The organism is Janthinobacterium sp. GW823-FHT03B06 (assembly GCF_058796955.1).
This window is the reverse complement of record NZ_JBXAJE010000003.1, coordinates 350709-464662: the sequence shown is the minus strand read 5'-3', so window position 1 is coordinate 464662 and position 113954 is coordinate 350709. Positions and strand designations below refer to the sequence as shown.

The window sequence follows — 113954 nt, the reverse complement described above, 5'->3', positions numbered from 1 at the left end:
CGGCTATCCGGACCAGCTGGCCGGCGACGCCATCAGCGAGCTGGCGCAGATGGCCGCCATCGTCGACGTGTACGACGCGCTGACGTCGGACCGCAGCTATCACAAGGGCATTCCCGCCGCCGAAGCCCTGCGCAAGATTTACGAGTGGAGCAAATTCCATTTCAACCCCGTGTTCGCGCAGGATTTCATGCGCTGCGTGGGCATCTATCCGGTGGGCACCATGGTGATGCTGGAATCGGGCCGCCTGGCCGTCGTCGTCGAGGCGCACGAAAGCAATCTGCTGGCGCCGAAAGTGAATGTGTTTTTCAGTACGAAGAGCAAGACCTACATCAAGCCCGAGACGGTCGACCTGTCGCGCGGCTTCGGTTTTGGCGGCGCCGACAAGATCGTCGGCCATGAGTCGGCGGCCAAGTGGCAGGTCGATCCCATGCGTTTTATCTCGCTGGCGGATGCATGAACGGTGTGTGTTCTTTGAAAAAGAGCGCCTGAAAAACGTTCAGGGCAAGGCGCTGGCGCGAAGACAGTACGACGAGTACGGCGAGCGCCGGCAACGCCGCGATGGACGTTTTGTCAGGTGATCAGAAAAATTCCGCCGTATCGTTCGAGGCAATGGTGGTAAGCAAGCCCTTGGCGACCAGCTCATCGTAATGGCAAGCCAGGTTGCGGCCATGGCTCTTGGCGTAATACAAGGCCTGGTCGGCGCGGCCGAGGATGATGACGGGCGCCTCGTAGGCGTTGATGCTGACGAAGCCCACGCTGACGGTCACTTTGCCCACTTGCGGGAAGTCGTGCGCCTCGACATTGGTGCGGAAGCGGTCGATGATTTTCTGCGCATTTTCCAGGGTGATCGAGCGCAGCAGCACGACGAATTCCTCGCCGCCGAAGCGGAAGATGCGGTCTTGCGAGCGGAACGACGATTGCAGCTGGTTGGCGATCAGGATCAGCACTTCATCGCCATACAGGTGGCCAAACTTATCGTTGACCAGTTTAAAATGATCGACGTCGATCACGGCCAGCCATTGCCGTTCCGTGTCCGTATGGTGGCGCCGCTCTTCATCGACGGGACGCGGTTTCTCCGCTTCCGGTTCACCGCGGCTGTGCAGGATTTTCGCCAGCTGGTCGTCGAAGGTCTTGCGGTTCAACAGGCCGGTGAGCGAATCGCGTTCGCTGTAGTCGAGCAGGTTCTGGAAATTGCGGTACACGCTGACGATGCCGCCGATCACCTGGATGGTGGCGCCCGTGTAGGGCGTGGGGTTGGTGATTTCCAGGCAGGTGGTGACCTGGTCGCCGATCCAGATGGGCAGCCACAGCAGGTGGCGGCCGTCGGCGCACAGGGTGTCGGCGCTCGCTTCATGGCGCTTGATGCAGGCGGCCAGGGCCGGGTAGTCGGACAGCGGTTCGCCTGGCAGGGTAGGGTCGGTATGCTCTTCCATGCGGGCCACGCTGCCCGCCACGATGATGGCCCGCGACCGCACGAATACCTGGCCACGCACGGTGGTCAGGGCCAGCACACGGGTCTGCGACGCGGCAGCGAGTTCCTGCACTGCCGAGATCACGGAAATGTCGAGCATCGTGTGGTCGCGGTGCCCGGTCATGTCCACCATGTGTTTCAGTAGGGAATCCATTGTCGTTCTCTGGAAAGTAGTCACACAAGTGTCGTCATACCAGCATTGCATCAAGCAAGAGCATGTTCGCGTCCGTCTACAAGAAGCCAAGATTTATTTGGTGGCATGACGCTCTGTACCGCCGGGCGAGAGGCCTTTCCAAAGAAGAGCTAAGCAGGATAATGTCTTTTTGCCTAATAGGCAATTAACGTATGCAATATTTCATGTAAATACATGAGATTCATGCACTACATTGCAAAAAACTTGCCCTGACGAAGGCTTTCAATCCGGATCGCAACATTTGTTTGCGCCAGCCGCCATGTCGACAAGGTTTGATAATTTCCATATGGAAACTTGTGGCGCGTCAATTTGCCAAAACGTGGACGCTTTATAGTCAATGCAATGGCGCAGAAATTTACGGCAGGAAACATATTAGCAGGAAAGGGCAATGTTTCACACCCGATTGCGCCAGGGACTTGTGATTCACTTTTGGGAGCTTGTCATGCATACCTTCCTGTCGGCAGTACAGCAGTTTGTCAAGGATGAGGATGGCATTACGGCAATCGAATACGGCCTGATTGCGGCCTTGATGGCCACCGCCATCACGGCCGGATTCTTGCTGATCAAGACCAACTTGCTGGCCGTCCTCACCGACATCTCGTCGAACCTGGTGTTGACGCCCTAAGCGGGTGCCCGCTGCTGGCCGGCCGGCAGCGGGTTTTTTCGGGAGGTGTGCCATGCCTGCAACTGCCTTGTGCGACCTGCTGTTGCTGTGCTTCGTGACGGGGGCCGCCGTCAGTGATCTGATCCAACGCAAGATTCCGAATTGGCTGGTGCTGGCCGGCATGCTCGCCGCGCTGGCGCTGCATTTGTGGTTGTGGCCGCACCGCGTGCCGCAGCTGGTGCTGGGCGGCATGGCGACGGGCTTCTTTCTGTTCCTGCCTCTGTATGTGCTGCGCGGCATGGCCGCCGGCGACGTCAAGCTGATCGCCATGGTGGGCACCTTTGCCGGTCCCTGGCCCGTGCTGCAGATCTGTTTCGCCACGTTTGTCCTGGGCGGCCTGATGGCCGTGCTGATGATCACGTACCAGGGCAAGTGGCGCGCCTGCCTCGGCAATCTGCGCCAGCTGCTGTGGCCGATGATCGCGCGCATGGCCGGCATTCCCCTGGCGCCGACCGCACTGGGCAGCCATGCCAGCGTGGGCAACATGCCGTACGGACTGGCCATTGCCCTGGGCTGCCTGGTGGTGCAAGGGCAGCATTATTTCTGATTGGCATTCATTGCTCTGAATCAATGGGCGCCAGTGCCCGCTCGCTAGAATGAATTCTGTTCAATGCAGTCTTAACCGGCTAGGAGACGCAGCATGACCGAGGTCGACTATTCCATGAGCACCGACAGCGTTCCGCGCCCCGCCGACGCGAACCTGATGCCGCCCTTGCCGCCGCAGCCGAAGAGCTTGCGTGAAACGGGGCTGGAACGGCCGCTGGTCGTCGAACTGATTGCCAAGCTGATGTTTGTGGGCGGCAAGACGCATCTGTCCGCGCTGACGACGCGCTTGCGCCTGTCGATCAATGTCTTGCGCGAAGTGCTCGATTTCATGGTGACGGAGCAGATGGCCGAAGTGGCCTGGCGCGGCGAATCCGACATCGACGTGCAGTACCAGCTGACGGGCGCCGGCAAGCAGCGCGCCAGCGCTTTTCTTGAACGCTGCGCGTATATCGGCGCCGCGCCCGTCACCCTGGAAGCGTACCGCGCCATGGTCGCGCGCCAGTCGTGGCTGGCGCAGGAACAGCGTGTCGGCAGCGATGACCTGGCCGCCGTGCTGGGCGGCGCCCATGCGGGGCCGGGCATGCTCGACGTGGTGGGCGCGGCCCTGCATTCGGGGCGCTCGCTGCTGCTGTACGGTCCGCCCGGCAGCGGCAAGTCGACCTTGGCGCTGCAACTGGGGCAATTGCTGCACGGGCTGGTCGCCGTGCCCTACGCCATCGTCGTCGGCCACGACATCATCCAGTTGTACGATCCGGCCCAGCACCTGCCGCCCGCGCCGCAGCACGTCAGCCATGCGCGCCAGGCGCTGGAGCGGCGCAGCACGGATATCCGCTGGGTGCTGTGCCAGCGTCCCGTGATCCACGTGGGCGCCGAGCTCGACGCCGGCACGCTGGAGCTGCGCCATGACGCCAGCGGCGGCTGCTACCAGGCGCCGCCCCATGTGCGGGCCAACAATGGCATGCTGATCATCGACGACCTGGGCCGCCAGCGCCTGGGCGCGCAAGAACTGCTGACGCGGCTGATGCAGCCGCTGGCACGGGGCAGCGACCAGCTGGGCCTGCCCGGCGGCGTGCAGATCAGCGTGCCCTTCGACAACGCCCTCGTGCTGGCCACGAACGTGCCGCCGGGCGAGCTGTTCGATCCTGCCTTGCTGCGCCGCATCGGCTACAAGGTGCAGGTGGGGCCGCTGGCCGAGAACGCCTATCGCGCCCTGTTCCGCCAGCAATGCCGCCTGGCCGGCATGACCATCGACGAGCTGGCCCTGAACCATCTGCTGCAGCTGCATGGCGCGCAGGGACGGCCCCTGCTGGCCAGCTATCCGCAGGAATTGCTGGCGCGCATAGGCGACTTCGCCGGCTTTGCCGGCAGCGAGGCGCGCCTGACGGTGGGCGCCCTGGAGCAGGCCTGGAGCAGCCTGTTTGCCAGTTGCGACATGCCGGCCGCCAGCCTGTGCGAGCGCATCGCATGAAAAACCGGCGCGCCCTGCTGATGATGGGCCTGGCCGTGGTGCTGGGTCTGCTGGCCGTGCTGCTGGCCTCGCACTGGCTGCTGCGCCAGACGCCGGCCGGCAAGGGCAAGATCGTCGTCGCCGCCAGCGATGTCAACCTGGGCCAGCGCCTGACGCCCGAGATGCTGCGCCTGGCCGAATGGCCGGCGGAAAGCTTGCCGCAAGGCGCGCTGCAAGACCCGGCGAAACTGGCGGGACGGGTACTGAAAACGAGCGTGCTGCGCGGCGAGCCGCTGAGCGAAGCCAAGCTGGCGCCCGTGGGGACGTTGGGCGGCCTGTCGGCCCTGATCACGGAAGGGCGGCGCGCCATCACCGTGCGCGTCAACGACGTGATCGGCGTGGCCGGCTTCGCCTTGCCGGGCAATTATGTCGACATCATCGTCAGTACCCAGCAGGATGCCGGCGACCGCGCGTTTCCGCAAAGCCGCAACATTTCCAAGATCGTGCTCGAACGCATCCTCGTGCTGGCCGTGGCGCAGGAAGTGGGACGCGACGAGACCAAGCCGCGCGTGGTCAATGCCGTGACCCTGGAAGTGACGCCGGAACAGGCGGAAAACCTGGATCTGGCGCGCAGCGTGGGCAGCCTGTCGCTGGTGCTGCGCAACCAGGTCGACCCGCAGCCGGGCGTGACGGCGGGTGCCACCAAGCTGACCCTGCTGGGCGGACCGCATGAAGCCGAGCCTGCTCCCGCCGCCGCGCCCGTGCCGGCCGTGGCGCCGCGTCCCATGCGCGTGGCCAAGGCGCCGCCGGAGCCCAAGCGCCAGTGCAGCGGCGTCATCGATGGGACGCGCCAGTCGCGCGAATGTTTTTAGCCTTGTTGCCTTGATCAACCATGGACACGCTCATGAACCGCGCCCTGCTGACACTGTGCTGCCTGCTGTTGCCGCTTGCCGGCGCGGCAGCCGATCCTGGCCCCCGCTGCGGCGGCGAAGCGGCGACGCCCGGCAACTTGCAGCTGCAGGTGGGCAAGTCGAGCATGTTGCGCCTGCCCGAGGCGGTGCTGGCCCGCAGCGTCGGCAATCCGGCCATGCTGCAAGCCATGCTGGTCGCACCCGACACCTTGTATCTGGTCGGTGTCGACGTGGGCAGCACGAATATGATCATCCAGGGCAGGAGCGGCGTGTGCAGCGTGGTGAACGTCAGTGTCAGCATGGACCCGTCCGGCCTGCAAACGACCCTGGCGGCCCTGATGCCGGAAGAAAAAGCCATCCGCGTGACGGCCGTGGCCGATACCCTGGTGCTGTCGGGCACGGTGCAGGATGCGGGCGCCGTGCTGCGCGCCGTCGAGCTGGCGCATGCGTATGTGCGCCGCGCCACCGCACCGCTGGCGCTGCCCAAGCCAGCCGATGGCGCCGCCTTGCCGCTCGCGGCCGCTGCACCCGGCGGCGCGGGCAGCGCGAACAGCCGCGTCATCAATATGCTCGACGTCAGCGCGCCGCAGCAGGTGATGCTGGCCGTGCAGATCGCCGAAGTGTCGAAGTCCCTGCTGGAGCGGCTGGAAGTGGGCGCCACCCTGCGCCTCGCCTCCGGCAGCTGGGCCACCACCTTGCTGTCGAATTTCTTGAGCGGCACGGCCAACGGCTTGCTCGACGTGCGCAAGTCGAATGGCCAGCAGCTGACCATCGAGGCGCAGAAACAGGATGGCCTGGTGCGCATCCTGGCCGAGCCGACGGTGATGGCGATCAGCGGACAGGAGGGCAGTTTTCTGGCCGGCGGCAAGATCTTCATTCCCGTCGGCCAGGACAACAACAAGATCACGCTGGAAGAGCGCGAGTATGGCGTCGGCCTGCGATTTACCCCCACCGTGCTGTCGGGCGGGCGCATCAATTTGAAGGTGGCGCCGGAAGTGTCGGAACTGTCGCGCGAAGGGGTGGGCATTTCCGCCGTCGGCGTCAGCGGACGTTCTATTTTGCCCGTCATCACCACGCGGCGCGCTTCGACCACGGTGCAGCTGTATGACGGCCAGAGCTACGCCATCGGCGGCTTGATCAAGAACAACCAGGTGAGCAACATCGCGGGCGTGCCGTGGCTGAGCGAACTGCCCATCCTCGGCGCGCTGTTTCGCAGCACGGACTTCCAGCATGACCGCACGGAATTGTTGTTCGTCATTACCGCGCACCTGGTGAAACCCTTGCCGTCCGATGTCGTGCTGCCGACGGCGCAGCTGGCGCCGCCTTCGCGCACGGAATTGATGTTGCGCGGCAAGATGGAAGCCACCGTGCCGCCAGCGCCGCCGTCCGTGCCGCCGCCGCGCGCGGCCAACGGCTTCGAGTTGAAATGAGACGGGGAGACACGCCATGCCGAATTCGCTCCTGATATGGCTGCGGCGCCTGGCCGCGCTGACCCTGGCGCTGCAGCTGGCAGCCTGCGCGCACAGCAGTAGCAGCACGCCGCAGCTGGACCCGCGCTTCGGCGACGCCGTGCGCCTGGCCATGGCGCAGCAGGTGCGCGATCCGGCCAGCGCGGACAATCGCCAGCCTGCCGACGGGCTTGACGGCCCCAGCGCACACGCCGTCATGCAGCGCTACCGCGCCTCGTTCGCCGAACCGAACGGCCAGACGCCGCAGCCGGTGCAGTTCATGCTGGGAGGCGCCAATGGCAAATAGACGCCGGCGCGAGCGCGGGGCGATGCTGATCGCCTTTTCCATCCTGCTTATCCTGGTGCTGGGCTTTATCGGCCTGGCGCTCGACGTGGGACAGATCATCGGCCGCAAGACGGAATTGCAGAACCTGGCCGACAACGCGGCGCTGGCGGCGGCCGCCGAACTGGTGGGCACGCCCGAAGGCTTGCTCGCTGCCGTGGACAAAGCCAAGCAGAGTGCGGCCGACAAGAGCGCGTGGCGGCGCCGCATGCAGGGCGCGATCCTGTCGGACGCCAGCATCCGCTTCGCCAGCGCGCCCGGCGCGCCCGCCAGCGAATGGCATGCGGCGGGCGCCGTGCCCGACGCCGCCACGGCGCTGTTCGTGCGCGTCGATACGCAGGCCAATGCACCGTCGCTGGGGCGGGTGGCGACGGCGTTCCTCGGCGCCTTGTCGCCGGCGCTGCGCACCCTGGACACGGGGGCGCGCGCCGTGGCAGGACGTACCAGCCTGAACCTGACGCCGCTGGCCGTGTGCGCGCTGTCGGCCAGCGCGGCCAGCCCGCGCACGAATGCGGCGCTGCTGCCGGCCGTCGAGCTGCTGGAATATGGTTTTCGCCGCGGCGTGGCGTATAACCTGTTGAAACTCAATCCGCACGGTCCGGCGGCCGAACACTTCGTGCTCAATCCCCTGGGCCAGCCCGGCGTGGTGGGCTCGTCGCTGCAGGTCGGCGAGTCCAGCGTGCTGCCGTTTGTGTGCAACGGCACGGTGCTGTACCCGCGCATCGGCAGCGCGCAAGTGCATGTGCACCGGCCGTTTCCCGCCGCCTTGTGGCCGGCCTTCAACGCGCGCTTCAACCTGCATGCGGGCAGCGGCTGTCATCCCGTCACGGCGCCGCCCGACACGAATATCCGCGCCTATCCGAATACGGCCACGAACTGGTGGATGACGAACACGCCCGACGCGCCGAGCGCCCTGAGCACCGGCAATCCGCTGCTGTCCGTGGCCGATCCGGAATCGAACGCGACGCCGCCTGCCGTTGGCAGTTACGGCCCGCTGTGGTCGTTTGGCAAGGCGGTCAAGTACAGCAGTGTGAAGCCGGCCGGCGGCTACGTACCGTTCGCCACCAGCGACTGGGCCAGGCTGTATCCGGCTAGCCCTGCCGCGCCGGCCGCCAAGCCCGGCTACCCTGCCACGCCGCCATACCAGACGCTGGCTTACCAGACGGCGCCGACCGGCAATACGGGCGTGGCGCAGCGGCGCCTGCTGCATATTGCCCTGCTGGCCTGCCCTGTGCCGGCCGGCAGCGACGTGCTGGCGCAGGTGCGGGGCATCGGCCGCTTCTTCATGACGGCGCCGGCCAGCAATGGCGTGTTGAGCGCCGAATTTGACGGCCTCGTGGCCGAGGGCGCGCTGGCGGGCCCTGCGGAGTTGCTGCAATGAGGCCGCCCTGCCGCGCGCGACGCCGCCAGGAGGGTGTCGCCGCCATCGAGCTGGCGCTGATCCTGCTGTTTTTCATGGCGCTGCTGCCTTTCGTGCTGCTGTTCGGCCGCGCGCTGCTGGTGTACACGGCCCTGCAAAAAAGTACGCACGATGCGGCGCGCTACCTGGCCACCATGCCGCTGTCGCAGATGGCCAGGGGCGACACGGCGAACCAGGGTGCCGTGTTTGCCCGGCAGATGGTGGTCGATGCCATGGCGGAAAGCTGGCCGGCCATGCAGCCATACCTGATCAGCGTGGAATGCGTGTATGCCGACGACTCCTACAGCTGCGGCACTTATGCGGCGGCGCCGCTGCAGGTGCGCATCAAGTTGTCCGTCGACATGCCTGTGGATTTCCTGCCCGAACTGACCCGCAAGTGGCTGCCGCAGCTGGCGCCGATCCCGCTGCGCGCCAATGCGACAGTACGCTATGTTAATTAACCTGCGCCCCCGCCGGCAGCGCCAGGGCGGCGTCTTCGCCGTCGAGTTCGCCATGCTGGCGCTGCTGTTCTTCCTGTTCCTGTTCGCCATGCTGGAAGTGGCGCGCGCCGTGTATCTATGGAATATGGTGCACGAGATTACCCGGCGTGCCGCGCGCGGCGCCGCCGTTACCGATTTCAGCAATGCAAGTGCGCTGCAGGCCGTGCGCGCGCAAGCCGTGCTGCGCGCCGCGCCTGGCGTGCTGCCGCTGGGCGGCGGCATCAGCGACGCGTATGTGCGCATCGATTACCTGTCACAGTCCAGCGGCGGCGCCGCGCTGGCGGCATTGCCGGTGACGGTGATGCCCGGTTGTCCGCAGCGTAACCGCATCAATTGCCTGGACGATCCGCATGGCGCCAGCTGCATCCGTTTCGTGCGCGCGCGCCTGTGCGTGCCCGGCGATGGCGGACGCTGCGAGAGCGTGCCGTACCGGCCCATCCTGCCGCTGCTGGCAGTGATGTTTCCTTCCGGCGCAGGCGCCGTGCGCCTGCCCAACGGCGCCACCATGGCCGTGGCCGAGTCGCTGGGTTATCCGGACAATCCCGGTTTTTGTCCTTGAGCGCCACTTGGCGGCGCAGCCGACTGTGTAGACCTGAAAGAAGCGAGGAAGTGCGATGAAAGCCCTGATGATTAGCCGCGATGCCAGCTTGCACGATGAAATTGCCGCGCAGGGGGCGGCCCGCATGCCCGTGCTGCGGCTGCTGGAACGGCGCAGCGGCCTGCGCGACGCCGTCGAGCGCATGCTGCCGGAAGCGCCGGAACTGGTGATCGTCGACGCCAGCGGTATCGATGCCGACGAAGCCGACCTGCTCGAGCGCCTGGCGCGCCAGTATCCGCTGGCGGTGCTGATGCTGCTCACGCGCGGACAGCAGCAGGATGTGCTGATCCGCGCCATGCGCGCTGGCATGCGCGAAGTGCTGCAGCTGCCGCTGGTGCACAAGGCCTTTCACGAGGCGATGGATCGGGTCGATATCCAGGCCGGCGTGACGCAGATGCGCGACGGTAAAGTCCTCGCCTTCATCTCGTGCAAGGGCGGCAGCGGCGCCACTTTTCTATCGACGAATTTTTCCTACGCGCTGGCCAGCCTGGCCGGCTGCAAGGTGCTGCTGATCGACCTGCATGGCCAGTTCGGCGACGCCACCCTGTATGTCTCGGACCAGAAGCCGGCGATGACACTGTCCGACATCTGTGCCCAGATCGCGCGCATGGACGGCGCCTTCCTCGCCTCGTGCCTGGTGCACGTGACGCCGAACTTCGGCGTGCTGGCGGCGGCCGACGACCCCGCGCACAAGGTCGACATGCAGCCCGAGCACATGGACCGCATCCTGGCCGTGGCGCGCCAGCACTACGACTACATCGTGCTCGACGTGGGACGCCAGATCGATGCGCTGTCGTTGCGCGCGCTCGACAACGCCGACGCCATCTATCCGGTGCTGCAGCTGGCCTTGCCCGACATCCGCGACGGGCGGCGCCTGCTCGACATTTTCCGTTCGCTCGGCTATCCGGGCGAGCGCCTGCGCCTGATCGTCAACCGTTATGAGAAGGGCGGGCGCCTGCGCCTGGCGGACCTGGAGCAGGCGCTGGGCGCGGAAGTGGTGCACACGGTGCCCAACGATTACATCGCCGCCACCGATTCCGTCAACCAGGGCATCCCGCTGCTGCAGCTGTCGCGCACCAGCGCCGTGGCGCGCAGCCTGGCCGAGCTGGTGGAACTGGTGACGGCGCGCCGCGTGACGGAAAGCCGCGGCCTGTTCGACCGCCTGTTCAGCCGCAGCGAGGTTTAGGACAGAAACATATGTCAAGGCTCCCGCCGGGGGCCATCATGGGAGCCGAGATGACTTTACGCGAACGCCTGGCGGCAAATGAAACGGTGCGCCCCGCCAGCAATGGACAAGGCGCGCTGGCGCTGCACGCCTACCAGGAACTGAAAAAAACCATGCACCAGACGATACTCGACCGTATCGACCTGGAACGCCTGAAACGCCTGACTGCCGAGCAGTTCAAGCATGAGCTGGCGCTGCTGGTGCAGCGCGTGATCGAGGAAGAGCGCATCGTCCTCAATCAGCACGAGCGGCATAGCCTGGTGCTCGACATCCAGCACGAGATGCTGGGCTTTGGTCCGCTCGAACCCCTGCTGGCCGATGCCAGCGTGTCCGACATCCTCGTCAATACCTGCGACAAGGTGTATGTGGAGCGGGGCGGGCGGCTGCAGCTGACGGACGTGACCTTCCACGACAATGCGCACCTGATGAAGATCATCGAAAAGATCGTCTCGCGCGTGGGACGGCGCGTCGATGAATCGAGCCCGATGGTCGACGCGCGCCTGCCGGACGGCTCGCGCGTGAATGCCATCATTCCGCCGCTGGCCGTCGATGGCCCGATCCTGTCCATCCGGCGCTTTGCCGTGCAGCCTTTGAGCATCGCCAACCTGCTCGACTACAAAAGCCTGACGCCGCCCATGGTGCAGGTGTTGCAGGCGCTGGGCCAGGCGAAGATCAATATCCTGATCTCGGGCGGCACGGGCAGCGGCAAGACGACCCTGCTCAACGTGCTGTCCGGCTTCATTCCCGGCAGCGAGCGCATCGTCACCATCGAGGATGCGGCCGAACTGGCGCTGCGCCAGCCGCACGTGGTACGGCTGGAAACGCGCCCGCCGAATATCGAAGGCAAGGGGGAAGTAAGCCAGCGCGCGCTGGTGCGCAATGCGCTGCGCATGCGGCCCGACCGCATCATCCTGGGCGAGGTGCGCGGCGCCGAGGCGCTCGACATGCTGCAGGCGATGAACACGGGCCATGAAGGGTCGCTGGCGACCATCCATTCGAACACGGCGCGCGACGCGCTGGCGCGGCTGGAAAACATGGTCGGCATGGCCAACGTGAACCTGACGCCGCGCGCCACGCGCCAGCAGATCTGTTCGGCCGTAACGGTGGTGATGCAAGTGTCGCGCCTGACGGATGGCGCGCGCAAGCTGGTCAGCCTGCAGGAAGTGACGGGGATGGAAGGCGACATCATCGCCATGCATGAAATCTTCCGCTTCGAGCAGACGGGCGTCGATGCCGACGGCAAGGTGCAGGGCCACTTTTGCGCCACGGGCGTGCGGCCCCGCTTTACGGAGCGCTTGCGCATGTTCGGCGCGCCGGTGCCGGACACGGTGTTCGACCCGGACCGAATTTATGAGTAAGGGGGAGGGATCATGGACCTGGTGTTCTACGGCTTTGCCGTGCTGCTGTTCGCCGCCTGCATTCTGATGGTGGAAGGGGCCTGGCTGTGGTGGTCGGGCACGCATGGCAGCGCGGCGCGGCGCATCAACCGGCGCCTGCGGCTGATGGCGGCGCGCGGCGAGGCGGGCGGCGAGCGCGTCTCCATCCTCAAGCAGCGCCGCTATGCGCGTTCGCCCGGCCTGGAGCGGCTGCTGCGGCGCATGCCGCAGGCGGCGCGGCTGGATCATTTGCTGCTGCAATCGGGCTTGTCCTGGTCGGTGGCGCAATTCCTGGGCGGCAGCGGCGCCTTGCTGCTGGCGGCCTTGCTGCTGTTGGCGGCCTGGTCCATGCCCTTGCCCGGCGCCTTGCTGCTGCTGTCCTGTGCCGTGAGCGCACCGTGTTTGTTCGTGCTGCGCGCGCGCGCGGCGCGGCTGAAAAAGATCGAGGCGCAACTGCCGGAAGCGGCCGATTTCCTGGCCCGCGCGCTGCGCGCCGGGCACTCGTTTTCGAACGTGCTGCAGATGGTGGGAGACGAACTCAATGAGCCGATCAGCGGCGAATTCAAGACGGCGCACGAAGAGATCAATTACGGCGTGCCGATGAACGAGGCGCTGCAAAACCTGGCTGCGCGCATCCCGCTGACGGACTTGCGCTACCTCGTCATCGCCGTGCTGGTGCAGCGCGAATCGGGCGGCAACCTGGCCGAGGTGCTGGTCAGCATCGCCCGCATCATCCGCGCCCGCTTGAAGTTGCTGGGACAGGTGCGCGTGCTGTCGGCCGAGGGGCGCATGTCGGCCTGGGTGCTGGGCCTGATGCCGGTGGTGATGATCGGTGTCATGGCCCTGGTCAACCCGCAATACATCCGCCTGCTGTGGACCGATCCCAGCGGCATCAAACTGTTGTGGTACGCGGCTGGCATGGTGGCGCTGGGTGTCGTCTGGATGCGTAACGTCATCCGCATCCGTATTTGAAGGGCGCGCCTGAAAAAAAGTCCATGGCGTTGTTGCGTCGCCTCGCCGTACGCCCGTACTGTCTTCGGCGACGCGCCTAGCCCTGAACGTTTTTTCAGTCGATCAGAGGAGGAATACTTCATGACCGGTGCACAACTGCTGTTCTTGTTGATCGTCTTTGCCGTGGTGGTGGCGCTGGCCCTGCTGGCGTGGCTGATCTTCTTTCCCGGTACCTTGCGCCAGCGTCTGTTCGGCGCCACGGCGTCGGCCGCCAGCGAGGCGGTGGCCGATACTGGCTGGGTCGAGCGGGTGGTGCGCGTGGCGCAGCCGTTCAGCAAGCTGTCGCTGCCGGAAGAGGGCTGGGAGCGCTCGCCGCTGCGCACGCGTTTCATGAACGCGGGCTGGCGCCAGGCGAGCGCGCCGGCCCTGTACTTTGCGGCGAAAAGCGTGCTGGCCCTGCTGTTTCCCACCGCGCTGGGCCTGTATGCGGCCAGCGCCATGGCGGCGCAGCTGCGCAGCGTGCTGCTGTTGCTGCTGTGCGTCAGCGCCACCATCGGCTATTACCTGCCCAACCTGGTGCTGGCCAGTACGGCCAAGCGGCGCCAGCGCGACATTTTCGAAAACATCCCCGATGCGCTCGACTTGCTGACCGTGTGCGTGGAAGCGGGCCTGAGCCTGGAGCGCGCGCTGGTAAAGGTGTCGGGCGAGATCCACATCAAAAGCGTGGTACTGGCGCAGGAATTGCAACTGGTGCTGATGGAAATGCGCGCCGGTTTTTCCAAGGAAAAGGCGCTGCGCAACCTGGCCTTGCGCAGCGGCGTGGAAGACGTCGATACCCTGGTCGCCATGCTGATCCAGTCGGAACGCTTCGGCACCAGCATGGGCGATTCGCTGCGCGTGCATTCGGAAAATCTGCGCGGCAAGCGCAGCCTGCTGGCCGAGGAGGCGGCGGCGAAGATCGCGTTAAAGCTGCTGTTCCCGCTGATTTTTTGCGTCTTTCCCACCCTGATGCTGGTGCTGATGGGGCCGGCCGTGATCGAAGTCTATCGCGTGCTCGTGCCGGCCATGGCCAGCCGCTGAAAGGAGTCTCACCATGCGCTTGACGATATCCCGCCTGGCCGCCGCCTGCGCCTGTCTGGGCCTGGCCGCCTGTACCACGCAGCTGGCCCATGCACCGGCGCCGCAGTGGCCTGACGCCGATGCCGCCTATGCGGCGGGGCGCCAGCATGTCGAGCGGGGCGACCTGCCCGCGGCGCAAGCGGCTTATGAGCAAGCCCTGCGCCATGCGCCGCGCCACGTGAACGCGCGCAACGGACTGGCCGTGCTGCACGCGCAGCGGGGCGAGCATGACGCGGCGATCGCCCATTGGCTGGCCTTGACGCAGGAGGCGGGTACACGGCAGCCGCAGCAGGCCTATCTGTTCAGCAATCTCGGCCACGCCTATTATTTAAGCGGCCGCGACGCGCAAGCCTTGCCCGTGCTGGAACAGGCGTGTCTGCTCGATCCGCTCAATGCGCTGGCCTGGCAGCACCTGGCGCAGGTACTGGAACGGCTGGGACAGCACGAGCGCGCCGCCGTCATGCGGCGCCAGGCGGCCAGCTTGCAGGAACACGATGTGCGGCGCGATCTGGCCTTGTTGCGCGGCGAGGCGCCGCCGCAGGGCGTGCCCGCGCCGGTGCCCGATGCGCCCGCCATGGCGCGCGTGGAGATCACGCAGAGCGATGGCATGGCCCGCCTGAGACGCGTGCCGGCGGCGGTGCGCAGCCTGACCGTTAGCCCATTGGTGCCGGCTGCGCCTGCGCCTGTGACTGGCACGCCGCGTCCGCGCCTGGAAATTGTCAACGGCAACGGCGTGCCGGGCCTGGCCGCCGCGCTGGCGCGCAGTCTGGCAGGAGCGCCCGTGCAGGTGGTGCGCCTGGCCAATGAAGCCAGCTTCCAGGTGGCGCGCACGCGCGTCGAGTACCGGCCCGCGCAGGAACAGGCGGCGCGCCAGCTGGCCCGCCAGTTGGGTACGCAGGTGCAGACCCAGGTGCAGACCCAGGCCGCCGATTGCCCCGCCAGCGAGCTGCGTCTGGTACTGGGGCGCGACTTGAGCGACCCCGCCATGCTGCACCGCTATTATCTGCAGCAATTGCAGCTGGCGCGCCAGGCGCTGGCACGGCTCGGTTAACACGCATCGGCTGGCATAAAAAAACGCGGCGCCTTTTGCGGGCGCCGCGTGCTTTTGAGCGTGCCAGTGCTTATTTAGCCTGGCGGCGGCGCGTAAAGGCGAGGGCGGCCAATCCCGTCCCCAGCAGGAACAGGGTGCCTGGCTCCGGCACTTGCAAGGGATCGATGACGACGATGTCGGTGCGCGTGGACTTGGAAAAATTCAAGGTGTAGCTGCCGGCGGGCAGGGCGAAATTCGAGGTCAGGGAAAACATCGCGAAGCCATTCGTGAAGGCGCGCCCGGTGGCCGGGTCGTTGGTGCCGGCCGTCATGTTCAGGCTGAACGGGTCCAGGCTGCCGACCGTATGGTTGCCGTTGATGTCGCTGCCATTGCTGGCATCGCCATCAGGCGCGAACTGGAAGATCACGCCGTCGGCATTCGCATGCGACAGGCAGCCGACGGGACTGGCGGCATTGCACGAGATATTGAAGATATCCATGATCGACACGTTCGATTTGTCGCCCATGGTCGTCACGCTGGTGCGCAGGTCGCGCCGGCCCATGAAGCTGAAGGTGATGAAGCCGGCGCTCGACAGGGTCAGGTTGACGGAGCCGGTCAGCGTGTCGCCGGCCGTCGACGTGGCGGCGCCTACCGTGTTGCGCTGTGCTTCCGAGACGGCGCTCACGGTGGAGCCGGCGGCCGTGAGCATATTGCCGAAGGCGTGCGCATCGCCGCGGGCGAACTCCAGGGTGGAGCTGGGGCTGGGGCCGTAGTGGTTTTGCGGCAAGCCGCTGCAGCCGCCGCCCGAACATACTTGCAGCACGTCGGCGTTGGCGGCCGGACCCGTATTGACGGCGCGCGGATTGACGGCCACGCCGCCCTGGAAAAAGGCGCTGTCGCTGGCATTGCGGTTGGCGCCAGCCAGCGACAGCGCGCCGGCGCTGGTGGTGATGCGGAAATTGTTCAATTCGTTGACGGCCAGGCCGTACGCACCTGCCTGCGCCTGACCGCTGGCCAGCAGACTTGCCGCCGCCAGTGCGCCCAGCCAACCCAGGGTCTTGTTTCGTGTGTGATCGACGTTCATCGCAGCCTCTTATCGTAGTCAGTCTCGGGAAATCCGGGGGAGAAAGAATCCAGAATGTCCAGAATGACTTGTCTGAATTCATCTCGTAGACAGTGATAAGCAGCTTGTATGCCACACAAAAAAAGCACATTGAATCAAGTGCTTGCGTAAAGCAGACTGAGCCGGTGGAAGCAAAGTGTAAGAAAGGCCGACGCCGCTTTCAGGTGCCTCGGTGATAACCCAGGTGGCCGCCCGAATTGCGCGCGCAGCCGCAGCCGATGCGCGCCACTTCCTCGCCCTCCGTCAATTTCCAGTTGGTAATCGTCGTGTGCTGCCAGTCGATGTCGCTTTTCTTGACAGGCTTCACCGTCAACGTGCGGGCGGCCGCATCCGTGTACTCCATCAGCTCTTCGTCGTCGGCGATGTCGAAATGGCGGTGGATCAGGGAAATGCCGAAGCGGTCGAGCGCGCCATAGCGCTGCAGCACGTCGCGCAGTTCGCGAAAACACGCCAGGTCGTCGGGCAGCAGCGGATGGACGGCGGAAATATCGGCGACGGGCTGCCATTGCATGGCGTGGATGTTCAGGCTGTGCATGATGTTCTCCTGTGCCCCTTGTCGCTAGCCCAGGCTGCCGGAGGGGCGCCGGCACGCCTGGCGAAATGCTCATCGTGGCCGCAACGCCGTTGCGGCGCTTGCGCCAGATCAAAGGTGCGGCACATCATGGCTTGCCCGGTAAAATAGGCCATGGCAAACAAAACCCCCACTTTCCCCGGCGCACGCACGGGCCGCGGCCAGGTCCTGGCCGTGCTGCTGTCGAACCGCGACCAGTCCGGCGCCGAGCCGCTGCAAGGCCGCGTCTCGCTGGCCGCCATCGTGAAAGCGCTGAAACGCAAATACCACTGGCCCATCGAAACGCACAGCTTCCCCGCGAATACGCAGGACGGCCGGGCCAGCTGGGCAACCGTCTACAGCTTGCCGGACAAGGTGATCGAGGCCGCGCTGGACAGCGGCGGCCGGGAGTGGCTGGAGAGCCGGGGAACGGTCGGGCGGCGCTGAGCGCGCGGCCTGCCTTACTCGATCACTTTATTCGAGCCGGAAGCCGACCTTCAGCGTGACCTGGAAATGCGCCACCTTGCCATCGACGATATGCCCGCGCGATTCCGTCACTTCATACCAGTCCATGTGCTTGACCGTCAGCGCCGCCTTGGCAATGGCATCGCGTATCGCCTGATCGCTGCTCTCGGTGGACGTGCCGACCAGCTCGATCAATTTGTAAGTGTGTGCGGACATGATATTTCCCCAGGTAGGCAAGCCAGACATCGGGAGCCTGCATTGCGCAGGCACGTGCTCATCTTGCGCCTAAATGTGCTGATAGTCATTGCGCGGTGCAGCAAGGCGATTGCGAATCTGGCGAAGGCTGCCATCATGTTGGCAACATTGCTGTCGGTTAAAACCGGGACTTCAGTTGGTCTTGTCGGCGTGTGGGTGGAGATAGTCCGCGTTGCGTCCCACGCTATGCGCTCACTTCGGGTCGCGATGAGCGTCAATGGCACCAGGAGCATCCTGCAGGCGCCTGGGAAGAAAAAGGTTAGCTACACAACTAAATGGGTAGTCGTTTGAAGGCACCCTTCGTGAACTTCGATGCATTCAGCCCGGCTTTGATCTCTGAAAAAGGCGGGTCTCCGCAAGGACGGTGCACACGAAACACCCCGCTCTCCACCAATTGCGACAATGTTGCCGCAGGCTCCAGTCGAGTATGCTTGTAGGCGATGTGACTGTGATGCTCTACGAAAGGATGGCTTCCGACCTGAAGCTCACAAGTTGCATCGAACGGGACGTTCGGATAGGTCGAACAAACGCATACCAGCGCGCACATATTGTCAGGATAGCCATCGATGGGCGCTGGGTCATTTAGTACTATAAATAAATGAAACATACCACCAGGACCAGATGGTATGAGGAGTGTTTCCTTGGCTCGCGGTAACCAGCCGGGCATCATGCCGCCGATGTAAAAGCGGCGTTGATCGCCTGCTGCTCGCGTAATTGTTTTTTCAGTAACCGTGTCTGTTCATTATTAAATTTAAGTACTTCGAACAATTTTTCTAACGTGATGGGTACTGATGAGCCTTCAGGATCTTCCCACTCAGGGCAAATTTTGTGAGTGAGGTCGCGAATCTGATATTTGCTCAAGTGACCAAAATCTTTCCAAGTTTCTGCGAGAACTTCAAACTCGGCTTCAGATAATTCCAGAAGGTCTTGCTCTGGCGAGCGAATCCGACTTCCGTCACGCAAAGCCACAGCATGATCCTCACGATCCGCGATCCACGCATCCCACCCATTATCTTCAGATGAGGACATTCCGTTAATGCGATTCAGTGTTTGAGACAGAACAGGTCCGTGATCCATAGAAACAAGCTTGTCGCCAATGATCGGATCGCCGTACATCTCATATGAGCGCCGCTCTGCTAGATAAAGCAACTTCATCAGCTTAAGTACAGGAAGGCGGCCTTGGGCTTGAAATAGGAAGTAAGCGGCAACCTGCGCGGCTTTCTTTTCGGAATATAAGTTTTGCATAATTTTGAGCCTCCATCGCATCAATTTTGAGCAATTTGGATAGCTATTCGAGATCAATCTACGCACAAAGTACATCGCTGTCAACATATTGCCGTGCATGATGCTCTGGCCCATGCAACATGTGCGGAAAGTGGATGAGATCAGTTTAACTGTATAAATGTACAGTATTTTTGATAATTGTCAAACGAAATCGATAAGCGCCAGCGCATCGGCTGGATGGCTTTGCCGCTAGACGGGGAGGTCGGTCAACGTGCTTCTGCATGTCGTCATGCGGCAAAAAGGGTTCCACCGTGCACCAGCCTGGAAACCACACTGATTGATGCCTGTCTTTGCCGGGAACGTCGACAAGAAGCCACGCTGGAAAGTAGTACGTGAGGTGTGATTGCTTGTAATCAAGAGAGGCGCAACTATAAGTTGGCGTTGTCACGTGCTTGCTACTGATCCAAAAGAAAAGGGCTTACATTTCTGTAAGCCCTTGATATTCTTGGTGCCGACTGCCGGTTTCGAACTGGCCACCTGATGATTACAAATCAACTGCTCTACCAAATGAGCTAAGTCGGCAAAAACTGCGCGTTGCGAATTATACGCTATTTAATGCGTGTCAGGGTCGGGCGGCCGCCTTTTTTTGGCGGCTCGTCGTCGCCGGGCGTGGCGGCATCGCGTTGTTCGGGGGAGCTGGTCGGCACGGACGACAGGGTCGGAGCGCTGCTGGCGGGGGCGAGCACGGGCGGCGGCACGTCGGCGGAGGCGGGGCTGTCCGTCGGTTGCGCGTCGGGGTCATCGTTGCCCAGCACGGGCTCGAAGGCCATGCCCTGGCCGTTTTCGTTGGCGTAGATGGCCATCACGTTGTCGACCGGCACGTAGATTTCGCGCGAGACGCCGCCAAAGCGGGCGTGGAAGCGGATGGCGTCGTTGTCCATCTTCAGGCCGCTGGTGGCGCCGAAGCTGATGTTGAGCACGATTTCGCCCTTTTTCACGTATTCCATCGGTACCGTGGTGCGCGAATCGACTTTGACCGCGAGATAAGGCGTGTAGCCGCTGTCGGTGCACCATTCGTAGATGGCGCGCAGCATATAAGGTTTGGTTGAGATTTCAGACATGATAGGCACTGTGAGGCGGGAGCGCCCCCGTCAGCATGAGGCGGGCGCACCGGTAGTTCAAAAGACTGGGACAGCGCTAAAAACAACTTTAACACGTGGCCCAAGATGCCCCAGAAAGCGTCGCGAGCAAGCCCGATATCGGCTTGAGTAACGCAGCCGTACTTCAGTACGGCGGGTAACGCCGAGTCGAGAGCGGGCTGCGCAGCAGCTTTATGGGGATATCTTTTAGCGGCGCATGACTTTTTCGGATGGCGTCAGTGCTTCGATGTAGGCAGGACGCGAGAAGATGCGTTCGGCGTATTTCATCAGCGGTGCAGCCGTCTTCGACAGTTCGATGCCGTAGTGGTCCAGGCGCCACAGCAGCGGCGCGACGGCCACGTCGAGCATCGAGAATTCGTCGCCCAGCATGTACTTGTTTTTCAGGAACAGCGGCGCCAGGGTCGTCAGGCGGTCGCGGATTTCCGCGCGTGCCTTGTCGTGGGCCTTGTCGTTGCTCTTGGCGCGTTCGCTTTCCAGCACGTGCACGTGCACGAACAGTTCTTTCTCGAAATTGAACAGCATCAGGCGCGCGCGGGCACGCATCAGCGGATCGGCCGGCATCAGCTGCGGATGCGGGAAGCGCTCATCGATGTACTCGTTGATGATGTTCGATTCATACAGGATCAGTTCGCGTTCGACCAGGATGGGCACCTGGCCATACGGGTTCATGGTCGAAATGTCTTCCGGTTTGTTGAACAGGTCGACGTCGCGCACTTCGAAGTCCATGCCTTTTTCAAACAGGACCAGGCGGCAGCGTTGCGAAAATGGGCAGGTTGTACCCGAATAGAGAACCATCATTTTTTATAGTTCCTTAGAAACAAAGGGGGTGAAGCCGCGAACGGCTCACCCCAGGTCGCTTGTCCACTCATGCGGACAACGCAGAAACAGGCATAAACCGGCCTAAGGCCGGCGCCTCACTTATTTGACTTCCTTCCAGAACGACGCGTTAAGGCGCCATGCCAGCAGAGCAAAGACCGACAGGAACAGCAGTACCCAAACGCCCAGGCGCTTGCGTGTCTGCTGTGCCGGTTCGGCCATCCACTCCATGTAGCCGACCAGGTCGGCTACCGCATTGTCGTACTCGATCTTGTTCAACGTACCTGGCTTGACCTGCTCGAAGCCGGTAAATTTGTGGATCTTCTTGCCAGCTTCGTGCGGATCGTTCTCTTCCACGAACTTGGCAGTCTGGACACCTTGCAATTCCCATAATACATGCGGCATGGCAACATTCGGCACGACCATATTGTTCCAGCCGGTCGGACGAGTGTCGTCTTTATAGAACGTACGCAGGTAAGTATACAGGTAGTCGCCGCCTGTGCCAGCGGAAGATGATTTCGCGCGCGAAATTACCGACAAATCCGGCGGTACGACGCCAAAGAAGGCCTTGGCATCCTGCGGCGCCAGGCTGGTCGTCATCAAGTCGCCGACTTTATCACCGGAGAACAACAGATTCTGCTTGATCTGGTCTTCCGTCAAGCCCAGGTCGCGCAGGCGGTTGTAGCGCATCGACACGGCGGCGTGGCAATTCAAGCAATAATTGACGAACAATTTGGCGCCATGTTGCAGCGCTGCCATGTTGGTCTGGCGGTCAGGCGCCTTGTCCAGCGGAAAGCCGCCTTCGCTGGCGAGAGCCATGGCGGGCACGAGTGCCAGGATGGCGAGCAGTTTTTTTGCAATCTTCATATGATGTATGTCCTTTGAGCGTGGCGTGAGAGCGGCTTAGTGCGGGTGAAACGTCACACGCGACGGCACGGTCTTGAACTTGCCCATGGCACTCCACCATGGCATCAGCAGGAAGAAGCTGAAGTAAATCAGGGTGCACACTTGCGACACGATGGTTCTGAAGTCCGTTGGCGGCTGGGTACCGAGGTAGCCGAGGATCAGGAACGACAGGCCGAAGATGGCGTACACATATTTGTGCCAGTTCGGACGGTAGCGGATCGATTTCACGGGCGAATGGTCGAGCCATGGCAGGAACGCCAGGATCACGACGGAACCGCCGAAGAACACCACGCCCCAGAATTTCGCATCGAGCACCTGCGGCAGCATGCCGATGATGGCGACGATGGCGATGCCGGCGATGATGGACTTGACCGTCGTCGACAGGCGCGACTTGAGCCAGATGAACACCACGTAGGCGGCCACGGCACCCATCAGCACGTACATGAAGTCGGCCGTGGTGGCACGCAGCACCGAGTAGAACGGCGTGAAGTACCAGGTTGGCGCGATGTGCAGCGGGGTTTTCAGCGAGTCGCCCGGCAGGAAGTTGTTGTATTCCAGGAAGTAACCGCCCATTTCCGGCGCGAAGAAGACGACGGCGCTGAAAATGACGAGGAAGATCGAGACGCCGAACAGGTCGTGCACGGTGTAGTAAGGATGCGAAGGGATCGAATCGACGGGGTGGCCATCGGCGCCCAGGTTTTCCTTCACTTCGATGCCGTCCGGATTGCTCGAGCCGACTTCATGCAGGGCGATCAAGTGCGCTGCAACCAAGCCCAGCAGTACCAGCGGGATGGCGATCACGTGGAAGGCGAAGAAGCGGTTCAGGGTGGCGTCGGACACCACGTAGTCGCCGCGGATCCACAACGACAGGTCAGGGCCGATGAACGGGATGGCGCCGAACAGGTTGACGATCACTTGTGCGCCCCAGTACGACATCTGGCCCCATGGCAGCAGGTAGCCGAAGAACGCTTCGGCCATCAGGCACAGGAAGATGGCGAAACCGAACAGCCAGATCAGTTCACGTGGCTTGCGGTACGAACCGTACAGCAGGCCGCGCGTCATGTGCAGGTAGACGATGATGAAGAAGGCCGAGGCGCCCGTCGAGTGCATGTAGCGCACCAGCCAGCCCCACGGCACTTCGCGCATGATGTACTCGACGGAATTGAAGGCCAGGGCCGCATCCGGTTTGTAGTGCATGGTCAGGAAGATGCCGGTGACGATCTGCAAGACCAGCACCAGCATGGCCAGCGAGCCGAAGATGTACCAGAAATTGAAGTTTTTCGGGGCGTAGTACTTGCCCCATTGGTCATTCCACAGCTTGGTCAGGGGAAAGCGGTCATCGACCCAGCCCAGCGCTTTTTCGGTGGCGGGAGCGTCTGCCGGAAATTTCGTTTCTTTGAAAGCAGCCATGATCAAGCCTCGCCTTTCTCGTCTTTACCTATCAGCAATTTGGTGTCGCTCAGGTACATATGGCGCGGCACTTGCAGGTTGTCCGGCGCCGGCTTGTTCTTGAACACGCGGCCTGCCATGTCGAAGGTGGAGCCGTGGCAAGGGCACAGGAAGCCGCCTTCCCAGTCATCGGGCAGCGACGGTTGCGGGCCGGGGGCAAATTTCGAGGAAGGGGAGCAGCCCAGATGGGTGCAGATGCCGACGGCGACGAGAATTTCAGGCTTGATCGAACGCGCCTCGTTCATGCAGTATTCCGGCGTGAATTCGGCGGGATTGCGCTGGGAATTGGCGTCGGCGACTTTGCCGTCGGTCTTTTTAAGCGACGCGATCATTTCCGGCGTGCGCTTCAGGATCCAGACCGGCTTGCCGCGCCATTCGACGGTGCGCATTTCGCCGGGTTGCAAGGTGGTGATGTCTACTTCGACCGGCGCGCCAGCCGCTTTCGCGCGCTCCGACGGCTGGAAGGTGCTTACCAAGGCTCCCGCGGTTGCCAATCCAACTACACTGCCCGCCGCGCACGTGGCGACGAGCAAGCCGCGACGGCCTGAATCGACCTGCTTTTCGTTACTCATGCAAACCCCAATCAGTCAAAATGCGAATCTTTATTATGAGTGGCAGCCGCGAAAAACCCGTCGCCGAAGCTCTATCCCACTGATTGCCGCAACCCGCATCTTTGTACGGTAAAGTGGCAACATCCCTGCGGAACTTCGGACTATGGCGCAGCCCGTGCCAGTTTCTTGTTGATTATCCGGAAGTGAAAAAGCCACTTCTGGCAACCGCAAATTATAAGTGAAGCAAACAACGAATAAAACAAAAACGTTGCTTGTACCATAATTTATATACTTTTGCAGGAGGTGGCTAGTTCTTTCGAACTAGATGCGCTCGGCTGTGCACGAATTGGTCCTGCCGGCAACCACAAGTTGGTGGCACTGGGAATCAATAGTATGATCGGCATGTTTTTTATACATATCCGAAGGAGAAATTCATGGCAATGATGAAGGAATTTAAAGAATTTGCAATGAAAGGCAACGTCGTCGATCTGGCGGTCGGTGTCATTATCGGTGGCGCCTTCGGCAAGATTGTCGATTCTCTGGTACAAGACGTGATCATGCCGCCCATCGGCCGTATTTTCGGCGGCCTCGATTTCGCCAATTACTATCTGCCCCTGAATGGCCAGGCGACGACCATGACCTTGGTGGAAGCGAAAAAAGCGGGCGCCGTGCTGGCCTACGGTAACTTCCTCACCATTTTGCTCAACTTCATCATTCTGGCTTTTATCATCTTCCAGATGGTGCGCCTGATGAACAAGGCCCGCCGCAGCGAACCGGTCGCGCCAGCCCCGGCACCGGCCACGCCGGAAGACATCGTGCTGCTGCGTGAAATCCGCGACTCCCTGCAGCAGAACGCACGCAACAGCAACAATCTGGCAAAATAAGTCGTTCCGGCACCGGCCGGCTGACCTGGGCAGAGAACTGTATGCGACGATTCTGGTTATTGTTTGCGCAAACCGTGACGATCGCGTTGGCGCTGTACTTTGTGTACGGCGCGCTGCGCCCGGCCAGCCGGGTACAGCAGCTGGGTTCTCCCGCCAAGCCGGTGCCCGTGGTGGAAACGGCGTCGAGCAGCCTGGCGCCCGGTTCCTACCGCGACGCGGCGGCGCGCGCCATGCCCGCCGTCGTCAACATCCTCACCCTGCAAGTGCCCAAGCGCGGCGCCCATCCGCTGGCGCGCGATCCCTTCTTTAAACGTTTCTTCGGCGACCGCGACCCGGACGGCGAGGATGACGAGGACTTGAAAAACAGCCTCGGCTCGGGCGTCATCGTCAGCCATGAAGGCTATGTGCTGACCAACAACCACGTGGTCGAAGGCGCCGACGAAATCGAAGTGGTGCTCACGGATGGCCGCAAGGCGCCCGCCAAGGTGGTGGGCCTGGACCCGGAAACGGACCTGGCCGTGATCAAGATCAACCTCGACAAGCTGCCCGTCATCGTGCTGGGCCAGTCGGAACTGGCGCGCGTGGGCGACGTGGTGCTGGCCATCGGCAACCCGTTCGGCGTGGGCCAGACGGTGACCATGGGCATCATCTCCGCCCTGGGCCGCAACAACCTGCACATCAACAGCTTTGAAAACTTCATCCAGACGGATGCGGCGATTAACTTCGGCAACTCGGGCGGCGCCCTGGTCGATACGCGCGGCAACTTGATCGGCATCAATACGGCGATTTACTCGCAAAGCGGCGGCTCCGTCGGCATCGGCTTCGCCATTCCCGTTTCGACGGCCAAAACGGTGATGGAAGCCATCATCAAGGATGGCCACGTGGTGCGCGGCTGGATCGGCGTGGAAACGCAGGACATCACGCCCGAGCTGGCGCAAAGCTTCAACCTGCAGCGCACCAGCGGCGCCATCATCGCCGGCGTGGTGCGCAACGGCCCGGCCGACAAGGCGGGCATTGTGCCCGGCGATATCCTGCTGACGGTGCAAGGCAAGCCCGTCGGCGACACGACGGAAATGCTCAACCTGATCGCCCAACTGCCGCCCGGCGAAAAAGCTAAAATGACGGTGCTGCGCAAGAATCGCGAAGCGGCACTCGACGTGATGGTGGGCAAGCGCCCCATCCCGAAAGAGCTTTCCAAATAGTTGCTGATCGGAATTTGACACATGCATGTGCGTGATTTGACCCAATTTTTACGTGAACTGAGCGACAACAACAACCGTCCCTGGTTTGTCATGAACAAGCCCCGCTACGACATCCTGCGCGAGGAATTCCTCGCCTTGGTGACGTCGCTGATCGGTGAGCTGGGCAAGTTCGATCCGGCCGTGAAATACTGCAATCCGAAGAAGGCCTTGTTCCGCATCAACCGCGACGTACGTTTCGCGCACGACAAGAGCCCCTATAAAACGCGTTTTTCGGCCGCCATCGCGCCGAACGACATGCGCCGTCCCAGCAAGGCGGGCGGTCCCACGTATTATCTGCAGATCGATGGCCAGGGCAACCTGCTGTTCGGCGCCGGCGAATACATGCCGCCGCCGGGCCGCCTGAAGGCGCTGCGCGAACACATGGTCAACGACGCGCCAGGTTTTTCCAAAGTGCTGAAAAATAAGCGCTTGAAGGCCCGTTTCGGCACCATCCAGAACGAGGGCAAGCTGCAGCGCCCGCCCAAAGGCTTTGAGGCGGATGCCGAACATATCGAATTCATCAAGCTGAAGAGCTTTTTTGTCTGGACCGAAGTGCCGCTGCCCGTCAATGAACCCGAGAAACTGCTGCCGACCCTGGCGGAAGGCTTGAAGGATGCGTGGCCGCTGGTCGAGTGGATGCGCGGCGCGAAAGAGCCGGAGGAAGTCACCGAGTAATTGCCGAAGGAGCACATGATGGCACTGGAGCACGCAAGTTCAGGACAGGTGATCGAGGTGCTGCGCAGGGATGGCGACGACCTGTCGCAGTTTTCCGCCATCGCGCTGGCCAGGACGGATGAACTGGAATTGATCCGCATGTGCATGCCCAAGGGCAAGACCATGCCCGAGCATCATGTGCTCGGTGAAATCACCTTGCTGTGCCTGCAAGGGCAGGTGGCGGTGACGGCGCATGGCGGCGAGCACCTGCTGGGGCCGGGGCAGATGCTGTACCTGCTCGGCGGCCAGGCGCACGCGCTGGAAGCGCGCGCAGACAGTCTATTATTGCTGACCATACTCATGCACAAGGCGGGGTGCTAGCTTCCCCCTAGTGGCTCAGGCCGCCTCGGCGCGCGGATCGCGCGACAGCAACTGCTGCACCATCACGTGCGGCAAATCGCCATCGAACAGCACGCCGGCCACCGCATTGGTGATCGGCATGTCGACGCCCATGCGGCGCGCCAGTTCGCGTACGGCCTTGGCGCACGGCACGCCTTCGGCCACGTGACCGAGTTCGGCCACGATGGTATCGAGGGCTTTGCCTTGCGCCAGGCCCAGGCCGACCCGGCGGTTGCGCGACAGGTCGCCCGTGCAGGTGAGAATCAAGTCGCCCATGCCCGTCAAGCCCATGAACGTTTCCGCCTGACCGCCCAGGGCCGTGCCCAGGCGCGTGATTTCCGCCAGCCCACGCGTGATCAGCGCGGCGCGCGCATTCAAACCCAGGCCCAGGCCGTCGGCCACGCCGGTGGCAATCGCCAGCACGTTCTTGACGGCGCCGCCCACTTCCACGCCTACCAGGTCTTCGCTCGCATACACGCGGATGGTGCCGCCATGCAAGGCCGAGACGACGGCGCCGCGCAAGGTGGCGCTGTGCGAGGCGATGGTCAGCGCGCATGGCAAGCCGCGCGCCACTTCCTGCGCGAACGAGGGACCGGACAGGGCGCCGCCGGGGATATTGTCGCCCAGCACTTCCTGCACGATCTGGTGCGGCAGCAAGCCCGTGCCGCCTTCAAACCCCTTGCATAGCCACACCAGGCTGCCGATGGCCTTGTCTTTCAGCTGATGCAGCATGGGCCGCAAGCCCGCCACGGGGCAGGCGGCGATCAGGAGGCCATGTTCGCCGCCGGCATGCGCGACGGCGGCGTCGAAATCGGCGCTGATGCGCAGCTGCGGCGGCAAAGGGAAGCCCGGCAAATAACTGTTTTCACCGCTGGCGGCCATGGTGGCCATGGCCTCGCCGTTGCGGCCCCACAGCAGCACGTCGTGGCGGCCGGCCTGGGCCATGGCCACGGCCGTGCCCCAGGCGCCGGCGCCGAGGATGGTGATCTTGCGGGGCAGGGCCTTGGCGGCGGGAGATGTATCTGGAGAAACTTGCATGCAACCTCAGTGGGGCGGAAGAAACGGGTGCGGCGCCCGGGCCGGTCGCCCGGTGCGCAGGGCGGGGCTTACAGGCCCCACACTTCGCTGGTCTTGACGTAGCCGCTCTGGCCATCCTTGTGGCGCACTTTGACCCAGCCGGAGCTCGGTTGCTCGCTCATTTCCAGCAGCACGCCCTTGTCGACGAGGATGATGGCGGAGGCGGTGTCGTCGGGGCTGGCGCGCACCTTGAGGTTCGCGGCGCGCGCCACGACGTTGCGCTTGGCGGACAAGCCCTTGGCTTCCGTCCAGGCCATTTCGCCGCTGGCGTCGCGCACCTTGACCCAGTCGCCGTAGCTGAGCACGACTTCCAGCGGCATGCCGCGCGGCGCCACGTACAGCTTGCCGCCCTTTGAGGACGGCGCGTCATACAGGATGACGGGGGTCGCGCCCACCGTCTTGAAATCGACGGCGTGGCTGGCGGCGGTCGCCAGCAACAGTACGGCGCCGGCCATCCAGCGGAACTTGCTCAAGAGCGCACTTTTCAACATGATATTTTGAACCTTAACGAAACACGGCGGCCAGGCCGCCGTGTCAGGCCAGCCTTGACGGCCGGCGGGGTCTTGCAAGAGCTTAGTGCGTTTCGCTGGCTGCTGGTGCTGCTGCAGCGGCGTCAGCAATAGCTTGCAGACGTTGTTGGTAGAACACTTCGAAGTTGATCTCGGCCAGGTGCACTGGCGGGAAGCCGGCACGGGTGATCACGTCGGCGATGTTGGCGCGCAGGTAAGGGTAGATGATGTTCGGGCAGCCGATTCCCAGCAGCGGATCGAGTTGATCGGCAGGAATATTGCGTGCTTCGAAGATACCGGCTTGCTTGCCTTCGACCAGGAAAGCGACTTTATCGCCGACTTTGGCGGTGACGGTGATGGTCACGGTGGCTTCGAAGATGCCGTCGGCCAGAGGTGCAGCGCCCACGTCCAGAGCTACTTCGATCGCTGGCGCTTCTTGTTCCAGGAAAATAGCTGGGGAATTTGGTTGTTCCAGCGACATGTCTTTCAGGTAGACGCGTTGGATTTGGAAGACTGGTTGCAGGTTTTCGTCAGACATGGAACGCTTTCGTTGTAAAGGACAAGAACGGCACACCGTTCAAATATGGTGCTTGCGGTATTCAAACCGCGCCGGATAGGCGCGGCCAGATCAGGTGCGAGGGCAATTGTATCAAAACAATACGACAAAAAACCAAGCAATTTCTCGAACCCGCTTTATATCAGGCTGCCGTGCCATTTAACAAGGGGTCGAGCTTGCCAGCTTGATCAAGCGCATACAAATCGTCGAATCCGCCCACGTGGGTGTCGCCCACATAGATTTGCGGCACCGTGCGCCGGCCCGTGCGTTCCATCATCTTGATGCGCTCTTCCGGGTCGAGGTCGACGCGGATCTTTTGCACGGCGACGCCCTTGGCTTCCAACAGGCGCTCGGCGCGTACGCAATACGGGCACACGGCGGTGCTATACACAATTACGGGGACGGTCATGATGATTCCTTCTAGTTAAATGCCGGCTTACTTCGCCAGCGACAGGGTTTTCAATGGCAAACCCTGCTTTTTCCATTCGTCGAGGCCGCCTTCCAGGCTTGTTGCCTCAGCGAAACCGGCTTTGCCCAGCAGGCCGACGGCGGTTGCCGAACGCGAACCTTTCTGGCAAACCACTACAATGGGGCGCGTTTTGAATTTTTCCAGCTCGCCCATGCGTTTTGCCAGTTCCGGCAGCGGAATATTTTTTGCGTCAGGCAAGTGGCCCGTAGCGAATTCTTCCGCGCTGCGCACATCGACGATGATGGTCTTGCCACGGTTGATCAGTTGCGTGACTTCCAGCACGGTCGCGCGCTTGCCGCGCATCGACAGCAGTGGCCAGAGGAGGGCGCCGCCGGAAATAATGACGATGGCAAACAGAAAAATGTGGTCGATAATGAATTTCACGTAGGGTCCAATGGTTTAAGTCAATCCGCGCATTATAAAATAGAAGCTGGACGAGGTCTTTTTACGTTTTGCTTTTTTGATTTGAACCCCTTGAGAAGATAGAACTATGTACAAAATCGTTTTCATGCGTCACGGCGAGTCCACCTGGAACCTCGATAACCGCTTTACCGGCTGGACCGACGTCGATCTGACGGAAAAGGGCGTCAACGAAGCCAAGGCCGCCGGCCAGATCCTCAAGCAGGAAGGTTTTACGTTCGACGTGGCCTACACTTCCGTCCTGAAGCGCGCCATCCGCACCCTGTGGCTGGCGCTCGACGAGATGGACATGATGTATTTGCCGATCAAGAACGACTGGCGCTTGAACGAGCGTCACTACGGCGCCCTGCAAGGCCTGGACAAAGGCGAGACAGCCGCCAAGTATGGCGACGAGCAAGTACTGGTGTGGCGCCGCAGCTACGACACGCCGCCGCCGCCGCTGGAAGCGAACGACGACCGTGCCTCGTACAACGACCCGCGCTATGCCGGCTTGCCGAAAGCGGCTATCCCGCTGACCGAATGCCTGAAAGACACCGTGGCGCGCGTGATGCCGGCCTGGGATGAGGAAATCGCCCCGGCCATCCGCGCCGGCAAGAAAATCATCATTTCGGCCCACGGCAACAGCCTGCGCGCCCTGATCAAGATGCTCGATGGCATCAGCGACAGCGATATCGTCGGCCTGAACATCCCGAACGGCCAGCCGCTCGTGTATGAACTGGATGCCGACCTGAAACCGATCCGTCATTACTACCTGGGCGACCCGGCAGCGATTGCGGCAGCGCAAGCTGCCGTGGCGAACCAAGGGAAGGCCAAGTAACTTGTTGTCTTTCTTCCGCGGCACAGCGATCGCCCCCTCTGCTGAACGACCCCTGCCGGCGTGGCGCGCCGGCGCCATGCTGTGCGCAGCGCTGCTCTTGTCGAGCGGTGCCGCGCAGGGTGCCAAGCCCACCGAACGCAGCAAGCAGAAAGCGGCCGCGGAAGCACAACGTGCTGGATTGCAACAAAAGCTGACGGCGCTCAAGCGCGACATCAGCCGCACGGAAAGCGCCAAGGATGACGCGGCCGATACCCTGGCCGAGTCGGAAGAGGCCATTTCCAACGCCAACCGCGCCTTGCGCGACCTGGCGCAGGAACAAAGCGAGACGGGCGTGAAGCTGACGGCGCTGGGGCAGGAGCACCAGCAGCTGACGGCCACCGTCGAGAAACAAAAGACGCAGCTGTCAAAGTTGCTGCGTGAACAATATGTCGCCGGCAACGAAGACCGCATCAAGCTGCTCTTGTCGGGCGATAACCCGAACCGCATCAACCGCGACCTGCAACTGATGGCCTATGTGTCGCAGGCGCAGGCGCGCCTGCTCGATGCCTTGCGCGCCAACTTGCTGGCCGTGGAGAAAAACCAGGCGGACGTGCAAAACGCCAAGGACGAGCTGGAAGAAATCGCACAGGAAGAGCGCGACCAGAAGGCTTTGCTGGTGCAGGAGAAGGCGCGCCGCGCCGCCTTGCTGACGAGTTTGTCGCAGCGCCTGGTGGCGCAGCGCAAGGAAGTGGGCAATGTCGAGCGCGACGAACAGCGCATGGGCAACCTGGTCGACAAGCTGGCGAAACTGATCGAAGAGCAAGCCGCGGCCGCCGCGGCCGAAAAGAAACGCCAGCAATTGCTGGCCGAGCAGCGCGCCGCCGCGAAAGCGGCCGCCGACGCCAAGATTGCCGCGGAAAAACGCGAACGCCTGCTGGCCGCGCGCGCCAAGGCGGCCCAGGCGCAGGCCGAACGCGAACGCATTGCGAAAGAGCAACAAAACAAATCGGGCAAGATCAAGCCGCAGACGCCGCCACCGCCGCCCGTGAAGCTCGAACCGATCGACGACGACGAGCCGCCGCAAGTGGCCAAGGTGGCACCCAAGCCCGAACCGAAGCCGGAACCGGAGCCGGAACGCCCAAGCCTGGGCCCGGCCGCGCCGGCCGGTGCCTTTGCCAGCATGAAGGGGCAGCTGCGCGCGCCTGTGGCGGGCAAGATCGCCGCCCGCTTCGGCAGCAAGCGCGGTGACGGCCCCAGCTGGAAGGGCGTGTTCATCCGCACGGGCGAAGGCAGCGAAATCCACGCCATCGCCGGCGGCCGCGTCGTGTTTTCCGACTGGCTGCGCGGTTTCGGCAATTTGATCATCGTCGACCATGGCGGCCAGTACATGAGTATTTATGGCAATAACCAATCCTTGCTGAAACGCGTGGGCGATGCCGTCAAGGGCGGCGACGCCATTGCCAGCGCGGGCAACAGCGGCGGCAACGAGGAATCAGGGCTATACTTTGAATTGCGTCATCAGGGCCGCGCCTTCGACCCCGCCACCTGGGTGAAGTTTTAAGTTCCCACCATTGCTGCGGCAGCAAAATTGTAGATTGCGAAGAATACATGGGTATCAAAGTCAAAAGTATCGGCCTGATCGGTCTGGGCGTACTGGCCGGCATCGGCATGTCGCTGCAGTTCCCGGCCGTGGCGCAGAAAATCACGAATGCCCCGCTGCCGCTCGACGAGCTGCGCCAGCTGTCCGACGTCTTCGGCCTGATCAAGACCGATTACGTCGAGAAGGTGGAAGACAAGAAACTCTTGACGGAAGCCATTTCCGGCATGGTGTCCTCGCTGGACCCGCATTCCGTCTACCTCGATAAAAATGCCTTCAAGGAAATGCGCGAAAGCGTGCAGGGCAAGTTTGTCGGCATCGGCATCGAAGTGAGCATGGAAGACGGCTATGTGAAAGTCGTCTCGCCCATCGAAGACAGCCCCGCCGCCAAGGCCGGCATCCTGGCGGGCGATTTCATCACCCGTCTCGACAATCTGCCGCTGAAGGGCATGCAGCTGGAAGAAGTCATCAAGAAGATGCGCGGCCAGCCGGGCAGCAAGCTGGTGCTGACGATGTCGCGCAAGGGCGAAAGCAAGCCGCTGGTCTTCCCCATCGTGCGCGAGGAAATCCGCGTGCAAAGCGTGAAGGCCAAGATGGTCGCGCCCGGCTATGCCTGGCTGCGCATCGCCCAGTTCCAGGAACCGACCGTCGATGACATGGTCAAAAAGATCAACGCGCTGTATGCGCAAGACCCCAAGCTCAAAGGCCTGGTGCTGGACTTGCGCAATGATCCCGGCGGCGTCGTGCCGGGGGCGATCGGCGTGGCGACGGCATTTCTTCCGGGGAATTCCGTGATCGTGTCCACCAAGGGCCAGTTGCCGGAATCGAAACAGGTGTTTTATGGCCGCCGTGAATTCTATGCGCCGCCGGGCGCCAAGGCCGACCCGCTGGCCAAGCTGCCGGCCGCGCTGAAAACCGTGCCGCTGGTGGTGCTGGTCAATGCCGGTTCCGCGTCCGCCTCGGAAATCGTCGCCGGCGCCTTGCAGGATTACCAGCGCGCCACCGTCATCGGCACGCAGACGTTCGGCAAGGGTTCCGTGCAAACCTTGCGCCAGATCACGGCCGACACGGCCGTCAAGCTGACGACGGCCCGCTACTACACGCCGAAAGGCCGCGCCATCCAGGCGCGCGGCATCGTGCCCGACTTGCTGGTCGATGAAACGGCCGAAGGCGACGGCTGGAACAGCCTGCGCGTGCGCGAGGCGGACCTGGAAAAACACCTGAGCAGCGACGATGGCAAGCCGGAAGCGGCCAAGCCGACCATGGAAGGCATGCAGGATCAGCTGGAAGAAGAGCAGCGCCTGATCGCCACGGCGAAAAAGCGCAAGCCGCTCGAATACGGCGCCAAGGATGATTTCCAGCTGCAACAAGCCCTGAACCACTTCCAGGGCTTGCCGGTGCAGCTGGCCAAGGTGGACCCGAAGGTGGAGAAGATCGGCGCCAAGCCGGAAATCGCTTCCGACATCAAGGCCGATGACAAGAAGATTCCTGTGCGCAAACCGTAGTCGCCGCCATGAACGACGCCCAACTGCTGCGCTACTCGCGCCACATCCTGTTAGACGAGATCGGCATCGAAGGCCAGCAAGCCTTGCTCGATGCGCATGTGCTGGTGATCGGCGCGGGCGGGCTCGGTTCGCCCGCGGCCATGTACCTGGCTGCCAGCGGCGTCGGCAAGCTGACCCTGGTCGATGACGATACGGTCGATCTGACCAATCTGCAGCGCCAGATCGCCCACACGACGGCCCGCGTGGGCCAGCCGAAAGTGCTGTCGGCGCGCGAAACCTTGACCGGCATCAATCCCGAGATAGCCATCATCGCCTTGCAGGAGCGCCTCGATGGCGCGCGCCTGGCCGAACTGGTCTGCTCCAGCACGGTGGTGCTCGACTGCACCGACAACTTCGCCACGCGCCACGCCGTCAACCGCGCCTGCTTGGCGGCGAGGGTACCGCTGGTGTCGGGCGCCGTGATCCGTTTCGACGGGCAAGTGAGCGTGTTCGACCCGCGCACGGGCACGCAACCCTGTTATTCCTGCCTGTTTCCGCAGGAGCAGCAGTTCACGGACGAGGCGTGCTCGACCATGGGCGTGTTCGCGCCGCTGGTGGGCGTGGTGGGCGCCATGCAGGCGGCCGAGGCCTTGAAACTGATCATGGGCGCGGGCGAATCCTTGGCCGGGCGCCTGCTGCTGCTCGACGGCTTGCACATGGAATGGAGCAGCATGCGCGTCGCGCGCGACCCCGGCTGCGCCGTTTGCGGCGAAGTGGTCTTGCCCGCCTGACGGCCGCCGCACAAATTTTTCCCCATATGACAGGCTTTGTCATATTTCCGCTTTATACTCTGCTCTCATTACTCACCTTCTTCTCTCTTTCATATGCAAAACGCAGCAAACCATCCGATACGCCAGCGCCGCGCGCGCGGCTTCACTTTGATCGAAATCATGGTCGTGGTGGTGATCATGGGCATCCTTGCCTCGCTGGTGGTGCCCAAGCTGATCGCCCGCACGGGCGAGTCGAAAGTGGCGGCGGCGAAAGTCGACATCGCCACCGTGATGCAAGCCTTGAAACTGTATCGCCTGGATAACCAGCGCTACCCGACCACCGAGCAGGGCTTGCAGGCGCTGATCGAAAAACCGACCACGGGACCGGCCGCGAATGGCTGGAAAGCGGGCGGCTATCTGGAAAAGATGCCGAAAGATCCATGGGGCAATCCTTACCAGTACCTGTCGCCGGGCGTGAAGGGCGAAGTTGACCTGATCTCGCTGGGCGCCGACGGCCAGCCTGGCGGTAGCGGGGACGATGCCGATATCGGTTCCTGGGAACTGTAAGTTTTCCATTGCATGCCTGCCATGACCACCGGTCGCGCACTGCCCCGGCCACGCGCCAGCGGCTTCACGCTGATCGAGTTGCTGGTGGTGATGGTCATCATCGGCGTCACCCTGGGCCTGGTGTCGCTGAATGCCATGCCGAACGGCCAGCAGGCGCTGCAAAAGGAAGCCGAGCGCATCGCCCTGCTGCTGCAGCTGGCGCGCGATGAAGCCATCGTGCGCAGCCGGCAAGTGGCGTTCGAGGCGGACGAAAATCAATACCGTTTCCTGGTCCTCAATGAAAAGCTGTGGCAACCCGTGACGCAGGACGATTTGCTGCGCGAGCGCGCGTTTGCGAATACCCCCATGCTGCTCAGCGTGCAGCCGTCGAGCAGCGTGGCCCAGCCGCTGCGCATCATCTTCGGCCGTGAACCGGTCGACAAGCCTTTTGTGCTGACCCTGGCCAGCGGCGAGCGCAGCGTGGCCATCCGCGCCGACGGCATCGGCCACTTCACGGTCGAGCAATGATGCGGCGCTCGTTTCGCCGCCAGCGCGGCTTCACCTTGCTGGAAGTACTGGTCGCCCTCGTCATCGTCGGCACGGCCCTGGGCGCCTCGCTGCGCGCCGTCGGCAGCCTGACGCAGAACAGCGACGGCTTGCGCAGCGCCATGATGGCCACCTGGTCGGCGGAAAACCACCTGGTGCGCCTGCGCCTGGCGAAGACGTTCCCGCAGACGGGCAAGCGCACGGTCGATTGCCCGCAGGGCGACTTAAAACTCATCTGCGAGGAAGAAGTGGTGGCCACGCCGAATCCCCGCATCCGCCAGGTGCGCGTGAACGTATATGACGTGCAATACCCGGCCCGGCGCATCGTGCGCCTGGTCTTGCTTTCCTTTAACGACTGATGGCGCGCCGCCCTGTTCCTGCTGACGGTTTCACGCTGATCGAGCTGCTCGTGGCGATCGGCATCCTGGCCATGGTCGCCGTGCTGGGCTGGCGCGGCCTGGACAGCATCATGCGTTCGCGCGAAGTGCTGACCAGCCAGCTCGAGCAGGCGCGCGGCATGCAGCTGGCGTTTGCCCAGATGCAGAGCGATTGCGACCACCTGGCCGGCGCCGGCCAGAACAACAATCTGCTGAATGGCCGCACCAACCTGACAGCCGAGACCGACCGCCTGACCCTGGTGCGCCTGGCCGCGTCGGAGCAGGAGCCGCAGCAGTTGCAAGTGGTCACTTACCGCCTGCGCGGCGGCGTGCTGACGCGGCGCGAGTCGAACGGCACGCGCGACCTGGCCGTGCTCGACACCCTGTGGCAGGCGGCGCGCGACGATACCGATACCTCCAGCGCCGACGTGACCCTGATGCGCGGCGTCGACAGCATGGTCATGCGCGGCTGGAACAATGGCGCCTGGAACGTGCTGACGGCGGGCGCCACCATCTCCACGCAAGTGCCGGGCCTGGAAGTGACCCTGCAGATGCCGGGCCAGGATGCGGGCCTGTCCAAAGTCTTTTTATTGGGGCCGGGATGAAGCCGTTCATTCGCCCCGCGCGCCAGCGCGGCGTGGCCGTCATCACGGCCTTGCTGCTGACGGCGCTGGCCATCACCGTCGTCGCCAGCCTGTTCTGGCAGCAGCAGGTGCAGGTGCGTTCGATGGAAAACCAGCGCCTGCGCCTGCAGACGCAGTGGGCCATGCGCGGCATGGTCGACTTCGCCCGCTTCTGGCTGCGCCAGGACAATCCCATGCTGACGGCGCTCGATGGCGTCTGGGCCACACCCATCGAGGAAGCGCGGCTCGACGATTACGTGGACCGCGAAAAGGTCGACACGGAGAAATTCGACGCCACCGTCTCGGGCCGCGCGCTCGATGCGCAGGCGCGTTTCAATATCACCAACCTGGCCACCGCGACGGGCATCGTCAGCCAGCCCAACGTGCAGGCGTACCAGCGCTTGCTGGCTAACTTGCAGCTCGATAGTTCCCTGGCGCAGGCGACGGCAGATGCCGTGCTGCGCGCGCGGCCGAAACCACGCACCGCCGACAGCGGCGCCGACGGCAAGACGCCCGCCGCCAAGCCCGCCACGGGCGGCGGCAGCGAACCGGTGGCGTTCACGCAGGTCGAGGATTTGCTGGCCGTGCCCGGCTATACGCCGCAGGCCATCGAGAAGCTGCGCGACTTCGTCATCGTCCTGCCGGAGCTCACGCCCGTGAACGTGAATACGGCGCCGGCCGAGGTGCTGGCGGCCGTGACGATGATGTCCTTGTCCGAGGCCAGTGCCCTGACCTTGAGCAATCCGCGTAAAAAGTTTGTCGATAAGTTAAATTTCCAGAATAATATTAATGCTGCACTGATTGAGGGTGTCGAGCTTGACGTGAAGAGCCGCTACTTCCTTACCGTCATCCGCGTGCGGCTGGACCGTGCCGCCCTCGATGCCGTGGCGCTCGTCAATCGAAAAACGGATCCGCAACGCACCACCAGCCTGGTCTGGCTGCGGGAAAATTAACAGCTGAAAGCGAGTCACTTTGACAATACTGTATATCCGTCACCCGGCCAAGGCGTCCACCGACAGCGCGCCCGCCTGCTCCTTCGTGCTGGCCGGCGACGGCGGCGCCTTGCTGCAGCAGGGCAGCGCGCCGCTGGGCAGCCTGGGCCAGCTGATCGCCGGCGCGAAGCAGGTGGTGCTGCTGCTGGCGGCGGCCGACGTGACCCTGCTGCGCCTGAAAACCCCGCCGCTGGCCGGCGCCCGTCTGCGCGCGGCCTTGCCGGGACTGGTGGAAGAACACATCCTCGGCGACGCCCAGGATTGCCTGCTGGCCGCCGGCGTGCCCGACGCGTCCGGCATGCGCACGGTGGCCGTGGCGCAGCGCGCCTGGGCCGAGGTACTCGTGAAAGCCTTGCTGGCGCAGGGCGCGCGCAAGGTGGCGCTGCTGCCTTCGCAGCTGTGCCTGCCCTTGCAGCCGGGCAGCGTGACGGCATCCTTGCACGCGGCCGGCGACGGCCTGGAACTGGCCTTGCGCCAGGCGCCGCAAGAGGGCCTGGGCCTGGTCTTGCCGGCCCAGCCGCAGCAGGCGCTGCTGACGACGCGCGCGTTTGCCGGCGACGTGCCCCTGACGGTCTATGTGGCGCAGGCCGAGTTGGCGCAGTATCAACAGCTGGCCGCCGACATGGATGGCGTGACGGTGGAATCCGACCACTGGGCGCACTGGATCGCCGGCGCCAGGGGCGCGGGACTGGACCTGGCGCCTGCGCTGGGCACGGCGACGGGATCGGCCACCGAGTGGCGGCGCTGGCGCTGGCCGCTGCGCTTGGCGCTGCTGGCCGTGGTCGTCAACCTGGCCGGCATGAATATCGAATGGATGCGCTTGAAGCGCGAGGCCGCCACCGTGCGCACCTCGATGCAGCAAACCTTCAAGGCCGCGTATCCGAACGAAGCGCCCGTGTATGGGCTGGAAGCGGAGCAGATGCGGCGCAATATCGCCGCCGCCCGCCTGCAAAGCGGGCAGGCAAGCATGGATGACTTCACCAGCATGAGCGCGGCCCTGGGCGAGGCGCTGGGCGGCCTGGCCGGACGCGGCGTGGTGGCCTCGCTGGAATACCGCGAGCGCAGCCTGATCGTCAAGCTGAAGCCGGACATGGTCGACGCCAGCGCCCAGGCGCAGGTGCGCGACGGTCTGGCCGCGCGCAAGCTGGCCTTGAATGAAACGGCGCCTGGCGTGTGGAAAATCACGCCGGTCACGGGAGCAAAAGCATGAGTGCAGCAGTGAACAAGGCGCGCGCCGCGTGGATGGGGCGGCAGCAGGCCGTGCAGGCCTTCTGGGCCGAGCGCACGCAGCAGGAGCGCAAGCTCTTGAGCATCGGCGGCGTGGTGGCGGGGCTGACCCTCGTCTACGCCGTGTTTTTCGAGCCGGCCTGGACGGGCCGCATCGCCTTGCAAAAGAGCTTGCCCGAGCTGCGCCAGAACGCGGCCCAGCTGCAGGCGCTGGCGCGTGAAGCGGGCGAGCTGGCGCGCCAGGCGCCCGTGCAGGTGGCACCCATGAGCCGCGAAAGCCTCGACGCCTCGCTCAAGGCGCGCGGTCTGGCGCCGCAATCGCTGTCGCTGACGGGAGAGTATGCGCGCGTGCAGTTGAACGGCGTGCCGTTCGCCAGCGTCATGCTGTGGCTGGACGGCTTGCGCCGCGAAGGCCGCATCGCCGTGCAGGAAGCGAAGATCACGGCGCAGACGGTGCAGGACAAGGCGGTGGCTGGCCTGGTCGACGCCAGCCTGACCCTGCACCAGAGCCCGGGCGCGGCACGATGATGCGCCTGCTTGGCTGGCTGCTGGCCATCATCGTCAGCGTCTGCGTCACCCTGCTGGTGTTTTTCCCGGCCAGCTGGGTCGCTGGCATCGTGGAAAAGCAGACGGGCGGACGTTTGACCTTGGGCGACGCGCAAGGTACCCTGTGGCGCGGCTCGGCCTTTATCGGCGGGGCGGCCAGTGCGAACGGCGCCGTGACGCCCCTGCTGCCGGGGCGTTTCAGCTGGCGCATTTCTCCCTCGGTGCTGTGGGGATCGGCGGACGTGGAACTGCAAAACCCGCAGGCGCTGTCGCAGCCGGTGAACCTGCGCGGCTCGTGGTCGCACTGGCAAGTCAGCCCGGCAGCCCTGCTGCTGCCGGCCGATGGCCTCGGCGGTCTCGGTGCGCCGTTAAATACCGTGGCGCCGACGGGCAGCATGCGCCTGTCGTGGAGCACCTTGCAGCTGGCCCTGGAGCAGCGGCAGTTTTCCGCCATCGGCCGTACCACCCTGCAGATGACGGACATGGCCTCGCGCCTGTCGTCCTTGCGTCCGCTGGGCAGCTACGAGCTCGATTTCGATTGGCAGGGGCAGCAGGCGACGTTGACCTTGCGCTCCATCAAGGGACCGCTGCTGCTTGACGGCAGCGGCAGCCTGCAACAGGGGCGCATGCAGTTTTCCGGCCAGGCCCAGGCCGCAGCAGGATATGAAGAGACCTTGGCGAGTTTGTTGAATTTGCTGGGACAGCGCCGTAGCAATAGCGAAAAAAACATCATCGCCTTAGAGTTCAGACAATGAAAAAACCATCCGTGAGCCCAATTACCTCCTCCTTCTCGCTGCGCCGCCTGTCGGCCGCCGCCTTGCTGTGCTGTTCCGTGGCCGGCATGCCAGCGCCCGTCTGGGCCGCGCCCGGCGATGAGGCGGCGCTCAATTTCGTCGGCGCCGACATCGAATCGGTGATCAAGGCGGTGGGCCATTACACCAACATCAATTTCGTCATCGACCCGCGCGTCAAGGGCACGATCACCCTGGTGTCGGAAAAATCGATCAGCAAATCGCAAGCCTTCGGGCTGCTGGCTTCCGCGCTGCGCCTGCAGGGCTACGCGGTGGTCTCCGGCGACGGCTATGCGAAGGTTGTGCCCGAAGCGGACGCCAAGCTGCAATCGGTGCCGACCCAGGTGGGCAACGGCAGCAGCCAGGTGAAGGGCGACCAGATCGCTACCCAGGTGTTTTACCTGAACTACGAATCGTCGGCCAACCTGCTGGCCGTGCTGCGCCCCCTGATTTCGCCGAACAACACGATCAACGCCAACCCGGGCAACAACTCGCTGGTGATCACCGATTACGCCGATAACCTCAAGCGCCTGGCGAAGATCATCGCCGCGCTCGACGTGCCCGCCTCGACGGACCTGGACGTGATCCCCGTGCGCTATGCCATCGCATCCGACCTGGCCTCGATGGTGAACAAACTGATGGAAGGCGGAAATGCGGGCGCCGCCGCAGGAGCAGACGCGGGCAAGGTCTCCGTGCTGGCCGACCCGCGCACCAATTCGCTGGTGCTGCGCGCGCCGTCGGCGGCGCGCGCCAACCTGGCCAAGTCGCTGATCTCGAAGCTGGACCAGCCCACCACGCAGCTGGGCAATGTGCACGTGGTGTACCTGAAAAATGCGGACGCCACCAAGCTGGCGCAGACCCTGCGCTCGGTGGTGACGTCGGACGGCACGGCCGCCACGGCGCAGCAGGGCGTCGGCAACCAGAATGCGAACAACCAGATCAGCCAGAACAACAGCGGCATGAACAGCACTGGCCTGGGCGGCAATACGCAAAGCGGCACCACGGGCGGTGCATCGCTGAGCAACGGGCCGCAGCAGCTGTCGTCGGGCGGGGCGGCCGGTTTCATCCAGGCCGACGCTTCTACCAACACCCTGATCCTGACCTGCAACGAAGCCGTCTACCGCAATCTGCGCGCCGTGATCGACCAGCTCGACGTGCGCCGCGCCCAGGTCTACATCGAGGCGCTGATCGTCGAAGTGACGTCGGCCAAGGCGTCCGAATTCGGCGTGCAGTGGCTGGGGCTTTCCGGCGACAGCACCAGCAACTACCGCGTGGGCGCGCTGCAGTCGTTCGCCAGCGGCACCACCAACAACATCGGCGCCATCGCCACGGGCGGCGGCAAGGTCTTGCCGACGGGCGGCCTGACCCTGGGCATCTTCAAACAGATCAACGGCGCGCTGGGCCTGGGCGCCGTGGCGCATGCGCTGGAATCGGACGGCAACGCCAACATCCTGTCGACGCCGAACCTGATCACCCTGGACAACGAGCTGGCGACCATCAAGGTGGGCCAGAACGTGCCTATCCTGACGGGCCAGTACACGAGCACGGCCGGCACCAACACGAATCCGTTCCAGACCATCGACCGCAAGGAAGTGGGCCTGACCCTGAAGGTGCGTCCGCAGATTTCCGAAGGCGGCACGATCAAGCTGGGCATCTATCACGAGACGTCGAGCGTGGACAAATCCACGGCGTCGGCCGTCAGCGGCATCACCATCAACAACCGCGTGATCGAAAACAATGTGCTGGCCGACGATGGCCAGATCATCGTGCTCGGCGGCCTGATCGAGGACAGCACGGGCGACAATGCCGAGAAGGTGCGCGGCCTGGGCGACATTCCCGTGCTGGGCAACCTGTTCAAGTACCAGACGCGCGAGCGCAAGAAAACCAATCTGATGATCTTCCTGCGCCCCGTCATCGTGCGCAACAAGGAGCAGAGCGGCAGCCTGGCGGCCGACCGCTACGATTACATGCGCTCGGCCGAGACGGCCGCCGTGCCGGCCACGGGCAACCTGATGCTGAAAGACCTCGGTACGCCTGTGCTGCCGGCCCTGCAGGATGGCCAGCCCGTGGGCGGCAACATGGTGACGCGCCCCGTGCCGCCGGCACCGACGCCGCCGCCAGGCGCACCGGCCAATGCCGCTACGCCGCCGCAGCCGCTGCTGCAGCAGTATCAGCAACAGCAGCAGAAGTGATGGGGCAGTCATGAGCAATCTGCTTCCCTACGCCTACGCGCGCGATTTCGGCTTGCTGGCGCGGCCCGGCGCGCAGGACGGCGCCCCCGTCGAGGTACTGGTGGCCGCATCGACGGCGCCGGCGGCGATTGCCGAAGTGTCGCGCCGTTTCGGCCAGATTCAATTGACGGTGCTGCCGCGCGGCGAGCTCGATGCGGCCATTGCCGGCGCCTACGCGGGCGGCGGCGGCGATGCGTCGCAGATGGCCGATGAATTCGACGCCGACCTCGATCTCACCAAGCTGCTGCAGGACGTGCCGGCCATCGAGGACTTGCTCGAATCGTCCGACGACGCGCCCGTCATCCGCATGATCAACGCGCTGCTCACGCAGGCGCTGCGCGAAGGCGCGTCCGACATCCATATCGAGCCGTTCGAGCAAACGTCCGTCGTGCGCTTCCGCATCGACGGCAGCCTGCGCGACGTGGTGCGTCCGCGCAAAGCCATCCACGGCTCGCTGATCTCGCGCATCAAGATCATGGCGCAGCTCGACATCGCGGAAAAACGCCTGCCGCAGGACGGCCGCATCACCCTGCGCGTGGGCGGCAAACCCGTCGACGTGCGCGTCTCGACCCTGCCCACGGGGCATGGCGAACGGGCCGTATTGCGCTTGCTGGACAAGGAAGCGGGCCGCCTCGACCTGCAGCACCTGGGCATGAGCGCGCCCATGCTGGCGCAGTTCGATGGCCTGATCACGCAGCCGCACGGCATCGTGCTCGTCACCGGTCCCACCGGCTCGGGCAAGACGACGACCTTGTATGCGGCGCTGTCGATGCTCAACGCCACGACGACGAATATCCTGACGGTGGAAGACCCGATCGAGTACGACCTGGCCGGCGTGGGCCAGACGCAAGTCAATCCGCGCATCGACATGACCTTTGCCAAGGCGCTGCGGGCGATTTTGCGGCAAGATCCCGATGTGATCATGATCGGCGAGATCCGCGACCTGGAAACGGCGCAGATCGCCGTGCAGGCGTCGCTGACGGGCCATCTGGTGCTGGCGACCCTGCATACGAATGACGCCTCGGCGGCCGTCACGCGCTTGCTCGACATGGGCATCGAGCCGTTCCTGCTGTCGTCGTCCCTGCTGGGCGTGCTGGCGCAGCGCCTGGTGCGCAAGCTGTGCGGTTCGTGCAAGACCTTCGATGGGCAGTACTGGCAGGCGGTCGGCTGCGAGCAGTGCGGCCAGACGGGCTACCAGGGGCGCGTCGGCGTGTACGAGCTGCTGCGCACGACGGAGCAGATCCGCGCGCAGATCCACAACCGCGCGTCGGAGGCGGAAGTGCGCACGGTGGCCCTGCAGGACGGCATGACGAGCATGCGCGACGACGGCGAACGCTGGCTGCGCGACGGCACCACCACGCAAGCCGAGTTGCTGCGCGTGACCAAAGACTAGGCCCGCCACCATGCCCGCATTCCGCTATGAAGCCGTCGACGCCCAGGGCGCCACCCGCAAGGGTGTGCTCAATGCCGACAGTCCCCGTTCCGCGCGCGCCGAGCTGCGCGTGCAAGGCCTGGTGCCGCTGGCCGTCGAACCGATCGCCGCGCAGGTCGACGCCGCCGGCGTGACAAAACGGCGCGGCTTCGGCGAGCGCCTGTCGAGCACCGAGCTGGCCCTGTTTACGCGCCAGCTGGCCAGTTTGCTGGAAGCGGGCCTGCCGCTGGAGCAGGCGTTTTCCGCCTTGCTGGAGCAGGCCGAGCGGCCCTACCTGCGCGACCTGATCGCCTCGATCCGTTCGGAAGTGATCGGCGGCGCCGCGTTTTCCGACGTGCTGGCGCGCCATCCGCGCGATTTCGCCGAGATTTACCGGGCGCTGGTGGCGTCGGGCGAACAGATCGGCCATTTGTCGCGCGTGCTCTCGCGCCTGGCCGACTACATCGAGCGGCGCAATGCGCTGGTGCAGAAGGTCAAGCTGGCATTCACGTATCCGGCCATCGTCACGGTGGTGGCGTTTTCCATCGTGATTTTCCTGCTCACCTATGTGGTGCCGCAGATCGTCTCCGTGTTCGCCAATACCAAGCAAAAGCTGCCCATGCTGACCGTGATCATGCTGGCGCTGTCGGACTTCGTGCGCAACTACGGCATCGTCGTGGCCATTGCGCTCGCCGGCGCCTGGTTCGCCTGGCGCCGCGCGCTGCAGCAGCCGGCATTGAAACGGCGCTGGCATACCTGGCTGCTGACGGCGCCTTTGTACGGCAAGTTCGAACGCAGCCTGAATACGGCGCGCTTTGCCAGCACCCTGGCCATTACCACGGGTTCCGGCGTGCCTATCTTGCGCGCGCTCGACACCAGCCGCGACACCTTGACCAACGTGGCGATGCAGGAACTGGTGAGCGATGCCAGCGGCGCCGTGCGCGAAGGCGTGAGCCTGGCGCGCGCGCTGTCGGCGCAAAAGCATTTTCCGCCCATGCTGATCCACATGATACGCGCGGGCGAAATCACGGGCGAGCTGCCGGCCATGCTGGAACGCGCGGCCAGCGCGCAGGAGCAGGACCTGGAGCGCCGCACGCTGACCATCGCGGGCCTGCTGGAGCCGGCCCTGATCCTGGCCATGGGCGTGGTGGTGCTGCTGATCGTGCTGGCCGTGCTGATGCCGATTATCGAAATCAATCAGCTCGTCAGATAAGAAAACCAAGGAAGCCATGAAGCGTTTGCCTCAATTTACAAGTTTGCTCGCCGTCGTGGCGCTGTCCGTGTCGCTGGCCTACTGGGCCATGCAGCTGTTCAAGGCGCCGCAGCGCCCCATCAATCCACCGGCCATACCGGTGGTGCAGGATGCCAGCGTGGAGGCGGGCGCCTCGCTGTTCGGCGGCCAGGTCAGCGTGGCCACGGCCAGCAATTATCAGCTCAAGGGCGTGGTCGCCGCCGGCAATGGCCGCGGCAGCGTGGCCATCATCTCGACCGATGGTAAGCCCTCCGTCGCCTTGCCGGAAGGCGCCGAGGTGGTGCCCGGCGTGACGGTGCTGGAAGTGCATGCGCGCCACGTGCTGCTGCGCGATGGCGGCGTAAGCAAACGCATCGACCTGGTGGCCGACGACAAGGCGCTGGCCTTGCCGGGGCCAGTGTCCGCCACCCCCGCGCCGGCACCGGCCCCCGCGCCGGCAACGAACCTGGTGCCGCCGCCGCTGCCGATGGAACAGCAGCGTCCGGCGACCGTGATGCCGGCGCCGCCGCAGGTGACGACCAGTACGCCGCCGCCGTCGAATTAACGCCAATTAACGCTGTTCTTATCGTATTTTGCCGATGGCGCCATGCCGCCGTCGCGACAGGAGTCTTCATGTTCTCGATCCGTGCCGTCCTGGCGGGCTGCGTGGCGGCGCTGTGCGTCTTGCCGCAAGCCGGCGCCGCCGCTGACGTTCCCGCCGCCGCTTCCTCCGCTCCCGCACTGGCCGTTTCTGCGCCGGCGCCGGCGCGTCCGCGCATCGCCCTCGTGCTGTCGGGCGGCGGCGCGCGCGGCCTTGCGCATATCGGCGTATTGAAAGTGCTGCAGGAGCTGCACGTGCCGATCGACATGGTGGTGGGCACCAGCATGGGCGGCGTGGTGGGCGGGGCGTATGCGTCCGGCGCTTCCGTGGCGGACCTGGAAAAGATGGCGCGCGAGACCAACTGGGCGCGCGTGGTGGCCGACCGGCCGCCGCGCGACGAACTGGCGTTCCGCCGCCGGGAGGAAGATTTATTGCTGCCGTCGCGCATCGAGTTCGGCACCAGCCGCAACGGCATTTCCACGCCGCCGGCGGCGGCCAGCAATGCGGCGCTGGAAATGGCCTTGAACCGGCTGCTGCCGGCCGGCATGCGCGACCGTCCCGCCAGCCAGCTGCCGCTGCCTTTCCGCTCGGTGGCGTCGGACCTGGTCAATGGCGAGCTGGTGGAGCTGGTCGATACGCCCCTGTTCCTGTCGATGCGCGCCTCGCTGGCCGTGCCGGGCGTGTTTGCTCCCGTGCGCGTGAACAACCGCCTGGTGGTCGACGGAGGCCTGGTGCGCAACCTGCCCGTCGACATGGCGCGCGCCATGGGCGCCGACATCATCATCGCCGTCAACGTGGGCACGCCGCTGGCGCCGGAAAAAGAGCTGGGCAGCGCCATCGGCGTGGCGCAGCAGATGCTGCAGATCCTCACGGAGCAGAACGTGCAGCGCTCGCTCAAGGAGCTGCAGCCGCAGGACATCCTGGTGGCGCCCGACCTGACGGGCGTCAGTTTCCTCGACTTTGAAAACTATGCGCGCGCCATGCGCGCCGGCGAACAGGCGGCGCAGGCACTGGCCGCCCGCCTGGCGCCGCTGGCGCTGTCGCCGGAACAGTATGCGGCGCGCGAGCAGCTGCGCCTGGCGGCGCCGGCCCTGCTGGACGTGGCCTTGCCGCTCACGCGCCTGGCCGTGGAAAGCGAAGGCGATATCAATCCGCGCATCCTGCAGGCGCAATCGGGCCTGGTGGAAGGGCAGGCCGTCAGCCAGGAAGATGTGCTCAAGGCGGCGGCCAGGCTGTATGGCCGCGGTGACGTGGCGCGCGTGGAGACGGAAGTGGTCGACGCAGGCGAGCAGCGCGCCGTCACCATCAAGGCGGTCGAAGCGCCGTGGGCCAGCAGCCGCTTGCGCGTGGGTCTGGAAATGGCCAGCGATTTCAGGGACAGCAATACCTTTGCCCTGAAGCTGCTGCATGTGCGCTCGAACTTGAACAGCTGGGGCGGCGAATTGCGCAGCATGGTGCAGATCGGCACGGCGCGCAATTTCGGGGTGCAGTACTGGCAGCCGCTCGGCGCCGGCAACCCGTGGTATATCGCGCCATCGTTCCAGTACACCTCCCAGGCGGTCGACCTGTTCGACAAGGGACGGCGCAATGCGCGCGTCGCCTACAGCGGCCAGGGCGCCAGCCTGGTGCTGGGGCGCCAGTTCGGTTTCTGGGGCGATCTGCAGTTCGGCGTCACGCGCAGCGAAGTCAAGGCGGACGTCAGCATCCCCGCCGACCCGACCTACCCCAAGGAGCGGGCGCTGGGCACCAACCAGTTCGTCCAGTTCCGCGTCGATACGCTCGATTCGCCCGGTTTCCCCACGCGCGGCGTGCTGTTCGACGCCACCTGGACGCGCTCCGCGACCACCGGTACGGGCGAGTCGGGCCTGGGGCGCTCCGCCATCACGGGCCTGAAGGCCTTTGGCAGCGGCAACTGGGCCGGCCATGTGTATGGCGAATGGGCGCGCGCGCAACGGGGCGAGGCGCCGCTCAGCCTGGGCGGCTTCCTGCGCCTGTCCGGCACGCAGTTCGAGTCGGTGACGGGGCGCAGCGTGGCCCTGGCGCGCTTCGTGATGGCGCGCCGCATCGGTTCCCTGCCCAGCACCCTGGGTGGCGCCGTGCGGGCCGGCTTTTCGCTGGAAATGGGCGGCGGCTTCGATCAGAGCGAGCGCTGGAAAGCCACCAAGTTCACGCAGGCCAGCAGCGCCTTCATCTCGGTCGATACGCGCTTCGGTCCCGTGTACGTGGCCTCGGGCGCATCGAAGGGCGGCGAGAGCACGCTTTACCTGTTCCTGGGACCGGTCTGGTAAGGCGCCGCCGGGGCGGCGGACGCCGAGCTGCGGCGCAGGGCCGTGAAGGCGGCAAATTCCCATGAGCGAAAGCCCAGCAGCAGGGTAAAGCCGTCGCGTTCCTGCGGCGGCAGGCGGCGGTCGTTCTGATGCAGGCGCGCCAGTTCCTCGGCCAGCTGGCGGATCTTCTGTACCAGCTCCTGCGCGCTCGACAGCGACAGGCGCGCCGGGATGCACATCAGGGTCTCGCCGGCGCCGTCAAAATGCCCGCTGAAATAATCGGCCACCACGTGTTCGCGGAAGTACTGTTGCACCGGGCCGTCGGCCAGCCAGTGGAAGGCGTTCGAGACGCGCAGGCTGTAGCGGTTCAGCGGTTTGAGTTCGATCAAGCCCAGGCGGTCCAGTTCGGCCAGGCAGCCGATGCATTCGGCCTGCGTCAGCGCATACGTTTCCACCACCTGCTCCAGGCTCCAGTGGCCGAGGCAGCAGATCGCCACCAGCAGCAGACGCGGATGCGCCACCAGCGACTTTTCCTGCACCAGGGTGAGCGTGTCGGCATGCGGCGTGATGTCGGCCGCGCCGCGCAGCACGTCTTCCATGGCGATGCCCGATGCCTTGCAGATCAGGGCCAGGCGCGACAGCGACATGTCGTGCTGGCCAAACATGCGCTTGACGCTCGACTCGCTCATGCCGATGCGTTCGGCCAATACCTTGTACGTGATGCCGGCGGCGCGCAGTTGGGTGCGCAGCACGCGCAAAACCAGTTCAGGTGAACTCACGGAATATCCTTTTTGATAAGTTTGGTAGCGGGTGGCGGTACCGAATGTAGCCCTTAATGGAACTTTGCACAAGGTGATAGTACTTTTCGGCAAAAGCGATGACACTCCCGCTTGTGGCTCGCGCAGCGCGCTACAACCAGGCAATCCATCCACTTGTAGAGGTTATCCATGTTCCCATCTTTCCGTTTCCCCGCAGCGCTGCTGGCGCTGGCCGCCATCGCTCCCTTGCACGCCGCCGCCGCCGAACCGGCGCCGGGTCCCTTCTATGCGGGCGCCAGCTACGGCTTTCGCGCCAGTACAGGCCTCGATTGCATCGCCGGACAAAGCGATTGCGACAAAAGCAGCAAGCGCAATGGCAAGGCCTACCTGGGTTACAGTTTCGACGCGTTGCCGTTTCAGGGCGGCGTGGCCCTGCCTTCGGTTGAGCTGGTGGGGTACATGGGCGGCGAGGTCAAGTCCGGCTTCGATACGGACGCCGGCAAGCGCGCTGGCCGCGGCAAGTTCACGGGCCTCGGCATCCAGGGCGTGCTCGGCTACCAGTTCGACGCCTTTACCCTGAGCGGGCGCGCCGGCGCGGCGTACACGCAGGGCAAGGTCGATTATCTGGGCGGCGGTTCGGACAAGAAGGACAAGATCGGCCTGACTTACGGCATCGGCGCGGCGTATGCGCTGAACCAGAACTGGTCGCTGCACCTCGACTGGGACCGCGTGCCGGTCAAATACAGCAGCAAGCAAACGACCAAGGTCGACATGTTTTCGCTGGGCGCGTCCTACCGTTTCTAAGGGGATGATGCTGCGGCAGAGAGTGGCCTGATGGCGGACGCCCCAACGGGGGTGTCCGCGGGCGGCCTATTTGTCCGTCTCGACTTTCAACAGCAATTTCGCCAGCAGGCGTTTTTCCTGCTGGCGCTGGCCGGACACGGTCTTTACGTGCGCCCCGGCGGTGCGCTGCAGGGCGGCCGTGGCGACGGGGTTGCGCGGTTTTTGCGAGGCTTCGACGCGGAACTGCATTTTCTGCCGCGTCGCCAAGGCCTTGTTTGCCATCGGTCCCTCCTTGATTACAGCACGTAGCGCGACAGGTCCTCGTTGACCGACAGCGCTTCCAGGCGTTCGTTGACGTAGGCGGCATCGATCACCAGCAGGTTTTCCGTACTGCTGCTGCCTTCGCTGGCCGTAAACGACACTTCTTCCAGCAGCTTTTCCATCACCGTGTGCAGCCGGCGCGCGCCGATGTTTTCCGTGCGCTCGTTGACCGAATAGGCGATCTCCGCCAGGCGCGTGATGCCTTCCGGCGCGAATTGCAGTTTCAGGTTTTCCGTCGCCAGCAAGGCTTCGTACTGCATCGTCAGGCAGGCGTCAGTGCTCGTCAGAATGCGCTCGAAGTCCGCAATCGACAGCGATTCCAGCTCCACGCGGATGGGGAAGCGCCCCTGCAGCTCGGGAATCAGGTCCGACGGCTTCGACAAATGGAAGGCGCCCGAGGCGATGAACAGGATGTGGTCCGTGCGGATCATGCCATATTTCGTGTTGACGGTCGTGCCCTCGACCAGCGGCAGCAGGTCGCGCTGCACGCCGGCGCGCGAGACGTCGGCGCCGCCCGATTCCGAACGCGAGGCGATCTTGTCGATTTCGTCCAAAAACACGATGCCGTTCTGCTCGACGTTCTGGATGGCCTTCTGTTTCAGCTCATCTTCGTTGAGCAGCTTGGCCGCCTCTTCCTCGACCAGCAATTTGAGCGCTTCCTTGATCTTGACCTTGCGCGCCTTCTTGCGCTGCCCGCCCACACCCGAAAACATGGACTTGATCTGCTCCGTCATTTCTTCCATGCCCGGCGGCGCCATGATTTCCATCTGCGGACCCGCCTCGGCCAGCTCGATCTCGATTTCCTTGTCATCGAGCTCGCCCTGGCGCAGGCGCTTGCGGAAGGTCTGGCGCGTGCTGTCGCCGCTGCCCGTGTCCACGGCCGCTGCTGTATTCGGCGTGAAGCCGAAGTCGCGCGCCGGCGGCACGAGAATGTCGATCACGCGGTCTTCGGCCGCATCTTCGGCGCGCGCGCGCACTTTCTTCATTTCCAGCGCGCGCGTCTGCTTGATGCCGATGTCGATCAGGTCGCGGATGATGGTGTCGACGTCGCGGCCCACATAACCGACTTCCGTAAATTTGGTCGCTTCGATCTTGATGAAGGGCGCCTCGGCCAGCTTGGCCAGGCGGCGCGCGATTTCCGTCTTGCCGACGCCCGTGGGGCCGATCATGAGGATATTCTTGGGCGTGATTTCATGGCGCAGAGGCTCGGCCACCTGCTGGCGGCGCCAGCGGTTGCGCAGGGCGATGGCGACGGCGCGCTTGGCCTTGGCCTGGCCCACCACGTGCTTGTCGAGTTCCGTGACGATTTCCGACGGGGTCATGTTCATGATCATAGTTGGCTTTCTATTCTTTGCTCGCGGACGCTTAGTCGAGCGTCTCGATGATGTGTGACATATTCGTATAAATGCACAGCTCGGCGGCGATGGTCAGCGATTTCTTGACCACCTCGGCCGGCGACAAATCCGTGTTTTCCTGCAGCGCCTTGGCGGCGGATTGGGCGTAGGTGCCGCCCGAGCCGATGGCGCCGATGCCGTCTTCCGGTTCCAGCACGTCGCCATTGCCCGTGATGACCAGGGTCGACTCGCTGTCGGCCACCAGCAGCATCGCTTCCAGGCGGCGCAGCACGCGGTCGGTGCGCCAGTCCTTGGCCAGCTCGACAGAGGCGCGTAGCAAATTGCCCTGGTGTTTTTCCAGCTTGCCTTCAAATCGGTCGAGCAGGGTAAAAGCGTCGGCGGTGCCGCCGGCAAAGCCGACCAGGACCTTGCCCTGATACAACTTACGCACTTTGCGGGCCGTGCCCTTCATGACGATGTTGCCGAGCGTTACCTGGCCGTCGCCACCCAGGGCGACTTGCTTGCCGCGCCGGACGCAGAGGATGGTGGTGCCGTGAAATTGTTCCATAGTGACCTCAAAAGATTCGTGCCGATGCGTGCAAGGCCATGCGATTGCGCGCCCATGGTTCAAACGTGGGGATGGAAAAGGCAATTGCAAGCGGCATGTGCCGCTGTCGTGCTTGCTTCAGTGTAGTCGGCGCGGGACGAAAAAAAAGCACGCAACCGGAGTCGTGTGCTTTTTATCGCCAGCGCGGGACCGCTTGGGCGGCCGCGCAAGGGGAGGGGTGATCAGTCGCCGTACAGCTTTTGCTTCAGTTCGCGCCGTTGCTGGGCTTCCAGCGACAGGGTGGCGGTCGGACGGGCGATCAGGCGCGGGATGCCGATAGGCTCGCCCGTTTCTTCGCACCAGCCATAGTCGCCGGCATCGATGCTGGCGATCGATTGCTGTACTTTCTTCAGCAATTTGCGTTCGCGGTCGCGCGTGCGCAGTTCCAGCGCATGCTCTTCCTCGATGGTGGCGCGGTCGGCAGGGTCCGGTACGAGCACGGTTTCACGCAAGTGTTCCGTGGTTTCGCCGGCGTTTTTCAGCAGGTCTTTTTCGAGCTGCTGCAGGCGCGCCTTGAAGAATGCCAGTTGTGCCGGATTCATGTAGTCATCTTCGCTCATGGCGCGAATTTGGTCTTCGCTGATGAGGGGGATGTCTTGGTTGGCGGCCGGGGTCGATTTATTAGTTTTGGTCATAACTTCGCTTACCTTCGATACGACAGAGTTTTCAAATTGATCAGTTGACGCGGCGATACCGAGCAACTGTACAGGTTCCGCTTGGCATTGCTGTCCCGCTGTACTGCGTGCGACCTTGGCTTGCCGGCGAAAGCCAGGACTACCGGCCGGCCATGGTGCCATGTTGATAACTTTTTACCGCTCTATGCCTGTCGCGCTCTGTGCGCGACAACGGGCGTGTTGGGTGGATCGCTTGCATGCCTGGCATGCGGCCAGCGGCAGTTTGCCAGCATTTCATGACAGGCTAACGACATGGGCCGTTTTCGTCGCTGATTTTGGCACGCTTTGCCTTATATTGCCATCCCGATTTGTTGACTAGCCGATCAGGGACGGCTACTTGTTGGTTTATGCCAGCAAGATGGGTGTCGGGCAGCGGGAAAGCGTGCTTAACTTTCCCTTTTGTTTCTGCTTTGCAAAGGATACTTTGCAAAACCCGGCTAGTTTATACCAAACATTGTTCGAGTCCGCGAATAAAAATGTCTTTTGGTAGATTTTTGCCAATAAAGACCATTTTGCTGCCACGCACTTCGTGTTCGCCCCATTTGGCGCCCAGGTCGCTGCCCATCAGCTGGTGCACGCCCTGGAAGACCACCTTGCGTTCAGCGCCCTGCATCAGCAGCACGCCCTTGTAGCGCAGCATGCGCGGTCCATACACTTGCACCAGGCCGCCGAGGAACTCGTCGAGCTTGGCGCTGTCGAACGGTTGCGTGCTCTTGAAAACAAAGGCGGCGATGTCGTCGCTGTGTTGCGCATGGTGGTGGTCGGCATGACCGCAATCGGTGGCGCAGGCGTCGCTGTGCTCATGCGCGTGCTCATGGCCGTGCTCATTGCCGTGTTCATGTGCGTGCTCGTGGTCGTGCGCATGGTCGTGATCGTGGACGTGCGCCGTCTCTGTCTCCAGGAAATCCGGGTCCAGCTCCAGTTTTTCATTCAGGTTGAAACCGCGGATGTCGAGCACTTCGGCCAGCGGCGCGCGGCCGAAATCGACCTTGGCGATGGGCGCGCGGGGATTGATGCGTTTCAAACGGCGCGTCAGGGCGGCCACGTCGTCTTCACTGACGAGGTCGGTTTTCGACAGCAGCAGCTTGTCGGCAAAGCCCACTTGCCGCTGGGCTTCCTCGTATTCATCGAGTTGCTTCATCGCATGACGCGCATCGACCACCGTGATGATGGCGTCGAGCATGTAGTGGCTGCCCACTTCTTCGTCGACAAAGAAGGTCTGCGCCACGGGGCCGGGATTGGCCAGGCCCGTCGTTTCGATGACGACGCGGTCGAACGCCAGCAGTCCGGCGTCGCGCTTGCGCGCCAGTTCCGTCAAGCCCACGATCAGGTCGCCACGCACGGTGCAGCAGATGCAGCCGTTGTTCATCTCGATGATGTGCTCGTTGCTGTCCTGCACCAGGATGTCATTGTCGATGTTTTCCTGGCCAAACTCGTTTTCGATCACGGCGATGCGCATGCCATGGTCTTCCTGCAGTATGCGGTTGAGCAAGGTGGTTTTGCCTGCGCCCAGGAAGCCGGTGAGGATGGTGGTTGGAATCAGTGCCATGAAGGATGCCTATGCTGTAATCGGTGGTGCCGCCGCGCAAGCGGAAGAATGCGGACGATTATGCCGGAATTTTGCAAAAGCTTGCAAATACGCGCCGATCCGCTTGATATGGATCAGGCTGGCCAACGAGCGCGGCCTACTTGACCTTGGCGCGCGGGTGCGCCTGGTCGTATACGTGCGCCAGGTGCTGGAAATCGAGGGCCGTGTAGACCTGGGTCGAGGTGATGCTGGAATGGCCCAGCATTTCCTGCACGGCGCGCAAGTCGCCCGACGATTGCAGCACATGCGAAGCGAACGAGTGGCGCAGCACATGCGGGTGCACATTCGCGGGAATGTCGGTCGCCAACGCGTGCGCCTTCAGGCGCAGCTGCAGTACACGCGGCGAGATGCGCGTGCCGCGCGTGCTGAGAAACAATGCAGCGCTGCCATCGGCCGCTGGCGGGCGCACGGCCAGCCAGGCCGTCAGGGCCACGAGGGCCGCCTTGCCGACGGGCACCTTGCGCATCTTGTTGCCCTTGCCTGTGACGATGACTTCGAAGCTGGCCATGTCGAGCCAGCCCAGCGAAGACTCCCGGCCGTTCTCGGCCTTGCAGTAATGGGTGTCCAGGCTGGTCAGTTCGGACACGCGCAAGCCGCTCGAATACAGCAGCTCGAACATGGCGCGGTTGCACAGTTGCTCCGGCTCGGCAGCGCCTTGCTGGTGTTGCGCGGGCGCCACGAGGCGCACGGCGTCGTCCACCGACAGGGCTTTCGGTAACGTTTTGGCCCGCTTGGGCGCGCGGATGCCGTCGACGGGATTGGCGTCGAGCGCCGTTTCACCGCTGAGCCAGTTGTAAAAGCCGCGCCACGACGACAGCTTGCGGGCGATCGAGCGCGGGTCCAGGCCGCCGGCATGCAGCTTGGCCGTGTAGCGGCGCACTTCGTTGTGCGCCAGCGCCGTCCACGGCGTATTGCCGCTCAGTTCCAGCAAGGCGCGCAAGTCGCGCCCGTAAGCGTCCAGGGTATGCGGCGACAGCTTGCGCTGCGTGGCCAGCTGCGCCAGGTAGGCATCGAGCCACTCGGCCTTGCCGCGCGCCGCATGCATGGCTGATTCAGGCCGGCGAGCCGGCGCGCAGCGCGGCCAGGGCGGCGCCGGCTGTGGCGCCGATATGCACGAGGAAATCCGTGCCCATGCTGGAGGTAAACCGTTCGCTGTCTGGCGAGCCCAGCACCAGCAAACCGAAGGTGCCCGTGGTGTTCGGGGCGCGCAGGGCGATCATGACGGTCGATTCGATCTTGTCCGCCTGCAGCCAGTGCACGGCTTCGAAATCGCGGTTGCTGCCGCAGTACGGTGTTTGCAGGCTGTTGGCGAACATGCGCACATCGGCCGTCACATCTTCCGTGAACCAGCCGTCGGCGTGTTCCGGCAGCACTTGCCACAGGCGCAGGCTGACGTAGGGCACGTCGAAATTGCTTTGCAAGGCATCGACCAGCACGCGCGGCATGTCCGCATCGTTGCGCACTTGCAGCATGGCCTGGTTCCAGCCGTGGAACTTGCTGGCGATATCGCCATTTTCCTCGGCCAGGCGGCTCAGCTTGGACATGCGCAGTTCGAGCGCCTTGTACTTGTCGCGCATCACTTCCATCTGCCGCTCCTGCAGCGAGATGGTGCGTCCCGTCAGCGGGCTGCTCAGCTTGACCTCGCCGAGCAGCGCGGTATGCTCTTCGAAGAACGTCGGATGCTCGCTCAGGTACTGGGCGACGGTGCTGGAATCGAGTGTGGCGGTCATTGATAGTGTCAGAAGAGAGAAGGATGAACACTTGATTCTAACCGAGAGTGCGCCGCAATATGGAGCAAAAGCGCGCGCCCATGAAAAAAGCGGCATGGTTGCCCATGCCGCCTTGCTCCGTCTGGCGAGTCACGTCACCCGTCGCGGGAGACGCGCGATGCCATTAGAAGTTGTGATGTACGCCGATGCCGACGTAGTTGACGCTTTTCGCAACGTTGTAGTTGATGCTGTCAGCAACAGCGGCTTTTTTGTTCGAGATATCTGCATAGACGTAGGTGCGCTTCGACAGATTGTAGTCATAGCCCAGCGATGCTTGCTTGGTTTTGACGACGCCATCGGGCGTTTTCTGGCCATAGCCGGCGCGGATCTTGCCTGGGCCTACGTCGTAGTTGGCGCCCAGTACCCACGATTTGGTGCCGGTATTGATGATTTTGAAGTCATCATCTTTCTGGTGCTGGATCGACAGCATGACTTTCAGCTCAGGAATAGGATTGACCGAGGCAGCAACCGACCACAGCTTGGCTTGCAAGCCATTGCGCTCGTAGGCAGCCATGGCAGCAAATCCAGTCGAGGTGTACGTTGCGGAGATCGAGTACGGGGTCGACGTCGGCGCCACGTTGGCTGCCACGGCACGGTTGCCCGAAGCAAATGTTACCGAGTTGCCCGGCGCGCGCGCTGGCACTGCGCTGTTGTTATTAGCTTCCTTGGCAGCAACTGTGGCGTTGAGCTGGAAGCCATTGAACACTGGCGTGTTGTAGAACACGGCGTTCGAGAAGCGGTTACGCGAGTTGCCTGGTGCGCTCAGCGGATCGCTGGTGTAGCCGGCGACGGTCAGGTCGGTCTGAAAACCGGCTGGCGTAGGCATGCCCGACCATGGTTCGAACGAGGTGCTCACTTCCTGGTATGCGGTCAGGCCACGGCCCAGGCGTACGGTACCGAAGTCGCCTTGCAGGCCGACGCGGCTTTGACCCTGGAACAGCGGACGCGAATTGGCGCCCGACGTGTTTTCTACGGTGCCGGTGTCGGATTCATAGCGAATTTCCAGTTGGAAAATAGCTTTCAAGCCATTGCCCAGATCTTCCGTACCCTTGAAGCCCAGTTTGTTGTTGTCGCGCTTCGTGACAGCGGTGGTCGAACCAGTCGCTTTGCCCAGGCCTGCATCGATCGTGCCGTAGATTTGGACGGACGACTGCGCTTGTGCGGTTGCGGCAAAGGCGCCGAAGAGTGCGAGGGCAACGAGTGATTTTTTCATGTCTTCTTCCCTATTTAAAAGTGAGTTCCGTCCGAGATCCGAGCAGATTGAAATGCGCTGACTGTCGCGTTTCGATGAATGAACCTTAATTCGTCGGCGCGCAAGACGCGCGGGATTGGTCAAATATGCGTGAAAAGATTGGTGAAAAGCGGCATAACTGCATGCCCCTGTTGTATTTTTGTAACGCGCGATTTCTGCCAGTCCTGCGCCGATGGACAAGGTTCTCCCATCGCCACCGTAGCGGCGCCTTGCAATCTTGGCATGTCCAGGCCGAGGGATTGTTGCGTTGAATCAAGTTCTTGCGGTCGCTTTGGCGGATTTACGACACAAGGACGTTACACTAAGGGACGGCCTGCACTGATGGGCCTGGAGACGACTCACTATTATTAGAATCATTGACTCAATATCGAGAATCGATGGCAAATCGCGAAACATTAGGATTGATCAAGGGGGCACGTGCTGGCGACGTGGCTTGCCAACTGGCGTTGGGACGGGTGTATCTGTTTGGACACGGTGTGCCGCAAAGCTTGCCGACGGCCTTGCACTGGCTGGCGCGGGCGGCCCAGGAAGATAGCGAGGAAGCGTGCCGGCTGATTGGCACCCACGTGCCTTTCGAAGTGGCGCAACCGGCAGCCAAGGCGCTGATTCCGTATTACGCGCAAGCGTTCGATGCGGGCCTGGTGCAGGCGGGCCTGGTACTGGCGCAACTGGTGCTGGGCAACGCCGCCAGTCACTGTGAAGCTTTGCGCGCCAAGGCGCGCGTGGCGCTGGACGCTGCCGTACGCGCCGGCTTGCCCGATGCGCAATGGTTGTTGTCGCTACAAGAAAAATCATCGGCAACACCGGGGCCGGCCACCAGCGTGGCTGGCGAGCTGGCCTTCGATGGCGACGCGCCGCTGCACGCCTGGCTGGAGCAGGCTTGGCGCCAGGGCAACCATGCGGGTTTTCTGTCGCAAGGCTTGCCGCTGGCGCGCGAGCTGCTGCAGCGTCAGGCCGCCGCCGGGGCGCGCACGATCGCCCTCGGCGCGCAGCAGGTGCTGTTGCTGTCGCGTTGCGCCCAGGCATTGGCGCCAGGCGGCGATGCCGAGGGCTGGCAGTGCTGCGAGCTGGCCGCGCATGGCGGCGACCGCACGGCGCAGCTGGAGCTGGGACTCGGCTATGCGCGCATGGATGCGCACGGCCAGCGCCTGGCCACGCGCAACGGCGCCGCCAATTTCAAGCGTGCCGTGCGCTGGCTGACGCAGGCGGGCGAGCAGGGACTGGCCGAAGCCTGGTTCGTGCTGTCGCGCATCTATACGAAACCGGAATTTTCCCAGCGCAATGTCGTCGAAGCGCATTTCTGCCTGGAGCGCGCGGCCGACCTGGGGCATGGGCCGGCGCAGCTCGAGTGCGGCATGCATGCCTGGCGTAACCGCCGCGACGGCGTCAACAACGATGTGCGCGCCGCGTATTGGCTGCTGCAGGCGCAGGCGCAAGGCAGCCGTGAAGCGGAGGCGGCGCTGGCGAAAATCGCGCCTCGAGGCGAGCCCGGCGACTGGGGCCAGTGCGCCGCCATGCACGCCGACGGGCATGGGCGCCAGCTGGGCCAGAACCACCCCCTGCTGGCGGCGCGCCTGGAACTGGCGCGCTGCTTTCATCTGTCGCGTGCCGAGGCCTTGCTGCTCGACATCCACGCGGCCGACCAGGGCCATTGTCTGTTGATCGATATCAGCGCCACGCATGGCCGTGGCAAGCGGCGCCTCGTGCTGATCCGCACGGCGCAGGAGCGCCAGCTGCTCGATCAGGTAGTGCGCCTGTTCGAGCGCGTCGATTGCGGCGTGGCGGGGCCGGAAGGCAATTACCGGCAGCGCCTGTATCGCTTGAAGTGCTATCTGGCGGAACTCGATGTGGTACAGGAACAGCAGTTCCTGGCCGCCTGACTTTTACTTCTGACCTTCACCCGTCTACAGCTCGATCGTGCCCTCGAACACGGTCACTGCCGGGCCCGTCATCAGGACGGGCTGGCCGGGGCCTTGCCAGGCGATCGACAGTTCGCCGCCGCGCGCGCTGATGCGCACGGGGGAATCGAGCAGGCCGCGACGGATGCCGGCCACGGCAGCGGCGCAGGCGCCCGTGCCGCATGCGAGGGTTTCTCCCGCGCCCCGCTCGAACACGCGCAGTTTCACGTGCTGGCGGTCGACGATCTGCATGTAGCCGGCGTTGACCCGGCGGGGAAAGCGCGGGTGGTGCTCGATCAGCGGGCCCGTCACTTCCAGGTCTTGCGCATCAACATCGTCGACCACTTGCACGGCATGCGGATTGCCCATCGAGACGACGGATACCAGCACGGAAGCTGCGTGGCCCGGCAAGGCCAGGTCCAGCGGCCATAAGGTGTCGTTGCCTTGCGCTACACCGGCGAGGCCGGCCGCATCGAACGGTACCAGCTGTGGCTCGAGCACGGGCGCGCCCATGTCGACCGTGATGCTGCCGTCGAGTTCCAGGCGCGGCGCGATGACGCCGGCCATGGTTTCCACGCGGATGCTGGCCTTGCTGGACAAGCCTTTTTCGCTGACGAACTTGACGAAGGCGCGCGCGCCGTTGCCGCACTGTTCCACTTCGCCGCCATCGTTGTTATAGATGCGGTAGCGGAAGTCGCAGCCGGGCAGGCGCGGCTTTTCCACCACGAGGATCTGGTCGGCGCCGATGCCGAAACGGCGGTCGGCCAGGCGCTGCCATTGGGCCGGCGTGAAGTCGATGTCCTGATTGATGGCGTCGATGACGATGAAGTCATTGCCCGCGCCGTGCATCTTGGTAAAGTGGAGTTTCATGTTCTGCCGTATCACTTGTGCTGGTTATAGAACGAGGCTTCGCCTTCCGGACGCGTCTTGAAGCGTTTGTGCGTCCAGAAATACTCGGCCGGCGCTTCGCGCACGCGCTCTTCGATGAATTCGTTCATGCGGCGCGTGGCGGCCGTGATGTCGTCGCCCGGATAATCGTCCCAGGCCGGGTAATAGGTCACTTGCCAGCCCTGGTAATTGGGTAAAAAAGTGGCGATGACGGGAATCACCTGCGCCTTGGCGGCCAGCGCCAGGCGCGCCGTGGCCGTCAGGGTGGCGGCCGGTACGCCGAAGAAGGGCACGAATTCCGCATCCTTCTCGCCGAAGTCCATGTCCGGCAGCATGAAATACGGCAAGCCGTCGCGCAGCGCGCGCAAAATCGTCTTGATGCCGTCCTGGCGCGTAAACAGCTTGGGCGGCTTGAAGCGCGAACGGCCGTTGCGCAAGGCCTGGTCGAAGGCGGCGTTTTTTTGCTGCACGTACATTGACGAAGCGGAAATTTCCATGGCCGTGGCGGCACCGGCCACGTCGAGGCAGACGAAGTGCGGGCACAGCAAGATGGTGGGCTTGGCAGCGATCTGCTGGCCCGGGAAGGCGGGTACCTTTTTGATCAGGCGGTTCAATCGCGCTTCCGATGACCACCACAGGATGCTGCGTTCCCACACGCTGCGCGAATAGGCCTGGAAATGCTGGCGCGCCAGCGCCACGCGCTGGGCTTCTGTCAGTTCCGGCATGCACAGGCGCAGATTCGTCAGGGCGATGTCGCGCCGTTTCGGCATGGCGATGAACAGCACGCTGCCGACGGCCACGCCGAAGCGGCCGAGGATGGGCAGAGGCAGCCAGTGCAGCAGCCACATGAAGGCGATCAGCAGTCTCATGCCTGCTCCCCGGTGGCAGCGGTCGTGGCAGGCGTGGGCGGCGGCGCGCCGCGCGGCACTTTATAGCGGTTGTAGCTCCACAGGTATTGCGCCGGGCTGCGCGCGATCAATTGCTCCATGGCCGCATTGATGGTGCGCGCCTGTTCGGCCGAGCTGCTGTCGAGCGACTCGGTAAACGGCACGAAATGCACGACATAGCCGCGCCCGCCCGGCAGGCGTTCCGCGTAGGTGATGATGACTTCGGCGCCGCCCATCTGCGCCAGCTTGGCGGGCAGGGTCATGGTGTAGGCAGGGCGGCCGAAGAAATCGGCCCACACGCCTTCACCTTCCTGCGGCACCTGGTCGGGCAGCAGGCCGATCGGTTGTCCCTTTTTCAGGCATTTGGCGAAGATGCGCACGCCCGACATGTTCGCCGGCGCCAGCATCAGGTTTTCGCGCGCGCGCGCCCCTTCGATCAGCGGTTTCAGGGCGGCGCGCTTGGGCGGGCGGTACATCACGGTGAGCGGCGTGCGCAGCGCGATCTGTTGGGCGACGATTTCAAAGCAGCCCAGGTGTGGTGTCAGGAAGACAATGCCGCGGCCATGCTGCAGCGCTTTTTCCACCAGTTCCCAGTTTTCCACCGTCGCATGGCGCGCCACGCGCTCGGCGGGGGCGCACCAGATGAAGGGCAGTTCCAGCACGCTCTTGCCCGCTTCGGCCACGGCCGTGTGCAAGTGTTGCGAAAACCCCGCACCTTGCATGTTCTCGCGCATGCGGCGGCGGTAGGACGGGGAAATGGCGTAAATCACCCAGCCCAGCACAGCGCCAAGGCCATGCAGGACGGGCAGGGGAAAGACGGACAAGAAGCGGAAAATTGGGACTAACATGTATAAGCTGTTTCCAGGAATGGCGTGTTGCCGTGCCAAAATTTTTTAAGAAGCGTAAAATACCACGTATGCAGTAACCGCTGAGTTAATAGACAACTTGCGAAGCGGAATATAAATATCGCTAAAGCGTCGCAGGCAAAATCCTCTTTACTGCGACAGAACATTCACATAGTAATCAGGAGCTTGCAATGTCAAACGACTATCTCTTCACTTCCGAATCCGTTTCGGAAGGCCATCCCGACAAGGTTGCCGATCAAATTTCCGACGCCATCCTTGACGCCATCCTGGCCCAGGATCCGAGCGCCCGCGTGGCCGCCGAAACCCTGTGCAACACGGGTCTGGTGGTACTGGCTGGCGAGATTACCACGCACGCCAATGTTGATTATATTCAAGTTGCGCGCGAAACCATCAAACGCATCGGCTACGACAACACGGAATACGGTATCGACTACAAGGGTTGCGCCGTGCTGGTGGCCTACGACAAGCAGTCGCCGGACATCGCGCAAGGCGTCGATGAAGGTGCGGGCATTGACCTGGATCAAGGCGCCGGCGATCAGGGCCTGATGTTCGGCTACGCCTGCGATGAAACGGCCGAGCTGATGCCTGCCGCCATCCACTACGCGCACCGCCTGGTCGAGCGCCAGTCGCAACTGCGCAAGGATGGCCGTCTGCCATGGCTGCGTCCGGATGCGAAATCGCAAGTGACCCTGCGCTACGTCGATGGCCGCCCCGTCGGCGTGCACACGGTGGTGCTGTCGACCCAGCATGCGCCGGAAATCTCGCACAAGCAGATCGAAGAAGCCGTCATCGAAGAGATCATCAAGCCCATCCTGCCGCGCGAATGGCTGACGGAGACCAAATTCCTCGTCAACCCGACGGGCCGTTTCGTCATCGGCGGTCCGCAAGGCGATTGCGGCTTGACCGGGCGCAAGATCATCGTCGACACCTACGGTGGCGCGGCCCCGCACGGCGGCGGCGCGTTCTCGGGCAAGGACCCATCGAAAGTCGACCGTTCGGCAGCGTATGCGGCCCGCTACGTGGCGAAAAACATCGTCGCGGCCGGCCTGGCGCGTCAATGCCAGGTGCAGGTCAGCTACGCCATCGGCGTGGCCAAGCCGATCAACATCACCGTCTACACGGAAGGCACGGGCGTGATTCCCGACGCGGAAATCGCCAAGCTGGTGCTGGCGCACTTTGATTTGCGTCCAAAAGGCATCGTGCAAATGCTCGACCTGCTGCGCCCGATCTACCAGAAGAGCGCCGCCTACGGCCACTTCGGCCGCGAAGAGCCGGAATTCACGTGGGAGCGCACGGACAAGGTCGCCCTGCTGCGCGACGCTGCCGGCCTGAAGTAATCTAGCCCGCTTGCAAAAGAAGCGCCCCGGCCAGCTGGCCGCGGGCGCTTTTTTTATATGTTGTTAGTTGGCAATGCATGGCGAACAAGCTGGCGCGCCGGCATTGACGATGTTAAAATCCACTGTCCGAGGAGCGTTGCGACGAAGAAATTCGCCAGGCTCGGAATATCCTGCAACCGCGCTCACGTACCTTTTTCAACAACTGAAAGGAGGGCGTGATGAACGCCGTACTCAAATCGCAACACGACTACACCATCGCCGATATCACCTTGGCCGCATGGGGCGACAAAGAAATCAAGATTGCTGAAACGGAAATGCCTGGCCTGATGGCCATCCGCGAAGAATTCGCGGCAGCGCAGCCTCTGAAAGGCGCGCGCATCACCGGTTCCATCCACATGACCATCCAGACCGCCGTGCTGATCCAGACCCTGGAAGCACTGGGCGCGCAAGTGCGTTGGGCATCGTGCAACATTTACTCCACGCAAGATCACGCTGCCGCCGCCATCGCTGCCGCCGGCACGCCGGTGTTCGCCGTCAAGGGCGAGTCGCTGGACGACTACTGGGAATACACGCACCGCATCTTCGAATGGCCGGATGCGGACGGCAAGGCTGTCTACTCGAACATGATCCTCGACGATGGCGGCGATGCTACCCTGCTGCTGCACCTGGGCGTGCGCGCGGAAACCGACCTGTCGGTGCTGGCGAACCCCGGTTCGGACGAAGAAATCTGCCTGTTCAACTCGATCAAGAAGCACTTGCTGGCCGATCCGACCTGGTACTCGAAGCGCCTGCCGGAAATCTTGGGCGTGACGGAAGAAACGACGACCGGCGTGCACCGTTTGTACCAGATGCACAAGGAAGGCAAGCTGGCTTTCCCTGCGATCAACGTCAACGATTCCGTCACGAAATCGAAATTCGACAACCTGTATGGCTGCCGCGAGTCCCTGGTCGACGGCATCAAGCGCGCAACCGACGTGATGATCGCCGGTAAAGTGGCCGTCATCGCCGGTTACGGTGACGTGGGCAAGGGTTCGGCGCAAGCCATGCGCGCCCTGTCGGCACAAGTGTGGGTGACGGAAGTCGACCCGATCTGCGCATTGCAGGCGGCGATGGAAGGCTACCGCGTAGTCACGATGGATTACGCGTGCGAACACGGCGACATCTTCGTCACTTGCACGGGCAACTATCACATCCTGACGCACGATCACCTGACGCGCATGAAAGACCAGGCCATCGTCTGCAACATTGGTCACTTTGACAATGAAATCGATGTCGCTTCGTTGAAACAATACGAGTGGGAAAACATCAAGCCGCAAGTCGACCACATCATCTTCCCGTCGGGCCGCCGCATCATCCTGCTGGCCGAAGGCCGTCTGGTCAACCTCGGTTGCGGCACGGGCCACCCGTCGTACGTGATGAGCTCGTCGTTTGCCAACCAGACGATCGCCCAGATCGAGCTGTACGCGAACACGGCCAACTACCCGGTCGGCGTGTACACCCTGCCAAAACACCTCGATGAAAAAGTCGCCCGTTTGCAACTCAAAAAGTTGAATGCGCAGCTGACGGAACTGACGCAAGAGCAAGCCGACTACATCGGCGTGCGCACGGAAGGTCCATACAAGCCCGAGCACTACCGCTATTAATCGGTAGTCCGGGGCTGTAACTCACCCTCTGAGGGCCGGCGCCTGCCGCCGGCCTGACCCTACTTTTGACAGGCTAGAGAAATGCGCTTGCTACTGATTTGGTTTATCAATGCGGCAGCCCTGTTTGCCGTCCCGTATTTGATGCACTCGGTGACGATGAGCAGCGGCTGGACCGCGCTGCTGGCCGCTGCCGTGCTGGGGCTGGTCAATGCGCTGATCCGTCCCTTGCTGATCCTGCTGACCCTGCCCGTGACGTTCCTGTCGCTGGGCCTGTTTATTTTGATTATCAACGGCTTCCTGTTCTGGCTGGTGGCGCAGGTGATCGATGGTTTCCATGTCGCCAGTTTCTGGTCGGCCGTGGGCGGCGCCATTCTGTACAGCATCATTTCCTGGGCCCTGTCGACCTTACTTTTGAGTAATGACGATGGAAAAGCATAATTTCAGTATTGAGTTTTTCCCGCCGAAAACCCTGGAAGGGGCGGAAAAGCTGCGCGCCACGCGTGTCAAGTTGTCTGAATTGCATCCGAAGTATTTCTCGGTAACGTTCGGCGCGGGCGGCACCACGCAGCAGGGCACGCTGGACACTGTGCGCGAGATCCTGGCGGCCGGCGAACAGGCCGCGCCGCACCTGTCTTGCGTCGGCGGTTCGCGTGCATCGATTCGCGCCGTGCTGGGTGAGTTCAAGGCGGCCGGCGTGAAGCGTATCGTGGCCTTGCGCGGCGACTTGCCGAGCGGCTACGGCGCCTCGGGCGAGTTCCGTTACGCCAACGAGCTGGTGGAATTCATCCGCGCCGAGACGGGCGACCATTTTCATATCGAAGTGGCCGCCTATCCGGAAGTGCATCCGCAAGCCCGTTCGCCGCAAGACGACCTGAACGCGTTCGCGCGCAAGGTGCAGGCCGGCGCCAATGCGGCCATCACCCAGTACTTCTACAATGCCGACGCGTATTTCCAGTTTGTCGAGCAGACGCAGAAGATGGGCATCAACGTGCCCATCGTGGCCGGCATCATGCCGATCACGAACTACACGCAGCTGATGCGCTTTTCGGACATGTGCGGCGCGGAAATTCCACGCTGGGTGCGTCTGAAACTGGCCAGCTTCGGCGACGACAGCGCGTCCATCAAGGCTTTTGGCCTGGACGTGGTGACGGGCCTGTGCGAGCGTTTGCTGGAAGGCGGCGCGCCAGGCTTGCATTTCTATAGCATGAACCAGGCGGCGCCCACGACGGCCTTGTGGCAGCGCCTGGTGAAATAAACCGTCCTGACTTGTCAGAACAGATCGCCCTCGGTCACGATGTGATCGAGGGCGATGTCGTATGTGCCACTGGCAAATGATGCCTTCAGACAGCCGTATGCCACTCCCACGGTCACGGGCCGCGGCGCGTGTTCCAGCGTGCGGTCGTAATAGCCGCCGCCATAGCCGAGGCGAAAGCGTTCCTGGTTAAAACCCAGGCAGGGCACAAGCAGGGTGGCGGGCGCCGGGTGGAGGCGCAATTGCTCGGGCACGGCCACGCCCATGCCATCCTTGACCATGGGCTCGCCCGGCGTCCAGTCGGAAAATGCCAGCGGCGCATGTTTTTCCAGCACCACCGGCAAGCTTAATTGCACGCCGCGCGCGGCCAGCTGCGCATACGCGCCGTGCAAGTCCGGCTCGCCATGCAGGGGCCAGTACACGCCCAGTTCCTTGACGTTTTCTTGCGCGCACCAGTCGAGCAGGCGCTGCGCGATGGCCGCATCCCACCTTGCTCGCGTGGTCTCGGGCAGGGCGCGCCTGGCCGCCAGCAAGGCTTTGCGCAAGCTGGCTTTTTCCTGTGGCGCAATGGGTGGCCGTGTAGCCGGATCGCATGTTATTCTAGGGTCGCTATTCATATCACCATCAAGTTAAGATTGAGAGTCGTACATTGATTTCCCCACTGAAATGGATTGCCGGCACGATGCTGTGTGTTGCATCGGCCTTGTCTCCCCTGGCCGCCCTGGCCCAGGTATCCACCACCGTCCCCCCAGCCGCCCCCGACACGCGCAGCGAGGACGATGCTTTCCTGCTGCTGCGCGATGCCGCGCGCAAGGATGACGTCGAAAAAGCCGACTTTTATGCGGGGCGCCTGACGAATTACCAGATTCCATCGTATGTTGACTATTATCGGCTGAAACCGCGCATCAAACTGCTGACCGAGGCGCAATTTCGCGATTACCTGAACCGCTACAAGGGCAGCGCCATCGCCGACCGTTTCCGCAACGACTGGCTGCTGGAGCTCGGTCGCAAGCGCGACTGGGTCGTGTTCGATGAACAATATCCGCAATTCGCCCTCGACGACGACACCCAGCTCAAGTGCTACGCGCTGATGTCGCGCGCCGCCAAGGGGCAGAACGTGGCGTCCGAGGCGCGCAAGCTGCTCGTCTCGCCGCCTGGCTATGGCGAAGCGTGCGGCAGCCTGATCGCCGCATTGGCGCAAAATGGCCAGTTCGACGCGAACGACCTGTGGGCGCAGATCCGCCTGGCGGGCCAGACCAACGCCACGGGCCCGGCGCGCCGCATCGCGCTGCTGCTGGGTGCGTCCGACGCGAAGATGGCGCAAGCGATCGATTTGCCCGCGCTGGTGCTGGCCAAGGGGCCGGGCGCCAGCCGTGCCGACCACGAGATGTACCTCGTGGCCGTCGGCCGCATGGCGAAAAGCACCTTGAAACTGGGCGTGGTGGCGCTGCAAAAGGCCAGTGCGCAGCTGACGGCGCAGGAACAGGCCATCGGCTGGGCCAGCCTGGCCCTGCAGGCGTCGTATTCGCTGGCGCCGGAAGCATTTGAATATTGGCAAAAAACCAATGGCGCACCGTTGACCCAGGAGCAGATGCAATGGAAGGCGCGTATCGCCTTGCGTGAAGGCAACTGGCCCCAGGTGAAGGCGGCGATCCAGGCCATGCCGGCCTCGCTGCGCACGGACCCGACCTGGGTGTACTGGCTGGCGCGCGCGCAGCAGGCGGAAACGCCGGGCCGCCCGAATGCGCAGGCCGATGCCTTGTACCGCACGATCAGCGATCAATCGAATTTCTACGGCTTGCTGGCCAATGAAGAGCTGGGCAACCACCTGGTCTTGCCGCCGCCGGGCCAGCCCGTCACGCCGGCGGAAATCGCCGCCATGGCCGCCAATCCGGGGCTGCAGCGCGCCTTGAAATTCTTCAATATGCGCTTGCGCTTCGAGGGCACGCGCGAGTGGAACTGGGAATTGCGTTCGATGACGGACAGGCAACATCTGGCCGCCGCGGAATTTGCGCGCCAGAACAATGTGCTCGACCGCATGGTCAACACCTCCGACCGCACGCGCCTGGAAGTGGACTATACGCAACGCTATCCGACGCCGCACGACGACGTCATGCATCCGGCCACGCAAACCCTGGGCCTGGACAAGGCCTGGGTGTACGGCTTGATCCGCCAGGAATCGCGCTTCATCATGGATGCGCAGTCGCACGTGGGCGCGTCCGGTTTGATGCAGGTCATGCCGTCGACGGCACGGTATGTCGCCAAGAAGATCGGCCTGACCGATTTCGTCACGGAAACCTTGAGCGATGTGCGCACCAACGTCTTGCTGGGCACGAATTACCTGAACATGGTGCTCGGTGGCCTGGACGGTTCGCAAGTGCTGGCCAGCGCCGCCTACAACGCGGGGCCGGGGCGCTTGCGCATCTGGCGCGCCACCATGACGCGGCCGCTGGAAGGCGCCGTCTTTGCCGAGATCATTCCCTACACGGAAACGCGCGGCTACGTGAAGAACGTGATGGCCAACGCCACGTACTACGCGGCCCTGTTCGAAAAAAGCCCGCAATCGCTGAAAGCGCGCCTGGGCACCGTGGGGCCGAAAAACAGCGCCGTCGCGGCCGATTTGCCATCATCCAACTAAAGCTAGCCGACCATGCAAACGACCATCCTTGACCCCAGCCTGACGCAAACCCTGGCCGCTGCCCGCGAGCCGGGCCTGACCCTCATCATCGGCAACAAGAATTACTCGTCGTGGTCGATGCGCCCGTGGGTGGCCATGACGGCCTTCGGTATTCCGTTCCATGAAGTACGCGTGCTGCTCGACCAGAGCGACACGGCCACCAAAATTGCCGAATATTCGGCCTGTGGCCGGGTGCCCGTGCTGCTGGCGGGCGAGATCACGATCTGGGACAGCCTGGCCATCTGCGAATACCTGGCCGAGCAGTTTCCAGATAAACACCTGTGGCCGCAGGATGTGGCCGCGCGCGCCATGGCGCGTTGTGTCTGTGCGGAAATGCATTCGGGCTTTACCGGCTTGCGCACGGATATGTCGATGAATATCAAGGCGAAGTTGCCGGGCCGTGGCCGCACGGCCGCCGCCCAGGCCGACATCGGCCGCATCAGCGAAATCTGGGAAGAGTGCCTGTCGCGCTTTGGCCATCACCAGTTCCTGTTTGGCGAGTTTTCCATCGCCGATGCGTATTTCGCCCCCGTCGTCATGCGTTTCCGCACGTATGGCGTGTCGCTGGCGCCGGCCCTGAACGCCTACTGCGAGCGCGTGCAGGCGCACCCTGCCGTGGCCCGCTGGATCGCGGAAGCGCTGGCGGAAACGGAAACGGCGCCCAAGCACGACGCGGAACTCCCCGATTAAAGAAAAGTGACCATGAAGATTTACACGGTCGGTGGCGCGGTGCGCGACCAACTGCTGGGCTTGCCCGTGAAAGACCACGACCACGTCGTCGTGGGCGCCACGCCGGAAGACATGCTGCGCCAGGGTTTCCGGCCCGTCGGCAAGGATTTCCCCGTGTTTTTGCACCCGAAGACGCAGGAAGAATACGCCTTGGCCCGCACGGAACGCAAGACGGCCCCCGGCTACCGGGGTTTCGTCTTCCACACGGCGCCCGACGTCACGCTGGAAGACGATCTGGTGCGGCGCGATCTGACCATCAACGCCATCGCGCAAGCCGAGGACGGGACGTTGACCGACCCGTTCGGCGGCGTCGCGGATATCCAGAACAAGATCTTCCGCCACGTCTCCGACGCGTTCGGCGAAGACCCCGTGCGCATCTTGCGTCTGGCCCGCTTTGCTGCCCGTTTTCATACTTTCACTGTCGCACCGGCCACCATGGCGCTGATGCGCCAGATGGTGGCCAACGGCGAAGTCGACGCCCTGGTGGCCGAGCGCGTGTGGCAGGAAGTGGCCAAGGGACTGATGGAAAGCCATCCTGCGCGCATGCTGACGGTGCTGCACGAGTGCGGCGCCCTGGCGCGCATCATGGGGGAAATTCAGCTGAGCGAGCGCTTGGTGCAGGTCGTCGACCATGCCGCCGCACAAGGTCATGACTTGCCCGTGCGCTTTGCCGCCTTGATGCTGCATTTGAGCAAGGATGCCATCGAGCAGCTGAGCGAGCGCCTGCGCGTGCCCAACGAGTGCCGCGAACTGGCCATCATGGCAGCGCGCGAGCGGGACAATATCAACGGCGCGCTGGACTTGGGCGCCGAGGCCATCGTCAGTCTGTGCGAACGCTGCGACGGCTTGCGCAAGCCGCAGCGCTTCGTGCAACTTCTGCAGGCCGTGGCTTGCGACGGACTGGTCACCGGCGACTTTCCCCAGGCGGCGCGGCTGCAGGGCGGGCTGGACGCGGCGCGCGGCGTGAATGCGGGTGCGCTGGCGCAAGGCTGTACGGAGCCGAAACGCATTCCCGAAATCATCCATGTGGCGCGGGTGGCGGCCGTGGCGGCCTTCCTGGCCCAGGCTTGAATGGTGGGAATAGGCTACAATGGCGCCATGATGTTGCACTGCACAATAACGGCCTGACGTGCCGCAGCACCGCCCCCAGGAGTCGACGTGACCTTACCCAAGCTGTTTCAAAACCCGTTTCGCCGCTGGCTCAGCCGTAGCGGCGGCGGGCGCCCGACCGTGCTCGTCAAGCAGTTGCATGAGCGCGACCGGCGCCGCATGATGAAGCATTTTCTGTCGCTCGAGAAAAGCGACCGTTTGCTGCGCTTCGGCAGCGCCTTGCCCGATGAACTCGTCGCGCACTACGTGCAAAAGATGGATTTCTCGCGCGACATGATCTACGGCGTCTACAACAGCCTGTTCAAACTGGTGGGCGTGGGCCATCTGGCGTTCGCGCCGAAGGACCAGTCGCCGGCGAAAAGCGTGGTGACGGACAAGGAGCAGGTGGCGGAATTTGGCGTGTCCGTGTCGAAATCGATGCGCGGCATGGGCGTCGGTTCGAAACTGTTCGAGCGGGCGGCGATTCACTGCCGCAACAACGATGTCGATACCCTGTACATGCATTGTTTGTCGTCCAACAAGACGATGATGCATATCGCCAAGAAGGCGGGCATGGAAATCCAGCGCGACTATGGCGAAGCTGATGCTTATTTGAAACTGTTGCCGCCGAACCCGACGAGCATGCTGCAGGAAGCCGTGCAAGAGCAGTTCGCCATGTTCGACTATACGTTCAAGGCGAATGCGCGCGCCGCCAGCAAACTGTTCGAACGCTTGCCGGGGCGCAAGAAGCAGCCCGGGCCGCCATCACAATAAGGGCAGGGCCGTCGTATCCTTGATGCGCTGCAAGGCAAAGCTCGATTTCACGTCCAGCACGGCCGGGTGGCGCAGCAAGGTGGCCATCATGAAGCGCGAAAAGTGCTCCATATCTTCCACGTGCACGCGCAACAGATAATCCATTTCGCCCGTCATCGCATAGCAGGCCACCACTTCCGGCCAATGCGCCACGGCCACGGCGAAGTCGGCGCGCGGCGAGGTATTCGTCACCAGATTCGGCGCCAGCACGCGGGCCGTGCTGTGGGCCGTGGCGTCGCTGTGCTTTTCCAGCCGCACGTTCACGTAGGCCAGCAAGCCCAGGCCGATCTTTTCCGGGTCCAGCAGGGCCACGTACTGGCGGATCACGCCCGCTTCTTCCAGCCGTTTGACGCGGCGCAAGCATGGCGATGGCGACAGGCTGACCTGCTCGGCCACGTCCTGATTCGACAGGCGGCCATCGGCCTGCAGGACGGCGAGGATCTTGCGATCCGTTTTATCCAGCGTAATTTTGCTCATGCTTCCTCCGGTGGTTCGTATTTCACGCAATATTATTGCGCAAATCATGATTGTTCGGGAGATCTTTGGCATTTAATGCCCGTGACCCACGCCTATACTGTGCGCTACTTCTTGGAGGAGACATCATGCAATTTCAGCCTTGGGATAACCCGATGGGTACCGATGGTTTCGAGTTCGTCGAGTATGCAGCACCAGACCCAAAAGCATTGGGCAAGCTGTTCGAGAACATGGGATTCACGGCCATCGCGCGCCACCGCCACAAGGATGTCACCCTGTACCGTCAGGGCGACATCAATTTCATCATCAATGCCGAACAAGATTCGTTCGCGCAGCGTTTTGCCCGCCATCACGGCCCGTCCGTGTGCGCCATCGCCATCCGTGTCGACGACGCGGCCTTCGTGTATCGCCGCGCGCTGGAACTGGGCGCCTGGGGTTTCGATAACAAAACGGGTCCGATGGAGCTGAATATCCCCGCCATCAAGGGCGTGGGCGATTCGCTGCTGTACTTCGTCGACCGCTGGCGCGGCAAGGGCGCCGACAAGCCGGACGCGGCCGCACCGGGCGGCATCGGCGACATCAGTATCTATGACGTCGATTTCGTCGCCATTCCCGGCGCCGTCGCCAATCCCGTCGGCCATGGCCTGACCTATATCGACCACCTGACGCACAATGTGCACCGTGGCCGCATGAAGGAATGGGCAAGCTTCTATGAAAACCTGTTCAACTTCCGCGAAGTGCGCTACTTCGACATCGAAGGCAAGCTGACGGGCCTCAAATCGAAGGCCATGACCTCGCCGTGCGGCAAGATCCGCATCCCGATCAACGAATCGTCGGACGACAAGTCGCAGATCGCCGAATACCTGGACCAGTACCATGGCGAAGGCATCCAGCACATCGCCCTGGGCACGGACAATATCTATGCCTCCGTGCAAGGCATGCGCGATACGGGTATCGATTTCCAGGACACGATTGAAACGTACTATGAGCTGGTCAACCGCCGCCTGCCGAACCACGGCGAGCAGCTGGAAGAACTGCGCCGCCTGCGCATCCTGATCGATGGCCACAGCACGGAAAACGAACGCGAACTGCTGCTGCAGATCTTCACGCAGACGGTGATCGGCCCGATCTTCTTCGAGATCATCCAGCGCAAGGGCGACCAGGGCTTCGGCGAAGGCAACTTCCGCGCGCTGTTCGAGTCGATCGAGCTGGACCAGATCAAGCGCGGCGTGCTGAAAGATACGAGCGCGGCCTAAGCTGGGGGCTGCTGTTTGTCGGCTTACGCCGTTCCGGCTAAGCCGACCTACACGAATGGCCCGGTAGGCCGGATGAGCGGGGCCGCCGAGGCGCAGCGTCATCCGACATTGCCAGCAAGCGGCCAATATCTGTAGGTCGGATGAGCGCAGCGTCATCCGACATTGCCGACATTGCCAGAAAAAGAAGCAGCAAAAAGGCAAGAACACGGGAGTGCAGCGCAGCAAAGAACTGCGCGCCTTCCTGTGGTAGTCTACGACAAACAAGTCATTTTTCCGCACCGGCATTGCTCATAAAGCGCGGCCGGTACGTGTGAGTTCAACCGACCTGCACGCGTAGCACAGAGAATAATGGAGACAAGTAATGAATGCACCAATCAAGGGCTCGAGTCTTGAGCCGGGCGCGCACGCGTCCGAAATTTCCCTGAACGACAAATACACGCTCGAGCGTGGCCGCGCCTTCATGACGGGCACGCAAGCGCTGATCCGCCTGCCCATGCTGCAGCGCGAGCGCGACCTCAAGGCTGGCCTGAATACGGCCGGCTACATCACCGGTTACCGCGGTTCGCCTGTGACGTCCGTCGACATGACGGCGATCAAGGCAAAAAAGTACCTCGATGAACACCACGTCAAATTCCACCCGGGCCTGAACGAAGACCTGGCCGCCACGGCCGTCTGGGGCACGCAGCAGACGAATCTGTTCGAAGACGCGAAATACGACGGCGTGTTCGGCATGTGGTACGGCAAGGGCCCCGGCGTCGACCGCTGCGGCGACGTCTTCAAGCACGCGAATAACGCCGGTTCCGCCAAGCACGGCGGCGTGCTGGTGCTGGCCGGCGACGACCATGCGGCGAAATCGTCGTCCACGGCGCACCAGTCCGACCATATCCTGAACGCCTGCGGCATCCCCGTGCTGTACCCGTCGTCGGTGCAGGAATACATCGATTACGGCTTGCACGCCTGGGCCATGAGCCGCTACACGGGCTTGTGGGTGTCGATGAAATGCGTGACCGACATCATCGAGTCGGGCGCCGCCGTCGATTTCGACCCGGACCGCGTGCAGATCACTTTGCCGACCGACTTCGAGATGCCGGCCGGCGGCTTGAACATCCGCTGGCCCGACACGGTGCTGGAACAAGAAGTTCGCATGAACAGCTACAAATGGTATGCGGCGCTGGCGTATGCGCGTGCCAACAAGCTCAACAAAATCATCTGGGACAGCCCGAAGGCGCGCATCGGCATCATCACGGCCGGCAAATCGTATCTGGACACGCGCCAGGCGCTGGCCGACCTGGGCATCGACGAGCAGACGGCGTCCGACATCGGCATCCGCCTGTACAAGATCGGCATGACCTGGCCGCTGGAAGCGGACGGCGTGCATGAATTCGCCAAGGGCCTCGACGAAATCCTCGTGGTGGAAGAAAAGCGGCAAATCCTCGAATACGCGCTGAAGGAAGAGCTGTACAACCTGAAGGACGGCGAGCGTCCGCGCGTGGTCGGCAAGTTCGACGACACGGGCGAGTGGAGCAACCAGAAGGGTACGGGGCACGGCGACTGGCTGCTGCCGGCCACGTATGAACTGAACCCGGCCATGATCGCCCGCGCGATCGCCAGCCGCATTTCGCGCTACTACGCGGGCCACCCCGTCGAGCAGCGCGTGAAGGAACGCATCGCCTACCTGGAAGCGAAGGAAAACGTCCTCAAGGCCATCAGCGTGAAACCCGATCCGCAAAAGGACCGCACGCCGTTCTTCTGCTCCGGCTGCCCGCACAATACCTCGACCAAGGTGCCGGAAGGCTCGCGCGCGCTGGCCGGCATCGGCTGCCATTACATGGTGCTGTGGATGGACCGCGAAACGTCGACCTTTACCCACATGGGCGCCGAAGGCGTCACCTGGGTGGGGCAGGCGCCGTTCACGAATGAAAAGCACGTGTTTACCAACCTCGGCGACGGCACGTATTTCCACTCGGGCATCCTGGCCATCCGCGCGGCCGTCTCGGCCAAGGTCAACATCACCTACAAGATTCTGTTCAACGATGCGGTGGCCATGACGGGCGGCCAGGAATTCGATGGCCCCCTGTCGCCGGCCATCATTTCGCGCCAGATCGCCGCCGAAGGCGTGGGCCCCATCATCGTCGTCACGGACGAACCGGAAAAATACCCGGACGATTACGCCTGGGCCGAAGGCGTCACCGTGCGCCACCGTTCCGAACTGATGGACGTGCAGCGCGAGCTGCGCGACATGCCCGGCGTGTCGGCCATGATCTACGACCAGACCTGCGCCTCGGAAAAACGCCGCCGCCGGAAACGCAATGAATACCCGGACCCGGCCAAGCGCGCCGTCATCAACGAAGCCGTCTGCGAAGGCTGCGGCGACTGCTCCGTACAATCGAACTGCCTGTCGGTGGAACCGCTGGAAACGGAACTGGGGCGCAAGCGCCAGATCAACCAGTCGTCGTGCAACAAGGATTTCTCGTGCACGACGGGTTTCTGCCCCAGTTTCGTGACGGTGGAAGGCGGCGGCCTGAAAAAGCCGAAAAAGGCGGCTGCCGCCGACAAGGATGCGCCAGCCGCACCGGCCTTGCCGACGCCAAGCATTCCATCGACGGCCGAGCCGTTCGGTATTCTGGTGACCGGCATCGGCGGCACGGGTGTCGTCACCGTCGGCCAGATCCTGGCCATGGCGGCCCACGTGGAAGGCAAGGGCTGTTCCGTGCTGGACATGAGCGGCCTGGCGCAAAAGGGCGGCCCCGTGATGTCGCACGTGCGCCTGGCGGACCGCCAGGAGGATATCCACTCGACGCGCGTCGGCACGGGTGCGGCCGACCTGGTGATCGGCTGCGATTTGATCGTCACGGCCAGCCGCGACGCCCTGTCGCGCATGGGAGAGGGGCGCAGCTGGGCCATGATCAACTCGACCAGCTCGTCGACGGCCGCTTTCGTGAAGAACCCGGACTGGCAATTCCCCGGCGCTTCGGCGCGCATGGAAATCGAAAAGGCCTGCGGCAGCGACCACGTCGACTTCATCGACGCGGGCCAGATCGCCACGGCGCTGATGGGCGACTCCATCGCGACGAATATGTTCATGCTCGGTTACGCCTGGCAAAAGGGCAAGGTGCCCTTGAGCGAAGCGGCCATCATGAAGGCCATCGACCTGAACAACGTCTCGGTGGCATTCAACAAGGCGGCCTTCAACTGGGGCCGCGCCGGCGCCCACGATGCGGCCAGCCTGGTGCGCATGACCACGCCAGCGAAGGTGGTGGAATTCAAGCGCATCGACACGCTCGACGACATCATTGAAAAGCGCGTGGCCCTGCTGACGGCTTACCAGGACCGCGCGTATGCGCAGCAGTATCTGGACTTCGTCGGCCAGGTGCGCGCCGCCGAAAGCGCACTGAACGGTCCGCACTTGCGCCTGACGGAAGCCGTGGCCCGTTACTTCTACAAGCTGATGGCCTACAAGGACGAGTACGAAGTGGCGCGTCTGTACACGGACGGCGCCTTCCAGGCGAAGATCGCGTCCATGTTCGAAGGCGACATCAAGCTCAAGTTCCACCTGGCGCCGCCGATCATGGCGAAAACGGATGCCCAGGGTCATCTGATCAAGAAGGAATATGGCCCGTGGATGCTGAAGGCTTTCGGCGTGCTGGCCAAGTTCAAGGGCTTGCGCGGCACGGCCTTCGACGTGTTCGGCCATACGGCCGAGCGCAAGATGGAGCGTGCGCTGATCGCGGAATACCGCGCGACGGTGGGCGGCTTGCTGCCGAAGCTGACGACGGCCAAGCTGGCGCAAGCCGTGGCGATCGCCAGCATTCCGGAAGACATCCGCGGCTATGGCCACGTGAAGGAGCGTCATTTGAAGGCGGCGAAAGAGAAAGAAGCGAGTCTCTTGATCGCCTTCAATGCGCCGACGCCGCTGCCGCCCGTCGTGGCAGCACCCGTGGCGGCCACCGTGGCGTGATGGGGTGAGTTCCTCGCTGTAGCAATGGCGCCTGCGGGCGCCATTTTTTTTGTATCAAAGAAAGCAACGCTTGCTGGCGAAACGCATTATAATTTTTCGATAATTTCTTTATGGAAAGTTTCTCATGCATTCCCTGCGACTTGGCTCCCTCGCTGTTTCCCTCGTATGTGTGTTGAGTGCCTGCGGCGGGGGCGGAGGCGGCAGCAGCGACAGCGCGCCCGTCGTCCCGCCCGTGACTCCGACAGGGCCGACGGCGCTGGTTGCCTCCTCCACGGTGGCGAACCGTTGCGAGGCGCCGCGCAGCGGCAGCAGCATCGACAAGCCGGGCAGCTTGCTCGATGAGCAGACGTGGGTGCGCAGCTGGATCGATGAAACGTATCTGTGGTACCGCGAAGTGCCGACCACCTACCTGCCGCAAAGCTTTGTCACGGCCAAGGCGTATTTCGATGTGCTCAAAACAACGGTCACGACGGCGTCCGGCAAGCCGAAGGACCAGTTCCATTTCACGTATACGACGGCCGAATGGGAAGCCTCGCTCAACGGCGTGGAGCTCGGTTACGGCATGTTGCTGGCGCTGACGCGCACCACGCCGCCGCGCAAGGCCGTGATCTCGATCGTCGAGCCAGGCTCGCCGGCCGACCTGGCGGGCTTGCGCCGCGGCGATGAGCTGCAAACCGTCGATGGCACCGATTTCGTCAATGCCCCCGACGCTGCCAGCGTGAAGATCATTAACGCCGGCCTGTTCCCTGCAGCGCAAGGCACGCACACGCTGGCGTTCAGCCGCAATGGCTCGCCCCTCTCGGCGAACCTGCAGGCGGTGGAAGTGAGCACGAGCGCCGTGCAAAACGAGCGCATCATCGACACGCCCACGGGCAAGGTGGGCTACCTGACCTTCAACACCCACAACAACGTGGCCGAACGCCAGCTGGTCGAGACCATGCGCCGCTTCCAGGCGGCCGGCATCAGCGACCTGGTGCTTGACGTGCGCTACAACGGCGGCGGCTATCTCGATGTCGCCAGCGAGCTCGCCTACATGATTGCCGGTCCGCAAGTCACCACCGGCAAGACCTTCGAGCAGGTGCTGGCCAATGACAAGACGCGGCCGGAAGCGCCCGTGCCATTCCACACGCAAAGCCAGGGCTTTGCCGGGCCGAATCCCTTGCCCAAGGGCACGCCTTTGCCTTCGCTGGGCCTCAAGCGCGTGACCTTGCTGACGACGGGCAATACCTGTTCGGCCAGCGAAGCGATCATCAATGGCTTGCGCGGCGTCGACGTGCAAGTCAACCTGATCGGCGGCACGACGTGCGGCAAGCCCTATGGTTTCTATCCCACGCCGAATTGCGGCACCACGTATTTCGCCGTGCAGTTCCAGGGTGTCAACGCCAAGGGCTTTGGCGACTTTGCCGATGGCATGGCGCCAACGTGCGACGTGACGGACGATTACCAGCACGCGCTGGGCGATCCTGCCGAAGCCATGCTGGCGGCGGCGTTGCGCTACCGCGGCAGCGGCAGCTGTACCCCGGCCACGGGCGCGCTCAGACTGTTGAGTTCGACGGCGAGTCCGGCCGACACGGCGGCACGGCTGCTGCGCCTGCCCTACAAGGAAATTGCTATATTGAAATGATAAAACCCCCATGTTGCCCCCCTTCCTGGATGAGGGTGGGGCATCTTTCTTCTCATAAATATTTCTATATAACAATTATGATATATAGAAAGACGAATCCATTCGTTCTGTAATTGCTGGCATCTTGATATCTTTTGCCTTCTCCCTAACCTTGAGAAGCGCAAAGATGCCTATACAATTCAAGTTACCACCGCTCACCGTAGCCGTACTGGCCATCCTTGGCGGTTCCGCATGGCAGGCGCACGCGCAGACGCAAGCGCCCGCAGCGGATCAGCAGCCGGCGGCCACCCCGCCAGCCGTCGTGGTCACCGGTTCGCGGATTCCCCGCGCCAGCCTGGAGGGACCATCGTCCGTCACCATCCTGACGGGCGATGAAATCACCAAGCAAGGGTACAAGAACGTCTTCGATGCGCTGACCAACCAGGTACAGAACAGCGGCTTTACGCAAGGCGAGGACTTCGGCAACACGTTTACGCCGTCGGCCAATACCATCAGCCTGCGCGGCCTCGGTCCGAACCACACCCTGATCCTGCTCAATGGCCGCCGCCTGGCCGACTTCCCCGTCGCCTACGAAGGCACGGTCAACTTCACCAACCTGGCGAATATCCCGTCGAGCATTGTCGACCGCATCGAGATCCTCAACGGCGGCGCCTCGGCCATCTATGGTTCCGACGCGATCGCCGGCGTGGTCAACGTCATCCTGAAAAAGCAGACGGAAGGTTTCGATATCAACGTCAAGGCGGGCGGCACCACGCGCGGCGGCGCCGGCAACCAGCGCGTGCAGCTGACGGGCGGCGGCAATTTCGACAAGCTGCATACCTTGTTCAGCGTGGAGCTGAGCCAGCGCGATCCGCTGTCGAGCCTGCAGCGCGACTTCATGGCCACCCGCTCGGGCACGCCGACGAATATCGCGTCGCGTCGCGTGGTAAAGGCGGGGACTTCCGGCACCTATGTGGACCTGGGCGACACCTGCACGCAGTTCGGCGACCTGTTCGGCGGCAGCACCGTCAAGTATCAGGCGAAGAACGGCAGCTATTGCGCCAGCCCGAAAGTGGGCCCCACTTACTGGACCACGCAAACCAAGAACCGCAGCCAGAACGTGTTCGGCAGCGCCAACTATGAGCTGTCGCCGGAAACGACCTTGTTCGCCGACTTCCTGATCGGCAAGAACTCGACCGAGAACAACACGCGCGGCCCGACGTGGACGTCGTCGTCGACGGGCAGCAGCTATTTCCGCAACCAGAATACCGATCGCTACGAAGCGTGGACGCGTTACATCTCGCCCGAGGAAATGGGCGGCGTGGAGCGCTACAACCGCAAGTGGGACGACCTGGCCACGGCCATCTCGCTGGGCGCCAAGGGCCGCGTGCCGGGCACCAGCAGCTGGCAATACGAAGCCAATTACAATGCCTCGGTGTACAAGAGCGAAAGCCACACGCCGCGCGCGCTGGCCAATATCGACAGCTTCTTCCTGGGTCCGAAACTGGGCACCGATGCCGCCGGCGTGCCGGTCTACGCGCCGGATCCGGCACGCCTGTCGCGCCGCGTGACGGCGGCCGAGTTCGACAGCATCACGGGCAATTCCGACAGCGACGACAAGGCCTGGACGAATACCCTGAGTCTGGCTACCAACGGCGACCTGTTCCAGCTGCCCGCTGGCGTGGCGAAGATCGCCACCATCGCCGAAGTGGGCAAGCAGGGCTTCAGCAACGTGCCCGACGCGCGCCTGAACGAAGGTTACTTCAACGTCGCCACCAAGTCCGACATCACGGCCGGCACGCGCACCCGCTATGCGCTGGGGGCGGAAGTGAACCTGCCGCTGCATGAAAAGCTGACCGGCACCCTGGCCGGCCGCTACGACCGCTACAGCTTTGCCGGCCGCCATGACGGCAAGTTCACCTATAACGGCGGCCTGGAACTGCGTCCCGCGCCGGAGCTGCTGTTCCGCGCCAACTACGCCACCAGCTTCCGCGCGCCGGACATGAACTACATCTACAAGGCGCGCGGCACCGGTTACTACTCGAGCACCACCGACTATTACCGCTGCGGCGTCGCCGGGCAGGCCATCGATGATTGCGACTACGCGAACAAATCGCCGGGCGCCGACTATGTGCAGAACGGCAGCAAGGATCTGCAGTCGGAGAAGGGCAAGTCGTTCGGCGTGGGCGCCGTCTGGTCGCCGACATCCAATTTCGACGTCTCGGTCGACTACTGGAATATCAAGATCGACGACCTGGTAACCAACCTGAGCTCCGACAAGATACTGCGCGATGAAGCCGATTGCCGCCTGGGCAAGACCGACATCAACTCGCCGACCTGCGTCGATACCCTGAACCGCGTCGAGCGCTTTGCCGCCAATGCGCTGAACCGTGCCGGCGAGATCAAGACCATCACCGTCAATCCGATCAACGCGGCCAAGCAGAGCAGCAGCGGCATCGACATCAGCGTCAAGTATTTGCTGCGCACGACGGACTATGGCCGCTTTGCCTTCAAGGCCAACTACGCCAAGGTGCTGAGCAATAAATCGCAGCAATTCGTCGGCGACGAAGAGATCGACGAGCTCAAATCGCTGAACAATTCGGACTGGCGCGATAAGCTCAACCTGAGCGTGAACTGGAGCGCTGGCGACTGGTCGAACACCTTGCTGGTCAGCCGCTACAGCAAGATCCCGAACGCCGCCGGCAAGGCCTATCTGACGCCGACGGCGCTGGCCAACATCAGCACCGTGTACCGCATCAACGACCGCGCCACCTTGTCGCTGATCGTCAACAACGTATTCGACAAGATCAAGCGCGACGACAGCGGCGGCTGGCCGTACTACCCGGTGGGCAGCTACAGCCCGCAGGGACGCCAGGGATGGGTCGAATTCAATTACCACTTCGGTAGCTGAAACCCGGGGTCAGACCCCCGCGAACGTTGGCGCAAGTCTCTGAGTCAGCGGCATTGAGGGTCTGACCCCAGCCTTTGCGGTGTTGGAGGTAAATAGAAAAGCCGGGAGCGCATATTGCTATCCTGGCTTTTATTTTTTTCGCTTATTTAGCCATATAATCCCCCGCTTCCCATCTGCCCGCTGGAGCCTCCCCCATGCTACGCCTCGCCCTGCTGTCCGCCGCCATATTGTCCGTCTTTGCCTCTCCCGCCCAAGCCGGCGCGCCGTTGACCACGGTGGCCGAACGCTCGGGCTTTGTCAGCACCGGCCGCTATGCGGAAGTGGAAGCCCTGTGCCGCCAGTTCCAGGCGCGCTATCCGAAGCAGGTGCGCTGCGTGGAATTTGGCCGCACGCCGGAAAACCGCCCCATGCTGGCGCTGGCCGTCTCCAACACGGGCGCGCTGACGCCGGCCGAGGCGGCGCGCCGCAAGCTGCCCGTGCTGCTGGTGCAGGGCGGCATCCATGCGGGCGAAATCGATGGCAAGGATGCGGGCTTCCTGGCCTTGCGCGAAGTCTTGGAGGGCAAGGCGGCGCCCGGCGCGCTGGATAAACAAGTGCTGCTGTTCGTGCCCGTCTTCAATGTCGACGGCCATGAGCGCTTCGGCCGGTGGAACCGTCCGAATCAGCGCGGCCCTGTGGAAATGGGCTGGCGCAGCACGGCGCAAAACTACAATCTGAACCGCGAATACATGAAGGCCGATACGCCCGAGATGCAGCACATGCTGGCGCTGGTGAACGCCTGGGATCCGCTGGCCTATGTCGACTTGCACGTCACCGATGGCGCGCAGTTCGAACCCGATATCTCGATCCAGGTCGAACCCGTGCATGCGGGCGACGCGGCCCTGCGCGTGGCCGGCACGGCCTTGCGAGATCAGGTCCTGGCCGACCTGGCCAGGCAGGGCTCGGACCCGAAACCGTTCTATATTTCGTTTGCCGAGAACGACAATCCGCAATCGGGCTTTGTCGATTCGGCGCCGAATCCGCGCTTCTCGCATGGCTATTTCCAGCTGCGCAACCGCTTCGGCATGCTGGTGGAAACCCATTCGTGGAAGGACTATCCGACCCGCGTGCGCATCACGCGCAACACCATCGTCTCGCTGCTGTCGCAAGTGGCGCAGCATGGCGCGCAGTGGCGGCAAACGGCGCTCGAGGCGGACGCGCGCGCCGCGCAGCTGGCCGGCGCCACCTTGCCGCTCACGTATAAAACGACGGACAAGAGCCGCATGATCGCGTTTCGCGGCTACGCCTACACGCGCACGCCATCCGAGGTGTCGGGCGCGCTGATGACGCGCTATGATGAAACCACGCCGCAGATCTGGAACGTGCCCCTGCGCGACGAGATCGTGCCCGACCTGCAGCAGGCTGCGCCCAAGGCCGGCTACCTCGTGCCTGCGGCGCAGGCGCAGATGGTGGCGGCCAAGCTGCGCCAGCATGGCGTGTCGTACCAAGTGCTGGCCACCGCGCCCGGCACGCTGCCCGTCGAAACCTTCCGCGCCACGCAGGTGAAATTCGGCGCGCAGTCGTTCGAGGGGCGCCAGACGGCGGCCGTGCAGGGCGAGTGGCAGAAAGAGGAGCGTCCGGTCGGTGCAGGTGCTCTGTACGTGCCCGTCAACCAGGCCAAGGCGCGGCTGGTCGTGGCCCTGCTCGAGCCGCGCGCGCCCGATTCCCTGCTGGCCTGGGGCAGTTTCAATACGGCCTTCGAGCGCAAGGAATACATGGAAGAATACGTGGCCGAAGATGTGGCCCGTGCGCAGCTGGCGGCCGATCCGGCGCTGGCGGCGCAGTTCCACGAAAAGCTGGCCAGCGACCCCGCGTTTGCAAAAAGCCCGGCCGCGCGCCTGGAATTCTTCGCCCGCCGCCATGCTTCCTGGGATGAGCGTCTGAACCTGTATCCGGTGCTGCGCACGGATGCCGCGCCGGCCGGCATGGCATCGCCGCCTGCGCGCACACCGAAGTTGTCAAATCGCGTAGATTAATCGAAAGAAAATGCTATTCTCCGCACGATGAGGGCGCCGCCACCACGAGCAGAGACGAAGAATGGGTCACAGCACACTGTACAACCAGCACCGGGAAGCGTTTTTTCGCGTCTGCGACGCCGTGGGCGAGAATCAGGTGGAGCAGGTGCGCAGCCTGCTCGAGGCCACGCCGCTGCTCTCGACCTTGCGCCGCTACAACATGTATGACGGCGAATCGTTGCTGCATCTGGCCGCGGCCAGCGGCAGCCGCGAGGTCTGCGCCCTGCTCGTGTCGCTGGGCATGGACATCGATTTGCCGTTGCCCGGTTACCGCAACCATACGCCGCTGAGCGAGGCGGCCGGCCATGGCCACGTCGACACCTGCCGCTGGCTGCTCGACCATGGCGCCGCCGTCGATGGCTTGCCGGACAATATCTTGTCGCCGCTGGACAGCGCCTGTGTGGACGGCCATCAGGACGTGGTTGCCCTGCTGCTGCAGCGGGGCGCCAATCCGAACCGCCTGCATACGCGCTGGAACCAGGCGCCGGTCGATATCGCCGCCGGCTGGGGCTTTCCCGCTATCGTCCAGATGCTCGCCACCGCCGGCGGCGTCAGCATACTCGACGTGCCGCAGCAAGCGGCCGCCTCGCCGCAGGATGTCATCCGCACCTTCATGCACCATAGCGCCGGCTGGGTATTGCCAGCGGTGTTCAGCCCGGACAGCGGCGACGCGCGCTTTTCGCTGGGGATCAGCTGCATCGGCGGCAAGCGCGAATTCAAGCTGTTGTTTACGGTTGGCCTGTTCCAGCAATCCCCGATGACCGAACTGGCCGTCTGCCTGCCGACGCGCTGGCCGCTGACCGTACACGGCTTCGCGGAGCACAGCCCATGGCGCTTTCCCGTGGCGCTGCTGGCACGCCTGGGACGGCGCACGCTCGACCAGGCCAGCCTGGCGGCGGGCGAGCTGCTGCGGCGCGACGATCCTTATCTGGCGGACCTGGCGTGGCCGGAAGGCGTCGATGCGCTGCTGGCCATCGACAAGCGCTGGAACCCCGAGCCGGAGGAAGACGACGTTGCCGACGATGACAAGGTCACCATCTATCTGCTGGTGCCGGTGGCGTACACAAAGAAAGGCGCGCCCGGCGCCAGCACCTTGCCGGCCTTGATGGAGCGCAAGCTCAAAGGCAGCTGGAAAGTGTCGGCCTTGCCGTTTGCCATCCCACGCTAGCGCGCACGGCAGTAACGAGATGCGCACGATCAATCAGATTCAATTGGGGAAATGTTATTCTTTCGATCTTCCGCGCCAGCGGCCAGCTGTTCCATTCACCGGTTTCCCCATGACAGAAAAAAAACAGAAAAAAATTCTCTTGTTGAGCGTTTCGGCCGGCGCCGGCCACCTGCGCGCGGCGCAAGCCATCGAGGCATATGCTGGCCTGGAGCAGCACACCGTCGCCAGCCATCTCGACGTGATGGATTTCGTCACGCCCGCATTCCGCAAGCTGTACACGGATTTTTATATCAAGCTGGTCAACAAGGCGCCCGCGCTGTGGGGCTATCTGTACCATGCCACCCACGACGCGCCGCGCGACAGCTCGATGCAGCGATTGCGCCGCGCCGTCGAGCGCCTCAACACGCGCGCGCTGATGGCGCAGATCGCCGCCTTCCAGCCCGATGCCATCATCTGCACGCATTTCCTGCCGGCCGAACTGCTGTCGCGCGCGCTGCGCCAGCAGCAACTGGCCTGCCCGGTGTGGGTACAGGTCACCGATTTCGACTTGCACCGCATGTGGGTGCATGAGCAAATGCAGGGCTATTTTGCCGCCACCGACGAAGTGGCGTTCCGCATGCGCCACGAAGGCATCCCCGCCGAGCGCATCCACGTGACGGGCATCCCCATCATGCCCGCCTTTGCGCAGGCGCCCGGTCGTGCGCAGTGCGCGCAGGCGTTTGGCCTCGACCCGCGGCGCACGACGATTCTGCTGATGGGCGGCGGGGCGGGACTGGGCAGCCTTGAAACGGTGGCCGCGCGCCTGCTGGCGCTGCCGGGCGACTTCCAGCTGATCGTGCTGGCGGGGAAAAACGCCGCCGCACTGGCGGCGCTGCAGGCGCTGGCCGGCCAGTATCCGGGCCGTCTGCTGGCGCAAGGCTTCACCAGCGAGGTCGAGCGCCTGATGGCGTGCGCCGATCTGGTGATCACCAAGCCGGGCGGGCTGACCACCTCGGAATGCCTGGCCCTGGGCTTGCCCATGATCGTCAACTCGCCGATTCCCGGGCAGGAAGAGCGCAATGCCGACTATCTGCTGGAGCAGGGCGTGGCCCTGAAGGCATTCGATGCCGTCACCCTCGAATACCGCGTGCGCCTGTTGCTCGATCATCCGGAGCAGTTGCAAGCGATGCGCGCAAAAGCGCTGGCCCTGGGCCGTCCGCGCGCCGCCATCGACGTGTTGGCGCAGGTATTGGCGCCGGGCGTGACGCAGGAGCCGGCGTGACGGGCGGCGCCGTGGCAAAACCCTGGCAGATCGCCCTGACGCTGGCCTGGGTAGCCCTGCTGGGACTGTTTTTTGCGCAGGTGGAAATCCAGATCGAGGGGCCGGCCGGCTGGGCCGCGAACCTGCCCACCTGGCGTATCGAAAGCCATTGGCTGCTCGATATCTTCTGGGGCGGGCGGCCGATGACGGGCTACCATGCCTGGGTGTTTCCCTTCATTGCCCTGTTCTTCCATTTTCCCATGCTCTTCCTGGCGCAATGGTCGCCGCGCCTCGAGTGCCGCGCCATCGGCTGCATCATGCTGTTCTGGATCATCGAGGATTATCTGTGGTTCGTGCTCAATCCCGCCTATGGCGTGGCGCACTTCAATCCGGCCCACATCGCCTGGCACAAGCACTGGCTGTGGTGGGCGCCGACCGACTACTGGGTATCGCTGCTGCTGGCTGGCGTGCTGCTGTGGTTTTCATACAAGAGGAAGTCATGACCTTATCGCCCTTGCCGCATCTTTTGCTGCTATTCCTGGCCCTGGCGGCCGGTTCCGCCGGCGCGCAAGCGCCCGGGGCGCCCGAGCGCAATGCCGAGTGGGCGAGGCCGCTGCCGCACGTGTCGAACCTGCACCAGGTCACCCCCGTCCTGTATCGCAGCGCAAAGCTCGACAGCGCCGACGTGGCCCAGCTGCAGACGCTGGGCGTGAAGACGGTGATCAGCCTGCGCTCCTTCCACTCCGACACGCAGGTGCTCGATGGCAGCGGCATCCGTGCCGTCCGCATTCCCATCAATACCTGGGCCATCCGCGACAAGCATGTGATCGAGACCATGCGCAGCATCCGCGCCGCCGAACAGCAGGGACCCGTGCTGCTGCACTGCCTGCACGGCGCCGACCGCACGGGCCTGATGGCCGCCATGTACCGCATGCTGTACCAGGGCTGGCCGCGCGCGAAGGCGATCGACGAGTTGAAAAATGGCGGTTACGGCTATCACGCCGTGTGGAAGAATATCGAAAGCTACCTCAAGCGCGTCGACGTGGCGGCGCTGCGCGCGCAGATCGAACAGGAAAAACCATGAAGACCCTGCTGTTCGCACTGGCCGCCTGTTCCGCCTGTTATCCGCCGGCCGCCCTGGCTGCCACGCCTGCGCTCGATGTGCGCGATGTCAGCAAAGCCGGCATGCCCGGCAAGACCTTTGCCGCCACGACCAGCATGCCGGCCAGCGTGGCCACCGTCTGCGCGGCCATCCAGGATTTCGCCGGCTATCCGCAGTTCATGCCGAACGTGGACAAGATCAAGGTGACGGCCGCCGGCGGTGGCGCCTCGCTGGTCGACGTCACGCTCAAGCTGCCGATGGGGAAAATCAAGCAATACCGCCTGAGAATGACGCCCAAGGTGCTCGACGCCAGCTGCAGCCTGGCCTGGAAGCTGGTGCCGATGGAGGGACTGAAGGTGGAGGACACCATCGCCGACACCAGCGGCTACTGGCAGCTGTCGCCGGATCCGCTCGATGCGGGCGCTGCCGCCGTCAGGTACCAGGTGTACACGGATCCGGGCCCCGTGCCGATGGGCCTGGGCTGGATCGTCGACAGCATGAGCCGCGACAGCATCCCGAAAATGTTCGACGCGCTGCGCGCGCGGGTGGCCGCGCGCAAATAGCCGGCGTGGCGGAGCAGCCACTTCACGCGGGCGCGCCACTTCAGGCATGATGTCGTTTCATCCACACATCCGCCCGGAATCCGCATGGAACACCACAGCTTTCTCATCAACATACTGTTTTACCTGGTGGCCGCCATCATCATGGTGCCGCTGGCCAAGCGTCTGGGCATGGGCGCCGTGCTCGGTTATCTGGTGGCCGGCGTCGTCATCGGACCGTGGGGCCTGGGCCTGATCAAGAATGTCGAGGTGATTCTCAGCTTTTCCGAGTTCGGCGTGGTGCTGCTGCTGTTTTTGATCGGACTGGAGCTCGAGCCCAGGCGATTGTGGCTGCTGCGCCGGCCCATCTTCGGCTGGGGCGGGGCGCAGGTGGGCGTCGTCAGCGCGGGACTGTGCGCCGTGGCCATGGCGTTCGGCGTGGACTGGCGCACGGCGCTGGTCGGTGCGCTGGGGCTGTCGCTGTCGTCGACGGCCATCGTGCTGGCCACCCTGGGCGAACGCAAGCTGATGAGTACGCCAGCCGGTTCCGCCGGCTTTTCCATCTTGCTGTTCCAGGATATCGCCGCCATTCCCATGATCGCGCTGGTGCCGCTCTTGGGCGGCCTGGTCACGCATAGCGGCGAACCGGGCTGGCTGCGCGTGGCCAAGCTGGCCGCCGTGCTGGCCGCCCTGGTGATCGGCGGGCGCTTCCTGGTGAACCCCATCCTGCGCTTCATCGCCAAGACGGACTTGCGCGAAATCTTCACGGCCTTTGCCCTGCTGCTGGTGATCGCCATTTGCGTGCTGATGGAATCGGTGGGCTTGTCGATGGCGCTGGGCACCTTCATGGCGGGCGTGCTGCTGGCCGATTCCGAATACCGGCATGAACTCATTTCCGACCTGGAACCGTTCAAGGGTTTGCTGCTGGGCCTGTTCTTCATCGCCGTGGGCATGTCCGTCGATTTCGGCGTGCTGCGCGCCCAGCCGCTGCTGATCCTGGCCCTGGTGGCGGGGCTGCTGGTAGTCAAGATCGGCTTGCTGTATGTGTTGTCGAAGTTTTTCGACATTCCCCGCGGCCAGCAGCTGTTTTTTGCGCTGCTGCTGTCGCAGGGGGGCGAATTCGCTTTCGTCGTGTTTGCCGCCGCCGAGGCCGCGCATGTGTTTGCGCCGCAGACGGCCGCGCTGCTGGTCGTGGTGGTGACCCTGTCGATGGTGGCCACGCCCTTGCTGCTGCTGGCGCACGACAAATTCGTCGCGCCGCGCCTGCAAAGCGAGAAGAAGCGCCGTCCCGACGACCATATCGAGGCGCAGGACAACCCCATCGTCATCGCCGGCTTCGGCCGCTTCGGCCAGATCATCGGCCGCCTGCTGGCGGCCAACAAGATCGGCGTGACGGTGCTCGACCACGACCCGGACCAGATCGAACTGCTGCGCAAGTTTGGCTTCAAGGTGTTTTATGGCGACGCCACGCGCGTGGACCTGCTGGTGGCGGCCGGCATCGAGAAGGCGAAGGCGCTGGTGATCGCCATCGACAATGTGGACGACAGCCTGGCCCTGGTCGACGCCGTGCGCCTGCGCCTGCCCGAGCTGACGATCCTGGCGCGCGCGCGCAACGTCACGCATTACTATGAATTGATGAAGCGGGGCGTGACCCTGATCGAGCGCGAGACGTTTGCCGCGGCCTTGCTGCTGGGCGAACAGACCTTGCAGCAGGTGGGCTTCAGCGCGGAGCGGGCGCAGCGCGCGGCCGGCATCTTCGGCCGGCATAACCTGAAAACTTTGCTGGAAGTGGCGCCGCACTTCCAGGACCAGCAAAAAGTCATGTCCCTCACGCGCCAGGCGCGCGAGGAGCTGGAAGACATGTTCGAGAGCGATGCGGCGGCGTTTGCGGCGGCGGAAGCGGAGAACGGTAGGTCGGATTAGCGGGAACCGCGTAATCCGACATCGTGTTGGCGGTGTCGGCTTACGCGCTTTGCGCTAAGCCGACCTACGCCTCTTGGCAAGCGGCTTATTTTCCCCGTTTGCTCTCAATCGCCTCGATCTGGTCCATGATGCCGTTCATGCGCGCCGCCAGCGCCTGGTACGGTTTCGGCGAGGCCAGGTCGACGCCGGCCGCCTTCACCAGATCGTAGGGGTAGGCCGAGCCGCCCGCACTGAGCATCTTCAGGTAGGCGGCCAGCGCGCCCGGTTCCTTGTCGAGGATGCGCTGTGCGAAATCCTGCGCCGCCGCGATCGAGGTGGCGTACTGGAACACATAGAAGCCGTGATAGAAATGCGGCACATACGCCCATTCCAGCGCGTAGGCGGGGTCGATGGTCATGACGCCCTGCGCTTCGCCGTGGTAGCGCTTGAGGATATCGGCATAGATGGCCGTGATTTCTTCGCCCGTCAGCGACGCTCCCTTGTCCACCTTGCCGTGGATGGCCGCCTCGAATTCGGCGAACATGGATTGGCGGAAGAAGGTGCCGCGCAGGTTTTCCAGCGCCGCGCCCAGGTACAGCAGGCGCTCGTCGTCATCCTTGGCCTGCTTCAGGCGCGCGTCGAGCAGCAGCGCCTCGTTCGTGGTCGAGGCGATTTCCGCGACAAAGATGCTGTACGGCGCATAGATCGACGGCTGCGCCTTGTTGGCCAGCACCGAGTGCATGGCGTGGCCCCATTCGTGCGTCAGGGTGCTGACGGCTTCGTAATTGTCCGTGTAGTTGAGCAGCACGAACGGATGCACGTCATACGCGTCGCCATTCATGTAGGCGCCCGCCACCTTGCGCGGACGCGGATACACATCCATCCAGCGCGCGTCCACGGCGGCAGTGAGCGCCTTGACGTAGTCGGGGCCCAGCGGCGCGGCGGAAGCGAGCATCATCTGCTTGCCTTCGGCCAGCGGGAAGGTGCGCTCGCTTTTCAGCAGCGGCGCATACACGTCGTAGTACGCCAGGTCCTTGATGCCCAGCATGCGCGCGCGCAGCTTGAAGTAGCGGTGCAGGGTGGGCAGGTTGGCGTTGGTTTGCGCGATCAGGGTCTGGTAAACGGCCGGCGGCAAGTTGTCGGCATCGAGCGCGGCGCTTTGCGAATCGGCGTAACGGCGCACCTTGGCATACGCGGCATCCGTTTTCAGCTGGCCGTACAGGGTTTCGCCGAACGTGCGTTCGTACTCTTTCCACTTGCCGAAGAAGGCGTCGAACACCCGCTTGCGGTCGGCGCGGTTGTCATCGCCCCGGTATTTCGTGTACGCCGCCTGGTCGAGGCGCACTTGCTTGCCGTCCGACAGTGTGACGGTCGGCCACGGGATTTCCGCGTTGGCCAGGGTGCGGTAGACGCTGGCGGCCGAGCTTGTTGCCAGGCCGAACTGCGCCACCAGCTGTTCGCCGGCCGCGTCGAGCGTGTGCGGCGCGCTGCGCAGCATGTTACTCAATTGAAAGCGGTACAGCTGCAAGCCCTTGTCTTTCGCCAGCATGGCATCGATGCGCTTGCTGCCCAGGGCGAGGATTTCCGGCTGTAAAAAGGTCACCGCCTGGGTGAACTCGTTGCCCAGCAGGGCGGCGCGCTGGTTCAGCTGGTTGCCCTTGCTGTCGCCCGTATCCTGGTCGTAATACTGCGCCGCATAGGTATACAGCGTGTTGACGCGCTTGCGTGCATCGGCGTACAGGTCCAGGCAGCTTTTCAGGCGGGCCGGCGAGCCTCCCAGCTGCCCCTTGCAGCCGCCCAGTTGCTGCAGCTGGGCCGACAGTTTTTTCGCGTCGGCGTCGAATGCGGCGTCGTTTTGATACAGCGCCGTCAAATCCCAGCGGTCGGCCTGCCTGTCGGTCTGAGCGGGGGCTGGCGCAGGAGCGGCAGAGGCGGTGGCGAGGCTGAGGGCCAGCAGGGAGAACAGCAGGGGGCGCTTGAGCGCGGATGGCGTCATGGTTCATTCCAGTGAGGTTGTCGGAAGAATGCGTGCTGACCGCCGGGCAGGAATGCGCGCGTGACACATCGCGTACCGGCAGAGCTGACTACGGTACATCAAATGAACGCAGGGGGAAAGAGAGGGAGTGCCGCCACCTGGGCGGTGGCGGCGAAACAACAAGGGCTTACAACAGCGGATTACAGCGGTTGCAGCGGGATCGTGCCAAACGTGGTCGGCGTCGAGCATGGCTCTTCGTCGAAGGCGATATCGCCCATGGGATTGGCCACGCCGTCCGCCTTCAAATCCTTGAAACCGAACAGTTTCGGATCCATCAAATGCGATGGCGCCACGTTCGACAGCGCCGAGAAGATGCTTTCCACGCGGCCCGGGAATTTCTTGTCCCATTCGCGCATCAAGCCCTTGATCTGCTTGCGCTGCAGGTTTTCCTGCGAACCGCACAGGTCGCACGGGATGATGGGGAAGCCTTTGACTTCCGCATAGCGCTGCGTGTCTTCTTCCTTTACATACGCCATCGGGCGGATGACGATGTGCTTGCCGTCGTCCGATTGCAGCTTGGCGGGCATGCCTTTCAGTTTTCCGCCGAAGAACATATTCAGGAAGAAGGTTTCCAAAATGTCATCGCGGTGGTGGCCGAGGGCGATCTTGTTGGCGCCCAGCTCGTCGGCCACGCGGTACAGGATGCCGCGGCGCAGGCGCGAGCACAGCGAGCAGGTCGTCTTGCCCTCTGGAATCAGGCGCTTGACGATGCTGTAGGTATCCTGGTTTTCGATGTGGAAAGCCACGCCCAGTTCCGTCAGGTAGGCGGGCAGGATTTCCGGCGGGAAATTCGGCTGCTTCTGGTCCAGGTTGACGGCAACGATATCAAAATGAATCGGCGCGCGTTCGCGCAAGGTCATCAAAATGTCCAGCAGGGCATAGCTATCCTTGCCGCCCGACAGGCAGACCATCACCTTGTCGCCGTCTTCGATCATATTGAAGTCGCCGATGGCTTGCCCCACCAGGCGGCACAGGCGCTTGTGCAGCTTGTTGTTTTCCAGGGCGATCTTTTCCGCCTTCTTGCGCGCCAGTTTCTGCGCTTCCACGTTGGCCGGGAATTCCACAGCCGTCGTCGTCGTTTCCAGCACGGCGGTGTTGCTCATGTTGTTCATACTTCATCCTTGATCTTGAATACTTCCACGCCCACGCCTTCGCAGTCGGGATACACGTCCGGTTTCATCGACGAAACGCGCGCGGCGCGCACGCGCGGGTGGGCCAGCATGGCAGCGAGCACGTCGTCGACCAGGCTTTCCTGCAGCTGCACGTGGCCTTGGGCCATGCGTTTGGCGATGGTTTCGCGCATGAAGTCGTAGTCGACCACTTCTTCCAGCTGGTCATCCTTGGGCGTCGACAGGGCCAGGGGAATGTACAGGTCGACGTTGATGAGGACGCGCTGCTCGCCCTTTTTTTCGAAGTCGTAGACGCCGATGTTGATGAGGACTTCGTAATTGCGCAGGAACAGCCGGCGGCAATCGGCCAGGCGAGGGTGGGACAGGGCGGACGACATAGTTTTACCTTTTAGGGAATGCTGGAATGCTGGTTGTTTGGCAGGGCTGCTGATTATTTGGTCAAAAACATGACGTCGCGCGGCAAACCGATCAAATGCTGGCCGCCATCGACCAGCAAGGTCGTGCCCGTCAGCGCGCGCGCGCCGGCCACGTAACAGACGCTGTCGGCCACATCCTCGGGCGTGCTGGAGCGTCCCAGCGGCGTGTTTTCATGCGCCTTGGCAAAGTTCGCTTCCGTCTGCTCGCCGGAGACCATGGTGATGCCAGGGGCAATGCCGACCACGCGCACTTTCGGCGCCAGCGCCTGGGCCAGCATGGTGGTCGCCGACAGCAGCGCCGCCTTGGACAGGGTGTACGACAAAAAATCAGGATTGAGATTGTACAGTTTTTGATCGAGCAAGTTGATGACCACGGCTTGCCTGCCGCTGGGGGTGGCCTGGTACAGCGCTTGCGCCAGCAGGATGGGGGCGGCCAGGTTGGCGTGCATGTGGGCGTCCAGGGCGGCGACGGAAAAATCACCCGCATTGTCGTATGCAAACAACGATGCGTTGTTCACTACACAAGTGACGGGTCCCAGCGCCGCCTGTGCCTGCGGCAATAGCTGGCGCACGGCGTCTTCCTGCGCCAGGTCGCAGGGGAATGCTTGCGCGCGGCGGCCCAGCGCCGTGATTTCCGCCACCAGGCTGAGCGCTTCGTCGCGCGACTCGCGGTAATGGACGGCGATATCCCAGCCGTCGCGTGCCAGGCCCAGCGCGATGGCGCGGCCGATGCGGCGCGCGGCGCCCGTGACGAGGGCGACGCGGGGTGTGCTGTCGAATGGCGTTGTCGTTGCTTCTGTCATGTCTTTGCTATGGTTGAGATATTCGGTGGACGCCGCACTGGCGGCATGCGCCGCCGATTCGCTACAATGCGGATATGTCTCTTCCCGCACCCGATAGCGACGCGCTGGCCGCGTCCCATGCCTTGCAGCACCAGATTGCCGCCGAAATCGCGCGCAATGACGGCGCCATTCCCTTTGTCCGCTTCATGGAGCTGGCGCTGTATGCGCCTGACCTCGGCTATTACAGCGGCGGCGCCGCCAAGCTGGGCAAAGATGGCGATTTTACAACCGCGCCGGAGATATCTCCCCTGTTCGGCGCCACCCTGGCCCATGTGGCAGCCGCTATTATGGCGCAAACCGCCCCGCGCATCCTCGAATTCGGCGCCGGCACGGGCAAGCTGGCCGTTGACATCCTGACGGAAGCGGCCAGCACTGGCATCCATATCGAACAGTATGCGATCGTCGAATTGTCCGGCGAATTGCGCGCGCGCCAGGAGCTGGCGCTGGCCGCCTTCCCGCAAGTGGTGTGGCTCGACGGTTTCCCCGACAGTTTTGAAGGCGCCGTGTTCGGCAATGAAGTGCTCGACGCCATGCCCGTCAACCTGATCAGCAAGACGCCCGCCGGCTGGTGCGAGCTCGACGTCAGCATTGCCGACGGCCAGTTCGTGTTTGTAGAGCGTCCGGCAGGCGCCGACGTCGCCGCGCAGATCGCCGCCCAGGTGCCAGGCGCCGATGACTTGCCGGTAGGTTATGTCAGCGAGATCCACGGCGTCGCCTGCGGCTTCATGCGCTCGCTGGCGCGCATGCTGACCAATGGCAAGGGCGGCGCGGCCGTGCTGTTCGATTACGGTTTTCCTGCGCACGAGTATTACCTGGATTTGCGCGCCACGGGCACCCTGATGTGCCATTACCGCCACCATGCCCATGCGGAACCGTTTTATCTGCCCGGCTTGCAGGACATTACGGCCCACGTGGATTTTACGGCCATGGCGGTGGCGGCGCAGGATGCAGGCCTCGATGTGCTCGCGTACATGAACCAGGCGTCCTTTCTGCTGGGCGCCGGGCTTGGCGACTTGCTGCTGCGCACCGATCCGGAGCAGGTCAAGACCTACCTGCCGCAAGCCAGCGCCGTGCAAAAGCTGGTGTCGCCGGCCGAAATGGGGGAATTGTTCAAGGTGCTGGTGGTGGGGCATCGCGTGGAGTTGCCGGAAGCCCTGTTGTCCAGCGACCGCAGTCACCGCTTGTAAGCGCCTGCAATATCAAGGCAGGGCAGTCTCGCCCTGCAATTTCCTGTCCGCCGGTGGTTATTATCTTGTCATATCGTATATGATGACCGACACAGCACGGTTCCATCCTGCAAGAACCCGTCGCCGCGCACCGATTTCAAGATAGAACGATGGGAAAGATACATACACACTATGACAACCTGAAAGTGGCGCGCCTGGCGCCGCAGGAAGTCATACGTGCCGCGTACAAAGCCCTCAGCCAGAAATACCATCCAGACAAGAATCCCGGCGACGAAAAAGCCGCCCGCATCATGGCCATCCTCAACAGCGCCTATGGCACCTTGTCCGATCCGCAACGCCGCAAGGAACACGACGAGTGGATCGCCGCCGAGGAGTGGGAAATCGAATGGCTGGAAAGCACCCACCAGGAAGAAGGCAAGACCCGCGATGGCCGCGCGAAAGGCCATGCCCAGCCGCATGAGCAGGCCTGGGCGCAGGATGTGCCGCCGACGAAGGGCAAGCCGCGGCGCGGCCAGCAGCCCGTCTGGCGCAACTGGCGCTGGTGGCTGAGTTTGCTTGTCTGCCTGCTGCTGGGCTGGCTGGGCGCCTTGCTGATGCTCGATACCTCGCCGCCCGTGCCTGCCGCGCTGGCGTCGGCCTGGAGCGGGCTGGCCCGCGATGGCGCCAGGGTGCACCCGGACACGGCAACGGCGGAGAGCGCAGCTACGCCGCCGGCAAAAAACGAGGCGGTGGCTATCGATAGCTGGGCCGTGGGCAAGCCGTATGCGGCCGAGCCCGCGCAAGCGAAGGCGCCCGAGATCCGCGTGCTGGCCGTGGCGCAGCTGAGCCTGAAAGCCAGCCGGCCCGCCTGCGATGGCGCCAGCCAGGCCGAGTCGGCGGGGCTGGTGGCGCCGAATGGCGAGCCTTGGCCGGCGCGGTCCGGCTATGTCGATGGCTTCCCGATCGGCAACAAGGGCGATGAACTGAGTTTAACCATCGATAACAGCAGCAATACGGCACCCGTCTTCGTCAAGCTGTATGACCAGGAGCGGCGCTCGAATGTGCGCTACCTGTATATCCTGGCCAATGACAAGCTGACCGTGGAGCAGCTCAGCGCGGGCAAATACGAAGTGCGCTACCAGGCCGTCGGGCCAGGCCAGGACAATTGCGGCGGCACCACGCGCAGCGGCGCCTCGATACCGGCGCCGGCGCCTGCCGCGGGAGAGGGTGGTACGCAGAATCCTGTTGTAAGCAGCATCTAATCTGATTATGCTTGATATGCGTCAACGCAGCGTCCACATCGAACTTATCCCTTAGGAGTATTCATGACCGACCTCAAAGCCGATGCAGATGATAACTGGCTGCTCGACGAAGATGAGCCGGTGGCCAGTCCAGCCGGGTTGGCCGCGCCCGACCAGCGCCTGTGGCGTGTGCTGATCGTCGATGACGACGTCGATGTGCATGCGGTCACGCGGCTGGCGCTGCGCAATGTCAGCTTCAAGGGCCGCGAACTGGAACTGTTTTCCGCCTACAGCGGCCGCGAGGGGTACGAGATCCTGCGCGACACGCCCGATATCGCGCTGGTGCTGCTCGACGTGGTGATGGAAACGGATGATGCCGGCCTGATCCTCGCCAAGCGCATCCGCGCCGACCTGAACAACTCCATCGTGCGCGTCGTGCTGCGCACGGGGCAGCCGGGCCAGGCGCCCGAGCAACGCGTCATCATCGAATACGACATCAACGATTACAAGGCCAAGACGGAGCTGACGACGCAAAAGCTGTTTACCACCGTTATCTCGGCCCTGCGCGCCTACGAGAGCCTGATGATGCTCGAGCGCAGTCGCATCGGCCTGGGCAAGATCCTCGCCGGCGCCACCAATCTGTACCAGATCCATTCCTTGCGCGAATTCGCTTCCGGCGTGCTCAACCAGGTTAGCGCCATCCTCGACGTGGGCGCCGACGGCGTGCTGTGCCTGATGCAGGGCGGCGCGGGGCGGCCCGAGGTGGTCGCCGCCACCGGCACCTATGCCGTGCTGGCCGAGGCGGAAGCCATGCCGGCCGACCACGCGCTCACGCCCACCATCGACAAGGCGTTCGCGGAAAAGCGCAGCCAGTTCGAGCATCCGGCCAATGTGCTGTTCATCCACACGGAAGGCAACCGCGAGCTGGCCATTTCCGTCACGCCGCCGTGGCCGCTGGCGCAGATCCAGCGCGATCTGCTGGAAGTGTTTTGCCAGCGTATCGCGGCCGCCTTCGACAACCTGTACATGTTCGGCCAGCTGCGCAAGGCGCAGGAAGCGACCGTCGTGGCGCTGGCCGACCTGGCCGAGTTCCGCGACAGCGACACGGGCGGCCACGTGCGGCGCGTGCAGCAGCTGTCCGACGCCATCGCCCTGCGCATCCAGCAGCGCGGGGTGTATGCCGACGAGCTCACGCCGCAGCTGCTCGACATGATCGGCCTGGCCAGCATCCTGCACGACGTGGGCAAGGTGGCCACGCCGGACGCCGTGCTGCTCAAGCCGGGCCGGCATACGGACGAGGAGCGGGTGCAGATGCAGCTGCACGCCAGCGTCGGGCGCACCATCCTCGAGCGTGCCGCCAACATGGTCGACGGCGTCAGCTACCTCACGTATGGCGCGCAGATTGCGGGCGGCCACCATGAACATTTCGACGGCGCCGGCTATCCGAACGGCCTGAAGGGACGCGACATTCCCTTGGCCGCGCGCATCGTTGCCGTGGTCGACGTCTTCGATGCCTTGCTGCATGAGCGGCCGTACAAGGAGCCGTGGCCGTATCCGCAGGTGCGCGAATACATCGAACAGCGCAGCGGCAGCCAGTTCGATCCGGAAGTGGTGGCGGCGCTGCTGGATCTGATCGACAACGAGCCGCAACTGTGGCATCCGGAGCGCGCCACCGCTTGAGCAGCAACTTCGTCGGCGCTTTTCGGCACGGCCCCATTCCCTTGCGCGCGGCGCCGTCATATACTCGGCAGCCTCATGCTGGCCGGCGCCACGCACCGGTGTGGCGCGCCGCGGAGTTTTCGGACATCACGACATGAAAGAACTCAAGGGCCTTAGCGCACTGATCATCGAGCCGCATCCGGGCATGCGCGCCAGCCTGCACAATATGCTCAACCTGTGCGGCCTGGCGAAGATCGACGACGCGGCCAGCTCGGGCCAGGCGATCCGCATGCTGGGCAGCAAATCGTATGATCTGATCCTGTGCGAATACGACCTCGGCGGCGGGCAGGATGGCCAGCAGATGCTGGAAGACTTGCGCCACCATAAATTGATGCACGCGTCGACCATGTTCTTCATGGTCACGGGCGAAGGCAGCTTCGCCAAGGTGGTCAGCGCCGTCGAGCTGTTGCCCACCGATTACATCCTCAAGCCATTTACCGCTGACAACATGCTCGAGCGCATAGCCCGCGCGCTCGACAAGCGCAATGCCTTCGTGCCCGTGTACGAACTGATCGACGTGGGCAATGAGCGCGCGGCGATCGCCGCCTGCACCGAGGGCGCCAGCCTGTACCCCCGTTACGCCACGGATTTCCTGCGCCTGCGCGCGGAGCTGCATTTGCTGCTGGGCGAGGCGGCCGATGCCGAACCGATCTACACAGCCTTATACGAAAGCAAGTCCATCGGCTGGGCGCGCCTGGGGCAGGCCAAGACGCAGTTCCTGCTGGGCGAGTACGAAGCGGCGCAGGGCACCCTGGAAGGGCTGCTGGAAAACAACAAGCGTTTTCTCGACGCCTATGACTGGCTGGCGCGCACACATATGGCGCAAGGCAAGCCGGAACTGGCGCAGGCGGCCTTGAGCGAAGCGGTGGCCCTGTCGCCGCATGCCGTGCGCCGCTTGCGCCGCCTGGGCGAGGCGGCCCTGGCGGCCGACGATATCGACATGGCGGAAAAATCCCTGAAACTGGTGGTCAGCAAGGCCAAATATTCGGAATTCCGCGATCCGGAAGACCATGTGCGCCTGGTGCAGACCCTGGTGCGCAAGGGAGATCCCTTGCAGGCGGGCGCCGTGATCCGCGACCTCGACAAATCGATGGGCGGGCAAAAGAATGCGGAACTGTGCAGCGCCCTGTGCAGCGCCATGCTGCATGCGCATACGGGCAACGAGGAGCGCCTGCAGCAATCGCTCGACGCGGCCCTGGCCGCCAACCGGCACAGCGTGGGCAGCTCGAATACGCTGAAAACGGAGCTGGCGCGCCACTGCCTGGCGCACGGCCGCGAAGACGGCGCGGCCGAGGTGATGCGCGAAGTCATGCGCAATGCGCCCGACAGCGCGGCCATGACGCGCGCCATGGCCGTGTTCGAACAGGCGGGGCGCGAGGAACTGGCCAAGGCATTGGCGCGGCAAAGCCGCCAGGAAGTGGCCGACATGGTGGCGGCCGGGGCAGCCCGGGCGGGCGAGGGCGATTTCCGCGGCGCCGTCGATCTGATGGGCGAGGCCGTCACGCGCCTGCCCGACAATCCGCAGGTGGTCTTCAATGCGGCCGTGGCCGTGCTGAAATGCCTGGAGCACGAGGGCTGGGATGAGCGCATGGGGCAGCAGGCGCTGACTTTTATCGCCGGCGTGCGCCGCCTGGACCCGCGCAATCCCAAATTGCCCGTGCTGTCGGGCCTGCATCAGCAGTTGTTGCGTAAATACAAGCCCTTGGGCAATGCCTGGATGCATCCGCCTGACGCAAGGTAAGCGGGGGAAATGCGGGGCAAATGACGAAAAAATGCGGCTTGCCGGCAGGGGCGATAAAAAAAATGCGAAAAAAGCTGACTTTTTCGCGCCAACCCTTGCACTTTCTCAAATCGGGAGCTTATAATCACGCCCCGAAGCAGCCAACTTCTTCTTTATACGCAAATGCAGCAGTCAGGCATCAGTAAATAAGGTTGACAGTTGTGAGTAGATGCTTCATACTCTGCGGTTCCCGCGGAGGGGTGGCCGAGTGGTTAAAGGCGACAGACTGTAAATCTGTTCTCTATGAGTACGCTGGTTCGAATCCAGCCCCCTCCACCAAGTTTTTGCAAGGAAAACTGGGTAGCAGCAAAAAGCAAGTGAAGATAAAGTGAACGATACCTCGCGGGTGTAGCTCAATGGTAGAGCAGAAGCCTTCCAAGCTTACGACGAGGGTTCGATTCCCTTCACCCGCTCCAGTTTCCGTTCAGATGCTTGATGCATCGCATGCAACAAATTACAGCCCTTGTAGCTCAGTGGTAGAGCACTCCCTTGGTAAGGGAGAGGCCACGTGTTCGATCCACGTCAAGGGCACCAGAATTCGCAGCAGGCAGCACAGAAGCAATTCAAACCAGACCGTCGGGCGTGTGCCTGAGCAATCTAATCAAATCATTAGGAGTTCAAAATGGCAAAAGGTAAATTCGAACGGACCAAGCCGCACGTCAACGTCGGCACCATCGGCCACGTCGACCACGGTAAAACCACGCTGACCGCTGCAATCGCAACGGTTCTGTCGAAGAAATTCGGCGGCGAAGCTAAAGCATACGACCAGATCGATGCAGCACCAGAAGAAAAAGCGCGCGGTATCACGATTAACACCGCCCACGTCGAGTACGAAACGGAAACGCGTCACTACGCGCACGTTGACTGCCCAGGCCACGCCGATTACATCAAAAACATGATTACCGGTGCAGCCCAGATGGACGGCGCGATCCTGGTGTGCTCCGCAGCTGACGGCCCAATGCCACAGACCCGCGAACACATCCTGCTGGCCCGCCAAGTTGGCGTTCCATACATCATCGTGTTCCTGAACAAGTGCGACCTGGTCGACGACGCAGAGCTGCTGGAACTGGTTGAAATGGAAGTGCGCGAGCTGTTGTCGAAGTACGAATTCCCAGGCGACGACCTGCCAATCATCAAAGGTTCGGCACGTATGGCGCTGGAAGGCAAAGAAGGCGAAATGGGCGTTGACGCAGTGCTGCGTCTGGCCGATGCGCTGGATGCTTACATCCCAACGCCAGAGCGCGCTGTTGACGGTGCGTTCCTGATGCCAGTGGAAGACGTGTTCTCGATCTCGGGTCGCGGTACCGTTGTGACCGGTCGTATCGAGCGCGGCATTGTTAAAGTCGGCGAAGAGATCGAAATCGTCGGTATCACCGATACCGTCAAAACGACTTGCACCGGCGTGGAAATGTTCCGCAAGCTGCTGGACCAAGGTCAAGCTGGCGACAACGTTGGTCTGCTGCTGCGCGGCACCAAGCGTGAAGACGTGCAACGTGGTCAAGTGCTGGCCAAGCCAGGCTCGATCAAGCCGCATGCGCACTTCACCGGCGAGATCTATGTTCTGTCGAAAGACGAAGGCGGCCGTCATACGCCATTCTTCAACAACTATCGTCCACAGTTCTACTTCCGCACGACGGACGTAACCGGTTCGATCGAGTTGCCAGCAGACAAAGAAATGGTCATGCCAGGCGATAACGTGTCGATCACCGTCAAGCTGATCAACCCGATCGCGATGGAAGAAGGCCTGCGCTTCGCTATCCGTGAAGGCGGCCGTACCGTCGGCGCCGGCGTGGTTGCAAAAATCATCGCATAAGGAAATGTTATGCTTCCACCCGGGGCGTCCTGGGTGGTAGAATAGCACTCCTCGAAAGTTTTACGTAGGGACGTAGCTCAATTGGCAGAGCGTCGGTCTCCAAAACCGAAGGTTGGGGGTTCGATGCCCTCCGTCCCTGCCACCGTCAAGGTGCAGGGCACCGAAAGTAGAAAAATGTCAAATCAATCCGTGCAAACCGTTAGCACGTCGAGTGACAAGATAAAAGTCGCGCTGGCAATAGTAGCTGCGATTGCAGGAGTAGTCGGGTTTTATTACCTGGCAGGCCAACCAGCTCTGGTGCGTGCAAGCGCGCTTGTGGCTGGTTTGGTTATTGCTGTTGCGCTCTTGTATGTCTCGACGACCGGCCGTGAATTTCTCAATTTCGCCAAAGAAGCTGTGCGCGAAACCAAGAAAGTCGTTTGGCCTACCCGCAAAGAAGCCACGCAGATTACCGCGATCGTGTTTGCCTTTGTGTTGGTCATGGCGATTTTCCTGTGGGGCACGGATAAATTGCTCGAGTTTTTGTTGTATGACGTAATTCTGGGTTGGAAAAAATAATGAGCGAAAATGTGCATGATGAAGCGGCGGAAGAGTCCGTTCCGGGCGACGCTCCGGCAGCGGATACTGGTGCAGCGCTGAGCGTGCCAGTGAGCAGCAAGCGCTGGTATGTCGTGCATGCTTATTCCGGCATGGAAAAAAGCGTCATGCGCGCACTGACCGAGCGCATCGAGCGCGCGGGCATGCAAGACCAGTTCGGCCAGATCCTGGTGCCGATCGAAGAAGTTGTCGAAGTCAAGAATGGCGTGAAGTCCGTCACCGAACGTCGTTTCTATCCTGGCTATGTGCTGGTTGAAATGGAAATGACGGACGAGAGCTGGCACTTGGTCAAGAACACCAGCAAGGTTACCGGTTTCATTGGTGGCAAGTCGAACAAGCCGACGCCGATCTCCGCGCGCGAAATCGACGGCATCATGAAGCAGATGCAGGAAGGCGTTGAAAAGCCCCGTCCGAAAACCTTGTACGAGGTGGGCGAGCAGGTACGCATCAAGGATGGTCCGTTCACCGATTTCAACGGCAATGTCGAAGAAGTCAATTACGAGAAATCCAAAGTTCGCGTCTCTGTCACCATCTTCGGCCGCGCTACCCCGGTAGAGCTCGAATTCGGCCAGGTCGAAAAAGTTTAAGGCGGTTCACAAAACCGTAGCGAGCGGATGTGAGTTGTGGCTGAGAAGCGGAGCTGTGCAAATGCACAGTGAGCATCGGAAGCCGAAAATCGCGCCGCGCAGTAGGTTTGAAAGCGCCACCAGGAGCGTTGCGGTAGTAACAGCAAAATCCGGTCAGAGGAGCCCCGCCAGGGTAGGATCGGCGGGGCGCTACTACTCAATCCAAGATAGGAGCCATCATGGCAAAGAAAATCATTGGTTTTATCAAGCTGCAAGTGCCAGCTGGTAAAGCAAACCCATCCCCACCAATCGGTCCAGCTCTGGGTCAACGCGGTCTGAACATCATGGAATTCTGCAAAGCGTTCAACGCGCAGACCCAAGGTATGGAACCAGGCATGCCGATCCCAGTCGTGATCACCGCGTTCGCTGACAAGTCCTTCACCTTCGTGATGAAGACGCCTCCAGCAACCTACCTGATCAAAAAAGCTGCTGCGATCACCAAAGGTTCGCCGAAGCCACATACCGACAAAGTCGGTACGCTGACCCGCGCACAAGCTGAAGAAATCGCTAAATTGAAAACCCCTGATCTGACCGCTGCCGACATGGATGCTGCTGTACGCACCATCGCTGGTTCCGCTCGTTCGATTGGTATCACGGTGGAAGGTGTTGTATAATGGCTAAGTTATCCAAACGTATCAAGGCTTTGAAAGCCAAAGTCGACCGTACCAAAGTGTACGCTTTCGACAACGCTGTCGCTCTGATCAAAGAGTGCGCAACGGCCAAGTTCAATGAATCGATCGACGTATCGGTACAACTGGGTGTTGATCCTAAGAAATCCGACCAAGTGGTGCGCGGCTCCGTCGTGCTGCCAGCTGGTACCGGCAAAACCGTACGCGTGGCAGTCTTCGCGTCGGGCGAAAAAGCGGAAGCTGCCAAAGCAGCTGGCGCCGACATCGTTGGTATGGAAGACCTGGCTGAGCAGATCAAAGCCGGCGACATGCCTTTCGACATCGTCATCGCTTCGCCAGATACCATGCGTATCGTTGGTACCCTGGGTCAGATCCTGGGCCCACGCGGCATGATGCCTAACCCGAAAGTTGGCACTGTTACTCCTGACGTCGCTACCGCCGTGAAAAACGCGAAAGCCGGTCAAGTTCAGTACCGTACCGACAAATCCGGTATCATCCACGCTACCATCGGCCGTAAATCGTTCGCTGACGCAGATCTGAAGTCGAATCTGGTCGCACTGATCGACGCACTGAACAAAGCCAAGCCAGCATCGAGCAAAGGCGTGTACCTGCGCAAAGTTTCGCTGTCGTCGACCATGGGCGCTGGCGTCCGTGTTGACCAGGCTAGCCTGGCAGCTTAAGTAACAGAATCAAGTCCTGTAGCGCCTTCGGGCGCTGCGGGCGCATCTTTGGGCTGTCTGCCTGGTGTTCACATCAGGCAGGCAGACAATCAAAGACCGTTGGGCCGACTGCGATTGCACATGCAGAAGGTTAATAGGCTTGCCGGCAACGGCAAGTGCCCAACGCAGATGGTGTACCCGAACAAGTTTTGTAGTCCTCATGCTGCGTGAATCCATCCGCTCAGTTTAGTACTTCTTGACTTCGGACGCCGTGTTCGAACCGATGCAAGGCGCTCAACCACTCGGTTGTGATCGCTGAACATCATTTAAGGAGGTTGACCGTGAGTCTCAATCTGAATGACAAAAAGGCCGTCGTCGCCGAAGTTTCCGCACAAGTAGCAAATGCGCAAACGATCGTCGTGGCCGAATATCGTGGCATCCAGGTTGGTCACTTGACGCAACTGCGTGCTAAAGCGCGTGCCCAAGGCGTGTACCTGCGTGTGTTGAAAAACACTCTGGCTCGTCGCTCCGTTGAAGGTACCGCATTCGCCAGCCTGGCAGATGCCATGACCGGCCCGTTGATCTACTCGATCTCGGCCGATGCCGTTGCAGCAGCTAAAGTCATCGCTGACTTCGCTAAAACCAACGACAAACTGGTCATCAAAGCAGGTAACTACGCAGGCAAGCCGCTGGATACAGCTGCTGTCACCGCGTTGGCGAGCATTCCTAGCCGTGAAGTCCTCATTTCGCAGTTGTTGGGCGTTATGCTGGCTCCGGTTTCGGGCTTTGCACGTGGTCTGGCTGCCCTGGCAGCGAAAAAAGGCGAAGGCGCCGAAGCTCCTGCAGAAGCAGCAGCAGAAGAAGCCCCAGCAGCCGCTTAATTGCGCGCGCTTTTTTCTCTCAGTACCAATCTGATGTAACTAACGTAATAAATTTAGGAGTTTCAAAATGGCAATTAGCAAAGACGATATCCTGGAAGCAGTTAGCGCCATGTCCGTAATGGACCTGAACGACCTGGTTAAAGCATTCGAAGAAAAATTCGGCGTGTCCGCAGCAGCAATGGCTTCGGCCGGTCCTGCAGCAGGCCCAGCAGCAGCTGCTGAAGAGCAAACCGAGTTCAACGTTGTTCTGGACACCTTCGGTGCAAACAAAGTTGGCGTCATTAAAGCAGTTCGCGAAATCACCGGCCTGGGCTTGAAAGAAGCTAAAGACCTGGTCGATGGCGCACCAAAAACTGTGAAAGAAGCAGTGTCGAAAGCTGACGCTGAAGCTGCAGTGAAGAAACTGGTTGAAGCCGGCGCAACCGCTTCGATGAAGTAATATCTGTACCGGCGGCAGTTAGCGCCCGAGTCAAAGTCTGAGGTTTCCCCTCGCAAGGGGGGAAATCCGACTTTGGCTCCTTTGTCGTCTGCATCGTATTTGTCATGTAGTTGTAGCAGCAGTTTTTATTCGATTCAAGCCGGAAAGCAGAGCCTTGAGGTTTCGTCTGTGTCACACGCAGCGGTGCAAACGAACACTTGCAAAACCTGAATTTTCTATCCTTTCTGTCACTCACGGAGTGTCCATGCACTACTCATTTACTGAGAAGAAACGCATTCGCAAATCATTCGCGAAGCGCGCCAACGTTCACCACGTTCCGTTCCTGCTGGCGACCCAGCTCGAGTCTTATCATAGCTTCTTGCAAGAGGACATAGCACCGTCCGGCCGCAAGAATGATGGCCTGCAGTCGGCTTTCACCTCGATTTTCCCTATCGTGTCGCACAATGGTTTTGCGCGTCTCGAATTCTTGTCGTACGTTCTGGGCGATCCTGCCTTTGACGTCAAAGAATGTCAACAACGTGGCCTGACGTTCGCGTCGCCGCTGCGCGCGAAAGTGCGCCTGGTGATCCTGGACAAGGAATCGCCAACCAAGCCCGTCGTCAAAGAGATGAAGGAACAGGAAGTCTACATGGGCGAATTGCCGCTCATGACGACCACCGGTTCGTTCGTGATCAACGGCACGGAGCGGGTGATCGTTTCCCAGCTGCACCGTTCGCCTGGCGTGTTCTTCGAGCACGACCGCGGCAAGACCCACTCGTCCGGCAAGCTGCTGTTCTCCGCGCGTATCATTCCTTACCGCGGTTCGTGGCTGGACTTCGAGTTCGACCCGAAAGACATCCTGTTCTTCCGCGTCGACCGCCGCCGCAAGATGCCAGTAACGATCCTGCTCAAAGCCATCGGCATGTCGCACGAGCAAATCCTGGCGAACTTCTTCGTCTTCGACAATTTCAACCTGCGCTCCGAAGGCGCGGAAATGGAATTCGTCTCCGAGCGTCTGCGCGGCGAAGTGGCGCGTTTCGACATCGTCGACAAGTCGGGCAAGACCCTGGTGCTGAAAGACAAGCGTATCAACGCGAAACACGTGCGTGATATCGAAGCTGCCGGCATCAAGCATATTTCCGTACCGGAAGACTACCTGCTGGGCCGCGTATTGGCGAAGAACATCGTCGATGGCGACACCGGTGAAGTCGTCGCTTCCGCGAACGATGAGCTGACCGAAGATCTGTTGGGCCGCCTGCGCGACGCCAACATTTCCGAAATCCAGACCTTGTACACGAACGACCTGGACCAGGGCGCCTACATCTCGCAAACCCTGCGGATCGACGACACCGCCGACCAGATGGCTGCGAAAGTGGCGATCTACCGCATGATGCGTCCAGGCGAGCCGCCAACGGAAGACTCCGTTGAGGCGCTGTTCAATGGCCTGTTCTACAACTCGGACCGCTACGACCTGTCGGCCGTGGGCCGCATGAAGTTCAACCGCCGCATTGGCCGCGATGAACTGACGGGCGCCATGACGCTGTCGAACGAAGACGTGCTGGCCGTGATCAAGATCCTGGTGGAACTGCGCAATGGCCGCGGCGAAGTCGACGATATCGATCACCTGGGTAACCGTCGCGTACGTTGCGTGGGCGAACTGGCCGAGAATCAATTCCGCGCCGGCCTGGTGCGTGTTGAGCGCGCCGTCAAGGAACGCCTCGGCCAAGCCGAAGCGGACAACCTGATGCCGCACGACCTGATCAACTCGAAGCCGATTTCGGCTGCGATTCGCGAGTTCTTCGGTTCGTCCCAGCTGTCGCAGTTTATGGACCAAACCAATCCTCTGTCGGAAATTACCCACAAGCGCCGCGTATCGGCTCTGGGACCCGGCGGTCTGACACGCGAACGCGCCGGCTTTGAAGTGCGCGACGTGCATCCGACCCACTACGGCCGCGTCTGCCCGATCGAGACACCGGAAGGTCCGAACATTGGTCTGATCAACTCGCTGGCTCTGTACGCCCGCCTGAATGAATACGGCTTCCTGGAAACCCCGTACCGCAAGGTCGAAGGCTCCAAGATTACCGATCAGATCGACTACCTGTCCGCCATCGAAGAAGGCCGCTACATCATCGCTCAGGCGAATGCGACCATCAACGACGCCGGCATGTTGTCCGATGAACTGGTCTCGGCCCGTGAAGCCGGCGAAACCATCCTGGTCTCCCCGGAGCGCATCCAGTACATGGACGTGGCGCCAGGCCAGATCGTTTCCGTCGCTGCCTCGCTGATTCCGTTCCTCGAACACGATGATGCAAACCGTGCATTGATGGGCGCCAACATGCAACGCCAGGCCGTGCCTTGCTTGCGTCCGGAAAAAGCGCTGGTCGGTACCGGTATCGAACGCACCGTTGCGGTCGACTCGGGCACCACCGTGCAAGCGCTGCGTGGCGGTATCGTCGATTACATCGATGCGGGCCGTGTCGTGATTCGCGTCAATGATGACGAAGCGCAAGCTGGTGAAGTGGGCGTCGACATCTACAACCTGATCAAGTACACCCGTTCGAACCAGAACACCAACATCAACCAGCGTCCTATCGTGCAAGTGGGCGACCGTGTTGCCAAGCGCGACGTGATCGCCGACGGCGCATCGACCGACCTGGGTGAATTGGCGCTGGGCCAGAACATGACCGTGGCCTTCATGCCATGGAATGGTCTGAACTTCGAAGATTCGATCCTGATTTCGGAAAACGTCGTCAAGGACGACCGCTACACCTCGATTCACATCGAAGAGTTGTCGGTGGTGGCCCGTGACACGAAACTGGGCGCGGAAGAAATTACGCGCGACATCTCGAACCTGGCTGAAAATCAGCTGGCACGTCTGGATGAGTCCGGTATCGTCTACATCGGTGCAGAAGTCCAAGCGGGCGACACCCTGGTTGGTAAAGTGACGCCAAAAGGCGAAACCCAGCTGACCCCGGAAGAGAAGCTGCTGCGCGCGATCTTCGGCGAAAAAGCCTCGGACGTGAAAGATACGTCGCTGCGCGTGCCTTCGGGCATGATCGGTACCGTGATCGACGTGCAAGTCTTCACCCGTGAAGGCATTGTGCGCGACAAGCGTGCCCAGCAAATTATCGATGACGAACTGAAACGCTTCCGTCTGGACTTGAACGACCAGATGCGTATCGTTGAAGGCGATGCCTTCCAGCGTCTGGAAAAAATGCTGATCGGCAAAGTTGTCAACGGCGGTCCGAAAAAGCTGGCCAAAGGCGCCAAGATCACCAAGGAATACCTGGCCGATCTGGACAAATACCACTGGTTCGACATCCGCCCTGCGGACGACGATGCCGCGGTAGCGCTGGAAGCGATCAAGGAGTCGATCAACGAGAAGCGTCACCAGTTCGATCTGGCCTTCGAAGAGAAGCGCAAGAAACTGACGCAAGGCGATGAGCTGCAACCAGGCGTGCAAAAAATGGTCAAGGTCTACCTGGCCGTGAAACGCCGCCTGCAGTCGGGCGACAAGATGGCAGGTCGCCACGGTAACAAGGGTGTGGTTTCCCGTATTGTTCCTGTGGAAGACATGCCATACATGGCCGACGGCACGCCAGCCGACGTTGTGCTGAACCCGCTGGGCGTTCCTTCGCGGATGAACGTTGGTCAGATTCTCGAGACGCACTTGGGCTGGGCTGCCAAGGGTCTGGGTATCCGCATCGGCGAAATGCTGAAGGCGCAAACCAAGGTCGAGCAAGTGCGCAAGTACCTGACGACGATCTACAACGACAACGGCCGCGCGGAAGATCTGAACGACTTCGACGATGAAGAGATCATGAAGCTGGCGGAAAACCTGAAAAAAGGTGTTCCATTCGCCACGCCAGTGTTCGACGGCGCCAATGAAGAAGAGATCCGCCGCATGCTGGACCTGGCGTATCCGGACGACATCGCCAAGAACCTGGGCATGACCGCTTCGAAAAACCAGGTGACCATGTATGACGGTCGCACCGGTGAAGCGTTCGAGCGCAAGGTCACTGTCGGCGTCATGCACATGCTGAAACTGCATCACTTGGTCGATGACAAGATGCATGCGCGTTCGACCGGTCCTTACTCGCTGGTGACGCAACAGCCGCTGGGTGGTAAAGCCCAGTTCGGTGGTCAGCGTTTCGGTGAGATGGAAGTCTGGGCACTGGAAGCGTATGGCGCGTCGTATGTCTTGCAAGAGATGTTGACGGTCAAGTCCGATGACGTGAATGGCCGTACCAAAGTGTACGAGAACCTCGTCAAGGGCGACCACGTGATCGACGCCGGCATGCCGGAATCGTTCAACGTGCTGGTCAAGGAAATCCGTTCGCTGGGTATCGATATCGACCTCGAACGCAACTAAACGACAGCACCCTGTCATTTGGTTTGGGAAACACAAAGCCCGGCTGGGAAACCACGCCGGGCAATGTAGTCTCAGGAATATAGAAATTTAATCACCTCTGGAGTGATACATGAAAGCACTGCTCGATCTATTCAAGCAAGTACAGACCAACGAGACCTTCGATGCAATCAAGATCGGTCTCGCTTCGCCTGAGAAAATCCGTTCGTGGTCCTACGGCGAAGTCAAGAAGCCGGAAACCATCAACTACCGTACCTTCAAGCCTGAGCGCGACGGCCTGTTCTGCGCCAAGATCTTTGGCCCGATCAAGGATTACGAATGCCTGTGCGGCAAGTACAAGCGCCTGAAACACCGCGGCGTGATCTGCGAAAAGTGCGGCGTCGAAGTCACCTTGGCCAAAGTGCGCCGCGAGCGCATGGGCCACATCGAGCTGGCCTCGCCGACCGCGCACATCTGGTTCCTGAAGTCGCTGCCGTCGCGTCTGGGCATGGTCCTGGACATGACCCTGCGGGACATCGAACGCGTGCTGTACTTTGAAGCATACGTCGTGACCGATCCAGGCATGACCCCGCTGAAGAAGTGCCAGATCATGTCGGAAGACGACTACGCGGCCAAGTACGAAGAGTACGGCGACGACTTCACCGCCTTCATGGGCGCCGAAGGTATCCGTGAACTGCTGCGCTCGATCGACATCCACCGCGATGCCGAAACCCTGCGCGTGGAACTGAAGGAATCGAAATCCGAAGCCAAGATCAAGAAATACGCGAAGCGCCTGAAAGTGCTGGAAGCGTTCCAACGTTCGGGCATCAAGCCTGACTGGATGATCATGGAAGTGCTGCCAGTGCTGCCGCCGGAATTGCGTCCGCTGGTACCGCTGGACGGTGGCCGTTTCGCGACCTCGGATCTGAACGATCTGTATCGCCGCGTCATCAACCGTAACAACCGCCTGAAACGCCTGATGGAGCTGCGCGCTCCAGAGATCATCACGCGCAACGAAAAGCGCATGCTGCAAGAAGCGGTCGATTCGCTGCTGGACAACGGCCGTCGCGGCAAAGCGATGACCGGCGCCAACAAGCGTCCGTTGAAGTCCTTGGCCGAGATGATCAAGGGCAAGGGCGGCCGTTTCCGTCAAAACTTGCTGGGCAAACGCGTCGATTACTCCGGTCGTTCGGTCATCGTCGTGGGCCCGCAATTGAAACTGCATCAGTGCGGCTTGCCGAAACTGATGGCACTGGAACTGTTCAAGCCATTTATTTTCAATAAACTGGAACTGATGGGTCTGGCGACCACGATCAAGGCCGCTAAAAAGCTGGTCGAGATCCAGGAACCGGTCGTGTGGGACATTCTGGAAGACGTGATCCGTGAACATCCGATCATGTTGAACCGCGCACCGACCTTGCACCGTCTGGGTATCCAGGCCTTCGAGCCAGTCCTGATTGAAGGCAAGGCCATCCAGCTGCACCCGCTCGTCTGCGCCGCATTCAACGCCGACTTTGACGGTGACCAAATGGCGGTCCACGTTCCTCTGTCGATCGAAGCGCAGATGGAAGCACGCACCTTGATGCTGGCATCGAACAACATCCTGTTCCCATCGAACGGCGAACCGTCGATCGTTCCTTCCCAGGATATCGTGCTGGGTCTGTACTACGCGACCCGCGAAGCGATCAATGCGAAGAACGAAGGGATGATGTTCCCTGACGTGTCGGAAGTGATCCGCGCCTACGACAACAAGGAAGTCGAACTGACGACCCGCGTCACCGTGCGTATTACCGAATACCCGAAAAACGCCGAAACGGGCGAATTCGAGAAAACGGTTACCCGCTACGAAACGACGATCGGCCGTGCGATCCTGTCGGAAATTCTGCCGAAAGGCCTGCCGTTCTCCGTCTTGAACCGCGCGCTGAAAAAGAAAGAAATTTCCAAGCTGATCAACACGTCGTTCCGCAAGTGCGGCCTGCGCGCCACCGTGGTGTTCGCAGACAAACTGATGCAATCGGGTTTCCGCCTGGCGACACGCGCCGGTATCTCGATCTGCGTCGACGACATGCTGGTACCGCCTCAAAAAGTCACTTTGATCGCGACGGCCGAATCGGAAGTCAAGCAGATCGAACAGCAATACGCCTCGGGTCTCGTGACCGCCGGCGAGCGTTACAACAAGGTCGTCGATATCTGGGGCAAAACCTCGGATGAAGTCGGCAAGGCCATGATGGACCAGCTCAAAGTCGAAGACGTGATCCGCCGCGACGGCACCAAGTCGACGCAAGAATCGTTCAACGCCATTTACATGATGGCCGACTCCGGCGCGCGCGGTTCCGCAGCCCAGATTCGCCAGTTGGCCGGTATGCGTGGTCTGATGGCCAAACCGGATGGCTCGATTATCGAAACGCCGATTACCGCGAACTTCCGCGAAGGTCTGAACGTTTTGCAGTACTTCATTTCGACCCACGGTGCACGTAAAGGTCTGGCCGATACGGCGCTGAAAACGGCGAACTCCGGTTACCTGACGCGTCGTCTGGTGGACGTGACGCAAGACTTGGTGGTGATCGAGGACGATTGCGGCACCATGAACGGCGCCGTCATGAAGGCACTGGTCGAAGGTGGTGAAGTCATCGAGCCGTTGCGTGACCGTATCCTCGGCCGCGTGGTGGTGCATGACGTCGTCAATCCTGAAACCCAGGAAACGCTGTACGAAGCCGGCACCCTGATGGACGAAGACATGGTCGAAGAGATCGAGCGTCTGTCCATCGATGAAGTCAAGGTCCGCACGCCACTGACTTGCGACACGCGCTTCGGCCTGTGCGCCAAGTGCTATGGCCGCGACCTGGGCCGCGGCATGCTGGTCAACGCCGGCGAAGCCGTCGGTGTGGTGGCAGCGCAGTCGATTGGTGAACCTGGTACCCAGCTGACCATGCGTACGTTCCACATTGGTGGTGCGGCATCGCGTGCGGCAGTGGCATCGTCGGTGGAAGCCAAGTCGAACGGTACCATCCGCTTCACGGCAACCATGCGTTACGTGACGAACGGCAAGGGCGCGCAAATCGTCATTTCCCGTTCCGGCGAAGTGCTGATTACCGACGACCACGGCCGTGAGCGTGAGCGTCATAAAGTACCGTACGGTGCGACCCTGATCGTCAAGGACGGCATGGTCATCAAGGCCGGTACGGCCCTGGCAACGTGGGATCCGCTGACCCGTCCGATCATTACCGAATACGCCGGTCAAGTGCGTTTCGAGAACGTCGAAGAAGGCGTCACCGTCGCCCGTCAGGTCGACGAAGTGACCGGTCTGTCCACCCTGGTGGCGATCGATGCGAAACGTCGCGGTTCGCTGACCAAGACCCTGCGTCCGCAAGTCAAGCTGATCAACGATGCGAACGAAGAAGTCAAGATCGCCGGCACCGAACACTCGGTGGCGATCGGCTTCCAGGTCGGCGCGCTGATCATGGTCAAGGACGGTCAACAGGTATCGGTGGGTGAAGTGCTGGCACGTATTCCTACCGAATCGCAAAAAACGCGCGATATTACCGGTGGTCTGCCACGCGTTGCGGAACTGTTCGAAGCGCGCTCGCCGAAAGATGCCGGTATGCTGGCGGAAGTCACGGGTACGGTTGCGTTCGGTAAAGAAACCAAGGGCAAGCAGCGTCTGGAAATCACGGACATGGACGGCAACAAGCATGAGTTCTTGATCACCAAGGACAAACAAGTGCTGGTGCATGACGGCCAAGTCGTGAACAAGGGCGAGATGATCGTGGACGGCCCGGCCGATCCGCAAGACATCCTGCGTCTGCTGGGTATCGAAGCGCTGGCACGTTACATCGTTGACGAAGTGCAGGACGTGTACCGTCTGCAAGGCGTGAAGATCAATGACAAGCACATCGAAGTGATCGTGCGTCAGATGCTGCGCCGCGTACAGATCGTCAATGCCGGCGACACCAACTACATCGTTGGCGAGCAGGTAGAGCGTTCGGAACTGCTGGACGAGAACGATCGCATGGCCGTTGAGAACAAGATTCCAGCGACCTACGAAAACGTCTTGTTGGGTATTACCAAGGCATCGCTGTCGACCGATTCGTTCATCTCGGCCGCATCGTTCCAGGAAACCACCCGCGTGCTGACCGAAGCGGCGATCATGGGCAAGCGCGATGGTCTGCGCGGCCTGAAAGAGAACGTCATCGTCGGCCGTCTGATTCCTGGCGGTACGGGCCTGGCCTTCCACCGCGCACGCAAAGAGAAAGAAGCGTGGGAAGTGGAAGAGCGTCAAGCACTGCTGCTGGCCGAGAAAGCCTCGATGGCTGGCGA

104 protein-coding genes, 5 tRNA genes and 1 riboswitch (1 of these 110 only partly in view) are annotated in these 113954 nt (G+C 62.6%); of the genes, 75 read left to right on the top strand and 34 right to left on the bottom strand.

All coding sequences use genetic code 11. From position 1 onward, the window contains the following. On the top strand, nucleotides 1–457 hold the end of the coding sequence (locus tag AC1RBA_RS13160; protein ID WP_070289458.1) for an HD-GYP domain-containing protein. It extends 770 nt beyond the left edge of the window; only the last 457 of its 1227 coding nucleotides appear in the window; its start codon lies off the left edge, out of view; it ends in the stop codon at nucleotides 455–457. A 121-nt stretch (nucleotides 458–578) separates the two neighbouring features. On the opposite strand, the gene AC1RBA_RS13155 is transcribed toward AC1RBA_RS13160, so the two are convergent. Further along, entirely contained in the window at nucleotides 579–1625 is a 1047-nt protein-coding gene (locus tag AC1RBA_RS13155; protein ID WP_492418546.1) for a GGDEF domain-containing protein, read from the bottom strand. Nucleotides 1626–2106: 481 nt separating this feature from the next. Here AC1RBA_RS13155 and AC1RBA_RS13150 point away from each other — a divergent pair, with 481 nt between their 5' ends. The 14 genes from AC1RBA_RS13150 (at nucleotide 2107) to AC1RBA_RS13085 (ending at nucleotide 15242) form a co-directional block, all read left to right on the top strand. After that, nucleotides 2107–2289: a Flp family type IVb pilin gene (locus AC1RBA_RS13150; RefSeq protein ID WP_034752975.1), complete on the top strand. Its 183-nt coding sequence runs from the start codon at nucleotides 2107–2109 to the stop codon at nucleotides 2287–2289. A gap of 52 nt (nucleotides 2290–2341) precedes the next feature. Next, a complete protein-coding gene (locus tag AC1RBA_RS13145; RefSeq protein WP_070219065.1) occupies nucleotides 2342–2875 on the top strand; it encodes an A24 family peptidase in 534 nt (177 codons plus the stop codon). 93 nt (nucleotides 2876–2968) lie between these two features. Continuing rightward, nucleotides 2969–4342, top strand: coding sequence for an ATP-binding protein (locus tag AC1RBA_RS13140; RefSeq protein ID WP_492418544.1), 1374 nt, complete (start codon nucleotides 2969–2971; stop codon nucleotides 4340–4342). Then, nucleotides 4339–5193: a Flp pilus assembly protein CpaB gene (cpaB, locus tag AC1RBA_RS13135; protein ID WP_492418543.1), complete on the top strand. Its 855-nt coding sequence runs from the start codon at nucleotides 4339–4341 to the stop codon at nucleotides 5191–5193. The genes AC1RBA_RS13140 and cpaB overlap by 4 nt, the downstream gene beginning before the upstream one ends. A gap of 20 nt (nucleotides 5194–5213) precedes the next feature. Further along, entirely contained in the window at nucleotides 5214–6662 is a 1449-nt protein-coding gene (locus tag AC1RBA_RS13130) for a type II and III secretion system protein family protein (protein WP_492418541.1), read from the top strand. 16 nt (nucleotides 6663–6678) lie between these two features. After that, complete coding sequence (locus AC1RBA_RS13125; RefSeq protein WP_070219068.1) at nucleotides 6679–6987, top strand: hypothetical protein; 309 nt, start codon at nucleotides 6679–6681, stop codon at nucleotides 6985–6987. Beyond that, nucleotides 6977–8404 carry a pilus assembly protein TadG-related protein gene (locus AC1RBA_RS13120; RefSeq protein WP_492418539.1) on the top strand — a complete coding sequence of 476 codons (1428 nt, stop codon included), beginning with the start codon at nucleotides 6977–6979 and terminating at the stop codon, nucleotides 8402–8404. Before AC1RBA_RS13125 ends, AC1RBA_RS13120 begins: the two co-directional genes overlap by 11 nt. Then, nucleotides 8401–8883, top strand: coding sequence for a TadE/TadG family type IV pilus assembly protein (locus tag AC1RBA_RS13115; RefSeq protein WP_070313047.1), 483 nt, complete (start codon nucleotides 8401–8403; stop codon nucleotides 8881–8883). The genes AC1RBA_RS13120 and AC1RBA_RS13115 overlap by 4 nt, the downstream gene beginning before the upstream one ends. Further along, nucleotides 8873–9481 carry a TadE/TadG family type IV pilus assembly protein gene (locus AC1RBA_RS13110; RefSeq protein WP_070219070.1) on the top strand — a complete coding sequence of 203 codons (609 nt, stop codon included), beginning with the start codon at nucleotides 8873–8875 and terminating at the stop codon, nucleotides 9479–9481. Before AC1RBA_RS13115 ends, AC1RBA_RS13110 begins: the two co-directional genes overlap by 11 nt. A 55-nt stretch (nucleotides 9482–9536) precedes the next feature. Then, on the top strand, nucleotides 9537–10706 hold the full coding sequence (locus tag AC1RBA_RS13105; RefSeq protein WP_070219071.1) for a CpaE/TadZ family protein: 1170 nt from the start codon (nucleotides 9537–9539) through the stop codon (nucleotides 10704–10706). Nucleotides 10707–10756: 50 nt separating this feature from the next. Continuing rightward, complete coding sequence (locus tag AC1RBA_RS13100) at nucleotides 10757–12103, top strand: TadA family conjugal transfer-associated ATPase (protein ID WP_083287262.1); 1347 nt, start codon at nucleotides 10757–10759, stop codon at nucleotides 12101–12103. 12 nt (nucleotides 12104–12115) lie between these two features. After that, nucleotides 12116–13093 carry a type II secretion system F family protein gene (locus AC1RBA_RS13095; RefSeq protein WP_070219073.1) on the top strand — a complete coding sequence of 326 codons (978 nt, stop codon included), beginning with the start codon at nucleotides 12116–12118 and terminating at the stop codon, nucleotides 13091–13093. A 120-nt stretch (nucleotides 13094–13213) separates the two neighbouring features. Further along, nucleotides 13214–14152 (top strand): type II secretion system F family protein, encoded by a 939-nt coding sequence (locus AC1RBA_RS13090; protein WP_492418536.1) that lies wholly within the window; start codon nucleotides 13214–13216, stop codon nucleotides 14150–14152. Between the two features lie 13 nt (nucleotides 14153–14165). After that, a complete protein-coding gene (locus AC1RBA_RS13085; protein WP_492418534.1) occupies nucleotides 14166–15242 on the top strand; it encodes a LytR C-terminal domain-containing protein in 1077 nt (358 codons plus the stop codon). 70 nt (nucleotides 15243–15312) lie between these two features. Here AC1RBA_RS13085 and AC1RBA_RS13080 read toward each other — a convergent pair whose 3' ends face one another. Together AC1RBA_RS13080 and AC1RBA_RS13075 are read right to left on the bottom strand one after the other, a co-directional pair. Further along, entirely contained in the window at nucleotides 15313–16305 is a 993-nt protein-coding gene (locus tag AC1RBA_RS13080; RefSeq protein ID WP_492418532.1) for an EDSAP-1 family PEP-CTERM protein, read from the bottom strand. Nucleotides 16306–16504: 199 nt separating this feature from the next. After that, a complete protein-coding gene (locus AC1RBA_RS13075; RefSeq protein WP_070219077.1) occupies nucleotides 16505–16879 on the bottom strand; it encodes a hypothetical protein in 375 nt (124 codons plus the stop codon). Between the two features lie 150 nt (nucleotides 16880–17029). Here AC1RBA_RS13075 and AC1RBA_RS13070 point away from each other — a divergent pair, with 150 nt between their 5' ends. Continuing rightward, a complete protein-coding gene (locus AC1RBA_RS13070; RefSeq protein ID WP_492418531.1) occupies nucleotides 17030–17341 on the top strand; it encodes a hypothetical protein in 312 nt (103 codons plus the stop codon). 27 nt (nucleotides 17342–17368) lie between these two features. Here AC1RBA_RS13070 and AC1RBA_RS13065 read toward each other — a convergent pair whose 3' ends face one another. The 8 genes from AC1RBA_RS13065 to petA all read right to left on the bottom strand — a co-directional run bounded on the left by AC1RBA_RS13065 (nucleotide 17369) and on the right by petA (nucleotide 23741). After that, nucleotides 17369–17575 carry a dodecin gene (locus tag AC1RBA_RS13065; protein ID WP_034753599.1) on the bottom strand — a complete coding sequence of 69 codons (207 nt, stop codon included), beginning with the start codon at nucleotides 17573–17575 and terminating at the stop codon, nucleotides 17369–17371. Between the two features lie 705 nt (nucleotides 17576–18280). Next, nucleotides 18281–18973, bottom strand: coding sequence for a Panacea domain-containing protein (locus AC1RBA_RS13060; RefSeq protein ID WP_216350345.1), 693 nt, complete (start codon nucleotides 18971–18973; stop codon nucleotides 18281–18283). A gap of 371 nt (nucleotides 18974–19344) precedes the next feature. Next, a tRNA-Thr gene (locus tag AC1RBA_RS13055) sits at nucleotides 19345–19420 on the bottom strand. 26 nt (nucleotides 19421–19446) lie between these two features. Beyond that, nucleotides 19447–19959, bottom strand: coding sequence for a ClpXP protease specificity-enhancing factor (locus AC1RBA_RS13050; RefSeq protein ID WP_474294104.1), 513 nt, complete (start codon nucleotides 19957–19959; stop codon nucleotides 19447–19449). Nucleotides 19960–20184: 225 nt separating this feature from the next. Next, nucleotides 20185–20796 carry a glutathione S-transferase N-terminal domain-containing protein gene (locus tag AC1RBA_RS13045; protein ID WP_010394154.1) on the bottom strand — a complete coding sequence of 204 codons (612 nt, stop codon included), beginning with the start codon at nucleotides 20794–20796 and terminating at the stop codon, nucleotides 20185–20187. A gap of 120 nt (nucleotides 20797–20916) precedes the next feature. Next, nucleotides 20917–21681 carry a cytochrome c1 gene (locus AC1RBA_RS13040; protein WP_070223750.1) on the bottom strand — a complete coding sequence of 255 codons (765 nt, stop codon included), beginning with the start codon at nucleotides 21679–21681 and terminating at the stop codon, nucleotides 20917–20919. Between the two features lie 36 nt (nucleotides 21682–21717). Beyond that, on the bottom strand, nucleotides 21718–23130 hold the full coding sequence (locus tag AC1RBA_RS13035; protein ID WP_492418529.1) for a cytochrome b: 1413 nt from the start codon (nucleotides 23128–23130) through the stop codon (nucleotides 21718–21720). A gap of 2 nt (nucleotides 23131–23132) precedes the next feature. Next, a complete protein-coding gene (gene petA / locus AC1RBA_RS13030) occupies nucleotides 23133–23741 on the bottom strand; it encodes a ubiquinol-cytochrome c reductase iron-sulfur subunit (RefSeq protein WP_034753009.1) in 609 nt (202 codons plus the stop codon). A 413-nt stretch (nucleotides 23742–24154) separates the two neighbouring features. On the opposite strand from petA, the gene mscL reads away from it, so the two are divergent. The 4 genes from mscL to AC1RBA_RS13010 are packed head-to-tail and all read left to right on the top strand — an operon-like array spanning nucleotide 24155 to nucleotide 26880. Next, nucleotides 24155–24604, top strand: a complete 450-nt coding sequence (gene mscL, locus AC1RBA_RS13025) for a large conductance mechanosensitive channel protein MscL (protein ID WP_070223752.1) — start codon at nucleotides 24155–24157, stop codon at nucleotides 24602–24604. Between the two features lie 41 nt (nucleotides 24605–24645). Next, nucleotides 24646–25806 (top strand): Do family serine endopeptidase, encoded by a 1161-nt coding sequence (locus tag AC1RBA_RS13020; protein WP_071650259.1) that lies wholly within the window; start codon nucleotides 24646–24648, stop codon nucleotides 25804–25806. Between the two features lie 21 nt (nucleotides 25807–25827). Then, nucleotides 25828–26520 (top strand): DUF2461 domain-containing protein, encoded by a 693-nt coding sequence (locus AC1RBA_RS13015; RefSeq protein WP_070289472.1) that lies wholly within the window; start codon nucleotides 25828–25830, stop codon nucleotides 26518–26520. A 15-nt stretch (nucleotides 26521–26535) separates the two neighbouring features. Next, the gene (locus AC1RBA_RS13010) at nucleotides 26536–26880 is read left to right on the top strand and encodes a cupin domain-containing protein (RefSeq protein ID WP_492418527.1); all 345 of its coding nucleotides are present in this window, start codon (nucleotides 26536–26538) and stop codon (nucleotides 26878–26880) included. 15 nt (nucleotides 26881–26895) lie between these two features. Here AC1RBA_RS13010 and AC1RBA_RS13005 read toward each other — a convergent pair whose 3' ends face one another. The 5 genes from AC1RBA_RS13005 to AC1RBA_RS12985 all read right to left on the bottom strand — a co-directional run bounded on the left by AC1RBA_RS13005 (nucleotide 26896) and on the right by AC1RBA_RS12985 (nucleotide 29893). Continuing rightward, the gene (locus tag AC1RBA_RS13005; protein WP_492418525.1) at nucleotides 26896–27936 is read right to left on the bottom strand and encodes an NAD(P)H-dependent glycerol-3-phosphate dehydrogenase; all 1041 of its coding nucleotides are present in this window, start codon (nucleotides 27934–27936) and stop codon (nucleotides 26896–26898) included. 68 nt (nucleotides 27937–28004) lie between these two features. After that, on the bottom strand, nucleotides 28005–28466 hold the full coding sequence (locus tag AC1RBA_RS13000) for an SH3 domain-containing protein (protein WP_070223762.1): 462 nt from the start codon (nucleotides 28464–28466) through the stop codon (nucleotides 28005–28007). A gap of 82 nt (nucleotides 28467–28548) precedes the next feature. Next, nucleotides 28549–29022: a protein-export chaperone SecB gene (secB, locus tag AC1RBA_RS12995; RefSeq protein ID WP_010394167.1), complete on the bottom strand. Its 474-nt coding sequence runs from the start codon at nucleotides 29020–29022 to the stop codon at nucleotides 28549–28551. Between the two features lie 160 nt (nucleotides 29023–29182). Further along, nucleotides 29183–29449, bottom strand: coding sequence for a glutaredoxin 3 (gene grxC / locus AC1RBA_RS12990; protein WP_070220900.1), 267 nt, complete (start codon nucleotides 29447–29449; stop codon nucleotides 29183–29185). A 27-nt stretch (nucleotides 29450–29476) separates the two neighbouring features. Then, on the bottom strand, nucleotides 29477–29893 hold the full coding sequence (locus tag AC1RBA_RS12985; RefSeq protein WP_070220898.1) for a rhodanese-like domain-containing protein: 417 nt from the start codon (nucleotides 29891–29893) through the stop codon (nucleotides 29477–29479). Nucleotides 29894–29999: 106 nt separating this feature from the next. On the opposite strand from AC1RBA_RS12985, the gene gpmA reads away from it, so the two are divergent. The 17 genes from gpmA to AC1RBA_RS12900 all read left to right on the top strand — a co-directional run bounded on the left by gpmA (nucleotide 30000) and on the right by AC1RBA_RS12900 (nucleotide 47986). Next, nucleotides 30000–30746, top strand: coding sequence for a 2,3-diphosphoglycerate-dependent phosphoglycerate mutase (gpmA, locus tag AC1RBA_RS12980; RefSeq protein ID WP_070313039.1), 747 nt, complete (start codon nucleotides 30000–30002; stop codon nucleotides 30744–30746). Between the two features lie 76 nt (nucleotides 30747–30822). After that, nucleotides 30823–32286 (top strand): murein hydrolase activator EnvC family protein, encoded by a 1464-nt coding sequence (locus tag AC1RBA_RS12975; RefSeq protein WP_492418797.1) that lies wholly within the window; start codon nucleotides 30823–30825, stop codon nucleotides 32284–32286. Between the two features lie 47 nt (nucleotides 32287–32333). Then, nucleotides 32334–33827 (top strand): S41 family peptidase, encoded by a 1494-nt coding sequence (locus AC1RBA_RS12970; protein ID WP_121670870.1) that lies wholly within the window; start codon nucleotides 32334–32336, stop codon nucleotides 33825–33827. 8 nt (nucleotides 33828–33835) lie between these two features. After that, the gene (locus tag AC1RBA_RS12965) at nucleotides 33836–34597 is read left to right on the top strand and encodes a HesA/MoeB/ThiF family protein (RefSeq protein WP_492418522.1); all 762 of its coding nucleotides are present in this window, start codon (nucleotides 33836–33838) and stop codon (nucleotides 34595–34597) included. 93 nt (nucleotides 34598–34690) lie between these two features. After that, nucleotides 34691–35143, top strand: coding sequence for a type II secretion system major pseudopilin GspG (gene gspG / locus AC1RBA_RS12960; RefSeq protein ID WP_070220887.1), 453 nt, complete (start codon nucleotides 34691–34693; stop codon nucleotides 35141–35143). Between the two features lie 12 nt (nucleotides 35144–35155). Further along, a complete protein-coding gene (locus AC1RBA_RS12955; protein WP_051991350.1) occupies nucleotides 35156–35650 on the top strand; it encodes a GspH/FimT family pseudopilin in 495 nt (164 codons plus the stop codon). Beyond that, the gene (gene gspI, locus AC1RBA_RS12950; protein WP_070289523.1) at nucleotides 35650–36027 is read left to right on the top strand and encodes a type II secretion system minor pseudopilin GspI; all 378 of its coding nucleotides are present in this window, start codon (nucleotides 35650–35652) and stop codon (nucleotides 36025–36027) included. Before AC1RBA_RS12955 ends, gspI begins: the two co-directional genes overlap by 1 nt. Next, on the top strand, nucleotides 36027–36650 hold the full coding sequence (locus tag AC1RBA_RS12945) for a PulJ/GspJ family protein (protein WP_070289478.1): 624 nt from the start codon (nucleotides 36027–36029) through the stop codon (nucleotides 36648–36650). Before gspI ends, AC1RBA_RS12945 begins: the two co-directional genes overlap by 1 nt. Further along, nucleotides 36647–37621, top strand: coding sequence for a type II secretion system minor pseudopilin GspK (gspK, locus tag AC1RBA_RS12940; protein ID WP_070289479.1), 975 nt, complete (start codon nucleotides 36647–36649; stop codon nucleotides 37619–37621). The genes AC1RBA_RS12945 and gspK overlap by 4 nt, the downstream gene beginning before the upstream one ends. A gap of 19 nt (nucleotides 37622–37640) precedes the next feature. Further along, on the top strand, nucleotides 37641–38870 hold the full coding sequence (gspL, locus tag AC1RBA_RS12935) for a type II secretion system protein GspL (protein ID WP_492418520.1): 1230 nt from the start codon (nucleotides 37641–37643) through the stop codon (nucleotides 38868–38870). After that, the gene (locus AC1RBA_RS12930; protein ID WP_492418518.1) at nucleotides 38867–39415 is read left to right on the top strand and encodes a type II secretion system protein M; all 549 of its coding nucleotides are present in this window, start codon (nucleotides 38867–38869) and stop codon (nucleotides 39413–39415) included. Before gspL ends, AC1RBA_RS12930 begins: the two co-directional genes overlap by 4 nt. Beyond that, complete coding sequence (locus AC1RBA_RS12925) at nucleotides 39412–40188, top strand: type II secretion system protein N (protein WP_070313033.1); 777 nt, start codon at nucleotides 39412–39414, stop codon at nucleotides 40186–40188. Before AC1RBA_RS12930 ends, AC1RBA_RS12925 begins: the two co-directional genes overlap by 4 nt. Further along, entirely contained in the window at nucleotides 40185–42416 is a 2232-nt protein-coding gene (gene gspD / locus AC1RBA_RS12920) for a type II secretion system secretin GspD (RefSeq protein ID WP_492418516.1), read from the top strand. The genes AC1RBA_RS12925 and gspD overlap by 4 nt, the downstream gene beginning before the upstream one ends. A 10-nt stretch (nucleotides 42417–42426) precedes the next feature. Next, nucleotides 42427–43848 (top strand): type II secretion system ATPase GspE, encoded by a 1422-nt coding sequence (gene gspE / locus AC1RBA_RS12915; RefSeq protein WP_492418514.1) that lies wholly within the window; start codon nucleotides 42427–42429, stop codon nucleotides 43846–43848. A 10-nt stretch (nucleotides 43849–43858) separates the two neighbouring features. Further along, the gene (gspF, locus tag AC1RBA_RS12910) at nucleotides 43859–45079 is read left to right on the top strand and encodes a type II secretion system inner membrane protein GspF (protein ID WP_492418512.1); all 1221 of its coding nucleotides are present in this window, start codon (nucleotides 43859–43861) and stop codon (nucleotides 45077–45079) included. A gap of 16 nt (nucleotides 45080–45095) precedes the next feature. Then, nucleotides 45096–45662 (top strand): type II secretion system protein N, encoded by a 567-nt coding sequence (locus AC1RBA_RS12905; protein WP_492402381.1) that lies wholly within the window; start codon nucleotides 45096–45098, stop codon nucleotides 45660–45662. A gap of 68 nt (nucleotides 45663–45730) precedes the next feature. Beyond that, nucleotides 45731–47986, top strand: coding sequence for a patatin-like phospholipase family protein (locus AC1RBA_RS12900; RefSeq protein ID WP_492418511.1), 2256 nt, complete (start codon nucleotides 45731–45733; stop codon nucleotides 47984–47986). On the opposite strand, the gene AC1RBA_RS12895 is transcribed toward AC1RBA_RS12900, so the two are convergent. Beyond that, the gene (locus tag AC1RBA_RS12895; RefSeq protein WP_070313031.1) at nucleotides 47959–48744 is read right to left on the bottom strand and encodes a helix-turn-helix domain-containing protein; all 786 of its coding nucleotides are present in this window, start codon (nucleotides 48742–48744) and stop codon (nucleotides 47959–47961) included. The two genes, AC1RBA_RS12900 and AC1RBA_RS12895, sit on opposite strands and share 28 nt — an antisense overlap. Nucleotides 48745–48912: 168 nt before the next feature. Here AC1RBA_RS12895 and AC1RBA_RS12890 point away from each other — a divergent pair, with 168 nt between their 5' ends. Continuing rightward, nucleotides 48913–49527 (top strand): outer membrane protein, encoded by a 615-nt coding sequence (locus tag AC1RBA_RS12890; RefSeq protein ID WP_070220860.1) that lies wholly within the window; start codon nucleotides 48913–48915, stop codon nucleotides 49525–49527. Nucleotides 49528–49593: 66 nt separating this feature from the next. Here AC1RBA_RS12890 and AC1RBA_RS12885 read toward each other — a convergent pair whose 3' ends face one another. From AC1RBA_RS12885 to AC1RBA_RS12850, 8 genes are all read right to left on the bottom strand, one after another. Continuing rightward, entirely contained in the window at nucleotides 49594–49788 is a 195-nt protein-coding gene (locus AC1RBA_RS12885; RefSeq protein WP_230504127.1) for a hypothetical protein, read from the bottom strand. Nucleotides 49789–49802: 14 nt separating this feature from the next. Further along, nucleotides 49803–51155: an ATP-dependent protease ATPase subunit HslU gene (gene hslU / locus AC1RBA_RS12880; RefSeq protein ID WP_070220905.1), complete on the bottom strand. Its 1353-nt coding sequence runs from the start codon at nucleotides 51153–51155 to the stop codon at nucleotides 49803–49805. A 37-nt stretch (nucleotides 51156–51192) separates the two neighbouring features. Beyond that, nucleotides 51193–51729 carry an ATP-dependent protease subunit HslV gene (gene hslV, locus AC1RBA_RS12875; protein WP_010394217.1) on the bottom strand — a complete coding sequence of 179 codons (537 nt, stop codon included), beginning with the start codon at nucleotides 51727–51729 and terminating at the stop codon, nucleotides 51193–51195. 221 nt (nucleotides 51730–51950) lie between these two features. Further along, nucleotides 51951–52403, bottom strand: coding sequence for an RNA polymerase-binding protein DksA (gene dksA / locus AC1RBA_RS12870; protein WP_034753066.1), 453 nt, complete (start codon nucleotides 52401–52403; stop codon nucleotides 51951–51953). Between the two features lie 481 nt (nucleotides 52404–52884). After that, nucleotides 52885–53991, bottom strand: a complete 1107-nt coding sequence (locus AC1RBA_RS12865; protein WP_121670877.1) for a CobW family GTP-binding protein — start codon at nucleotides 53989–53991, stop codon at nucleotides 52885–52887. Nucleotides 53992–54127: 136 nt separating this feature from the next. Continuing rightward, complete coding sequence (locus tag AC1RBA_RS12860) at nucleotides 54128–55075, bottom strand: tyrosine recombinase XerC (protein ID WP_070289489.1); 948 nt, start codon at nucleotides 55073–55075, stop codon at nucleotides 54128–54130. A 7-nt stretch (nucleotides 55076–55082) separates the two neighbouring features. Continuing rightward, nucleotides 55083–55760, bottom strand: coding sequence for a DUF484 family protein (locus AC1RBA_RS12855; RefSeq protein ID WP_070220852.1), 678 nt, complete (start codon nucleotides 55758–55760; stop codon nucleotides 55083–55085). 163 nt (nucleotides 55761–55923) lie between these two features. Then, a complete protein-coding gene (locus AC1RBA_RS12850) occupies nucleotides 55924–57012 on the bottom strand; it encodes a porin (RefSeq protein WP_070220850.1) in 1089 nt (362 codons plus the stop codon). Nucleotides 57013–57428: 416 nt separating this feature from the next. On the opposite strand from AC1RBA_RS12850, the gene AC1RBA_RS12845 reads away from it, so the two are divergent. Then, nucleotides 57429–58931, top strand: a complete 1503-nt coding sequence (locus AC1RBA_RS12845; RefSeq protein WP_492418507.1) for a tetratricopeptide repeat protein — start codon at nucleotides 57429–57431, stop codon at nucleotides 58929–58931. A 24-nt stretch (nucleotides 58932–58955) separates the two neighbouring features. On the opposite strand, the gene dapF is transcribed toward AC1RBA_RS12845, so the two are convergent. From dapF to AC1RBA_RS12830, 3 genes are read right to left on the bottom strand one after another with little or no spacing between them, the layout of a single operon-like run. Then, nucleotides 58956–59819, bottom strand: a complete 864-nt coding sequence (dapF, locus tag AC1RBA_RS12840; RefSeq protein WP_070289493.1) for a diaminopimelate epimerase — start codon at nucleotides 59817–59819, stop codon at nucleotides 58956–58958. An 11-nt stretch (nucleotides 59820–59830) separates the two neighbouring features. Then, nucleotides 59831–60706: an LpxL/LpxP family acyltransferase gene (locus AC1RBA_RS12835; protein WP_070289494.1), complete on the bottom strand. Its 876-nt coding sequence runs from the start codon at nucleotides 60704–60706 to the stop codon at nucleotides 59831–59833. Beyond that, complete coding sequence (locus AC1RBA_RS12830; protein ID WP_121670881.1) at nucleotides 60703–61572, bottom strand: lysophospholipid acyltransferase family protein; 870 nt, start codon at nucleotides 61570–61572, stop codon at nucleotides 60703–60705. Before AC1RBA_RS12830 ends, AC1RBA_RS12835 begins: the two co-directional genes overlap by 4 nt. 188 nt (nucleotides 61573–61760) lie before the next feature. Here AC1RBA_RS12830 and metK point away from each other — a divergent pair, with 188 nt between their 5' ends. From metK to metF, 4 genes are all read left to right on the top strand, one after another. After that, a complete protein-coding gene (gene metK / locus AC1RBA_RS12825) occupies nucleotides 61761–62927 on the top strand; it encodes a methionine adenosyltransferase (RefSeq protein WP_070220840.1) in 1167 nt (388 codons plus the stop codon). 122 nt (nucleotides 62928–63049) lie between these two features. Then, nucleotides 63050–63118, top strand: a riboswitch (S-adenosyl-L-homocysteine riboswitch). Nucleotides 63119–63145: 27 nt separating this feature from the next. Next, nucleotides 63146–64570, top strand: coding sequence for an adenosylhomocysteinase (ahcY, locus tag AC1RBA_RS12820; RefSeq protein ID WP_070289496.1), 1425 nt, complete (start codon nucleotides 63146–63148; stop codon nucleotides 64568–64570). 81 nt (nucleotides 64571–64651) lie between these two features. Then, on the top strand, nucleotides 64652–65008 hold the full coding sequence (locus tag AC1RBA_RS12815; protein WP_034783534.1) for a phage holin family protein: 357 nt from the start codon (nucleotides 64652–64654) through the stop codon (nucleotides 65006–65008). After that, nucleotides 64995–65825: a methylenetetrahydrofolate reductase [NAD(P)H] gene (metF, locus tag AC1RBA_RS12810; protein ID WP_492418504.1), complete on the top strand. Its 831-nt coding sequence runs from the start codon at nucleotides 64995–64997 to the stop codon at nucleotides 65823–65825. The genes AC1RBA_RS12815 and metF overlap by 14 nt, the downstream gene beginning before the upstream one ends. A gap of 14 nt (nucleotides 65826–65839) precedes the next feature. On the opposite strand, the gene AC1RBA_RS12805 is transcribed toward metF, so the two are convergent. Continuing rightward, entirely contained in the window at nucleotides 65840–66439 is a 600-nt protein-coding gene (locus AC1RBA_RS12805; RefSeq protein WP_492418502.1) for a 5-formyltetrahydrofolate cyclo-ligase, read from the bottom strand. A 32-nt stretch (nucleotides 66440–66471) separates the two neighbouring features. Between AC1RBA_RS12805 and AC1RBA_RS12800 the strand changes: the two genes are divergently transcribed. From AC1RBA_RS12800 to AC1RBA_RS12785, 4 genes are all read left to right on the top strand, one after another. Beyond that, nucleotides 66472–68460, top strand: a complete 1989-nt coding sequence (locus AC1RBA_RS12800) for a lytic transglycosylase domain-containing protein (RefSeq protein ID WP_492418500.1) — start codon at nucleotides 66472–66474, stop codon at nucleotides 68458–68460. Between the two features lie 12 nt (nucleotides 68461–68472). Further along, nucleotides 68473–69189: a glutathione S-transferase family protein gene (locus tag AC1RBA_RS12795; RefSeq protein WP_070220832.1), complete on the top strand. Its 717-nt coding sequence runs from the start codon at nucleotides 68473–68475 to the stop codon at nucleotides 69187–69189. Between the two features lie 12 nt (nucleotides 69190–69201). Continuing rightward, complete coding sequence (locus AC1RBA_RS12790) at nucleotides 69202–70299, top strand: multifunctional CCA addition/repair protein (protein WP_492418498.1); 1098 nt, start codon at nucleotides 69202–69204, stop codon at nucleotides 70297–70299. An 87-nt stretch (nucleotides 70300–70386) separates the two neighbouring features. Then, nucleotides 70387–71091: a GNAT family N-acetyltransferase gene (locus AC1RBA_RS12785; RefSeq protein ID WP_492418496.1), complete on the top strand. Its 705-nt coding sequence runs from the start codon at nucleotides 70387–70389 to the stop codon at nucleotides 71089–71091. Here AC1RBA_RS12785 and AC1RBA_RS12780 read toward each other — a convergent pair. Continuing rightward, nucleotides 71083–71607: an Lrp/AsnC family transcriptional regulator gene (locus AC1RBA_RS12780; protein WP_070220829.1), complete on the bottom strand. Its 525-nt coding sequence runs from the start codon at nucleotides 71605–71607 to the stop codon at nucleotides 71083–71085. The two genes, AC1RBA_RS12785 and AC1RBA_RS12780, sit on opposite strands and share 9 nt — an antisense overlap. Nucleotides 71608–71732: 125 nt before the next feature. On the opposite strand from AC1RBA_RS12780, the gene hppD reads away from it, so the two are divergent. The 11 genes from hppD (at nucleotide 71733) to kefC (ending at nucleotide 89358) form a co-directional block, all read left to right on the top strand. After that, nucleotides 71733–72860, top strand: coding sequence for a 4-hydroxyphenylpyruvate dioxygenase (hppD, locus tag AC1RBA_RS12775; RefSeq protein WP_070220827.1), 1128 nt, complete (start codon nucleotides 71733–71735; stop codon nucleotides 72858–72860). Between the two features lie 361 nt (nucleotides 72861–73221). Further along, entirely contained in the window at nucleotides 73222–76818 is a 3597-nt protein-coding gene (locus AC1RBA_RS12770) for an indolepyruvate ferredoxin oxidoreductase family protein (RefSeq protein WP_492418494.1), read from the top strand. Between the two features lie 124 nt (nucleotides 76819–76942). Beyond that, nucleotides 76943–78442: a S41 family peptidase gene (locus tag AC1RBA_RS12765; protein ID WP_492418493.1), complete on the top strand. Its 1500-nt coding sequence runs from the start codon at nucleotides 76943–76945 to the stop codon at nucleotides 78440–78442. Between the two features lie 166 nt (nucleotides 78443–78608). Further along, nucleotides 78609–81332 (top strand): TonB-dependent receptor plug domain-containing protein, encoded by a 2724-nt coding sequence (locus AC1RBA_RS12760; protein WP_070289503.1) that lies wholly within the window; start codon nucleotides 78609–78611, stop codon nucleotides 81330–81332. Nucleotides 81333–81526: 194 nt separating this feature from the next. Next, the gene (locus AC1RBA_RS12755; RefSeq protein ID WP_492418492.1) at nucleotides 81527–83347 is read left to right on the top strand and encodes a M14 family metallopeptidase; all 1821 of its coding nucleotides are present in this window, start codon (nucleotides 81527–81529) and stop codon (nucleotides 83345–83347) included. A gap of 61 nt (nucleotides 83348–83408) precedes the next feature. Further along, nucleotides 83409–84554, top strand: coding sequence for an ankyrin repeat domain-containing protein (locus AC1RBA_RS12750; RefSeq protein WP_492418490.1), 1146 nt, complete (start codon nucleotides 83409–83411; stop codon nucleotides 84552–84554). 109 nt (nucleotides 84555–84663) lie between these two features. Continuing rightward, nucleotides 84664–85815 (top strand): MGDG synthase family glycosyltransferase, encoded by a 1152-nt coding sequence (locus AC1RBA_RS12745; RefSeq protein WP_492418488.1) that lies wholly within the window; start codon nucleotides 84664–84666, stop codon nucleotides 85813–85815. Continuing rightward, nucleotides 85812–86297, top strand: a complete 486-nt coding sequence (locus AC1RBA_RS12740) for a hypothetical protein (RefSeq protein ID WP_492418485.1) — start codon at nucleotides 85812–85814, stop codon at nucleotides 86295–86297. Before AC1RBA_RS12745 ends, AC1RBA_RS12740 begins: the two co-directional genes overlap by 4 nt. Then, nucleotides 86294–86878, top strand: a complete 585-nt coding sequence (locus AC1RBA_RS12735) for a dual specificity protein phosphatase family protein (RefSeq protein WP_492418483.1) — start codon at nucleotides 86294–86296, stop codon at nucleotides 86876–86878. The genes AC1RBA_RS12740 and AC1RBA_RS12735 overlap by 4 nt, the downstream gene beginning before the upstream one ends. Continuing rightward, complete coding sequence (locus tag AC1RBA_RS12730) at nucleotides 86875–87459, top strand: SRPBCC family protein (protein ID WP_492418481.1); 585 nt, start codon at nucleotides 86875–86877, stop codon at nucleotides 87457–87459. Before AC1RBA_RS12735 ends, AC1RBA_RS12730 begins: the two co-directional genes overlap by 4 nt. Nucleotides 87460–87543: 84 nt before the next feature. Then, entirely contained in the window at nucleotides 87544–89358 is a 1815-nt protein-coding gene (gene kefC / locus AC1RBA_RS12725) for a glutathione-regulated potassium-efflux system protein KefC (RefSeq protein WP_492418479.1), read from the top strand. An 85-nt stretch (nucleotides 89359–89443) separates the two neighbouring features. On the opposite strand, the gene pepF is transcribed toward kefC, so the two are convergent. The 4 genes from pepF to AC1RBA_RS12705 all read right to left on the bottom strand — a co-directional run bounded on the left by pepF (nucleotide 89444) and on the right by AC1RBA_RS12705 (nucleotide 93721). After that, nucleotides 89444–91333, bottom strand: coding sequence for an oligoendopeptidase F (gene pepF / locus AC1RBA_RS12720; RefSeq protein ID WP_070220807.1), 1890 nt, complete (start codon nucleotides 91331–91333; stop codon nucleotides 89444–89446). A gap of 179 nt (nucleotides 91334–91512) precedes the next feature. After that, nucleotides 91513–92475 carry a tRNA 2-thiocytidine(32) synthetase TtcA gene (ttcA, locus tag AC1RBA_RS12715; protein ID WP_492418477.1) on the bottom strand — a complete coding sequence of 321 codons (963 nt, stop codon included), beginning with the start codon at nucleotides 92473–92475 and terminating at the stop codon, nucleotides 91513–91515. A 5-nt stretch (nucleotides 92476–92480) separates the two neighbouring features. After that, entirely contained in the window at nucleotides 92481–92879 is a 399-nt protein-coding gene (locus tag AC1RBA_RS12710) for a dihydroneopterin aldolase (protein ID WP_034753111.1), read from the bottom strand. 53 nt (nucleotides 92880–92932) lie between these two features. Next, nucleotides 92933–93721, bottom strand: a complete 789-nt coding sequence (locus AC1RBA_RS12705) for an SDR family oxidoreductase (protein WP_492418475.1) — start codon at nucleotides 93719–93721, stop codon at nucleotides 92933–92935. Nucleotides 93722–93795: 74 nt separating this feature from the next. Between AC1RBA_RS12705 and AC1RBA_RS12700 the strand changes: the two genes are divergently transcribed. The 17 genes from AC1RBA_RS12700 to rpoC all read left to right on the top strand — a co-directional run. Beyond that, nucleotides 93796–94947, top strand: a complete 1152-nt coding sequence (locus AC1RBA_RS12700; protein ID WP_492418474.1) for a class I SAM-dependent methyltransferase — start codon at nucleotides 93796–93798, stop codon at nucleotides 94945–94947. Between the two features lie 149 nt (nucleotides 94948–95096). Further along, nucleotides 95097–96188, top strand: coding sequence for a J domain-containing protein (locus tag AC1RBA_RS12695; protein WP_492418473.1), 1092 nt, complete (start codon nucleotides 95097–95099; stop codon nucleotides 96186–96188). A gap of 63 nt (nucleotides 96189–96251) precedes the next feature. Continuing rightward, nucleotides 96252–97847: a DUF3369 domain-containing protein gene (locus tag AC1RBA_RS12690; RefSeq protein ID WP_070220797.1), complete on the top strand. Its 1596-nt coding sequence runs from the start codon at nucleotides 96252–96254 to the stop codon at nucleotides 97845–97847. Nucleotides 97848–97980: 133 nt separating this feature from the next. After that, on the top strand, nucleotides 97981–99627 hold the full coding sequence (locus AC1RBA_RS12685) for a response regulator (RefSeq protein WP_230504090.1): 1647 nt from the start codon (nucleotides 97981–97983) through the stop codon (nucleotides 99625–99627). A gap of 233 nt (nucleotides 99628–99860) precedes the next feature. Continuing rightward, nucleotides 99861–99945, top strand: a tRNA-Tyr gene (locus tag AC1RBA_RS12680). 63 nt (nucleotides 99946–100008) lie between these two features. Continuing rightward, nucleotides 100009–100082, top strand: a tRNA-Gly gene (locus AC1RBA_RS12675). A gap of 43 nt (nucleotides 100083–100125) precedes the next feature. After that, nucleotides 100126–100200: transfer RNA gene (locus tag AC1RBA_RS12670), tRNA-Thr, on the top strand. Nucleotides 100201–100288: 88 nt separating this feature from the next. Next, nucleotides 100289–101479, top strand: coding sequence for an elongation factor Tu (gene tuf, locus AC1RBA_RS12665; RefSeq protein ID WP_077398776.1), 1191 nt, complete (start codon nucleotides 100289–100291; stop codon nucleotides 101477–101479). Between the two features lie 66 nt (nucleotides 101480–101545). After that, a tRNA-Trp gene (locus tag AC1RBA_RS12660) sits at nucleotides 101546–101621 on the top strand. A gap of 32 nt (nucleotides 101622–101653) precedes the next feature. Beyond that, nucleotides 101654–102037 (top strand): preprotein translocase subunit SecE, encoded by a 384-nt coding sequence (secE, locus tag AC1RBA_RS12655; protein WP_010394308.1) that lies wholly within the window; start codon nucleotides 101654–101656, stop codon nucleotides 102035–102037. Then, nucleotides 102037–102663, top strand: coding sequence for a transcription termination/antitermination protein NusG (gene nusG / locus AC1RBA_RS12650; protein ID WP_070223388.1), 627 nt, complete (start codon nucleotides 102037–102039; stop codon nucleotides 102661–102663). Before secE ends, nusG begins: the two co-directional genes overlap by 1 nt. 218 nt (nucleotides 102664–102881) lie before the next feature. Further along, nucleotides 102882–103316, top strand: coding sequence for a 50S ribosomal protein L11 (gene rplK, locus AC1RBA_RS12645; protein WP_034783246.1), 435 nt, complete (start codon nucleotides 102882–102884; stop codon nucleotides 103314–103316). Then, entirely contained in the window at nucleotides 103316–104011 is a 696-nt protein-coding gene (rplA, locus tag AC1RBA_RS12640; protein WP_034753134.1) for a 50S ribosomal protein L1, read from the top strand. The genes rplK and rplA overlap by 1 nt, the downstream gene beginning before the upstream one ends. Nucleotides 104012–104331: 320 nt before the next feature. Then, on the top strand, nucleotides 104332–104871 hold the full coding sequence (gene rplJ / locus AC1RBA_RS12635) for a 50S ribosomal protein L10 (RefSeq protein WP_034753621.1): 540 nt from the start codon (nucleotides 104332–104334) through the stop codon (nucleotides 104869–104871). Nucleotides 104872–104938: 67 nt separating this feature from the next. Continuing rightward, on the top strand, nucleotides 104939–105310 hold the full coding sequence (gene rplL / locus AC1RBA_RS12630; protein WP_070223390.1) for a 50S ribosomal protein L7/L12: 372 nt from the start codon (nucleotides 104939–104941) through the stop codon (nucleotides 105308–105310). A 244-nt stretch (nucleotides 105311–105554) separates the two neighbouring features. Further along, entirely contained in the window at nucleotides 105555–109661 is a 4107-nt protein-coding gene (rpoB, locus tag AC1RBA_RS12625; RefSeq protein ID WP_070223392.1) for a DNA-directed RNA polymerase subunit beta, read from the top strand. A gap of 109 nt (nucleotides 109662–109770) precedes the next feature. Continuing rightward, nucleotides 109771–113954, top strand: a 4184-nt coding sequence (gene rpoC, locus AC1RBA_RS12620) for a DNA-directed RNA polymerase subunit beta' (RefSeq protein WP_492418471.1), incomplete at its 3' end; no start/stop codon positions are given.

Coding starts and splice junctions, on each gene's coding strand:
- AC1RBA_RS13155 (WP_492418546.1), bottom strand. CDS start 1,625: ATGGATTCCCTACTGAAACACATGGTGGACATGACCGGGCACCGCGAC.
- AC1RBA_RS13150 (WP_034752975.1), top strand. CDS start 2,107: ATGCATACCTTCCTGTCGGCAGTACAGCAGTTTGTCAAGGATGAGGAT.
- AC1RBA_RS13145 (WP_070219065.1), top strand. CDS start 2,342: ATGCCTGCAACTGCCTTGTGCGACCTGCTGTTGCTGTGCTTCGTGACG.
- AC1RBA_RS13140 (WP_492418544.1), top strand. CDS start 2,969: ATGACCGAGGTCGACTATTCCATGAGCACCGACAGCGTTCCGCGCCCC.
- cpaB (WP_492418543.1), top strand. CDS start 4,339: ATGAAAAACCGGCGCGCCCTGCTGATGATGGGCCTGGCCGTGGTGCTG.
- AC1RBA_RS13130 (WP_492418541.1), top strand. CDS start 5,214: ATGGACACGCTCATGAACCGCGCCCTGCTGACACTGTGCTGCCTGCTG.
- AC1RBA_RS13125 (WP_070219068.1), top strand. CDS start 6,679: ATGCCGAATTCGCTCCTGATATGGCTGCGGCGCCTGGCCGCGCTGACC.
- AC1RBA_RS13120 (WP_492418539.1), top strand. CDS start 6,977: ATGGCAAATAGACGCCGGCGCGAGCGCGGGGCGATGCTGATCGCCTTT.
- AC1RBA_RS13115 (WP_070313047.1), top strand. CDS start 8,401: ATGAGGCCGCCCTGCCGCGCGCGACGCCGCCAGGAGGGTGTCGCCGCC.
- AC1RBA_RS13110 (WP_070219070.1), top strand. CDS start 8,873: ATGTTAATTAACCTGCGCCCCCGCCGGCAGCGCCAGGGCGGCGTCTTC.
- AC1RBA_RS13105 (WP_070219071.1), top strand. CDS start 9,537: ATGAAAGCCCTGATGATTAGCCGCGATGCCAGCTTGCACGATGAAATT.
- AC1RBA_RS13100 (WP_083287262.1), top strand. CDS start 10,757: ATGACTTTACGCGAACGCCTGGCGGCAAATGAAACGGTGCGCCCCGCC.
- AC1RBA_RS13095 (WP_070219073.1), top strand. CDS start 12,116: ATGGACCTGGTGTTCTACGGCTTTGCCGTGCTGCTGTTCGCCGCCTGC.
- AC1RBA_RS13090 (WP_492418536.1), top strand. CDS start 13,214: ATGACCGGTGCACAACTGCTGTTCTTGTTGATCGTCTTTGCCGTGGTG.
- AC1RBA_RS13085 (WP_492418534.1), top strand. CDS start 14,166: ATGCGCTTGACGATATCCCGCCTGGCCGCCGCCTGCGCCTGTCTGGGC.
- AC1RBA_RS13080 (WP_492418532.1), bottom strand. CDS start 16,305: ATGAACGTCGATCACACACGAAACAAGACCCTGGGTTGGCTGGGCGCA.
- AC1RBA_RS13075 (WP_070219077.1), bottom strand. CDS start 16,879: ATGCACAGCCTGAACATCCACGCCATGCAATGGCAGCCCGTCGCCGAT.
- AC1RBA_RS13070 (WP_492418531.1), top strand. CDS start 17,030: ATGGCAAACAAAACCCCCACTTTCCCCGGCGCACGCACGGGCCGCGGC.
- AC1RBA_RS13065 (WP_034753599.1), bottom strand. CDS start 17,575: ATGTCCGCACACACTTACAAATTGATCGAGCTGGTCGGCACGTCCACC.
- AC1RBA_RS13060 (WP_216350345.1), bottom strand. CDS start 18,973: ATGGGCCAGAGCATCATGCACGGCAATATGTTGACAGCGATGTACTTT.
- AC1RBA_RS13050 (WP_474294104.1), bottom strand. CDS start 19,959: ATGTCTGAAATCTCAACCAAACCTTATATGCTGCGCGCCATCTACGAA.
- AC1RBA_RS13045 (WP_010394154.1), bottom strand. CDS start 20,796: ATGATGGTTCTCTATTCGGGTACAACCTGCCCATTTTCGCAACGCTGC.
- AC1RBA_RS13040 (WP_070223750.1), bottom strand. CDS start 21,681: ATGAAGATTGCAAAAAAACTGCTCGCCATCCTGGCACTCGTGCCCGCC.
- AC1RBA_RS13035 (WP_492418529.1), bottom strand. CDS start 23,130: ATGGCTGCTTTCAAAGAAACGAAATTTCCGGCAGACGCTCCCGCCACC.
- petA (WP_034753009.1), bottom strand. CDS start 23,741: ATGAGTAACGAAAAGCAGGTCGATTCAGGCCGTCGCGGCTTGCTCGTC.
- mscL (WP_070223752.1), top strand. CDS start 24,155: ATGGCAATGATGAAGGAATTTAAAGAATTTGCAATGAAAGGCAACGTC.
- AC1RBA_RS13020 (WP_071650259.1), top strand. CDS start 24,646: ATGCGACGATTCTGGTTATTGTTTGCGCAAACCGTGACGATCGCGTTG.
- AC1RBA_RS13015 (WP_070289472.1), top strand. CDS start 25,828: ATGCATGTGCGTGATTTGACCCAATTTTTACGTGAACTGAGCGACAAC.
- AC1RBA_RS13010 (WP_492418527.1), top strand. CDS start 26,536: ATGATGGCACTGGAGCACGCAAGTTCAGGACAGGTGATCGAGGTGCTG.
- AC1RBA_RS13005 (WP_492418525.1), bottom strand. CDS start 27,936: ATGCAAGTTTCTCCAGATACATCTCCCGCCGCCAAGGCCCTGCCCCGC.
- AC1RBA_RS13000 (WP_070223762.1), bottom strand. CDS start 28,466: ATGTTGAAAAGTGCGCTCTTGAGCAAGTTCCGCTGGATGGCCGGCGCC.
- secB (WP_010394167.1), bottom strand. CDS start 29,022: ATGTCTGACGAAAACCTGCAACCAGTCTTCCAAATCCAACGCGTCTAC.
- grxC (WP_070220900.1), bottom strand. CDS start 29,449: ATGACCGTCCCCGTAATTGTGTATAGCACCGCCGTGTGCCCGTATTGC.
- gpmA (WP_070313039.1), top strand. CDS start 30,000: ATGTACAAAATCGTTTTCATGCGTCACGGCGAGTCCACCTGGAACCTC.
- AC1RBA_RS12975 (WP_492418797.1), top strand. CDS start 30,823: ATGCTGTGCGCAGCGCTGCTCTTGTCGAGCGGTGCCGCGCAGGGTGCC.
- AC1RBA_RS12970 (WP_121670870.1), top strand. CDS start 32,334: ATGGGTATCAAAGTCAAAAGTATCGGCCTGATCGGTCTGGGCGTACTG.
- AC1RBA_RS12965 (WP_492418522.1), top strand. CDS start 33,836: ATGAACGACGCCCAACTGCTGCGCTACTCGCGCCACATCCTGTTAGAC.
- gspG (WP_070220887.1), top strand. CDS start 34,691: ATGCAAAACGCAGCAAACCATCCGATACGCCAGCGCCGCGCGCGCGGC.
- AC1RBA_RS12955 (WP_051991350.1), top strand. CDS start 35,156: ATGCCTGCCATGACCACCGGTCGCGCACTGCCCCGGCCACGCGCCAGC.
- gspI (WP_070289523.1), top strand. CDS start 35,650: ATGCGGCGCTCGTTTCGCCGCCAGCGCGGCTTCACCTTGCTGGAAGTA.
- AC1RBA_RS12945 (WP_070289478.1), top strand. CDS start 36,027: ATGGCGCGCCGCCCTGTTCCTGCTGACGGTTTCACGCTGATCGAGCTG.
- gspK (WP_070289479.1), top strand. CDS start 36,647: ATGAAGCCGTTCATTCGCCCCGCGCGCCAGCGCGGCGTGGCCGTCATC.
- AC1RBA_RS12930 (WP_492418518.1), top strand. CDS start 38,867: ATGAGTGCAGCAGTGAACAAGGCGCGCGCCGCGTGGATGGGGCGGCAG.
- AC1RBA_RS12925 (WP_070313033.1), top strand. CDS start 39,412: ATGATGCGCCTGCTTGGCTGGCTGCTGGCCATCATCGTCAGCGTCTGC.
- gspD (WP_492418516.1), top strand. CDS start 40,185: ATGAAAAAACCATCCGTGAGCCCAATTACCTCCTCCTTCTCGCTGCGC.
- gspE (WP_492418514.1), top strand. CDS start 42,427: ATGAGCAATCTGCTTCCCTACGCCTACGCGCGCGATTTCGGCTTGCTG.
- gspF (WP_492418512.1), top strand. CDS start 43,859: ATGCCCGCATTCCGCTATGAAGCCGTCGACGCCCAGGGCGCCACCCGC.
- AC1RBA_RS12905 (WP_492402381.1), top strand. CDS start 45,096: ATGAAGCGTTTGCCTCAATTTACAAGTTTGCTCGCCGTCGTGGCGCTG.
- AC1RBA_RS12900 (WP_492418511.1), top strand. CDS start 45,731: ATGTTCTCGATCCGTGCCGTCCTGGCGGGCTGCGTGGCGGCGCTGTGC.
- AC1RBA_RS12890 (WP_070220860.1), top strand. CDS start 48,913: ATGTTCCCATCTTTCCGTTTCCCCGCAGCGCTGCTGGCGCTGGCCGCC.
- AC1RBA_RS12885 (WP_230504127.1), bottom strand. CDS start 49,788: ATGGCAAACAAGGCCTTGGCGACGCGGCAGAAAATGCAGTTCCGCGTC.
- hslU (WP_070220905.1), bottom strand. CDS start 51,155: ATGAACATGACCCCGTCGGAAATCGTCACGGAACTCGACAAGCACGTG.
- hslV (WP_010394217.1), bottom strand. CDS start 51,729: ATGGAACAATTTCACGGCACCACCATCCTCTGCGTCCGGCGCGGCAAG.
- dksA (WP_034753066.1), bottom strand. CDS start 52,403: ATGACCAAAACTAATAAATCGACCCCGGCCGCCAACCAAGACATCCCC.
- AC1RBA_RS12865 (WP_121670877.1), bottom strand. CDS start 53,991: ATGGCACTGATTCCAACCACCATCCTCACCGGCTTCCTGGGCGCAGGC.
- AC1RBA_RS12860 (WP_070289489.1), bottom strand. CDS start 55,075: ATGCATGCGGCGCGCGGCAAGGCCGAGTGGCTCGATGCCTACCTGGCG.
- AC1RBA_RS12855 (WP_070220852.1), bottom strand. CDS start 55,760: ATGACCGCCACACTCGATTCCAGCACCGTCGCCCAGTACCTGAGCGAG.
- AC1RBA_RS12850 (WP_070220850.1), bottom strand. CDS start 57,012: ATGAAAAAATCACTCGTTGCCCTCGCACTCTTCGGCGCCTTTGCCGCA.
- AC1RBA_RS12845 (WP_492418507.1), top strand. CDS start 57,429: ATGGCAAATCGCGAAACATTAGGATTGATCAAGGGGGCACGTGCTGGC.
- dapF (WP_070289493.1), bottom strand. CDS start 59,819: ATGAAACTCCACTTTACCAAGATGCACGGCGCGGGCAATGACTTCATC.
- AC1RBA_RS12835 (WP_070289494.1), bottom strand. CDS start 60,706: ATGAGACTGCTGATCGCCTTCATGTGGCTGCTGCACTGGCTGCCTCTG.
- AC1RBA_RS12830 (WP_121670881.1), bottom strand. CDS start 61,572: ATGTTAGTCCCAATTTTCCGCTTCTTGTCCGTCTTTCCCCTGCCCGTC.
- metK (WP_070220840.1), top strand. CDS start 61,761: ATGTCAAACGACTATCTCTTCACTTCCGAATCCGTTTCGGAAGGCCAT.
- ahcY (WP_070289496.1), top strand. CDS start 63,146: ATGAACGCCGTACTCAAATCGCAACACGACTACACCATCGCCGATATC.
- AC1RBA_RS12815 (WP_034783534.1), top strand. CDS start 64,652: ATGCGCTTGCTACTGATTTGGTTTATCAATGCGGCAGCCCTGTTTGCC.
- metF (WP_492418504.1), top strand. CDS start 64,995: ATGGAAAAGCATAATTTCAGTATTGAGTTTTTCCCGCCGAAAACCCTG.
- AC1RBA_RS12805 (WP_492418502.1), bottom strand. CDS start 66,439: ATGAATAGCGACCCTAGAATAACATGCGATCCGGCTACACGGCCACCC.
- AC1RBA_RS12795 (WP_070220832.1), top strand. CDS start 68,473: ATGCAAACGACCATCCTTGACCCCAGCCTGACGCAAACCCTGGCCGCT.
- AC1RBA_RS12790 (WP_492418498.1), top strand. CDS start 69,202: ATGAAGATTTACACGGTCGGTGGCGCGGTGCGCGACCAACTGCTGGGC.
- AC1RBA_RS12780 (WP_070220829.1), bottom strand. CDS start 71,607: ATGAGCAAAATTACGCTGGATAAAACGGATCGCAAGATCCTCGCCGTC.
- hppD (WP_070220827.1), top strand. CDS start 71,733: ATGCAATTTCAGCCTTGGGATAACCCGATGGGTACCGATGGTTTCGAG.
- AC1RBA_RS12770 (WP_492418494.1), top strand. CDS start 73,222: ATGAATGCACCAATCAAGGGCTCGAGTCTTGAGCCGGGCGCGCACGCG.
- AC1RBA_RS12765 (WP_492418493.1), top strand. CDS start 76,943: ATGCATTCCCTGCGACTTGGCTCCCTCGCTGTTTCCCTCGTATGTGTG.
- AC1RBA_RS12760 (WP_070289503.1), top strand. CDS start 78,609: ATGCCTATACAATTCAAGTTACCACCGCTCACCGTAGCCGTACTGGCC.
- AC1RBA_RS12755 (WP_492418492.1), top strand. CDS start 81,527: ATGCTACGCCTCGCCCTGCTGTCCGCCGCCATATTGTCCGTCTTTGCC.
- AC1RBA_RS12750 (WP_492418490.1), top strand. CDS start 83,409: ATGGGTCACAGCACACTGTACAACCAGCACCGGGAAGCGTTTTTTCGC.
- AC1RBA_RS12745 (WP_492418488.1), top strand. CDS start 84,664: ATGACAGAAAAAAAACAGAAAAAAATTCTCTTGTTGAGCGTTTCGGCC.
- AC1RBA_RS12735 (WP_492418483.1), top strand. CDS start 86,294: ATGACCTTATCGCCCTTGCCGCATCTTTTGCTGCTATTCCTGGCCCTG.
- AC1RBA_RS12730 (WP_492418481.1), top strand. CDS start 86,875: ATGAAGACCCTGCTGTTCGCACTGGCCGCCTGTTCCGCCTGTTATCCG.
- kefC (WP_492418479.1), top strand. CDS start 87,544: ATGGAACACCACAGCTTTCTCATCAACATACTGTTTTACCTGGTGGCC.
- pepF (WP_070220807.1), bottom strand. CDS start 91,333: ATGACGCCATCCGCGCTCAAGCGCCCCCTGCTGTTCTCCCTGCTGGCC.
- ttcA (WP_492418477.1), bottom strand. CDS start 92,475: ATGAGCAACACCGCCGTGCTGGAAACGACGACGACGGCTGTGGAATTC.
- AC1RBA_RS12710 (WP_034753111.1), bottom strand. CDS start 92,879: ATGTCGTCCGCCCTGTCCCACCCTCGCCTGGCCGATTGCCGCCGGCTG.
- AC1RBA_RS12705 (WP_492418475.1), bottom strand. CDS start 93,721: ATGACAGAAGCAACGACAACGCCATTCGACAGCACACCCCGCGTCGCC.
- AC1RBA_RS12700 (WP_492418474.1), top strand. CDS start 93,796: ATGTCTCTTCCCGCACCCGATAGCGACGCGCTGGCCGCGTCCCATGCC.
- AC1RBA_RS12695 (WP_492418473.1), top strand. CDS start 95,097: ATGGGAAAGATACATACACACTATGACAACCTGAAAGTGGCGCGCCTG.
- AC1RBA_RS12690 (WP_070220797.1), top strand. CDS start 96,252: ATGACCGACCTCAAAGCCGATGCAGATGATAACTGGCTGCTCGACGAA.
- AC1RBA_RS12685 (WP_230504090.1), top strand. CDS start 97,981: ATGAAAGAACTCAAGGGCCTTAGCGCACTGATCATCGAGCCGCATCCG.
- tuf (WP_077398776.1), top strand. CDS start 100,289: ATGGCAAAAGGTAAATTCGAACGGACCAAGCCGCACGTCAACGTCGGC.
- secE (WP_010394308.1), top strand. CDS start 101,654: ATGTCAAATCAATCCGTGCAAACCGTTAGCACGTCGAGTGACAAGATA.
- nusG (WP_070223388.1), top strand. CDS start 102,037: ATGAGCGAAAATGTGCATGATGAAGCGGCGGAAGAGTCCGTTCCGGGC.
- rplK (WP_034783246.1), top strand. CDS start 102,882: ATGGCAAAGAAAATCATTGGTTTTATCAAGCTGCAAGTGCCAGCTGGT.
- rplA (WP_034753134.1), top strand. CDS start 103,316: ATGGCTAAGTTATCCAAACGTATCAAGGCTTTGAAAGCCAAAGTCGAC.
- rplL (WP_070223390.1), top strand. CDS start 104,939: ATGGCAATTAGCAAAGACGATATCCTGGAAGCAGTTAGCGCCATGTCC.
- rpoB (WP_070223392.1), top strand. CDS start 105,555: ATGCACTACTCATTTACTGAGAAGAAACGCATTCGCAAATCATTCGCG.